The sequence below is a fragment of the Streptomyces sp. NPDC002835 genome (assembly GCF_053591995.1).
In genome coordinates this window covers 170625-264462 of the sequence record NZ_JBSFUW010000007.1, presented here as the reverse complement: position 1 = coordinate 264462, position 93838 = coordinate 170625, and the positions used below count along the sequence as shown (strand labels likewise).

General features: G+C 72.6%; 85 protein-coding genes and 5 pseudogenes (1 of these 90 running past the window's edge). 43 read left to right on the top strand and 47 right to left on the bottom strand.

What is annotated here, in order from left to right:
• Positions 1 to 188: 188 nt before the first annotated feature.
• Entirely contained in the window at positions 189 to 737 is a 549-nt protein-coding gene (locus tag ACWD01_RS10860) for a DUF1697 domain-containing protein (protein WP_451160284.1), read from the top strand.
• 248 nt (positions 738 to 985) lie between these two features.
• On the top strand, positions 986 to 2077 hold the full coding sequence (locus tag ACWD01_RS10855; protein ID WP_451160282.1) for an IS630 family transposase: 1092 nt from the start codon (positions 986 to 988) through the stop codon (positions 2075 to 2077).
• Here the strand turns inward: ACWD01_RS10855 and ACWD01_RS10850 are convergent.
• Positions 2074 to 2427: pseudogene (locus ACWD01_RS10850) on the bottom strand (IS200/IS605 family accessory protein TnpB-related protein); the annotation flags it as partial. The gene ACWD01_RS10855 and the pseudogene ACWD01_RS10850 sit on opposite strands and share 4 nt — an antisense overlap.
• Positions 2393 to 2929 (bottom strand): annotated as a pseudogene (locus ACWD01_RS10845) (ATP-binding cassette domain-containing protein); the annotation flags it as partial. The pseudogenes ACWD01_RS10850 and ACWD01_RS10845, both read right to left, overlap by 35 nt.
• 169 nt (positions 2930 to 3098) lie before the next feature.
• Between ACWD01_RS10845 and ACWD01_RS10840 the strand changes: the two are divergent.
• Together ACWD01_RS10840 and ACWD01_RS10835 are read left to right on the top strand one after the other, a co-directional pair.
• Positions 3099 to 3224 (top strand): annotated as a pseudogene (locus ACWD01_RS10840) (sensor histidine kinase); the annotation flags it as partial.
• Positions 3221 to 3883: a response regulator gene (locus tag ACWD01_RS10835; protein WP_451160280.1), complete on the top strand. Its 663-nt coding sequence runs from the start codon at positions 3221 to 3223 to the stop codon at positions 3881 to 3883. The pseudogene ACWD01_RS10840 and the gene ACWD01_RS10835, both read left to right, overlap by 4 nt.
• A 51-nt stretch (positions 3884 to 3934) precedes the next feature.
• Here ACWD01_RS10835 and ACWD01_RS10830 read toward each other — a convergent pair whose 3' ends face one another.
• The 14 genes from ACWD01_RS10830 to ACWD01_RS10765 all read right to left on the bottom strand — a co-directional run bounded on the left by ACWD01_RS10830 (position 3935) and on the right by ACWD01_RS10765 (position 17299).
• Positions 3935 to 4675, bottom strand: coding sequence for a sirohydrochlorin chelatase (locus tag ACWD01_RS10830; RefSeq protein ID WP_451160278.1), 741 nt, complete (start codon positions 4673 to 4675; stop codon positions 3935 to 3937).
• A 4-nt stretch (positions 4676 to 4679) separates the two neighbouring features.
• A complete protein-coding gene (locus ACWD01_RS10825) occupies positions 4680 to 5585 on the bottom strand; it encodes an ABC transporter permease (RefSeq protein WP_451160276.1) in 906 nt (301 codons plus the stop codon).
• The gene (locus ACWD01_RS10820; protein ID WP_451160274.1) at positions 5572 to 6366 is read right to left on the bottom strand and encodes an ABC transporter ATP-binding protein; all 795 of its coding nucleotides are present in this window, start codon (positions 6364 to 6366) and stop codon (positions 5572 to 5574) included. Before ACWD01_RS10820 ends, ACWD01_RS10825 begins: the two co-directional genes overlap by 14 nt.
• Before the next feature lie 35 nt (positions 6367 to 6401).
• On the bottom strand, positions 6402 to 7511 hold the full coding sequence (locus tag ACWD01_RS10815) for an aliphatic sulfonate ABC transporter substrate-binding protein (protein WP_451160272.1): 1110 nt from the start codon (positions 7509 to 7511) through the stop codon (positions 6402 to 6404).
• Between the two features lie 222 nt (positions 7512 to 7733).
• Positions 7734 to 9080: a sulfate adenylyltransferase subunit 1 gene (locus ACWD01_RS10810; protein WP_451160270.1), complete on the bottom strand. Its 1347-nt coding sequence runs from the start codon at positions 9078 to 9080 to the stop codon at positions 7734 to 7736.
• A gap of 2 nt (positions 9081 to 9082) precedes the next feature.
• A complete protein-coding gene (cysD, locus tag ACWD01_RS10805; RefSeq protein ID WP_451160268.1) occupies positions 9083 to 10021 on the bottom strand; it encodes a sulfate adenylyltransferase subunit CysD in 939 nt (312 codons plus the stop codon).
• On the bottom strand, positions 10018 to 10584 hold the full coding sequence (gene cysC / locus ACWD01_RS10800) for an adenylyl-sulfate kinase (RefSeq protein ID WP_451160266.1): 567 nt from the start codon (positions 10582 to 10584) through the stop codon (positions 10018 to 10020). The genes cysD and cysC overlap by 4 nt, the downstream gene beginning before the upstream one ends.
• Entirely contained in the window at positions 10584 to 11285 is a 702-nt protein-coding gene (locus tag ACWD01_RS10795) for a phosphoadenylyl-sulfate reductase (RefSeq protein ID WP_451160264.1), read from the bottom strand. Before ACWD01_RS10795 ends, cysC begins: the two co-directional genes overlap by 1 nt.
• A complete protein-coding gene (locus ACWD01_RS10790; RefSeq protein ID WP_356897475.1) occupies positions 11282 to 11461 on the bottom strand; it encodes a hypothetical protein in 180 nt (59 codons plus the stop codon). Before ACWD01_RS10790 ends, ACWD01_RS10795 begins: the two co-directional genes overlap by 4 nt.
• Entirely contained in the window at positions 11458 to 13155 is a 1698-nt protein-coding gene (locus ACWD01_RS10785; RefSeq protein ID WP_451160262.1) for a nitrite/sulfite reductase, read from the bottom strand. The genes ACWD01_RS10790 and ACWD01_RS10785 overlap by 4 nt, the downstream gene beginning before the upstream one ends.
• Positions 13156 to 13269: 114 nt before the next feature.
• Positions 13270 to 13353 carry a putative leader peptide gene (locus ACWD01_RS10780; RefSeq protein WP_310650533.1) on the bottom strand — a complete coding sequence of 28 codons (84 nt, stop codon included), beginning with the start codon at positions 13351 to 13353 and terminating at the stop codon, positions 13270 to 13272.
• A gap of 149 nt (positions 13354 to 13502) precedes the next feature.
• Positions 13503 to 14072, bottom strand: coding sequence for a GNAT family N-acetyltransferase (locus ACWD01_RS10775; protein WP_451160260.1), 570 nt, complete (start codon positions 14070 to 14072; stop codon positions 13503 to 13505).
• A 13-nt stretch (positions 14073 to 14085) separates the two neighbouring features.
• Positions 14086 to 15366, bottom strand: coding sequence for a GAF domain-containing protein (locus ACWD01_RS10770; RefSeq protein WP_451160258.1), 1281 nt, complete (start codon positions 15364 to 15366; stop codon positions 14086 to 14088).
• Between the two features lie 298 nt (positions 15367 to 15664).
• A complete protein-coding gene (locus ACWD01_RS10765; RefSeq protein WP_451160256.1) occupies positions 15665 to 17299 on the bottom strand; it encodes an acyl-CoA dehydrogenase family protein in 1635 nt (544 codons plus the stop codon).
• A gap of 17 nt (positions 17300 to 17316) precedes the next feature.
• On the opposite strand from ACWD01_RS10765, the gene ACWD01_RS10760 reads away from it, so the two are divergent.
• On the top strand, positions 17317 to 18462 hold the full coding sequence (locus ACWD01_RS10760; protein ID WP_451160254.1) for a YihY/virulence factor BrkB family protein: 1146 nt from the start codon (positions 17317 to 17319) through the stop codon (positions 18460 to 18462).
• 279 nt (positions 18463 to 18741) lie between these two features.
• Positions 18742 to 19458: a helix-turn-helix domain-containing protein gene (locus ACWD01_RS10755; RefSeq protein ID WP_451160252.1), complete on the top strand. Its 717-nt coding sequence runs from the start codon at positions 18742 to 18744 to the stop codon at positions 19456 to 19458.
• On the opposite strand, the gene ACWD01_RS10750 is transcribed toward ACWD01_RS10755, so the two are convergent.
• Positions 19398 to 19790 carry a VOC family protein gene (locus ACWD01_RS10750; RefSeq protein WP_451160250.1) on the bottom strand — a complete coding sequence of 131 codons (393 nt, stop codon included), beginning with the start codon at positions 19788 to 19790 and terminating at the stop codon, positions 19398 to 19400. The genes ACWD01_RS10755 and ACWD01_RS10750 overlap by 61 nt on opposite strands.
• A 178-nt stretch (positions 19791 to 19968) precedes the next feature.
• Here ACWD01_RS10750 and ACWD01_RS10745 point away from each other — a divergent pair, with 178 nt between their 5' ends.
• The 6 genes from ACWD01_RS10745 to ACWD01_RS10720 all read left to right on the top strand — a co-directional run bounded on the left by ACWD01_RS10745 (position 19969) and on the right by ACWD01_RS10720 (position 27124).
• A complete protein-coding gene (locus ACWD01_RS10745) occupies positions 19969 to 20670 on the top strand; it encodes a response regulator transcription factor (RefSeq protein WP_451160248.1) in 702 nt (233 codons plus the stop codon).
• Between the two features lie 5 nt (positions 20671 to 20675).
• Positions 20676 to 21791: a sensor histidine kinase gene (locus ACWD01_RS10740; RefSeq protein ID WP_451160246.1), complete on the top strand. Its 1116-nt coding sequence runs from the start codon at positions 20676 to 20678 to the stop codon at positions 21789 to 21791.
• Between the two features lie 171 nt (positions 21792 to 21962).
• Entirely contained in the window at positions 21963 to 22841 is an 879-nt protein-coding gene (locus tag ACWD01_RS10735; RefSeq protein WP_451160244.1) for an ABC transporter substrate-binding protein, read from the top strand.
• Positions 22842 to 22985: 144 nt separating this feature from the next.
• The gene (locus ACWD01_RS10730) at positions 22986 to 24902 is read left to right on the top strand and encodes an NAD-binding protein (protein WP_451160302.1); all 1917 of its coding nucleotides are present in this window, start codon (positions 22986 to 22988) and stop codon (positions 24900 to 24902) included.
• A 506-nt stretch (positions 24903 to 25408) separates the two neighbouring features.
• Positions 25409 to 25894 (top strand): cation:proton antiporter regulatory subunit, encoded by a 486-nt coding sequence (locus tag ACWD01_RS10725; RefSeq protein WP_451160242.1) that lies wholly within the window; start codon positions 25409 to 25411, stop codon positions 25892 to 25894.
• A 6-nt stretch (positions 25895 to 25900) separates the two neighbouring features.
• Positions 25901 to 27124 carry a cation:proton antiporter gene (locus tag ACWD01_RS10720; protein ID WP_451160240.1) on the top strand — a complete coding sequence of 408 codons (1224 nt, stop codon included), beginning with the start codon at positions 25901 to 25903 and terminating at the stop codon, positions 27122 to 27124.
• Between the two features lie 45 nt (positions 27125 to 27169).
• On the opposite strand, the gene ACWD01_RS10715 is transcribed toward ACWD01_RS10720, so the two are convergent.
• The gene (locus ACWD01_RS10715) at positions 27170 to 27673 is read right to left on the bottom strand and encodes a GNAT family N-acetyltransferase (protein ID WP_451160238.1); all 504 of its coding nucleotides are present in this window, start codon (positions 27671 to 27673) and stop codon (positions 27170 to 27172) included.
• A 160-nt stretch (positions 27674 to 27833) separates the two neighbouring features.
• Here ACWD01_RS10715 and ACWD01_RS10710 point away from each other — a divergent pair, with 160 nt between their 5' ends.
• Entirely contained in the window at positions 27834 to 29105 is a 1272-nt protein-coding gene (locus ACWD01_RS10710; protein WP_451160236.1) for a VWA domain-containing protein, read from the top strand.
• Positions 29105 to 29890: a hypothetical protein gene (locus ACWD01_RS10705; RefSeq protein ID WP_451160234.1), complete on the top strand. Its 786-nt coding sequence runs from the start codon at positions 29105 to 29107 to the stop codon at positions 29888 to 29890. The genes ACWD01_RS10710 and ACWD01_RS10705 overlap by 1 nt, the downstream gene beginning before the upstream one ends.
• A 71-nt stretch (positions 29891 to 29961) precedes the next feature.
• On the opposite strand, the gene ACWD01_RS10700 is transcribed toward ACWD01_RS10705, so the two are convergent.
• Positions 29962 to 30402 carry a subtilase-type protease inhibitor gene (locus tag ACWD01_RS10700; RefSeq protein ID WP_451160232.1) on the bottom strand — a complete coding sequence of 147 codons (441 nt, stop codon included), beginning with the start codon at positions 30400 to 30402 and terminating at the stop codon, positions 29962 to 29964.
• 350 nt (positions 30403 to 30752) lie between these two features.
• Here ACWD01_RS10700 and ACWD01_RS10695 point away from each other — a divergent pair, with 350 nt between their 5' ends.
• The 3 genes and pseudogenes from ACWD01_RS10695 to rsgA all read left to right on the top strand — a co-directional run bounded on the left by ACWD01_RS10695 (position 30753) and on the right by rsgA (position 33912).
• The gene (locus tag ACWD01_RS10695; RefSeq protein ID WP_451160230.1) at positions 30753 to 31787 is read left to right on the top strand and encodes a PHP domain-containing protein; all 1035 of its coding nucleotides are present in this window, start codon (positions 30753 to 30755) and stop codon (positions 31785 to 31787) included.
• Between the two features lie 127 nt (positions 31788 to 31914).
• Positions 31915 to 32515, top strand: a pseudogene (locus tag ACWD01_RS10690) (MBL fold metallo-hydrolase).
• Between the two features lie 299 nt (positions 32516 to 32814).
• Complete coding sequence (rsgA, locus tag ACWD01_RS10685) at positions 32815 to 33912, top strand: ribosome small subunit-dependent GTPase A (RefSeq protein WP_451160228.1); 1098 nt, start codon at positions 32815 to 32817, stop codon at positions 33910 to 33912.
• Between the two features lie 64 nt (positions 33913 to 33976).
• On the opposite strand, the gene ACWD01_RS10680 is transcribed toward rsgA, so the two are convergent.
• Both ACWD01_RS10680 and ACWD01_RS10675 read right to left on the bottom strand, forming a co-directional pair.
• Positions 33977 to 34462 (bottom strand): DUF456 domain-containing protein, encoded by a 486-nt coding sequence (locus ACWD01_RS10680; RefSeq protein ID WP_451160226.1) that lies wholly within the window; start codon positions 34460 to 34462, stop codon positions 33977 to 33979.
• A 17-nt stretch (positions 34463 to 34479) separates the two neighbouring features.
• Positions 34480 to 35475 carry a helix-turn-helix domain-containing protein gene (locus tag ACWD01_RS10675; RefSeq protein WP_451160224.1) on the bottom strand — a complete coding sequence of 332 codons (996 nt, stop codon included), beginning with the start codon at positions 35473 to 35475 and terminating at the stop codon, positions 34480 to 34482.
• A gap of 311 nt (positions 35476 to 35786) precedes the next feature.
• Here ACWD01_RS10675 and ACWD01_RS10670 point away from each other — a divergent pair, with 311 nt between their 5' ends.
• Together ACWD01_RS10670 and ACWD01_RS10665 are read left to right on the top strand one after the other, a co-directional pair.
• Positions 35787 to 37526: a protein phosphatase 2C domain-containing protein gene (locus tag ACWD01_RS10670; RefSeq protein ID WP_451160222.1), complete on the top strand. Its 1740-nt coding sequence runs from the start codon at positions 35787 to 35789 to the stop codon at positions 37524 to 37526.
• A 164-nt stretch (positions 37527 to 37690) separates the two neighbouring features.
• Positions 37691 to 38128 carry an ATP-binding protein gene (locus tag ACWD01_RS10665; protein ID WP_356897495.1) on the top strand — a complete coding sequence of 146 codons (438 nt, stop codon included), beginning with the start codon at positions 37691 to 37693 and terminating at the stop codon, positions 38126 to 38128.
• 53 nt (positions 38129 to 38181) lie between these two features.
• Here the strand turns inward: ACWD01_RS10665 and ACWD01_RS10660 are convergent, their stop codons facing one another.
• Positions 38182 to 39246, bottom strand: coding sequence for a DUF2637 domain-containing protein (locus ACWD01_RS10660; protein WP_451160220.1), 1065 nt, complete (start codon positions 39244 to 39246; stop codon positions 38182 to 38184).
• Between the two features lie 235 nt (positions 39247 to 39481).
• Positions 39482 to 40327, bottom strand: coding sequence for a (2Fe-2S)-binding protein (locus tag ACWD01_RS10655; protein WP_451160218.1), 846 nt, complete (start codon positions 40325 to 40327; stop codon positions 39482 to 39484).
• A gap of 150 nt (positions 40328 to 40477) precedes the next feature.
• Between ACWD01_RS10655 and ACWD01_RS10650 the strand changes: the two genes are divergently transcribed.
• The 3 genes from ACWD01_RS10650 to ACWD01_RS10640 all read left to right on the top strand — a co-directional run bounded on the left by ACWD01_RS10650 (position 40478) and on the right by ACWD01_RS10640 (position 42900).
• The gene (locus tag ACWD01_RS10650; RefSeq protein WP_451160216.1) at positions 40478 to 41236 is read left to right on the top strand and encodes a GntR family transcriptional regulator; all 759 of its coding nucleotides are present in this window, start codon (positions 40478 to 40480) and stop codon (positions 41234 to 41236) included.
• Positions 41237 to 41271: 35 nt separating this feature from the next.
• On the top strand, positions 41272 to 42456 hold the full coding sequence (locus tag ACWD01_RS10645) for a hypothetical protein (protein WP_451160214.1): 1185 nt from the start codon (positions 41272 to 41274) through the stop codon (positions 42454 to 42456).
• Between the two features lie 87 nt (positions 42457 to 42543).
• On the top strand, positions 42544 to 42900 hold the full coding sequence (locus ACWD01_RS10640; RefSeq protein WP_451160212.1) for a hypothetical protein: 357 nt from the start codon (positions 42544 to 42546) through the stop codon (positions 42898 to 42900).
• Position 42901: 1 nt separating this feature from the next.
• Here the strand turns inward: ACWD01_RS10640 and ACWD01_RS10635 are convergent, their stop codons facing one another.
• A complete protein-coding gene (locus ACWD01_RS10635) occupies positions 42902 to 43420 on the bottom strand; it encodes a protein-tyrosine phosphatase family protein (RefSeq protein ID WP_451160210.1) in 519 nt (172 codons plus the stop codon).
• On the bottom strand, positions 43417 to 44214 hold the full coding sequence (locus tag ACWD01_RS10630) for a hypothetical protein (RefSeq protein ID WP_451160208.1): 798 nt from the start codon (positions 44212 to 44214) through the stop codon (positions 43417 to 43419). The genes ACWD01_RS10635 and ACWD01_RS10630 overlap by 4 nt, the downstream gene beginning before the upstream one ends.
• A gap of 325 nt (positions 44215 to 44539) precedes the next feature.
• Between ACWD01_RS10630 and ACWD01_RS10625 the strand changes: the two genes are divergently transcribed.
• The 3 genes from ACWD01_RS10625 (at position 44540) to ACWD01_RS10615 (ending at position 45997) form a co-directional block, all read left to right on the top strand.
• Positions 44540 to 44836 (top strand): hypothetical protein, encoded by a 297-nt coding sequence (locus tag ACWD01_RS10625; RefSeq protein WP_451160206.1) that lies wholly within the window; start codon positions 44540 to 44542, stop codon positions 44834 to 44836.
• A 106-nt stretch (positions 44837 to 44942) separates the two neighbouring features.
• Entirely contained in the window at positions 44943 to 45278 is a 336-nt protein-coding gene (locus ACWD01_RS10620) for an ArsR/SmtB family transcription factor (RefSeq protein ID WP_451160204.1), read from the top strand.
• Positions 45278 to 45997 (top strand): cation transporter, encoded by a 720-nt coding sequence (locus tag ACWD01_RS10615; RefSeq protein ID WP_451160202.1) that lies wholly within the window; start codon positions 45278 to 45280, stop codon positions 45995 to 45997. Before ACWD01_RS10620 ends, ACWD01_RS10615 begins: the two co-directional genes overlap by 1 nt.
• A 288-nt stretch (positions 45998 to 46285) precedes the next feature.
• On the opposite strand, the gene ACWD01_RS10610 is transcribed toward ACWD01_RS10615, so the two are convergent.
• Positions 46286 to 47974: a PucR family transcriptional regulator gene (locus ACWD01_RS10610; protein WP_451160200.1), complete on the bottom strand. Its 1689-nt coding sequence runs from the start codon at positions 47972 to 47974 to the stop codon at positions 46286 to 46288.
• 311 nt (positions 47975 to 48285) lie between these two features.
• On the opposite strand from ACWD01_RS10610, the gene ACWD01_RS10605 reads away from it, so the two are divergent.
• From ACWD01_RS10605 to ACWD01_RS10550, 12 genes are all read left to right on the top strand, one after another.
• The gene (locus ACWD01_RS10605) at positions 48286 to 49176 is read left to right on the top strand and encodes an FAD binding domain-containing protein (protein WP_451160198.1); all 891 of its coding nucleotides are present in this window, start codon (positions 48286 to 48288) and stop codon (positions 49174 to 49176) included.
• A 2-nt stretch (positions 49177 to 49178) separates the two neighbouring features.
• Positions 49179 to 49766, top strand: a complete 588-nt coding sequence (locus ACWD01_RS10600) for a (2Fe-2S)-binding protein (RefSeq protein WP_451160196.1) — start codon at positions 49179 to 49181, stop codon at positions 49764 to 49766.
• Position 49767: 1 nt separating this feature from the next.
• Complete coding sequence (locus ACWD01_RS10595) at positions 49768 to 52143, top strand: xanthine dehydrogenase family protein molybdopterin-binding subunit (protein ID WP_451160194.1); 2376 nt, start codon at positions 49768 to 49770, stop codon at positions 52141 to 52143.
• 245 nt (positions 52144 to 52388) lie between these two features.
• Positions 52389 to 53870, top strand: coding sequence for an NCS2 family permease (locus tag ACWD01_RS10590; protein WP_451160192.1), 1482 nt, complete (start codon positions 52389 to 52391; stop codon positions 53868 to 53870).
• Positions 53871 to 53902: 32 nt separating this feature from the next.
• Positions 53903 to 55054, top strand: a complete 1152-nt coding sequence (locus ACWD01_RS10585; RefSeq protein ID WP_451160190.1) for an XdhC family protein — start codon at positions 53903 to 53905, stop codon at positions 55052 to 55054.
• An 87-nt stretch (positions 55055 to 55141) separates the two neighbouring features.
• Positions 55142 to 55537 carry a TOBE domain-containing protein gene (locus ACWD01_RS10580; protein WP_451160188.1) on the top strand — a complete coding sequence of 132 codons (396 nt, stop codon included), beginning with the start codon at positions 55142 to 55144 and terminating at the stop codon, positions 55535 to 55537.
• Positions 55538 to 55548: 11 nt separating this feature from the next.
• Entirely contained in the window at positions 55549 to 56322 is a 774-nt protein-coding gene (gene modA, locus ACWD01_RS10575) for a molybdate ABC transporter substrate-binding protein (RefSeq protein ID WP_451160186.1), read from the top strand.
• A 32-nt stretch (positions 56323 to 56354) separates the two neighbouring features.
• Positions 56355 to 58328 carry an ABC transporter permease gene (locus ACWD01_RS10570; RefSeq protein WP_451160184.1) on the top strand — a complete coding sequence of 658 codons (1974 nt, stop codon included), beginning with the start codon at positions 56355 to 56357 and terminating at the stop codon, positions 58326 to 58328.
• Between the two features lie 144 nt (positions 58329 to 58472).
• The gene (locus ACWD01_RS10565) at positions 58473 to 59099 is read left to right on the top strand and encodes an RNA polymerase sigma factor (RefSeq protein ID WP_451160182.1); all 627 of its coding nucleotides are present in this window, start codon (positions 58473 to 58475) and stop codon (positions 59097 to 59099) included.
• Positions 59096 to 59953: a hypothetical protein gene (locus ACWD01_RS10560; protein ID WP_451160180.1), complete on the top strand. Its 858-nt coding sequence runs from the start codon at positions 59096 to 59098 to the stop codon at positions 59951 to 59953. Before ACWD01_RS10565 ends, ACWD01_RS10560 begins: the two co-directional genes overlap by 4 nt.
• A 200-nt stretch (positions 59954 to 60153) precedes the next feature.
• Positions 60154 to 60570, top strand: coding sequence for a hypothetical protein (locus ACWD01_RS10555; RefSeq protein WP_451160178.1), 417 nt, complete (start codon positions 60154 to 60156; stop codon positions 60568 to 60570).
• Positions 60571 to 60683: 113 nt separating this feature from the next.
• Positions 60684 to 62222 carry a pyridoxal phosphate-dependent aminotransferase gene (locus ACWD01_RS10550; protein ID WP_451160176.1) on the top strand — a complete coding sequence of 513 codons (1539 nt, stop codon included), beginning with the start codon at positions 60684 to 60686 and terminating at the stop codon, positions 62220 to 62222.
• Positions 62223 to 62378: 156 nt separating this feature from the next.
• Here the strand turns inward: ACWD01_RS10550 and ACWD01_RS10545 are convergent, their stop codons facing one another.
• The 5 genes from ACWD01_RS10545 to ppk2 form a co-directional block, all read right to left on the bottom strand.
• Positions 62379 to 65639: an SAV_2336 N-terminal domain-related protein gene (locus ACWD01_RS10545; RefSeq protein ID WP_451160174.1), complete on the bottom strand. Its 3261-nt coding sequence runs from the start codon at positions 65637 to 65639 to the stop codon at positions 62379 to 62381.
• Positions 65640 to 65645: 6 nt separating this feature from the next.
• Positions 65646 to 66683 carry an AAA family ATPase gene (locus ACWD01_RS10540; protein ID WP_451160172.1) on the bottom strand — a complete coding sequence of 346 codons (1038 nt, stop codon included), beginning with the start codon at positions 66681 to 66683 and terminating at the stop codon, positions 65646 to 65648.
• 52 nt (positions 66684 to 66735) lie between these two features.
• Positions 66736 to 68934, bottom strand: a complete 2199-nt coding sequence (locus ACWD01_RS10535) for a VMAP-C domain-containing protein (protein ID WP_451160300.1) — start codon at positions 68932 to 68934, stop codon at positions 66736 to 66738.
• A gap of 2 nt (positions 68935 to 68936) precedes the next feature.
• Complete coding sequence (locus ACWD01_RS10530) at positions 68937 to 69329, bottom strand: CU044_2847 family protein (protein WP_451160170.1); 393 nt, start codon at positions 69327 to 69329, stop codon at positions 68937 to 68939.
• A gap of 75 nt (positions 69330 to 69404) precedes the next feature.
• The gene (gene ppk2, locus ACWD01_RS10525) at positions 69405 to 70403 is read right to left on the bottom strand and encodes a polyphosphate kinase 2 (RefSeq protein ID WP_451160168.1); all 999 of its coding nucleotides are present in this window, start codon (positions 70401 to 70403) and stop codon (positions 69405 to 69407) included.
• Between the two features lie 112 nt (positions 70404 to 70515).
• Here ppk2 and ACWD01_RS10520 point away from each other — a divergent pair, with 112 nt between their 5' ends.
• Complete coding sequence (locus tag ACWD01_RS10520) at positions 70516 to 71646, top strand: winged helix DNA-binding domain-containing protein (RefSeq protein WP_451160166.1); 1131 nt, start codon at positions 70516 to 70518, stop codon at positions 71644 to 71646.
• A gap of 54 nt (positions 71647 to 71700) precedes the next feature.
• On the opposite strand, the gene ACWD01_RS10515 is transcribed toward ACWD01_RS10520, so the two are convergent.
• The gene (locus tag ACWD01_RS10515; protein ID WP_451160298.1) at positions 71701 to 72516 is read right to left on the bottom strand and encodes a response regulator transcription factor; all 816 of its coding nucleotides are present in this window, start codon (positions 72514 to 72516) and stop codon (positions 71701 to 71703) included.
• 153 nt (positions 72517 to 72669) lie between these two features.
• Between ACWD01_RS10515 and ACWD01_RS10510 the strand changes: the two genes are divergently transcribed.
• The 3 genes and pseudogenes from ACWD01_RS10510 to ACWD01_RS10500 all read left to right on the top strand — a co-directional run bounded on the left by ACWD01_RS10510 (position 72670) and on the right by ACWD01_RS10500 (position 75468).
• Entirely contained in the window at positions 72670 to 74346 is a 1677-nt protein-coding gene (locus tag ACWD01_RS10510; protein ID WP_451160164.1) for an AMP-binding protein, read from the top strand.
• Positions 74343 to 74743: pseudogene (locus tag ACWD01_RS10505) on the top strand (AMP-binding protein); the annotation flags it as partial. The gene ACWD01_RS10510 and the pseudogene ACWD01_RS10505, both read left to right, overlap by 4 nt.
• Before the next feature lie 20 nt (positions 74744 to 74763).
• Positions 74764 to 75468: a hypothetical protein gene (locus ACWD01_RS10500; RefSeq protein ID WP_451160304.1), complete on the top strand. Its 705-nt coding sequence runs from the start codon at positions 74764 to 74766 to the stop codon at positions 75466 to 75468.
• A 350-nt stretch (positions 75469 to 75818) separates the two neighbouring features.
• On the opposite strand, the gene ACWD01_RS10495 is transcribed toward ACWD01_RS10500, so the two are convergent.
• From ACWD01_RS10495 to ACWD01_RS10485, 3 genes are all read right to left on the bottom strand, one after another.
• Positions 75819 to 76325, bottom strand: a complete 507-nt coding sequence (locus ACWD01_RS10495; protein ID WP_451160162.1) for a GNAT family N-acetyltransferase — start codon at positions 76323 to 76325, stop codon at positions 75819 to 75821.
• A gap of 34 nt (positions 76326 to 76359) precedes the next feature.
• Positions 76360 to 77136 (bottom strand): TIGR04222 domain-containing membrane protein, encoded by a 777-nt coding sequence (locus ACWD01_RS10490; protein WP_451160160.1) that lies wholly within the window; start codon positions 77134 to 77136, stop codon positions 76360 to 76362.
• A gap of 143 nt (positions 77137 to 77279) precedes the next feature.
• Positions 77280 to 78011 carry a hypothetical protein gene (locus tag ACWD01_RS10485; protein ID WP_451160158.1) on the bottom strand — a complete coding sequence of 244 codons (732 nt, stop codon included), beginning with the start codon at positions 78009 to 78011 and terminating at the stop codon, positions 77280 to 77282.
• A 242-nt stretch (positions 78012 to 78253) separates the two neighbouring features.
• Here ACWD01_RS10485 and gcl point away from each other — a divergent pair, with 242 nt between their 5' ends.
• Entirely contained in the window at positions 78254 to 80041 is a 1788-nt protein-coding gene (gene gcl, locus ACWD01_RS10480) for a glyoxylate carboligase (protein WP_451160156.1), read from the top strand.
• A gap of 98 nt (positions 80042 to 80139) precedes the next feature.
• Entirely contained in the window at positions 80140 to 80718 is a 579-nt protein-coding gene (locus ACWD01_RS10475; RefSeq protein WP_451160154.1) for a YdeI/OmpD-associated family protein, read from the top strand.
• Between the two features lie 468 nt (positions 80719 to 81186).
• Here ACWD01_RS10475 and ACWD01_RS10470 read toward each other — a convergent pair whose 3' ends face one another.
• The 12 genes from ACWD01_RS10470 to ACWD01_RS10415 form a co-directional block, all read right to left on the bottom strand.
• Positions 81187 to 82653, bottom strand: coding sequence for a catalase (locus tag ACWD01_RS10470; RefSeq protein ID WP_451160152.1), 1467 nt, complete (start codon positions 82651 to 82653; stop codon positions 81187 to 81189).
• A 195-nt stretch (positions 82654 to 82848) separates the two neighbouring features.
• Entirely contained in the window at positions 82849 to 83739 is an 891-nt protein-coding gene (locus ACWD01_RS10465) for a 2-hydroxy-3-oxopropionate reductase (RefSeq protein ID WP_451160150.1), read from the bottom strand.
• Between the two features lie 34 nt (positions 83740 to 83773).
• On the bottom strand, positions 83774 to 84613 hold the full coding sequence (locus ACWD01_RS10460) for a TIM barrel protein (protein WP_451160148.1): 840 nt from the start codon (positions 84611 to 84613) through the stop codon (positions 83774 to 83776).
• 201 nt (positions 84614 to 84814) lie between these two features.
• A complete protein-coding gene (locus ACWD01_RS10455; protein ID WP_451160146.1) occupies positions 84815 to 85585 on the bottom strand; it encodes a hypothetical protein in 771 nt (256 codons plus the stop codon).
• A gap of 52 nt (positions 85586 to 85637) precedes the next feature.
• Positions 85638 to 86285 carry a hypothetical protein gene (locus ACWD01_RS10450; RefSeq protein WP_451160144.1) on the bottom strand — a complete coding sequence of 216 codons (648 nt, stop codon included), beginning with the start codon at positions 86283 to 86285 and terminating at the stop codon, positions 85638 to 85640.
• Complete coding sequence (locus ACWD01_RS10445) at positions 86282 to 87553, bottom strand: MCE family protein (protein WP_451160142.1); 1272 nt, start codon at positions 87551 to 87553, stop codon at positions 86282 to 86284. Before ACWD01_RS10445 ends, ACWD01_RS10450 begins: the two co-directional genes overlap by 4 nt.
• On the bottom strand, positions 87550 to 88851 hold the full coding sequence (locus ACWD01_RS10440) for an MCE family protein (RefSeq protein ID WP_451160140.1): 1302 nt from the start codon (positions 88849 to 88851) through the stop codon (positions 87550 to 87552). Before ACWD01_RS10440 ends, ACWD01_RS10445 begins: the two co-directional genes overlap by 4 nt.
• Positions 88848 to 90035: an MCE family protein gene (locus ACWD01_RS10435; protein WP_451160138.1), complete on the bottom strand. Its 1188-nt coding sequence runs from the start codon at positions 90033 to 90035 to the stop codon at positions 88848 to 88850. The genes ACWD01_RS10440 and ACWD01_RS10435 overlap by 4 nt, the downstream gene beginning before the upstream one ends.
• The gene (locus tag ACWD01_RS10430) at positions 90032 to 91012 is read right to left on the bottom strand and encodes an MCE family protein (protein WP_451160296.1); all 981 of its coding nucleotides are present in this window, start codon (positions 91010 to 91012) and stop codon (positions 90032 to 90034) included. Before ACWD01_RS10430 ends, ACWD01_RS10435 begins: the two co-directional genes overlap by 4 nt.
• Before the next feature lie 29 nt (positions 91013 to 91041).
• Positions 91042 to 92079 carry an MCE family protein gene (locus tag ACWD01_RS10425; RefSeq protein ID WP_451160136.1) on the bottom strand — a complete coding sequence of 346 codons (1038 nt, stop codon included), beginning with the start codon at positions 92077 to 92079 and terminating at the stop codon, positions 91042 to 91044.
• Positions 92076 to 93344, bottom strand: coding sequence for an MCE family protein (locus ACWD01_RS10420; RefSeq protein ID WP_451160134.1), 1269 nt, complete (start codon positions 93342 to 93344; stop codon positions 92076 to 92078). Before ACWD01_RS10420 ends, ACWD01_RS10425 begins: the two co-directional genes overlap by 4 nt.
• A 7-nt stretch (positions 93345 to 93351) precedes the next feature.
• Positions 93352 to 93838: the 3' portion of an MlaE family ABC transporter permease gene (locus ACWD01_RS10415; protein WP_356897533.1), read on the bottom strand. The gene runs 332 nt beyond the window's last position; only the last 487 of its 819 coding nucleotides appear in the window; its start codon lies beyond the right edge, outside the window — the gene reads right to left on this strand; the stop codon is at positions 93352 to 93354.

Below are 93838 nucleotides of genomic sequence, written 5' to 3'. Positions count from 1 at the left end.
GAGGCCACCCCGGAGGAGGTCGCCACCGCCCTCACCGAGGGTGCGACGGCCGACAAGATCACCAACCCGAGCGCGGGAACGCCCAACAAGCTGCTGAAGATCGTCGAGTGACCGACGGCCCACGCCGCTGAAACCGGTGGTCGCCGCGCCCTCCCCCACGGGGCGCGGCGACCACCTATCGTTCCGGCATGACGACGAAGTATGCGGCCCTCCTGCGCGGGATCAACGTCGGCGGCGCCAAGAAGGTCCCCATGGCGCAACTGCGCGCCGTGCTCGACGGTTTGGGGTACGCGGACGTCGCCACCTACCTGCAGAGCGGCAACGCGGTGTTCAGCAGCGGGGAGACGGACGAGAACGTCCTCGCCGCCGCGCTGGAGCAGGCGATCGAGAAGGAGTTCGGCTTCCGGGTCGACACCCTGGTGCGCGGCGCGCGGTACCTGCGTGCGGTCGCCGAGGACTGCCCCTTCCCGGCGGCCTCCCTCGAAGGCAAGCAGCTGCACGTCACCTTCTTCTCCGGGCCCGTCACCGCCGACCGCTTCGCGTCCGTCGACGCGGCGGCCCATCTGCCGGAGGAGTTCCGGCTCGGCGACCGCGCCCTGTACCTGTACACGCCGGAAGGCCTCGGCCGCTCGAAGCTCGCGGCCACGCTCTCCCGGCCCGGCCTGCTCAAGGGCCTCGTCGCCACCAGCCGCAACTGGAACACCGTCGTCAAACTCGTGGAGATGACCCGCGACTGACGCAAGCGGCCCAGGCGCAAGCGGTCGGGCGCAAGCGGCCCGGGCGGAAATGGCCTGGCGGAGTGCCCCGGCGTCGAAGTGGCCCGGTGAAGCGGCCGGTCAATGGCCCAGGGGCGCAGGCCACTTGATGGCTAGGGTCGTCGGCATGACCTCCACGGACACCGGCAGCCGGACCGCCGTCGACTTCTACTTCGACCGTTCCTAGTCTTCTGAGTCGGGAATTCTGTTCAGATGTATAGGCTTGTCTCATGGCGCGGACGGGTCGGCCGAAGGCCGAGTTGAGACTGTCGGACGAGGAGCGGGCTGCACTCGAGGGGTGGGTGCGGCGTCGTTCCACGCCGCAGGCGTGGGCTTTGCGGTGTCGGATCGTCTTGGCGTGCGCTGAGGGCGCCTCGAACAAGGATGTGGCTGCTCAACTCGGTTCCACACCTCATGCGGTGGGCCGTTGGCGGGCTCGGTTCGTGCAGTACCGGATTGCCGGTCTTGGCGACATGCCGCGTCCGGGCGGGCCCAGGACGGTGACGGACGAGCAGGTCGCCGCGGTGGTCACCAGGACGCTGGAATCCACACCGAAGAACGCAACACACTGGTCGACTCGGTCGATGGCGAAGGAGATGGGCCTGTCGCAGTCGTCGGTGTCACGGATCTGGCGGGCCTTCGGGTTGCAGCCGCACCGGTCGGAGACCTTCAAGCTCTCGACCGATCCGTACTTCGTCGACAAGGTCCACGACGTCGTTGGGTTGTATCTGGACCCGCCGGAGCGGGCGTTGGTGTTCTGCGTGGATGAGAAGTCGCAGATCCAAGCCCTGGACCGGCCCCAGCCCGTGCTGCCGATGATGCCCGGGGTTCCCGAGCGGGCCACCCACGACTACGTTCGCGCTGGCACCACCACACTGTTCGCCGCACTGGAAGTCGCCACCGGCAAAGTCATCGGCTCCCTGCACCGCCGCCACCGCGCCGAGGAGTTCAAGAAGTTCCTCGTCAAGCTCGACAAAGAGGTACCCGGTGGCCTGGACGTCCACCTGATCTGCGACAACTACGCCACCCACAAAACACCTGCCATCAAGAAGTGGCTGCTGGCCCACCCACGCTTCCACCTGCACTTCACACCGACCGGGTCGTCCTGGCTGAACCTCGTCGAGCGATGGTTCGCCGAACTCACCAACAAGCAGATACGACGAGGCGTCCACAGATCCGTCCAAGCCCTGGAGAAGGACATCCGCGACTGGATCGCCGCCTGGAACACCGAACCGAAGCCCTATGTCTGGACGAAGACCGCCGACGAGATCCTCGAACGCCTCGCCTCATATCTGAACAGAATTCCCGACTCAGAAGACTAGTCAGTGAGCAGGAGTGAGTCTTGGACCCATTCCTGGTTACTGCGGACATCCCGAACGGTGTTGGGTGTCCTGGTCGCCCGCGTTCGCTCCGCGTCCGGTGGCACGCATCGTGTGTGTGGTCCGGGGATGCGGGGGCGGGGTTCCTCACACCCGAGGGTGCCCGAGTCGGCCTGGACGGTCCGATGGCCGCATCCATCGCTCTGGTGGGTGCGGGGCGGTGTCGTCCGTCGCCGGATCGGGTGCCCTTGGGCGCGTCTGCCGATCGCGATGCTCGCCGCATCGTGACGGGTCGTCCTACGCGTCTTGCTGGTGAGAGGTTTTTGCCAGTGCTGCGCGCCCCACTTCGATGTGTCTGATCCAGCGCACACCTTCCGGGTCGAGGCCGTTGAGCGGTTCGTCGAAGAGCAGCACAGGCGGATCGCCGAGCAGAGCGGCGGCGATGCCGAGCCGCTGTTTCATCCCCAGGGAGAACCCGTCGATCCTCCGGCCGGCCGCGTCCGTCATGCCGGCCTCCGCCAGCACCTCGGCGACCCGCCGGCGTGGCAGACCGTTCCCCACCGCCAGCGCCGTCGGATGCGCGCGGGCGGTGCGGCCGCCGTGCACGTCGTGGGCGTCGAGCAGGGCGCCGACGTGCCGTAGGCCACGGGGATGGTCGCCGAACGGCTGCCCGTCGACGGTGACGGTGCCGCCGGTGGGCCGGCTCAGACCGAGGGCCATCCGCAGCGTGGTGCTCTTCCCGGCACCGTTCGGGCCGAGGAACCCGGTGACCCGGCCCGGGCGCACGGTGAAGGAGAGGCGGTCCACGGCGGTGTTCGCGCCGTAGCGCTTGGTCAGTTCGGTTGCTTCGATCACACGCTCCACGCTGCCGGGGCGGACGGGCCTCGGGCATCGGGCCGGCGGCTGTATTCGGGGCGTACGGGGTAGCCCCCGGGCGTAAGCCCGCGGGCCGATGCCGGGCGGGGGCCGCCTGCCTATGATCGGCGCATGAAAGCCCCTAAGGGTTGGTCTGCCCGGTGCGGCCGGCTACGGGCTGACGGGCATGAGGGAGCGGGCGGCGCTGCTGCACGGCGAGTTCACGGCGGGGCCCCGCCCCGAGGGCGGCTTCTGCGTGGCGGCGCGGCTCCCGGTGCCGGTGGCGGTCGGATGATCCGGGTGCTGCTCACCGACGACCAACCGCTGGTCCGGCACGGGCTGCGGGTACTGATCGCGGACCGCCCCGGACTGGAGGTGGCGGGCGAGGCGGCCAACGGCGAAGAGGTGGTGCGGCTCGCGGACCGGCTGGCGCCCGATGTGGTGGTGATGGACATCCGGATGCCTGTCATGGACGGCATTGAGGCCGCACGGCGGATCACCGCGGGCGCCGGCACACCATCGAAGGTCCTGGTCTTCACCACATTCGACGACGACGAGTACGTGTACGGCGCGCTGCGTGCCGGGGCGAGCGGCTTCCTCGTCAAGGACATGGACATGGACCAGATCCTCACGGCGATCGAGGTCGTCGCCGCGGGAGACGCCCTCATCGCGCCGAGCGTGACACGCCGCCTGATCGCGGAGTTCGCGGCCCGCCCGGTCGCCGCCCAGTCGCCCCCGAGGCTGGTGGAAGGCATCACCGCTCGCGAACGGGAGGTACTGACCCTGGTCGGCAGCGGACTGTCCAACCCGGAGATCGCCGCACAACTGCACATCAGCATGGCCACGGCCAAGGCTCATGTGGGCAGACTCCTGACGAAGCTGGACGCCCGCGACCGGGTGCACCTGGTCATCACGGCGTACGAGCTGGGCCTGGTGACGCCACCCCGGCGGTAGGTGACGTTCAGGTCGCCCCCGGCCCCCTGGGCACGAACCCGCTCCGCAGGGCTACGCGCCCACCGCCAGCAGGTGTTCCGCCAGCGACTCCTCGTAGCGACGCACCAGCAGCCGGGCCAGTTCCGGCGCGGCGCCCAGGACGTCGGAGACGGTGTCCGCGTCGGCGGCGCCCGCCGTGATGCGGTCGGGGAGGCGGCCCGGGGCGATCACGTACGGGGCCACGGCGACGCGGGCGGCGCCGTCGGAGCGCAGGGCGCGGACCGCGTCCTCGGTGCGCGGAAGGGATGCGGAGGCGAACGCAGGCCGCACGGCGCACCAACCGGTGTGCCGCAGCTCCCGCGCTGTGTGAGCGATCACTGCGATCGCCTCCGGGTCTGTGGAGCCCGCGGCGGCCAGGACCAGGCCGGTCGAGCTCTTGTCGGCGGGGGTGAGGCCCGCCTCGTACAGCCGTCGTTCGACCGCGGCGAGCAGCAGCGGCGACGGGCCGAGGACCGCGGCCCGGCGGACGCGCAGCGTGGGCGGCGCCTGGCGCAGCACGGCCGGGATGTCCGCCTTGGCGTGGAAGGCGCGCGTCAGCAGCAGCGGCAGCGCCACCACGTCCCGTACGCCGTCGGCCGCCAGCCGGTCGAGGGCCCGCGGCACCGAGGGGGCGTTGAAGTCGAGGAACGCGGTCTCGACGCGCAGCCCCGGCCGCATGGCGCGCACCCGCCGCACCAGGGCGTCGACGGTCGCGGCGTGCCGCGGGTCGCGGCTGCCGTGCGCTATGACGAGGAGGACCGGTCCGTGGGTCATCGGCTCAGCTCCGCACGAGCAGACCGCGGCTGCGCAGGACCCACCGCTCCAGCGGACTGAAGATCAGCAGGTCGATCGCGATGCCGACGATCAGGATCAGCAGGATGGCGAGGAACACGCCTGGCATGTCGGCGTTGTTGCGGCCGTTCTCCAGCAACTGGCCGAGGCCGAGGCCGAGGTCGGGGGAGGAGGCGATGATCTCCGCGGCCATCAGCGAACGCCAGGAGAACGCCCAGCCCTGCTTCAGCCCCGCCACATAGCCGGGCAGCGCCGCCGGCATCACGATGTGCCAGGCGCCGCGCAGCCCGGTCGCGCCCAGTGTGCGGCCGGCCCGCAGGAACAGCGGCGGCACCTGGTCGACGCCGGAGACCAGGCCGTTCGCGATCGACGGGACCGCGCCCAGCAGGATCACGGCGAACATCATCTTGTCGTTCAGCCCGAGCCAGATCACGGCCGGCGGCACCCAGGCGACGGACGGCAGCGACTGCAGGCCCGACAGGATCGGCCCGATCGCGGCACGGACGAACCTGACCCGGGCCACCAGCAGTCCGAGCGGGGTGCCGATGGCGAGGGCCAGCAGGAAGCCGAGCAGACCGCGGGAGACGCTGGTCCAGATGACCTCGAACAGCGTGCCCTGCAACCACATGCCGGACACGCTGTCCCACACCGCGGACGGCGCGGGCAGCTTGTAGTCCTCGGTGACCTCCGCCCACACCAGCACCTGCCAGGCGAGGAGCACCAGCGCCACGGCGGTGAGCGGCGGCAGCACCTTCTTCAGCAGCACCTCGCGCACCGGCGTGCGGCTCACCTGCACCGCGTCCAGCGCGTCGAGCCCCGCCTCGAGACCCGCCAGGTCGTCGGTCCTGCCGGAGCCCTTCCCCGCGGCCTCGGTCGTGTCAGTGCTGGCCATGTCGGCGGATCTCCCCACGCAGTTCTTCGGTGATCTCGACGGACAGCTCCGCCACCTCGGTGTCCTCGATACGCCGCGGCTGCTCGATGCCGACGCTCCACTCCCGCGCTACCCGCCCGGGCCGTGACGACAGCAGCACCACCCGCTGCGCGAGCCGCACCGCCTCACGGACGTTGTGGGTGACGAACAGGACGGAGACGTTCGTCTCCCGCCAGATCCGGGTCAGCTCGTCGTGCAGTACGTCCCGGGTGATGGCGTCGAGCGCCGCGAACGGCTCGTCCATCAGCAGCAGCTGGCTGTCCTGCGCCAGCGCGCGGGCCATGGCGACCCGCTGCCGCATCCCGCCCGACAGCTCGTGCACCCGCTTGCGGTACGCGCCGCCCAGCCGCACCAGCTCCAGCAGCCGCTCGGCCTCGCCGCGCCGCACGTTCTTCGGCACGCCGCGCAGCCTGAGCGCCAGTTCGATGTTCTTGCCCGCGGTCAGCCACGGGAACAGGGCGTGCTCCTGGAACATCAGGGCGGGCCGGCCGCCGGGTGTCTCGATGGAACCCGCGGTCGGCCGGTCGAGTCCCGCGACCAGGTTCAGCAGCGTCGACTTGCCGCAGCCGGACGCTCCCAGCAGGGTGACGAACTCGCCCGGCGCGACATCGAGCGTGATGTCGTCCAGCACGAGCTGCGGCCCGGCGGGCCCGTTGAAGGACTTGGAGACATGCCCGATACGAGCCGCGTACGTCTGCTCGACACTCACGCGGTCCTCGGCCTTGGCGAGGGCAGTGGCCATGGTCGTCACCTCCTGGGGAACTCGGCTGGTACGGATCACTTGACGCCGAGTCCGGCGTCGGAGACCTCGGGCGCGCCCGCGGCGCCGAGGACCTTGTTCAGCGGCTTCAGGTCGTAGATCCCGGCGAGGTCGGGCTGTTCCAGCAGGCCCGCCCGCACCGCGTGGTCCGCCTGTGCGTCGAGCGTCGCGGCCAGCGGGTCGTCGGTGAACCGGAGCGACTTCCACGCCGGGTCGATCACCTCCGGCGGCAGCGGCTTGCCGGTCAGCTCCTGGAGCTTCGCGTTCGCCGCTTCCTTCGCCTCGTCGGGGTGGGCGTTGATCCAGGCGTTCGTCTTCACCGTGCCGCGCAGCACCGCCTCGACGACCGCCGGATGCGCCTTGAGGAACTTCTGCGACACGACGATGTTCGTGATCACGAACTTCCCGTCCGGCCACAGGTCCGCCTCGTCCACCAGCACCTTCGCGCCCGCGGCCACCAGCCTGGAGGCGGCGGGCTCCGGCATCCACGCCCCGTCGATCGCCCCGGACCGGTAGGCGCCCGGCGTCACCTTGGGCTGCATCCGGACCGCCGAGACGTCGCCCTTGCCGCTCTGGGGGTCGATCTTCCAGCCCTGCTCCGCGGCCCAGTTGAGGAACGCCACGTCCTGCGTGTTGCCGAGCTGCGGGGTGGCGATCCGCTTGCCCTCGACGTCGGCCGGGGAGGTGATCTTCTCCGGGTTGACGACGAGCTTCACCCCGCCGGACGCGGAACCGCCGATGATCCGCAGGCTCTCGCCACTGGACTTCACATAGGCGTTGACGGCGGGGGAGGGGCCGATGAACCCGATGTCGATCGAGCCCGCGTTCAGGGCCTCGATCTCGGAGGGGCCGGCGTTGAAGCTCGCGGTCGACACCTTGGTGCCGCCCAGCTCCCGCTGGAGGATGCCCTCCCGGTCGCCCACGAGCGCGGTGGCATGGGTGAGGTTGGGGAAGTACCCGATCCGTACGGTGTCCAGACCCCCGACCCGCGGGCCCTTCGCCGCGTGGGCGACGGGTGCCTTCACGGCCTGGGAGCCGTAGCCGCAGGCCGTGAGGACCACGGCGAGGAGCGGCAGGGCGGCTGCGGCGGCGAGGCCGCGGCCCAGGAACGTACGGGTGGCTGGCACGGGAGGTCTTCCTCTCGTAGGCCCGGTCCCTACGTCAGGTCGGGCCGGGTCGTCGGCGGGCGGTCAGGTTTTCGGCGGTGCGGGACGCCGGGGGCGCGCTCGGGCAGCGCCCTCGGTACTGCGGTCATCGCGCACATCGCGCCACCCCGCCCGTGCCCGCGCCGAGAGCCCCGCTGCCTACGCGGCCGCCCTCCTTGGCGAAGGTCGAGAAGACGTCGGTCATCAGAAGTCCCAGGCCGCGTCGTCGGCGGACTGCTCGGCGGGGGCGGTCTCTGCGGCGAAGGCGTCGCCCGCCATGCCCGCGGCGAGCGTCGTGCCGTCGGCGGGGTCGATGAGCAGGAACGACCCGGTGCGGCGCGAGTGCGCGTACGAGTCGAGCGCCAGCGGCTCGGCGGTGCGCACCTTGACGCGGCCTATGTCGTTGGCGACGAGCTGCCCGGGGGCCGGGTGCTGGGAGAGGTCGTCGAGGGTGAGCCGCGAGGGGATCTCCTTGACGATCGCCTTCACGGTGCGGGTGGTGTGCTTGAGCAGCACCCGCTGGCCGACGGTGAGCGGCTGGTCGGCGACGTGGCAGACGGTCGCCTCGACGTCCTGCGTGGTCGGCGGGGCGTCGTCGGTCGGCACGATCAGGTCGCCGCGGGAGACGTCGATGTCGTCCTCCAGCAGCAGCGTGACCGACTGCGGCGTCCAGGCCACGTCCACCGGTTCGCCCAGCAGGTCGATGGCGGAGACCTTCGAGGTGCGGCCGGAGGGCAGCACCGTGACGGACTCGCCGACGCGGAAGGCGCCGGCGGCGATCTGGCCCGCGTAGCCGCGGTAGTCGGGGTGCTCGGCCGTCTGCGGCCGGATCACGTACTGCACGGGCAGCCGGGCGTGGCAGGTGGCCAGGTCGTGGCTGACGGGCACGGTCTCGAGGTGTTCGAGCACGGTCGGCCCGCCGTACCAGTCCATGTTCGCGGACGGGTCCACCACGTTGTCACCGGCGAGCGCGGAGATCGGGATCGCGGTGATCTCGGGGACGCCCAGCGAGGCGGCGTACGCCGTGAACTCCTCGGCGATCTTCGCGAAGACGGGCTCCGCGTAGTCCACGAGGTCCATCTTGTTGACGGCCAGGACCACGTGCGGCACGCGCAGCAGGGCGGCGACCGCGGCGTGCCGGCGGGTCTGCTCGACGACGCCGTTGCGGGCGTCGACGAGGACGACCGCGAGTTCGGCGGTGGAGGCTCCGGTGACCATGTTCCGGGTGTACTGCACATGCCCGGGGGTGTCGGCGAGGATGAACCGGCGGCGGGGCGTGGCGAAGTAGCGGTAGGCCACGTCGATGGTGATGCCCTGCTCACGCTCGGCGCGCAGGCCGTCGGTGAGCAGCGCCAGGTCGGGGGTCTCCTGCCCGCGGCTGCGGGAGGCGTGCTCCACGGCCTCCAGCTGGTCGGTGAGGACCGACTTGGAGTCGTGCAGCAGCCGCCCGACGAGGGTGGACTTGCCGTCGTCCACGGACCCGGCGGTGGCGAAGCGCAGCAGGGTGGTGGCGGAGACCTGTTCCGCCAGCTGCTCGGTGGGGCTGGTCATGTCTAGAAGTACCCTTCGCGCTTGCGGTCTTCCATCGCGGCCTCTGACATCTTGTCGTCGGCGCGGGTGGCGCCCCGCTCGGTGAGACGGGAGGCGGCGATCTCGGTGATCACGGCTTCGAGCGTGGTGGCGTCGGAGTCGACGGCGCCGGTGCAGGACATGTCGCCGACGGTGCGGTAGCGGACCAGCCGCTTCTCGGACGTCTCGGTGTCCTTCGGGCCGCCCCACTCGCCGGCGGTCAGCCACATGCCGGAACGCTTGAACACCTCGCGCTCGTGGGCGAAGTAGATCTGCGGCAGCTCGATCTTCTCGCGCTGGATGTACTGCCACACGTCCAGCTCGGTCCAGTTGGAGAGCGGGAACACCCGGACGTGCTCGCCGGGGGCGTGGCGGCCGTTGTAGAGCTGCCACAGCTCGGGGCGCTGGCGGCGCGGGTCCCACTGCGAGAACTCGTCGCGGAGGCTGAACACCCGCTCCTTGGCCCGCGCCTTCTCCTCGTCGCGGCGGCCGCCGCCGAACACCGCGTCGAAGCGGTGCTCCTGGATGGCCTCGGTCAGCGGCACGGTCTGCAGCGGGTTGCGGGTGCCGTCGGGGCGCTCGCGCAGCTTGCCCGCGTCGATGTACTCCTGCACGGAGGCCACATGCAGCCGCAGCCCGTGCCGGGCGACGGTGCGGTCGCGGTATTCGAGGACCTCGGGGAAGTTGTGCCCGGTGTCCACGTGCAGCAGCGAGAACGGCACCGCCGCCGGCGCGAACGCCTTCAGCGCCAGATGCAGCATGACGATGGAGTCCTTGCCGCCGGAGAAGAGGATCACCGGCCGCTCGAACTCGCCCGCCACCTCGCGGAAGATGTGCACCGCCTCGGACTCGAGCGCGTCCAGGTGGGACAGCGCGTACGGGCTGTCCGTACCCTCGCTCACGATGTCGACGCTGGTCGTCACAGCAGACCCCTTTCGGCGAGCAGTGCGTGGACCGCGTCGGCGGATTCCCGCACGGTCTGGTTCTGGGACTCGATCCGCAGGTCGGGCGTCTCGGGCTCCTCGTACGGGTCGTCGACTCCGGTCAGTCCGCTGATCTCGCCCGCGGCCTGCTTGGCGTACAGCCCCTTCACGTCACGCACCGAGCACACCTCGACCGGAGTGGCGACGTGCACCTCCAGATAGGGCGTGCCCTGGCTCTGGTGGCGCTTGCGGACCGCCTCGCGGCTGTCGGCGTACGGGGCGATGACCGGCACCAGCACCTGCACGCCGTTGGACGCGAGGAGTTCGGCGACGAAGCCGATCCGCTGCACATTGGTGTGCCGGTCCTCGCGGCTGAAGCCGAGGCCCGCCGAGAGGAACTCGCGGATCTCGTCGCCGTCGAGCAGCTCGACACGGTGGCCCTCCGCGCGCAGCCGGTCCGCCAGCTCGTACGCGATGGTGGTCTTGCCGGCGCTCGGCAGACCCGTGAGCCAGATCGTGGCTCCGGTCACGTCGTTCTCCAAAGGAATCTGATCGGTCGTCATCAGCCGTGCAGCCCGCACTCGGTCTTGCCGCGCCCGGCCCAGCGGCCGGCCCTGGCGTCCTCGCCCTCCAGCACCCGGCGGGTGCAGGGCGCGCAGCCGACGGAGGCGTAGCCGTCCATGAGCAGCGGGTTGGTGAGCACGCCGTGCTCGGCGACGTAGGCGTCCACGTCGTCCTGCGTCCAGCGGGCGATCGGGGAGACCTTGACCTTGCGCCGCTTCTCGTCCCAGCCGACCACCGGCGTGTTCGCCCGGGTCGGGGACTCGTCGCGGCGCAGGCCCGTCGCCCACGCGTCGTATCCGGTCAGGCCCTGCTCCAGCGGCTTGACCTTGCGCAGCGCGCAGCACAGGTCGGGATCGCGGTCGTGCAGCTTCGGGCCGTACTCGGCGTCCTGCTCGGCGACCGTCTGGCGGGGGGTGAGGGTGATGACGTTGACGTCCATCACCGCGTCCACCGCGTCACGGGTGCCGATGGTCTCCTCGAAGTGGTATCCGGTGTCGAGGAAGACCACGTCCACGCCGGGCATGGCACGGGAGGCGAGGTGGGCGACCACCGCGTCCTCCATCGAGGAGGTGACGCAGAAACGGGGGCCGAAGGTCTCGGTGGCCCAGTCAAGGATCTCCAGGGCGGAGGCGTCCTCGAGGTCCCGGCCCGCCTGCTCGGCCAGTGACTTGAGGTCCCGCTCGGCCTGCACCGTCGTCATGTCGCTTCCCCTCCACCGTCGCCCTGCTGGAGTCCCCGGCTCAGCAGCCCGAGGAACTTCAGCCGGAAGGCCCGATTGCATGCCCCGCACTCCCACGCGCCGTGACCTTCTTCGCTGGGACGAAGGTCCTCGTCGCCGCAGTACGGGCAGTAGAACGGCGCGGCGCGCTCGCTCATGAGAGGGCCTCCTCTGATGCCCTGGCCGCCCAGGTCGCGAAGCGCTCGCCGTCCTCGCGCTCCTTCTCGAAGCGCTTGAGGACCCGCTCGACGTAGTCGGGCAGCTCGGCCGAGGTGACCTTCAGACCGCGGACCTTGCGGCCGAACGCCGGGTCGAGACCCAGCGCCCCGCCGAGGTGCACCTGGTAGCCCTCGACCTGGTTGCCCTCGTCGTCCAGCATGAGCTGGCCCTTGAGACCGATGTCCGCGGTCTGGATGCGGGCGCAGGCGTTGGGGCAGCCGTTGAGGTTGATGGTGAGCGGCTCCTCGAAGCCGGGCAGCCGCCGCTCGAGCTCGTCGATCAGGGCGGAGCCGCGGCCCTTGGTCTCGACGATGGCCAGCTTGCAGAACTCGATGCCGGTGCAGGCCATCGTGCCCCGCCGGAACGGCGACGGCGTGACCCGCAGGTCCAGCGCCTCCAGGCCGGCGACCAGCGAGTCGACCCGGTCCTCCGTCACGTCCAGCACGATCATCTTCTGCTCGACCGTGGTCCGCACCCGGCCCGAGCCGTGGCCCTCCGCCAGCTCGGCGATCTTGGTGAGGGTCGCCCCGTCGACGCGGCCGACGCGCGGCGCGAAGCCGACGTAGAAACGGCCGTCCTGCTGGCGGTGGACACCGATGTGGTCGCGCCACTGCTGCGCGGGCTGCTCGGGCGCCGGACCGTCGACGAGCTTGCGCTTCAGGTACTCGTCCTCGAGGACCCGGCGGAACTTCTCGGGCCCCCAGTCGGCGACGAGGAACTTCAGCCGGGCGCGGTTGCGCAGCCGGCGGTAGCCGTAGTCGCGGAAGATCGAGACCACGCCCTCCCAGGCGTCGGGGACCTCGTCCAGCGGCACCCAGGCGCCGAGCCGCACGCCGAGCTTGGGGTTGGTGGACAGGCCGCCGCCGACCCACAGGTCGAAGCCGGGGCCGTGCTCCGGGTGGTGCACGCCGACGAAGGCGATGTCGTTGATCTCGTGGGCGACGTCCAGCAGCGGCGAGCCGGAGATCGCAGTCTTGAACTTGCGGGGCAGGTTCGAGAATTCCTTGTTGCCGATGTACCGGCGGTGGATCTCGTCGACGGCGGGGCTGCCGTCGACGATCTCGTCGGCGGCGATGCCCGCGACCGGCGAGCCGAGGATCGTACGGGGAGTGTCCCCGCACGCCTCGGTCGTCGACAGGCCCACCGCTTCCAGACGCCGCCAGATCTCCGGGACGTCCTCGATGCGGATCCAGTGGTACTGGACGTTCTGCCGGTCGGTGAGGTCCGCGGTGCCGCGGGCGAACTCCTGGGAGATCTCGCCGATGACCCGCAGCTGCTCGGTGGTCAGCCGGCCGCCGTCGATGCGGACCCGCAGCATGAAGTACTCGTCGTCCAGCTCCTCCGGCTCCAGGATCGCGGTCTTGCCGCCGTCGATCCCGGGCTTGCGCTGGGTGTAGAGACCCCACCAGCGCATCCGGCCGCGCAGGTCGGCACCGTCGATCGAGTCGAAACCGCGGTGCGCGTAGATCGTCTCAATGCGTGTCCGCACATTGAGACCGTCGTCGTCCTTCTTCGTCTGCTCGTTGCCGTTGAGGGGCGTGTGGTGCCCCATGGCCCACTGACCCTCGCCGCGGTGGCGTCCGGCTTTGCGGCGAGGCGTGACGGAGTCGGGCTGTTCCGGGCTGGCGGCCATGGCGATAGTCCTTCGAGACTGCAGGAGGGCGGCTCTGAGCTGCACACTCGCGCGGAAAGCGCGACGGTGCGCAGGGCGGGGTGAAGAGAGTCGAAGTGCGGCGGTGCTGAGCTGTCAGCAGGCCGGACAGATGGCGCTGGACATGCGGCCGAGGTCGACGTGCCGCCGACTCACCAAGGCAATTCCAGTGCTGGACATGACGGAAGCGTGTCATGGGACTTTGGACCCAGTCCACCGACATCCAAAATGTGGACAACACTGTCCCGCATCGCGAGACAGTGTGGCCTGGATCACCGCAGACCGTACGAGGCGGGCCGACGGAGGCGTGTTCGGGCGCGGCTGACGGCTCAGACCGCGGCGCCGGGCCACGGGCCGGGCGGTGGGACCTCGGTCTCCTCCGCCACCAACGCGTCGAAGAGACGGAAGCCGCGCCGCAGATAATTGTCCATCGCGTGCGGACCGTCCTTGGAACAGGTGTGCAGCCACACCCGCTCCGTCCGCGGCAGCCCGGGCCACCGGTCGGCGAGATCCCAGGCGCGCGCCGCCCCCACCGACAGCAGATGACCGCCGATCCGCCGGCCGCGGAACGCCGGGATCAGCCCGAAGTAGACGATCTCCACCGTCCCGTCCCCCTGCGCCGCCAGCTCCGCGTAACCGGCCGGCGTCCCCTTCTCGTACGCGACCCAGGTCTCCACGCCCGGCCGGTCCAGCAGCTTCTGCCACTCGGCGTACGTCAGGGAGAGCCGGTCGGTCCAGCGGACGTCCCCGCCGACCGACGCGTAGAGGAAGCGGCTGAACTCGGGCGAAGGCACCTCGGCCCGCACGATCCGTACGCCGTCCCCGGGGTCGGCCGCGGGACGCAGGTCCGCGGCCGAGGTCTGCTCCAGGGACCAGGTGGTCACAGTGATGGTGCTCATGCGCGACAGGGAATCACGGCACCCGTCCGAGCCGCACCGCCGGGGCGCTCGAGTGCGGCAGCAGATCCTCCGGGCGCTCCGGTACGACCAGCTCCACCTCCAGCTCCTCCGCGAACCGGTAGGGCCGGTGCGCCAGGACCTGCGCCAGATGCCGCCGCAGCCGGGACATCTCCGCCCGCACCGTCACCGTCCGCGTCGGATCGTCGAAGACGTCCTGCGCGAGCTGCGCCGCGGTCCGCCCGTCGCGGCACTTCGCCAGCGCGTACAGCAGCTCGGCATGGCGGGGAGTCAGCTCGTGCGACCAGCTGCCCGAGCCGCCCGTGACCGTGACCACGGGCCGGCGCGCGACGCTCAGGTCCAGCACCACCCGGCCCGCCACCGGAGCGCCGGTACACGCCTCGTCCGGCCGGATCAACCAGCCGCCCGGCAGCGGCTCGAGCGTGCACATGCCGAGCGACGGCAGCCAGGCCCGGCCCGCCCCGACCTGCTTCGGCAGCGACAGCCGGCCCGGCGGCGCCATGCCCGTCACCGCGGCCGGCCAGCCGTTCGCGTCCACCGCCAGCGCCCGGCCGCCCATGCGCGCCAGCAACGGCGAGGCGACACTGCGCAGCACGTCCAGCGTCTGGTGGTGACGGTTTCGCAGCTCGGCCTCCGCGAGCCGGGTGACCGAGGTGACCAGCGCCAGGGTCGCCGGATGCACGGTCGACAGCGGACCGCTGATGTCGACGACACCGATCAGCCGGCCGTCCCGCGGATCGGTGATCGGCGCGCCGGCGCACGTCCAGGTGTGGTGCGTGGACACGAAATGCTCGGCCGAGTGGACCTGGACAGGGCGCCGGGACACAAGGGGAGTGCCGATGCCGTTCGTCCCGACCAGCTCCTCCTTCCAGTCCGCGCCGGGCACGAAGCCGTGCGCGTCGCCCTTGCGCAGGACCGCCGGACTGCCCTCACGCCACAGCAGCCGGCCCTCCGCGTCCGCCACGACCATGATGTGCTGCGCCGCGTCCGCCATGGAGACCAGGCCCTCGCGCAGCACCGGTAGCACCTCCAGCAAGGGCGAGGTGTACCTGCGGCGCTCGATCTCCTCCAGCGGCAGCAGCCCCGCCCGGCGGTCCCGGTCCGGGTCCAGCCCCCGCCGGAGCATGCGCTGCCACGACTCGTCGATGTCCGCCCGCGGCCCGACCCGCGGTCTGCGGCCCGACAGGGCGGCGTCCCGCACACCCTTCAGCAGTCGCAGGGCGTCCGCGGTGTCCATGGCCGCGAGCCTGGCCAGATCGAGCGATGAGTTCTTCACGGGTCCCTCCTCGGCGACGCCGCTGTCCGACAAGCTGGGGTGGCCGGCTCAATCGTCCCCCACCCGGCCACGGCGCGTCGGTCTATGCCGGACAACAATGCAACCCTTTGCAACCGTCGCGAACAGGTGTGCGCGTGTACGAAGGTGGCGGCACACCGGTTCGCCGGTGCGGGTGGTGCCGTGTCGGCGCAGCACCACCCACACAACGCCGTAGGGCGCGGGCCGCCACCGGGGCCCGCGCCCTACGGCGTTCCCGCGGGTGTTTGCACCCGGCCGGTCCGTAGGGCGGCCGGCCCGTTCAGACGACCGCCCGCGCGCGCTCCACGATCGCCGCCAGCGGCAGTGTGTGGTGCAGCGTGCCGAACGCCGACCCCCAGTCACCGCCGAGCCGCGACGCGCAGAACGCGTCCGACACCTCCGACGGCGCCCACCGCACCAGCAGCGCCCCCTGGAGCACCAGCGCCATCCGCTCCACGACCCGCCGCGCCCGCGCCTCGATGCCGTCCAGGTCGGCCAGCTCCGTCAGCAGGTCCTTGATCGCCGCGTCCAGCCGGTGATCGGCGCCGCGCGCCCTGCCGACCTCCTGGAGGAACGCGTTCAGCGCCGGCGGCTCCCGCTGGAGGGCCCGCAGCACGTCGAGCGCCTGCACATTGCCCGAGCCCTCCCAGATCGAGTTCAGCGGCGCCTCGCGCAGCAGCCGCGGCATGCCCGACTCCTCCACGTACCCGTTGCCGCCCAGGCACTCCAGCGCCTCCGCCACCACCGGGGTGCACCGCTTCGTCACCCAGTACTTGGCCGCGGGCACCGCGATCCGCAGGAACGCCCGCTCCTCGTCCGTGTCCGCGTCGTACGCCGCCGCCAGCCGCAGTCCCAGCGTCGTCGCCGCCTCCGACTCCAGCGCCAGATCGGCCAGCACATTGCGCATCAGCGGCTTGTCGATCAGCGGCCCGCCGAACGCGCCGCGGTACGCCGCGTGATGGATCGCCTGCGCCACCGCCTGCCGCATCAGCGCGGCGGAGCCGAGCACGCAGTCGAGACGCGTCGCCGACACCATCCCGATGATGGTCCGCACACCCCGCCCCTCCTCACCCACCCGCCGGGCCCACGTCCCCTCGAACTCGACCTCCGCCGAGGCGTTGGACCGGTTGCCGAGCTTGTCCTTCAGCCGCTGGATCGCGAAGACGTTCCGGCTCCCGTCCTCCAGCACCCGCGGCACCAGGAAGCACGTCAGGCCCTGCTCGGCCTGGGCCAGCACCAGAAAACCGTCGCTCATCGGAGCAGAACAGAACCACTTGTGGCCGGTCAGGACATACTCGCCGTCCTGCGTCAGCGGCTCGGCCCGGGTCGTGTTCGACCGTACGTCGCTGCCGCCCTGTTTCTCCGTCATGCCCATCCCGAACAGGACGCCGCCCTTCAGCCCGGCCGGGCGCAGCCCCTGCTCGTACACCGCCGACGTCAGCCGCGGCTCCCACTCGGCCGCGAGCACCGGGTCCGTACGCAGCGCGGGCACCGCCGCGTGCGTCATCGACAGCGGGCAGCCGTGACCGGCCTCCGCCTGCGTCCACACGAGGAAGCCCGCCGCCCGGCGGACATGGCCGGCCGGTCTGCCCCACGCGTTCACCAGACCCGCGGAGACGGCGTGGCCCAGCAGCCGGTGCCAGGCGGGATGGAAGTCCACCTCGTCGATCCGGTTCCCGTACCGGTCGTGCGTCCGCAGCCGCGCCGGGAAGTCGTTCGCCTGCGCGCCCCACTCCTGCGCCTGCGCGGAGCCCGCCGTCCGGCCGAGCTGCGAGAGCTCCCCGTGCGCCTCGTCGCGGACCTCCGGGGCGACATGCCGGTCCACCGCCTCGCGCAGCGCACGGTCCGCGGTGAAGACGTCGTACCCCACCAGGGGCGGGGCCTGGTTGGTCACTGTGTGGGTGCTCGGTGCCATGCCGATACGGTAAAGACGTGCAGGCAGCAAACGAAACACCCGAGCGGCCCACGGGCCGGCTCCACCGGGCCCGAGTCCTCTACCGCAACGTCTCGAAGCGGAAGATGGCGTGGCTGCTGCTGAAGGACACCGTCAACTCGGGCATCGAGTACCGCATCCTCGGCCTCGCGGCGGAAGCGGCGTTCTTCACCCTGCTGTCCGTGCCGCCGCTGATGCTCGGTCTGATCGGCCTGCTCGGCTACATCGACGACTGGACCAGCACCACCACCGTCGCCTCCATCGAGGAGAACATCCTCACCGCCGTCGGCACCGTGCTGTCCGACCGCGGCGTCGACGACATCGCCAAGCCGCTGCTGGAGGACGTCACCCAGGGCGGCCGGCCCGACATCATCTCCATCGGCTTCGCCATCGCCCTGTGGTCCGGCTCCCGCGCCGTCAACGTCTTCATCGACACCATCACCGTCATGTACGGGCTCGACGGGCACCGCGGCATCGTCGCCACCCGGCTCCTCGCCTTCCTGCTCTACCTCGTGGCGCTGCTGATCGGCGCGGTCGTGCTGCCGCTCGCCGTCGTCGGCCCCGACCGGGTCGTGGAGCTCCTGCCCTTCGGCACGGAAGTGGTCCGCGTCCTGTACTGGCCGGTCGTCATCCTGCTCTCCATCGCCTTCCTGACGACGCTGTACCACGTGTCCGTGCCCGTGCGCTCGCCCTGGGTCGAGGACGTGCCCGGCGCGCTCGTGGCGCTCGGCATGTGGGTCCTCGGCAGCTTCCTGCTGCGCATCTACCTGACCAACACGGTCGAGGGCCCCACGATCTACGGCTCCCTCGCCGCGCCCATCGCCTTCCTGCTGTGGATCGGCATCTCGGCCTTCGCCGTCCTCGTCGGCGCCGCGGTCAACGCGGCGATCGACCGCGTCTGGCCTGCGGCCGCCACGGCGGCGGCCCGCGCCGCGAACGAACGCGCCCGCGCCGCGGACGCCGCGCAGCTCCTCGCGCGGGCGCGGGCGGCGGAGATGTACGGCGACACCGACGCGGACGAGGAGGGCGGCGGCGACATGCCGTCCGAGTTCCCGGAACGCTGGTCCAAGTTCCTGCCGGTGGACGACGTACGGGCGCGGCTGCACACGACGCGCGAGAACGGGCGGGAGAACGGGCGGGAGTAGGGGTGGGGTGTGGGGGCGTGGGGGCCGCTGGGTGGGCGGGCCGGGCTTCGCCCGGGCCCCGTACCGCGCTTCGCGCGGTGGCCTCAATCTCCCCCTACGGCCTGGGGGCCGTGGGAGGTGCCCCCAGGCCGGGCTGGATTTCGCTCCGCGAAATCAGCCCCGCCGGGCACCTCCAGCCCCGCCGGCGATTGAGGCGCGGGGTTCGGGGCAGCGCCCCGACAAGACCGGCCGCACCCACCCCCGGAAACGGCACGCGCCCGCCGTCGTAGCCTCGGAGGCGTGTACGAGGAGCGCCCGTCCCGAGTCCCCGGCGCCGTCGTCTGGACCCGCACCGTCGGGACCGGAACGACGCGCCCCGTGCTGCCCGACGGCTGCATGGACCTGCTGTGGTCCCAGGGGCGGCTGATCGTCGCCGGGCCCGACACCCGCGCCCACCCGCCCGGCGGCGCGGCCGCCTGGACGGGCGTCCGGTTCGCGCCGGGGACCGCGCCCGGGTTGCTCGGCGTACCGGCGTACGAGCTGCGCGACCGGCGCGTCGAGCTGGCCGACCTGTGGGGCGCGGGACCGGCCCGCAGGCTCGAAGAGCGGCTCGGCGGCGCCGCAGACGAGGCCGCCGCGCTGGAGGCGATCGCCCTGGAGCGGAGCGGGCCGCCGGACACGGTGACGGCCGCCGTCGTACGGCACCTGGACGCCGGCGGCACCGTGGCCGGGGCCGCCGACGGTGCCGGGCTCAGCGCCCGGCAGCTGCACCGGCGGTCGCTGGACGCGTTCGGCTACGGCCCCAAGACGCTGGCCCGCATCCTGCGGCTGCAGCGCGCGCTGACGCTGGTGCGCCGCGGCGTCCCGTACGGGGACGCCGCGCTCGCCGCGGGCTGCGCCGACCAGGCGCATCTCGCCCGGGAGATGCGCGCACTGGCCGGGACGACCCTCGGCGCCTACGCCGCGTCGGCGAAGAGGGAGACGCCGAGCCCGTCGGGGTCGAGCACGACCGCGTAACGCTGGCCCCACACGGCGTCCCACGGCTTCAGATGGCTGCGGTGGCCCGCGGCGACGAGCTCGTCGTGGAGCGCGTCGACCTCAGCCGGGCTGTCGCAGAGGAACGCCGGGCCCATGCGTTCGCCGCCGGTGGGCCGGGTCCAGCCGGGGTCGTAGGAGCGGACCGTCTCCTCGGTGTCGAACAGCAGGCGCAGCCCGCCGGGGAGCACGGCCTCCGCGTGCGGTGCGGAGTCCGCCTCGGCGGGGATGTCCAGCCCGAGGCGGCGGTAGAAGGCGAGTGAGGCGGCCATGTCGCTGACGACCAGGCCGACCGCGTCGAATCGTGGAGTCATGGCTCCAACGTAGGACGGCGCCGGGCCCGCGGTCTTGAACGAATCGGACGTCGAACGGACCTCGACCGGACCCGGACCGGACGGCGGACCGGACCCCGGCCGGACAGCGGACCGGACGTCACGGATTCGTAAGGCGGCCCCCCGACCGCGCCGCGCGCCGTGCGGGGACACTGGCGGTATGCACAGCATCCTCGTCGTGGACGACGATCCGACGGTCTCCGAGGTCGTCACCGGCTATCTCGAGCGCGCCGGTTTCGCCGTGGACCGGGCAGCGGACGGCCCCCAGGCGCTCAGGCTCGCCGCCGGACGCCGCCCCGACCTGGTCGTTCTCGACCTGATGCTGCCCGGCATGGACGGCCTGGAGGTGTGCCGCAGGCTGCGGGCCGGCGAGGTGCGGCCGGTGCCGGTGATCATGCTGACGGCCCGTGGCGACGAGGACGACCGCATCCTCGGCCTCGAGGTGGGCGCGGACGACTACGTGACCAAGCCGTTCAGCCCGCGGGAGCTGGTGCTGCGGGTGGAGTCGGTCCTGCGCCGGGGCGGCGCCGCGGCGGGGGAGCGGCGCGCCGGACCCGAGCTGGCGGCCGCCGGGATCGTACTGGACCCGGCGGCCCGGCGAGCGGTGAAGGACGGACGCGAACTGACCCTGACGCTCCGGGAGTTCGATCTGCTCGCCCATCTGATGCGGCACCCGGGCCAGGCGATCGGCAGGGAGCGGCTGATGCAGGAGGTGTGGGGCTGGGAGTTCGGCGACCTGTCGACCGTGACCGTCCATGTGCGCCGGCTGCGCGGCAAGATCGAGGACGACCCGGGGCAGCCGAAACTCATCCAGACGGTGTGGGGCGTCGGTTACCGCTTCGACGTCCCGGAAGAGGGCTGATCGCCGTGCGGGACATGCTCCTCATCGCCGCGTACGCCCTCTCCGGGGCGGCGGTGGCCGGCGTCGTCGGCGCCCTCGTACTGCGGGTGCTGCGGCACCGTTCGGTCACCGTCTCCCTGACGGTGGTCGCGGCCGTGACCGTCACCGCGATGCTCGCCGGCACCCTGGCGGTCGCGCAGGCGATGTTCCTCTCGCCCCACGATCTGACCGTCGTCACCATGGTCGTGGCGATGGCGTCCGTCGTGTCGCTCGCGACGGCGCTGCTGCTCGGCCGCTGGGTGGTCGCCCGCAGCCGGGAACTGACCCTGGCGGCACGCTCGTTCGGCGACGGCGGAGCCTTCGCCGCGCCCGGCGGCGTCTCCACCGCCGAACTGGACGCCCTCAGCAGGGAACTCGCGGCGACGAGCGACCGGCTCGCCGCGTCCAGGGAGCGCGAGCGCGCCCTGGAGACGTCCCGGCGCGAGCTGGTCGCCTGGATCTCGCACGATCTGCGTACCCCGCTCGCCGGGCTGCGCGCCATGTCGGAAGCGCTGGAGGACGGTGTCGTCCAGGACCCCGAGCGCTACTTCCGGCAGATCCGCACCGAGGTCGACCGGCTCAACTCGATGGTCGGCGACCTCTTCGAGCTCTCCCGTATCCACGCGGGTGCGCTCGCGCTGTCCCCGACCCGGATGTCGGTCTACGACCTGGTGGGGGAGGCCCTCGCGGGCGCGGACCCGCTCGCCCGCGAGCACGGAGTGCGCCTCGTCGGCGAGGGCGTGGAGCCGGTGCCGGTCGAGGTGGACGGCAAGGAGATGACCCGGGTCCTCGCCAACCTGCTGGTGAACGCGATCCGCCGGACCCCGGCCGACGGGACCGTCGCCGTGGCCGCCGAGCGGCGCGAGGGGTGGGTCGTCCTGTCCGTCACCGACGGCTGCGGCGGCATCCCCGAGGACGACCTGCCCCGGGTGTTCGACACGGGCTGGCGCGGCTCCCAGGCCCGTACGCCGCCGGCCGGAGCGGGCCTGGGCCTCGCGATCGTCCGCGGCATCGTCGAGGCCCACGCCGGCCGCGCCGAGGTGAGCAACGTGACGGGCGGCTGCCGCTTCGAGGTGTCCCTGCCCGCGGCCGCCCTGCACTGACCGGCCGGGACACGGCCCCGTACCGACCGGCGGGGCCGCCGCCCCGCATCGACCGGCGGTGCAGCGAAACCGCCGCGGCCGTGAGGCGTGAGCCGCCGTGCGGCTGGGCAGTCACACGGTCGGGGACGGGCCGGACAGGGCCGACGACTGCTCGATGTGGGGGCGTGCCGCATGGCGCAACGGACACAGTGGGAATTCCTCGACGACCGCGGCCGGCTCGCCTCCGTGCCGCACACCCCGGCCCGGCTGGTCGCCTACATACAGGCGGGGGCCGCGCTGTTCGACCACGGGCTGCTGCCGGCCGGGCTGTTCGGCTCCGCCCACGACGGCGCCGGCCCCGACCCGGCCAAGGCCGGCGACCTGCCCCTGGACGGCGTCCCGTACCTGGGGTCCGGCCCCGGAGTCGACGCCGACGCCGTGCTGGCGGCCGGACCCGAGCTGGTGGTGGCCGTGGCGTACGGCTCCGACCAGATCTACGGCCTGGACCCGGACACGGCCAAGCGCATCGAGGAACGCGTCCCCGTCGTGGTGATCGACGTGGGCCAGGGCCGCTCGTTCGACGCGATACGGGACCGGGTCGAGGAGCTCGCGCGCTCCCTCGGGGCGGCCCCGGAGCCGTCGGCCGCCGCCGGCCTGGCCGCCGCACGCGCCCGGCTGCGCGAGGCGGCCCGGGCGGCCGCTGGTGTGCGGGTCCTGGCACTGTCGCCGGCGGGCCCCGGCAGCGTCCATCTCGCCAGGCCCGGCGCCTGGCCGGACCTCAGGGCGCTGTCGGAGCACGGAGTCGGCCTGGTGGAACCCGAGCCGGGCCCCGGAGCGAACTGGTCCACCACCGACTGGGCCGCCGCCCGGCGGCTGGAACCGCACATCGTCCTCGCGGACATACGGTCCAACGCACACCCCGTCGCCCGACTGGACGGTGTGCCGGACTGGGAGGCCGTCGCGGCCGGGTCGCGGCTCCTGCCGTGGAACCCGGAGACCCCGCCCAGCGCCCGCGCCCACGCGCGTGTCCTCGACGCCGTCGCCGGGGAGCTCGAGGCCGCCTCCGCGTAACTACCGGGCCGGGCGCGCACGGACGACGGCGCGACCGGCATTGCCGCAGGCCCCGGGGGGTATCCGGCGGACCGGGCAGGGCACCCTGGGGGCGTGTCCTCCTCACTGCCTCACCAGGCCCAACCCCCCACCGCCGGCGGTCATATGATCGTGTGCGGCGACGACGCCCTGGCCCACCGGCTGGCCACCGAACTACGCGAGGTCTACGGCGAGCGGATCACGCTCGTCGTCCCCGCCGCGCCGGCGGCCCGCGGCTCGGAGACGCAGCCGGCGGGCCGGGTCCGGGCCTCCGCGCTCTTCGGCCGGATGTCCGCCGTCATGACACGTGCCGCCGCCGCGCCCGTCAACCCCGGCGACACCCCGCCGCCGGATCTCCCCCGGGTCGTCGAAGTCCTCGAACTGTGCGAGGACACACTGATCGAGGCCGGTGTGGGCCACGCCGCCGCACTGGCGCTGGTGTACGACGACGACGAGACCAACATCCGGACCGCGCTGGCCGCCCGCAGGCTCAACCCGCGCCTGCGGCTGGTGATCCGCCTCTACAACCGCAAGCTCGGCCAGCATCTCGAGGAACTCCTCGACCAGGCCGCCGCGTTGGCCGACCCCGGCCTGGACGCCGCCACCCTCGACGCCTCCACCACCGTGCTGTCGGACGCCGACACCGCCGCGCCCGCACTCGCCGCCACCGCCGTGGCCGGCACCAGCAAGGTCGTGCAGGCCGACGGCCTGCTGCTGCGAGCCGTCGAACGCACCCCGCCCGCCCGCGGAGAGATCGCCGGCCCCGGGCTGTGCACCCTCGCCCTGCTGTCGTCCACAACCAACGACCCCGCCGGCGCCGAGGGTTCCGACAGAAGCGGGCAGGAAGGGCCACGGCTGCTCCCCGACGACCGCAGCGTCGCGGAGGCCACCGGCCGCGGCACCATCGTCCTCGAGGCGATCTCCCACAGCCCGGCCGACGGCGGTCAGGCCCGGCTCGCGGGCCGGGGCGCCCCGCTGAAGCAGCTGTTCTCCCGGCGGCTGCGCTGGTCGCTCGCCGCGCTCGCCGCCACCGTCGTCGCGCTGGCCCTCGTCTCCGCCGTGGCCACCGAGACCACGCCCCTGCACGCCATGTACCTGATCCTGCTCGACCTGTTCGGCATCGGCGACCCCGCCGTCGACGCGGACGCCGACCGGCAGATCCTGCAACTGCTCACCGGAGTGGTCGGACTGCTCCTGCTGCCGCTGACCGTCGCCGCCGTACTGGAGGCCCTCGGCACCTTCCGCAGCGCCTCAGCCCTCCGCCGGCCCCCGCGCGGACTGTCCGGCCACGTCGTGCTGCTGGGCCTCGGCAAGGTCGGCACCCGCGTACTGATGAGGCTGCGCGAACTGGGCATCCCCGTGGTGTGCGTGGAGGAGGACCCGGACGCCCGGGGCATCCCGCTCGCCCGCCGGCTGCGGGTGCCGACGGTACTGGGAGACGTCACGGAGGAAGGCGTACTCGAGGCCGCCAAGATCCACCGGGCCCACGCGCTGCTCGCCCTCACCAGCATCGACACCACCAACCTCGAAGCGGCCCTCTACGCGCGCTCCGCCAAACCCGACCTCCGGGTCGCCCTGCGCGTCTACGACGACGACTTCGCCACCGCCGTCTACCGCAGTCTGCGCGCCGCGCACCCCGAGGCGCTGACCCGCAGCCGCAGCGTCTCCACGCTCGCCGCGCCCGCCTTCGCCGTGGCCATGATGGGGCGCCAGATCCTCGGCGCCGTGCCGGTCGAACGCAAGGTGCTGGTCTTCGCCGCCGTCGAGGTGGGCGGGCACCCGCGGCTGGAGGGACGTACGGTCGCCGAGGCGTTCCGGCCCGGCGCGTGGCGGATCGTGGCCCTCGACTCCGCCGCGCCCGACGAGCGCCCGCCGGACCTCGCGTACTCGCGCCGCGACCCGGAGAACGACGGGACCGGCCTGGTGTGGGACCTCCACCCCGGGTACGTGCTGCGGGCGCAGGACCGGGTGGTCGTCGCCGCGACCCGCCGGGGAGCGGCCGAACTCCTCGGGCGGCGCCCGCATCTGCGGACCGGCGGATGACGCCTCAACCGTAAGATTCCGGCCATTTGGCCTGCGGTACGATTCTTTACCGAGTCATTGCATCGCTCCTGGAGCGGCGCGATGTGCCTCAGTGGCAGGAGGGTTACCGGCGCCGTGCTGCGCGCCGGCCGGACGGAGGGGGCTGGATGGCACACGGATGCCACGGCCCCCGTCCGCCGTCCGCCGCCCTGCCGCGGACCGGTCTGTCGCGTTCCGCTCCGAGGTCCGCGCGTATCGACGCCCGTGCGCGCGACGGGGTGCCGGATCCGGTCCGCTGCGGCCGCCCGGCGGACCGGCGCCGGACCGCCCCCGGCGTCTGACGACCGAACAGCCCGAACGGGCCGAACGGGCAGCCGGCCGACCCGGCCAGGCCCGGTGGGTGCCGGTGCGCGGCACGTGGTGAAAAAATCTTCCCGCGGCCGTCGCCGGCACGTCGACGGCCGCCGGAGCCGGACCCCCGGGCCCGCGCCGCACCCGCACCCATCGACCGCCGTACGGAGCCCCCCATGGAACCCACCGCCCACGTCAGCAGAACGACCCTGCCGGGAGTCGGGGCGAGGTACGACCTCAAGACCGGCGCCGGCGCCCATCTGTCCGTCGTCGTGCACCAGGACGGCCGTCGCATCCTCGCCTTCCACGACCCCGAGGACGACGACAACTGCAAGGACGCCGCCGCCCTCGCCCCCCACGAGGCGACCGCGCTGTCCAAGCTCCTCGTCCCCGACCCGGTCGCCGACCTCTCCCAGCACCTCGAGATCGACCTCGTCACGGAACAGATCCCCGTCACGAAACGGTCCCCCTACGCCGGACGGCTCCTCGCCGACACCCGGGCGCGCACCCGCACAGGCGCGTCCATCGTCGCCGTACTGCGTCGCACCGCGGCGTTCCCCTCGCCCGCCCCGGACTTCCGCTTCGCCATCGGCGACACGCTCGTCGTCGTCGGCACGCGTGAAGGCGTCGACGCGGTTGCCGAACTGATCACCGGAGGATAAAGACCCGTGCACGACACCACCGCGCTGCTCATCGAACTCGGGGCCGTCATCCTCGCCCTGGGCCTGCTCGGCCGGCTCGCCGGACGCATCGGGTTCTCGCCCATCCCGCTGTACCTGCTCGCGGGGCTCGCCTTCGGCCACGGCGGACTGCTGCCGATGAACGCCAGCGAGGAGTTCATCGCGACCGGCGCCGAGATCGGCGTGATCCTCCTGCTGCTCCTCCTCGGGCTCGAGTACAGCGCCTCGGAGCTCGTCACCAACCTCAAGACGCAGTACCCGTCGGGCCTCGTCGACTTCGTCCTCAACGCCCTGCCCGGCGCGGTGGCGGCACTCCTCCTCGGCTGGGGGGCGGTGGCCGCGGTCGCCCTCGCCGGCGTCACCTGGATCTCCTCGTCCGGTGTCATCGCGAAGGTCCTCGGCGATCTCGGCCGGCTCGGCAACCGTGAGACACCGGTCATCCTCGGCGTCCTCGTCATCGAGGACCTCGCCATGGCCGTCTACCTGCCGCTGCTGACCGCGCTGCTCGCCGGACTCAGCCTGGCCGGCGGCAGCCTCACCCTGCTGATCTCGCTCGGCACCGTCGGCATCGTCCTGTACGCCGCCCTGCGGCACGGCCGCCTCATCAGCCGGGCCGTCTCCTCCGACAACCCCGAGATGCTGCTCCTGGTCGTCCTGGGCCTCACCCTCTTCGTCGCCGGCATCGCGCAGGAACTCCAGGTGTCCGCCGCCGTCGGCGCGTTCCTCGTCGGCATCGCGCTCTCCGGCGAGGTCGCCGAGGGCGCGCACAATCTGCTCGCGCCGCTGCGTGACCTGTTCGCCGCGGTCTTCTTCGTCTTCTTCGGTCTGTCGACCGACCCCGCGGCCATTCCGCCGGTCATCGTGCCCGCGCTGATCCTCGCGTTCGTCACCGCCCTGACGAAGATCGCCACGGGGTGGTACGCGGCCCGCCGCGCGGGCATCGGCCCCCGCGGACGCCTGCGGGCGGGCGGGGCGCTCGTCGCGCGCGGCGAGTTCTCGATCGTCATCGCGGGCCTGGCGGTGGGCGTCGAACCGCGGATCGGTCCGCTGGCGACGGCGTACGTCCTGATCCTGGTCATCGTCGGCCCGCTGACGGCCCGCTTCACGGAACCCCTGGCCCGCCGCCTCCTCCGCCGCAACCCGCCGTCTCCCGCCACCCCGCCGTCCCCTCCCTCCCCGGACACGACCCACGCGTCGGCGACGAAGGGCTGACCGGGCCGGGGGCGGCTTGCGGACACCCCGTCCCACGACCCCGCGTCAGGGCAACGAGCGGGTGAGCCACACGACTTCCCCGTTGTCCTCCATGGTCACGTGATCCCGCTCGAACCCGAGCTTCTCCAGGACCCGGAGCGACGGTGCGTTCCACGTGGCGACGGTCGACCAGAGCCGTTTCCGCCCGGTCGCCACAGCGGCATCGAGCACCGCACGGGCCGCCTCGGTGGCGTAGCCACGCCCATGCGCGCGCTGGAACAACTCGTACGCGATCTCGGGCTCCTCCAGGGTGGAGCGGCCGATGATCAACCCGCAGTACCCGATGAAGTCCCCTTCGTCCCGGCGCTGTATGGGCAGCAGGGCGATCCCCGTCGTCGCCGTCGCGGTGAGCAGCTTCGCGATGGCCGTCCGGATGTGCTCAACCGTGGGCGTCCCGTCGCCGCGTTCGGAGAGCAGGGCGGAGAACTCGGCGGCGTCCGACTCGACCCACGGCCGCAGTATCAGCCGCTCGGTCTCCAGGCGGAAGGGCATCGTCTCGTAGGCAGGCATGCCCCCACTCTGCCTCACGGATCATCACGAACCACAGGCTGGAGCGGCCCGGACGCCGGCGCACGGACCCGGCCCTGCCCCGAGGCGTAACCCCGGCCCGGGCGGTGGGGGTTGGGGGGCTCGGTTTGGATACGTGGGGGATCGCCAATACGATCCGCCGATGATCACAAGAAGATGGCCGGCGGCCGGCGCCCTCGCCGTGCTCGCCGTGCTGATCGCCGGGCTCGCCCCGGCCCCCGCCGTCGCCGACGAACCGGCGACCGAGGAAGCCCCCAAGGTCGAGCTCGTGCTGGACGTCAGCGGCTCGATGCGGACCCGCGACATCGACGGCAAGAGCCGGATGGCCGCCGCGAAGCAGGCGTTCAACGAGGTACTGGATGCCGTGCCGGAGGAGGTACAGCTCGGCATCCGGACGCTCGGCGCCGACTACCCCGGCGAGGACCGCAAGCGCGGCTGCAAGGACACCCGGCAGCTCTACCCGGTGGGGCCGTTGGACCGTACGGAGGCGAAGACGGCCGTCGCCACGCTGGCGCCCACCGGCTGGACGCCGATCGGCCCGGCGCTGCTGGGCGCCGCGGAGGACCTGGAGGGCGGTGACGCGACCCGCCGGATCGTGCTGATCACCGACGGCGAGGACACCTGCGCGCCCCTCGACCCGTGCGAGATCGCGCGGGAGATCGCGGCCAAGGGCATCCACCTCGTCATCGACACGCTCGGCCTGGTGCCCGACGCCAAGACCCGCGCGCAGCTGAGGTGCATCGCCGAGGCGACCGGCGGTACGTACACCTCGGTACAGCACACGGACGAACTGTCCGACCGCGTCAGCCAGTTGGTGGACCGCGCCGCCGACCCGGTGGTCACGCCCGTGGCCACGCAGGGCGCCGGTCAGTGCGCCGACGCGCCGCAGCTGGAGCCCGGTCTCTACACGGACCGGGAGAAGTTCGGCGAGCACCGCTGGTACCGGGTCGACGTGCTGCCCGGTCAGGAGCTGCGCGCCTCGGTGAGCATCGGTGCCGACCGCGCGGTGAACAAGGACTACGGCGTACTGCTGCGCGCCGTCACCGTCCACGGCCGGGAGATCGTACGGGGCTCGGAGGCCGGCGACGGCCGTACCGACCTCGTCTCGACCGGTCTGCGCTACCCGAAGCCGGAGCTCGAGGACGCCGACAGCGTCAGGCCGGCCGCGGAGACGGTGTGCCTGCAGGTGAGCAACTCGTTCTCCGCGCCGCCGGCCGTCAAGACCGAGCCCGGCATGCCCGTCGAGCTCACCGTCGACCTGGTCGGCGCACCCGAGGAGGCCTCGGACGTGGCCGCGTTCGGCCTCGGCCGCGGCTGGTGGCTGCTGGGCTTCCTGGTGCTCACCGGCTTTGTCGCCGGGCTGCTCTGGGGCTGGGTTTCGCGCTGGCGTGTCGCCGTATGGAGGACCAACTGATGCGTGTCGTACGCGTACTGACGGCAGCGGCGCTGACCGCCGCCGCCCTGCTCGGCCCGGTGGGCGCCGCCCTCGCGGACGACCCGTCGCCGAGCCCGAGCGGGGACGAGGGCGCCCCCACGGAGGCCGGCACCACCTTCCGTACGGCCACCCCCATCGAGCAGGACCAGAAGGCCACGGCGAACGCGTCCAGCGGTGACTACCTGTACTGGGTGTTCCCCGCCGACGCCGAGCAACGGCCCACCGTGCGGGCCCGGGTCACGCTGCCCGAGTCGGCGCAGCGGCACGGCGCCTCGACGTGGCGGATCGACGTCTACGACGGGCTCCGCCGCCGCCAGGCATGCATGTACGGCATGCAGGCCCGGACGGCCGCCGCAGACGCCGGCTCCGTGGAGCTGTCGTGCACCCTGCGGCCGGTGCGTTCGCTCGCCGAGCCGTGGTCGAACGACCCGCTGCCCGGCAGTTACTACGTGCGCCTGACGGTGACCGCTCTCCCCGAGGAGGATCTCGGCCTGCCGGTGGCGGCCGAGGTCGAGGCGGTGTCGAAGGACGTCGGCGGCGCGTACGCGGTCGACGGCGCGCTCGCCGAGCCGCTGGTGCCGGGTGTGTCCGCCGAAGAGCGGCGCAACGAGGAGGTGGTGGCCCTGGACCGGTCCTCCGGCTGGTGGTCCGACCGCTGGGTGTGGACCGGCGTCGGAGGGCTGCTCGCCGCCCTCGCCGGTGTGGGCGGTTACCTCCTGACCAGGGGCGCCGGCCGCCCCTCGCGGATGCCGCCGGGCGCCTGAGCGCAGCGGGCGGGCCACGCCCGACAGGCGGGCGGTCGCGGGAAGAACCCGCGACCGCCCGCCTGCGCGTCTCAGAAGGCGAAGACCGTGCCGCTGCTGCTGCCCTGGACGCACGCGTTGCCGAACGTGTGGCTGTAGCTGACGCGCTTGCCGTTCCACACGCCGTCCGCGGTCACCGTCACCGGCTCCCACTCCTTGGTGCACATGACTCCGGAGTCCCGCGTGGTGACGGCGTCGAAGCGGCCGTCGGCGGCACGCAGTTCCGCACAGGCCGCCTCCGGGTCGGGGTGGGTTCCCGTGGCCGTGGGCGTGCAGCCCAGGGTCACCGCGCGCAGGACCGTACCGGTTGCCGCGTCGTCCCCCGCCGTGACGGTCAGCGCGAGGGCCGACGGTGCGTAGAGGCTTTCCGCGCCGCTCGTCGCGGCGCCCGCGCTGCCGACGGCGGCGGGTGCCGCGACGAGGGCCAGCGTGGTGGTGGCCGCGAGTGCGAGTCCTCTGGCGATGTACCGCATTTCGAACACTCCCCTGGATCGGTGTTTCGGAAATCGGACGGGAGTCTTGCTCACCATGGTGAAGAACGCGCGCTCCTGCGCACGGTTTCGGTCACGTGTCGTGACGCCCGGTGGGCAGGCGGTGACCGGGGAGTGGTGGCTGACCAGCAGTTCAGTAGCCCAGGGAATCGGCCGAAGAAAGACGTTCAACGTCGTTGATCAACGAAATGTGAGGTCGCTGAATACTTGAACCGTTGATTGAAAGGTCTGGCTGGGTTCAGGCGGGGTTCTCCCAGCGTTGGACGGCCCGTCGGCGCCGGTGTTCACTGGGCTGAGCCGAGGTGACCTGAGGTAGGGCCAGGGAGGTGACGATGGAACCGGTGGAGGCGCTGGACCGGGTCGCGTTCCTCCTGGAGCGGTCGCTGGCCGAGACCTATCGCGTACGGGCCTTCAGAACCGCCGCCGCGGCGCTCGCGGGTCTCGAGACGCAGGAGATCGCCGACCGGGCCGCCGCCGGGACGCTCGTCAAAATGAAGGGCATCGGCCCCAAGACCGCCCGGGTGATCGAGGAGGCCCTCGCCGGCGGCACCCCCGCGTATCTGCGGCGGCTCGAGGAAGAGGCCGGCAAGCCGCTCGCCGGTGGCGGCAGCGCCCTGCGCGCGGCCCTCCGCGGCGACTGCCACCTGCACTCCGACTGGTCCGACGGCGGCAGCCCCATCGACGAGATGGGCCGCACCGCCGCCGCGATCGGCCACGAGTGGGCCGTCCTCACCGACCACTCGCCGACCCTCACCGTCGCCCGCGGGCTGACCGCGGAGCGGCTGCGCGCGCAACTCGACGTCGTGGCCGAGCTCAACGAGCAGTGGGCGCCCTTCCGGCTGCTGACCGGCATCGAGTGCGACATCCTCCCCGACGGCTCCCTCGACCAGGAACCCGAGCTGCTGGACCGGCTCGATCTCGTCGTCGCCTCCGTCCACTCCAAGCTCCGCATGGACTCCGCCGCGATGACCCGGCGGATGCTCCGCGCGGTCGAGAACCCGCTCACCGACGTGCTCGGCCACTGCACCGGGCGGCTGATCACCGGCGGCCGGGGAAAGCGGCCCGAGTCGCAGTTCGACGCCGACCAGGTCTTCGCCGCCTGCGCCGAGCACGGCACCGCCGTGGAGATCAACAGCCGCCCCGAACGCCGCGACCCGCCCCGCCGGCTGCTGAGGCGCGCCCTCGACGCGGGCGCCCTCTTCGCCGTCGACACCGATGCGCACGCCCCCGGCCAGCTGGACTGGCAGATCATCGGCTGCGAACGCGCCGAGGAGTGCGGCGTACCGGCCGGACGGGTCGTCAACACCTGGACGGCGGACCACCTTCTCGCATGGACGCGGACCCGGCGGGCCCCGGAGACGGCCTGAGCGCGGGCGGCCGCGGACGGGGCGGTGGTGCTGCCCGTCGGCATCGGCCCGGCGAGCGTGCCGGCCTCCCTTCGCCGTGTCCGTAGAGGCGTTGCCGCACACGTTGTCCGAACGTAACGTCACGCGCATGCGCCTCACCAAGTACACCCATTCCTGCGTGCGGCTGGAGCGAGAGGACCTCGGGGTCCTGGTGATCGATCCCGGCATCTGGAGTGAGCCTCGCGCCCTGCGGGGCGCGGACGCGGTGCTGGTGACCCACGAACACGTCGACCACATCGACGTGTCGAGACAGGCCGGCCTGGGCGTTCCGGTGCACGTCCCCAAGGGGGCGGTCCTGCCCGAGCTCGACACCGTCGAGGTGAGCGCGGGGGGAGCAGTTCACCGCGGCCGGCTTCCGGATCACGGCGCACGGCGGCAGGCACGCGCGCATCTACGGAACCCTGCCGGACTGCGCGAACCTCGGCTACCTGGTCGAGGGCAGCCTCTACCACCCCGGGGACTCCCTCCACGTGCCCGACGCCCCGGTGGAGACCTTGATGGTGCCGTTGCAGGCGTCCTGGATGAAGACGGGCGAGGCCATCGACTTCGTACGTGCGGTCCGGCCGGAGCGGGCCATCGGCATCCACGACGCGCAGATCAACGAACGCGGCCTGGCGAGCGTGAACGGCTGGCTGGAGGAGGAGGCCCGGACCGACTACCGCCGGCTGTCCCCGGGCTCCCGGCTGTAACCGTCGTTTAATCGGTGGTGTCGTGTCCAGGGGTGGGGCTATGGTGCTGTTCAGCCGTTCCGGAAGGGGCGGACGTCGGTGCGTTGAGAAGAAGCAGGAGGTGAGGACATTGATGACTGTCACGGCGCCGGGCGCTGCCCGCACTCAGGAGTTCATCGTTTCCACCCCTGTGGTCTCCGGCTGACACCACTCGATTTCTCCGCGCGCAGGCGCGCGCCGCCGGGGCCACCCCTTCGAAGGGTTCCCCCTTGTCCCACGCTTCGTCCAACATGTCCTCGTCGTTCACCACTTCGTCCGGCATGTCCTCTTCCGAATCCGCCGCCCACGACGCGCTCGCCTCCTACGGCTGGGACGCGGACCGGGAGGCCGAGTTCGCCCCGTACGCCGCGCAGGGGCTGCTGCCCGGCCGGGTCCTGCGGGTCGACCGCGGCCAGTGCGACCTGATCACCCCGGCGGGTGCGGTGCGCGCGGACACCGAGTTCGTCACGCCCCGCGACCCGATGCGGGTCGTGTGCACCGGCGACTGGGTGGCCGTCGACCCCGGCGGCGATCCGCGCTTCGTACGGACCCTGCTGCCGCGGCGCACCGCCATCGTGCGGTCGACGTCGTCCAAGCGGTCGGAGGGCCAGGTACTGGCCACCAACATCGACCACATCGTCATCTGCGTCTCGCTCGCGGTCGAACTCGACCTCGGGCGGATCGAACGCTTCCTCGCGCTGGCCTGGGAGTCCGGTGCGCAGCCGCTCGTCGTCCTCACCAAGGCCGACCTCGTACCGGACGTCACCGGCCTGTCGTACCTCGTGCAGGACGTCGAGACCACCGCGCCCGGCGTCCAGGTGCTGCCCATCAGCTCCACCTCGGGAGAGGGCGTCGAGGTGCTCAGGGCGATCGTCGCCGACGGCACCAGCGTCCTCGTCGGCACGTCCGGCGCGGGCAAGTCCACCCTGGCCAACGCCCTGCTCGGCGAGGACGTCATGGACGTCCGGGCGACCCGGGACATGGACGGCAAGGGCCGCCACACCACCACCACCCGCAACCTGCTCGTCCTGCCCGGCGGGGGAGTCCTCATCGACACCCCCGGACTGCGGGGCGTGGGGCTGTGGGACGCGGAGACCGGTGTGAACCAGGTGTTCTCCGAGATCGAGGAACTCGCCGAGCAGTGCCGCTTCCACGACTGCGCGCACGAGGCGGAGCCCGGGTGCGCCGTCCTCGGCGCGATCGAGGACGGCGCGCTGCCGGAGCGGCGGCTGGACAGCTACCGCAAGCTCATCCGCGAGAACCAGCGGATCGTGGCCAAGACGGACGCGCGGCTGCGGGCCGAGATCCGGCGCGACTGGAAGATGAAGGGCGCGGCGGGGCGGGCGGCCATGGAGGCCAAGCGCGGCCGCCTGCGCTGACCGGCGCCCCGGGGGTGGTGGTGACGGCCCTACGACCCTGCCGGCCCCGGAGGTGGTGGCGGGTCTACGATCCCGCCACCACCACTCCCACCCACGCCCCGACGACCAGCAGGCACCCGATGAGCTCCACCAGCACGCTCGTGCCCGCCGCCCGCATCACCGTGCGGGTCGACGCCTTCGCCGGACCGTGGCCGCCGAGGCGCACCCGCTCCGTGCCGTAGATGCCGGCGACGAAACCGGGGACCGCGCCGACGACGGGGATGAGGCAGAAACCCACGACGGCCCCCAGACCCGCGTACGTGGCCATACGGCGCGTGATGCCCACGCCGCGCAGACGGCGGGCCGGCAGCAGCCAGACGACGACCTGGTCGAGCAGCAGGAGCGCCGTCGCACCGACGAGCAGGAACCACGCGAGGCCGGTCTGCACCTGCAACGACCACCACAGGATCGCCGCCCACACCAGCCACGTCCCCGGAACACCCGGGACGATCACCCCGCAGACGCCCAGCAGCATCACCCCGACGACCATCAGCAGCTGCCACACGCCCACATGCCCAGAGTGCAGGATCAGAGGTGTTCGTGCAGGTCGCGCGCCACCCAGCCCTTCTCGTACGCGTGCCAGCCCAGCTGCAGCCGGGTCGTCACACCGGCCAGCTCCATCAGCCCCTTCACCCGGCGCTGCACGGTGCGCAGCCCCAGATCGAGCTGCTTGGCGACGCTCGCGTCGGTCATCCCGGCCAGCAGCAGAGACAGGACCTCCAGATCGGTGGCGTCCGGACCGTACGCGTCCTCCTCGACGCCCTGGCCGCCCGCCCCCAGCCGCAGAGGCAGGGCGTCCCGCCACACCGCCTCGAAGAGCGCCGTCAGGGACTCCAGCAGTCCGCCGGCGTGCACGACGAGCGCGGCGGGCTCGGCGCCGCGGCCCGTCAGAGGCACCATCGCGAGACCGCCGTCGGCGACGACGAGCTTCGTCGGCACCCGGTCGACCACCCGGACCTGCGCGCCACGGCCCAACGCGGCTGACAGCTCGGCGATCCCGCCGGGCATCGTCAGCACCTCGCGCTCGACGACGACCCGGTACGCCACGCCCCGCGCCGCGGCGTTCTCCTGCGCGTCGCCGTCCAGGCCGGTGGCAGCGGGTCTGCCGGTGACCAGTGCGCAGACCTCCTTCGTCGCACCGAGCCGCAGCTGGGCGGACCGGTGCACGACTGCGCCCGCCCCCGTCACCACCTCGACCAGATCGTGGACGTCCGGCTCCTCGGACTCGGCCCGGTACTCCTTCGCGAGCACCGCCGCCGCCAGCTCGGCCTGCTCCAGCCCGTGACGCTGCCGCGTCAGCAGCGCGCCGAGCGCGACACCGGGCGGCGCGGCGACCCAACGGCCGGTCCGCGCCGACGACTGGGCGGCGAGCCCCTGCTGCTCCAGCCGCCGCAGGGCCCGCTCCGTGTCCGGCTCCGGCAGCGCGAGCCGGTGTGCGAGATCGGCGATCTCCGCGGCCCCGAGCGCGACCAGCGCGCGGTACGCCGACTCCTGTTTCTCGTCGAGCCCTATCGCTCCAAGCAACGAAACCCTCCCCGGACCTGCGATTGTCTGCCGCGTGGCGGAAACCGGCCACGGCATGGACGCGCCGCGGACATCATCCCCGCACCGGCGGCCTCTCTGCCAACGGGGTGCTACCGCAGCACCAACAGGCCCCGGCCGGTGGGACCTTGTGTCCGCATATGGCGTGCGCCGGACGCCGGCGCGCCGACACGCCGGTCAGGACGGTCCGCCGGGCGTCATTCCCGGGGGAGTTGGGCCGCCCGGGGACCTTTGGCGGGTGTCTTTTCTTCAATGCCCGTTTTCTGGCGGGTGGTGAGGTCGACAATAAGGGCATGAGTGAGCAGGGGGAGAAGCCCAACAGGCCTACTACCGAGGACGACTGGTGGGGCAGGCTGTACGACGACTCCGCCCCGGACACCGGACCGCCGGCCACGTCGCACGGTGACACGCTCGACGACCGCTTCGACTCGGCGTCCGACACGGTGGCCACCCGCCCCGCGGCCTGGTGGGACCACCCCGCCCCGCCGCCCCGTCCGGCCGCGCGCAGCGGTGACGGGCACGCCCCTACGCCGTCGTCGGCGTCCGATCCTGTGCAGGCCGGGCCGCCCGGCGGGAACGCCCCCGTGCCGCCGCGCCCGGCGAGCGCGCCGGACCCGAGGGGCGCCGACCCGGGGCCGCCGGCAGGCGGGCAACCGCGCGGGCCCGCACTTGCGCAGCCGGGCAGTGAGTCCGCGCCGGGTTCGGACGCAACGCGGCCCTCCGCACCGCCGCGCCCGGCGAGCGCGCCGGACCCGCGGGGCGCCGACGCCGCCCCGCCGCCGGCGTCCGCCGGCCCGGTGCAGGAGACGCAACCCGGCGCGGGCGCCCCGGACGGGGGCGCCCCCACCCTCCCGGACGGCCCGGTGGCCGACCCGCGCGGGACCGGTCCGGTACGCGACGGAGCAGGCCCGAGCGACGAGGCCCCCTCCCCGCCGCCACCGGCCCGGCTCCCGGCCACCCCACCGCCGGCCACCCCGCCCCCACCGCCTTCGGCGGCCCCCGTACCACCGCCCCCGGCCCGCCCCGGCCGGGTCTCCGTGCCGGGGCAGGGGCCCCGCGGCGGGGCGGTCGGGGGCGGGCCGCCGACGTACGACGCGGAGCCGACCGCGCTGCCCGCCGCGGACGCGCACGCGCTCGACCGGCTCGTGCCCGACACCGTGCTCGACGGCGCCCGGTACGGCACGTACACGCTGCGGGCCGCCTCCGTGCGGGGCGACTCCGCGCGGTTCCGGGGTGAGCCGCGCCGTGACGCGCTGCTCACCGCGCGTTTCGGCACCGGCCCCGCCGCGCTGGTGTTCGTCGCCGTGGCCGGCGGCAACCGCGCGGCCGGCGCCGCGCATCTTGCCGCCGCCGACGCCTGCCGCTGGATCGGCGGGGCCGTCGGCCGCAGTCACGCACGGCTCGCGGAGGACATAAGGGCCGGCCGCCGTGGCGACCTCAAGTCCGGTCTGCACCGGCTCACCGACCGGAGCCTCGGCAAGCTCCGCGCCCGCGCCACCGAGCTGGGCCTGGAGCCGGAGGCGTACACCGCGGGGCTGCGGTGCCTGCTGCTCTCCGCCGACCCCGCCTGCCGTACCCGGGTCTTCTTCGGTGTCGGCGGCGGCGGACTGTTCCGGCTGCGTGACGGCGTCTGGCAGGATCTCGAGCCGCCGGTCCCCGACCGGTCGGAGGTCACCGGCGCGCCCGTCGTCGGATTCGGGTCCGCCGTGCCCGAGGAGACGCCGGACGGCGACCGGCTCACCATGGACTTCGACATCCCCATGCCGGCGGCGCCGTACATCGAGACCCCGCCGCCCCCGCCGGCCGAACCGTTCCGGTTCCGCGCCTCCGTCGCCCGTCCCGGCGACACGCTGCTGCTGTGCAGCAACGGTCTCGCCGAGCCGGTGCGCGGCGAGGCGGCGCTCGCGCAGGAGCTCGCCGGGCGCTGGGGCGGGCCGCAGCCGCCGGGCATGGCGCAGTTCCTCGCCGACACACAGCTCCGGGTCAAGGGCTACGCCGACGACCGGACGGCGGTGGCGGTCTGGGAGGCGTAGCCGCGCGGGCGCGTCGGGCCCGGCCCGCGGGGTGGGCCGGGCCGTCCGGACGGGCCCGCGCGGTGACGGGTGACGAAATCGACATGAGTGGTGCTCCCCGGGCGGGGCATGCATCCGGTGACCGTTATGAAGCCGAAGCTCGTCCGACGTGTGGGTGGGGGATGATGACTGGACGTCACGGGGGCGCGGGAGTTCGTGGCCGGCTGCATCGCAGACTGGGTCGCGGGGATCTCACGGCAGTACCCGAAGTGCGGCACGCTTTACGCGATTTGCTGGGCAAGTGGCCCGACCCCGACGAGGGCGCCGCGGGGGCGGACGCGGCCGACGTGGCCGAACTGCTCGCGAGCGAACTGGTGACCAACGCGCTGATCCACACCGAGCACGGAGCGGTGGTCACGGCCACCGTCGAGGATTCCACGCTCCATGTCGAGGTCCAGGACTTCATGGCGGGACTGCCCGTGTCGGACGTACCGAACGCCGACCTCGGTACGAGCGGCAGAGGGCTGATCCTGGTGGAGCGGCTGGCCGACGCCTGGGGTGTGCGCACCGCGCAAGGGGTGGGCAAGGTGATCTGGTTCGAACTGCACGCGGGGGCGGCCTGACCTCCTGAATCGGAGGCCGGGCCGCCCCGGTGAGCCCGCGGCCGGGCTACTGCTCAGCCGAACTGCTGCTCGAGGTCCTTGAGTTTCCGTTCCAGGGAGTCCAGGCGGGGCAGCGCCTGTGTGTCGTCCTCGGCCGTGAGGTCGACCGTGAGCGGGTCTGCTCCGGTCGGCTTCACGGGCTGCAGCGAGGGCCGGGCACGCACGGGCAGTTGTCCGGGCTCGCCTATGACGGGCTCCACGACGGAGGACGAACCCCCGGCCTGCTGCCCGTTGCCGGCCGCCGGGCCGAGGGCGGGCAGCTGCGTCCGGCGGTCCGTCCGTCCCAGGCCCCAGGTGCGGTGCTGGCGGTTGAGCGCCCGGATCTGGGCGCGCTCCAGCTTCTCCCGGTCGCGCCTGCGCAGCCGGTTCTCCTGCTTCTGCCGCCGGTCCTCGCGGACCTCGTCGACCGCCTCGTCGAGGGTGCGTACGCCCTCCAGCAGCATCAGCGACCAGGCCGCGAAGGTCTCCCTGGGCGCCCGCAGCCACCGGACGATCCGGATCTGCGGCAGCGGGCGGGGCACCAGGCCCTGTTCGCGCAGTGCCGCACGGCGGGTCTGCTTCAGCGCCCGGTCGAACAGCACGGCCGCGGACAGCGACATGCCGGCGAAGAAGTGCGGTGCGCCCGCGTGCCCCAACCCCCTCGGCGCGTGTACCCAGTTGAACCAGGCGGCCGCTCCGGCGAACGTCCACACCAGCAGCCGGGAGCCGAGGGCGGCGTCGCCGTGGCTGGCCTCGCGCACGGCGAGGACGGAGCAGAACATGGCCGCCCCGTCGAGCCCGAAGGGGACCAGATACTCCCAGCCGCCGCTCAGGCTCAGGTTCTCCCGGCCGAAGCCGACCAGGCCGTGGAAGGAGAGGGCAGCCGCGACTGCTGCGCAGCAGAAGAGGAGCACGTACGAGGCGGTGCCGTAGACGGCCTCCTTGCGCCTGCGCCGCTCCTCGCTGCGCTCCCACGAGTCCTCCGGGGCCTTGTCACCGGCGCGCTTGCCGCGCGCGAGCACCGCCACCGCCGCCAGGACTCCCAGGATCAGCACGGCGCCCGGAAGCAGCCAGTCCAGCGATATGTCGGTCAGTCTCATGTGCGGTGTCCCTTGCATCGCGGTAGGGCGTTTCGGCCGCAATAGTGGCCGAACACGGGGGACACGCAGGGGCTTTCCACGCAAGAGAACGCCAACGGGGTGGCCCGGCACGCCAATAGGGCCGATCTGGTCGAACTGATAGCTGAGAGCTTCGAGTTACGTTCGAATGCATGCCACTCGAAAGGGTGGCGTGGAATGACGGCGGCTACCTACTGCGGCTATCCACCGCGACTGCCTACGCGGTCTGCAGCAGCCGCGCCACCCGGTCGGCGTCACAGGTGCGCGGACAGGTGGCGCAGGTGTCCTCGGGGCGCAGCGTGTAGAACAGGCAGCAGCTCGCCCGGTCGCGGGTCGGCAGCCGCTCGCCGTTCGGACCGGTCAGCTCGCGGAACGCGGCCGTGCCCACGTACGGCTTGGTCGCGCCCGGCAGCAGCCGCTCCAGCTCCGCGACGGCGCGCGGCTCCTCGCCGAGCAGGTGTGCGATGTACCACAGGCCCTCGACGATTTCGTCCGTCGTCATCCCCCACAGCGCCCGCTTGCCGCGGCGCATCGGCCCGGCGAATCCGTCGAGGACGGGGCCGAGGTGCTCGGCCACGGCGGCGCGGACCTCACCGCGCAGCGCCTCCTCGTCCGGCACGACACGGGCGCCGGGCAGCCGCGCCGCGGGGTCGTCCGGCAGGCACGCGAAGTCCCGCACCCGTACGGTCATGTGCCCCAGCGTGCGCTGGAAGGCGACGTCCGCGACAGGGACCCTCGGCACCCGGCGGTGCAGGAACCAGGGGACGGTGACCAGCAGGCAGGCGGGCCATGCGTACCGGTGCAGACCGAAGCTGGCGACGACGTCCGGGCGGGCCCGCTGCCCGTAGTCCCGCTGCACCTGGTCGTCGTCCCAGGCGAGGAAGGAGTCGAGCGCCGCGCCGCCGGCCGCGAGCTCGGACGCGGCGACCCAGCCGGCCCCGGAGGGTGTCTCGGCCCCCTCGGGCAGCTCCGTGACGCGCAGCCCGGGGAAGACCTCCGCGAGGCGCGCGTAGGCGTCGGACACCGGTGAGGTGAGGCCGGACAGCAGAGCAGGAACGGTCATGCCGGGGACCACCGAATCGCGATCGTTAGCAGGTTAGCCTTACCTTACCCGATGCATTCGATGTTTGAACTGGGGCCCAGGCCGCCTATCGTGCACTCAGGGCCCCGCATCCGCGAACGGGGCCAGGCCGACTGCCGGAGGAGGGCTCGAGTGGAGCAGGCCAGAACGCGCGACCTCCCTCTCCCGCAGCCGTACGGGTCCGCCCGCGTCCCCGCCCAGGGGCGTCCCGCGCTCCAGGAACAGGCCCGCGGCGAACACACCCACAGCGAGCCGCCCGCCCCCCGCCTCGTGCAGCGCCACTCGGTACGCGGCCAGATCCTGGACGCCCTGCGCACCGCCCTCGTGGACGGCGACCTGGTGCCCGGCGAGGTCTACTCGGCGCCCGTCCTCGGCGAGCGCTACGGCGTCTCCGCGACGCCCGTGCGCGAGGCGATGCAGCAACTCGTCATGGAGGGCGCCGTCGAGGTCGTGCCGAACCGCGGCTTCCGCGTCACCCGGCGCAGCGCCCGCGAACTGGCCGAACTGGCCGAGGTCCGCGCCCTGATCGAGGTGCCCGTCATGCTCCGGCTGGCCCGCACGGTCCCCGCGGACCGCTGGCGTTCGCTGCGTCCGCTGGCCGAGGCGACGGCCGCCGCGGCCGCGACCGGCGACCGGTCGAGCTACGCCGAGACCGACCGCGCCTTCCACCGCGCGGTCCTCGCCCTCGCGGGCAACGAACAGCTGCTGGCCGTCGCGGACGACCTCCACCGGCGCTCCCAGTGGCCCCTCACCAGCGCCCCCGCCACCCGCCGGGCCGACCTGATCGCCGACGCGGCGGAGCACACGGCCCTGCTGGAGGCCCTGATAGCCCAGGACCTGGCAGTGGTCCGGTCGCTGGTCCGGGAGCACTTCGCGGGCTCGGACGCCTGAACCATCGAACCCTCGGACACTGACGGGACGACGACGTGCGCGGCACGGTATGGACGGTGGCGAACCAGCTCGGCGTCGTGGCCAGCACTCCGGCCGGGCTGCTGTCCGCCCTGCTGTCCGGCGCGCCGCGCACCGTACGGCTCGCGCCGGCCGGCCAGGACCCGGGCGAGACGGCCGAACTGGTCTCCCTGCTGCGGGGCTTCGGCCACCTGCGGGTGATCGTCGAGACTCCCGCCGACGAGCCGGAGGACCACCGGCCGCCCGACCTCACCGACCCGGAGGCCGTCTGCGCGGCCGACCCCGCCCGGGTCACCTCGGCGTACGAGACCGCGACGGACGAGCACGGCGGTCTGCGCGCCGCCTGGCTGCGGGCCGGCCAGTCACTGATCCGCGACCAGGGCCCGGTCCGGCGCGCCCTCGTCCTGCTGGCCGCCCTGCCGCCGGACGCCGAACCACGGGTACGCGCGGCGCTGGCCCGGCTGTCCGAGCGGGGACCGTGGGCCCTGGAGTGGTCCCGGCCGTGCCCGGTCGCCGCGCTGACCGTCACGTCGGACGCCCTGGTGGTCGCCGACCCGGCCGGCGGCGTACGCACCCTGGACGAGGACGTCCCGCAGTTGTCGACGGCCGCCCGTACCAGGGCGGTTGCCGCGCTGGACGACGCCACCTGGCTGCTGCTCGACGAGCGGGGCCGCCTCCACCGGCACGGGGGCACCGAGACGCCGCTGACGAAGGCCGTGGCCGCCACCCTCGAAAGCCATCCGGGCACGGCGCTCGCCGCCGCGGCGGACACCGTGCTGGTCGGCGACCGGATGGGCTCCGTACACGCTTTCGGCTTCGACGGCCTGCACCAGGCGGCGCTGCACTCCGGCCGGGTGACCGCACTGTCGGCCACCGCCGAGGCGGCCGCCCTCACCGCCCTCACCGTCCACAGCGGCGGCGGCGACGGCGCCGTCCACCGCTGGTCGCCCGGCGCCGCCGGACACCGCCCGCCCGTGGCGGAACGCCCGTACCCGGTCGTCGCCCTGCACACCGGGCCGACACCGGCCGGCCCCGCCCTCGCGGTCGCCTGGGCGGACGGTCTGGTCCGGCTGTACCTCCCCGGGGCCCGCCGTGCGCTGCCGTTCCGCCCGGGTCCGGCGGTCCGCGCCGTCGCGGTCCTACCGGCCGGCACGCTCTGCGTCGGCACGGACGACACACTGATCGCGCTGCGGCCCCGCTAGGGCCGGCCTCGATGGGTCGTCCCGGGTGCGGGCAGCGGAGCGGGCTGCACTAATCTGTGGCGCCGGTTGTCCTGTTGAGGGGGAAGTATGACCGCGGAGTCGCCGGAGTCGTCCATACCCGACGAGGAGTGGGCGAAGTTCCAGCTCGAGAGCGAGGGGCCCGCGCGGCTCGCCGCGCCCAAGGAGCCGTCCGCGCGGGCGCGGATGGTCACGGAGCGGCTGCGGCGCGCCGACGAGGAGGCCACCAGGCGGCAGGGCAGGGTGCGGCGGCTGACCCGTCGGGGGAAGCCGGTGCAGGCGCGGCCCGACGGCTGGCGGGCCTGGCCCGACCGGCAGGCGCCGAAGCCGCGCAGCAGGGTCCGCGGCTTCGTCTGGGTCGGCGTGGCGGTAGTCCTGGTGCTGGTCGCCATGAACCCGGAGCGGGTCTTCGGCTGGGCGGTCTGAATCAGCCCGCGGGCGGCGGCTCCAGGCCCGACAGCAGCGAGGCGATGTCCAGACCCGTCAGCAGATACTGCTCGAACGCCGCGTTGTGCAGCGCCCACGGGGAGCGCCGCAGTCTGACCCGGTCGATCGCGCCTTCCGCGTCGTGGCCCAGTTCGATCAGCGTCTGGGCGGCGACCAGGCCGGAGCGGTTGTAGCCCGAGTAGCAGCGCACCAGGACCCGGCGCCGCGCCCGTACGGCGTCGGCGGCCGTCAGCGCCACCCGGCGCACCCGGTCGATCTCCTCGGCGGTGAGCCAGTCGTCCGGGATGGGTACGACATGGTGCTCGACCCCGGCCGAGGGGCCGTGGCCCTCGCGCGTGTAGAGGCTGATCACGACGTCGAACTCGTCGGCCACGACCACGTCCCGGTGCCGGCGGCCGCCGCCGGTCCAGACATGGCCGCCGACCCACAGGCCCGTGGTGATCTCGTCCCACCGCGTCCGCGGCTCGGGGACGTCGCCCTGCCTGCGGCGGGTCCTCACTGGCCCGCGGGCTCGGGCTCGGCCGGGGAGGCCTGTGGCGGTACGGCCGGGGACAGTTGCGCGCCCAGCCACACCGGTACGCCGCCCAGCAGACGGAACAGCCGGTACGCCTCCGCGCGCAGCCGGCTCGCCGCCGGTTCCGCCTCGCAGTCCGCGAGCCCGGCCAGCGCCGGCGCCGTACCGATCAGATAGCCCAACTCCTCCCGGATGCGCAGGCATTCCGTGAAGCCCTGCCGCGCCGTCGCCGTATCGCCGTCGCGCAGCGCGAGTCCGGCGAGTTGCTGCCAGGTGAACGACAGCAGCAGCGGGTCGTCCTGCGCCTGCGCGCCGGCGTGCGCCCGCTGATAGGCGGCGAGGGCCGCCTGCGGGGCGTCCGCGATGTGCTCGGAGACCAGGCCCCGCCGGAAGTCCAGCAGCGGGCGCCGCGGAGAGGACGGCGAGAGCAGCGCCGTCGCCCTGCCGAGCGCGGAACGGGCCTCGTCGGCCCGGTCCCGCACCCCGAGGCGGGTCGCCGCGTACGCCAGCCGGCCGCGCTCGCTGGCCGCGCCGCCGCGTTCCTCGTCGTCGCGGGCGACGGCCTCCGCGTTGCGCAGCGCGTCCTCCGCCTCCGCCCAGCCGTCGCAGGTGAACAGAGACCGCTCGACCAGCAGCCCCGCCCGTTCCAGCGCCGCCGCGGGCTCGGCGGCCCGGGGCGCGAGAAGGGCCGCCGCATCGGTCCAACAGCCGCGCGAACGCAGCCGCCATACCGCGGTCTGGAGTGGATCGTCACCTGCTGTGGTTCCGGAACCAGACATGGCGGTATGCGCCACTTGCCCTCCCCGAGCACGCCATTGAGCTGTTGAGTCAGGACCGCATCTCAGCACGGATCGGCACGCCGGGCCAAGAGGTCAGGTGAATCAATTCACAATCTTTCGGCGGTCGGCCGGGTCGCCGTGGACGCCATCGCCGGGGCACGCCGGGCCGAGCCGACCCCCGCCGTTGGGCGGCATCGGCACCTTCAGGCCCGTGACCGGCGGGTATGCGCGGGCCGCCGTGTTGGCGTCAACCGGATGAATCTCTCCGTGCCCCTTACGGGTGACGGGTGACGGGTGACGGGTGACGGGTGCGAGGGGTGACGGTGTGACGCGGCGGATCGCGGGCCGCGGTGCACGGGCCGTCGCCCGAGTCGGTGCGCAGCGGGACCAGTTCGTCGCCGTCGGGGTGGACCCGCGCTGCTGCGACGGCGACGAACTGGTCCCGGCGGCCCCGCGGGACGGCTCACCGTCCTGTACGCCGCTGTTGATGGCCCACCGCCCGCCGGTGATCCGTCGCGCGGACCGGATCGCGGTGCCGGAAGCGGGGCGGGTGGTGCAGACGGGTGGGTGGGACGAACTGGCGGGGGAAGGGGGCGTGTTCGCGCGCGTTCTGGCGCGGTGACGCGGAGGCTCCGGTGGAGCCCCTTGAGTTGTGGGCCGGTGTTCACGAAAAGCAGCGGCCATGGTTCACGGTTTCCTGAATTCAGGATCTCATGTATTGTCACGGCGTGCTGACTGTTGCCTCCGACATCGAGGTGCTGGCCCGGTTCGGCCGTGCGCTCGCCGACCCGATCCGCTGCCGGCTCCTGCTCCACCTGAGCGAAGCCCCGGCCTACCCCTCCGATCTCGCCGATGCGCTCGGAATCTCCCGTACCCGGCTCTCGAACCACCTGGCGTGTCTGCGGGACTGCGGTCTGGTGGTCACCGTTCCCGATGGGCGCCGCATCCGGTACGAGCTGGCCGATGAGCGTTTCGGTCACGCACTCGACGACCTGCGGAGCGCCGTGGTGGCCGTTGAGGCCGACCGGACCTGTGCCGACGCGGACGAGAACGGGTGCTGCTGATGACCGTGGCATCCACCGGGCCGTCCCCGGCCCGGCGTGACGCGCTCACCCGCCGGATACGCCTGCTGGTCGCCGCGACCATCACCTACAACGTGATCGAGGCGATCGTCGCCCTCACCGCCGGGACGCTCGCGTCGTCCACCGCGCTGATCGGCTTCGGACTGGACTCGGTCATCGAGGTCTCCTCCGCCGCCGCTGTCGCCTGGCAGTTCTCCGCGCGCGACCACGACGTGCGGCAGGCCCGTGAGAAGACCACCTTGCGGATCATCGCCGCGTCGTTCTTCACGCTCGCCGCCTACGTCGGCGTCGACGCGGTCCGGGCGCTGGCCGGCAGCGGGGAGGCGGAGCGATCCATCCCCGGCATCGTCATCGCCGCCCTGTCGCTGGCGGTCATGCCGTTCCTGTCCGCCGCCCAGCGCCGCGCGGGACGCGAACTCGGCTCCGCGTCCGCGATCGCCGACTCCAAGCAGACCCTGCTGTGCACCTACCTGTCCGCCGTGCTCCTGGTGGGCCTGGTCCTCAACGCCACCCTCGGGTGGACCTGGGCCGACCCGGTCGCCGCCCTGGTCATCGCCGCCGTCGCCCTCAAGGAAGGCCGTGACGCCTGGCAGGGCAAGGGCTGCTGCGCACCCGCTCCCGCACCATCGGCCGCCGGCCCGGCCGCAGCCGCGGAAGACCCGTGCGGCTGCCGGCCGGGATGCGCCTGCTGCACCACCTGAACGGAGGGTGGCCGGTGAACGGCTGGGCCTGGGCGGCACTCGCCCTCTACGCAGGTTGCGCCGCAACGGCGTTCGGCGTTCGCGCCGCCCTCCGACGCCGCCGTACCGGCGAAGCGGGTTTCCGCGGCGTCTCCGGCCGCCCCGGAACCGTCCCCTGGTGGGCCGGGATTCTGTTCGTCACCGCCCCTTCGGGGGAGCAGCCGCCCAGCGGCCGCGCTCGCGGGACTTGTTGCCCTCCCCGGCAGGGGCAGCACGCCCGTGCAAGCTCCCGACGCGGGACCGCCCTCGTCAGCTCATGCGCAGCGCCAGGAAGAAGTCCAGCTTGTCCTCCAGGCGCGACAGATCACGGCCCGTCAGCTGTTCGATGCGGCCCACGCGGTACCGGAGCGTGTTCACGTGCAGGTGCAGGCGGCCCGCGCAGCGGGTCCAGGAGCCGTCGGAGTCGAGGAACGCCTCGAGCGTGGGGATGAGTTCCGCCCGGTGGCGGCGGTCGTAGTCGCGCAGCGGGTCCAGCAGCCGGGCGGTGAAGGCGCGGCGCACGTCGTCCGGGACGAACGGCAGCAGCAGGACGTGCGAGGCCAGTTCGTGGTGGCCGGCCGCGCAGACCCGGCCCGGGCGGGCGGCGGCGACGCGGCGGGCGTGGCGGGCCTCCTCCAGGGCGCCGCGCAGGCCCTCCGCGGAGTGCACGGCCGCGCTGACGCCCAGCGTGAGGCGGCCGTCGTCGGCGAGGCCCGCCGTCAGCGGGGCGCGTACGGACTCCAGCAGCACGTCGGCGTGCAGGCCGGTCTCCGACGGGGGCGGGGCATCGTCCAGGCCGCCGAGGCTCACCGCCGGCAGCGGCACCAGCGCGATCGCCTCCTCGCCGCTGTGGGCGACCGCGATCCGGTCCGCGGAGTCCTGCCCGGCCGCGGCGGGGTCGACGAGGATCTCCTCGAGGAGGGACTGGGTGACCTGTCCGGTCTCGACGGACGGGTCGTCGCCCCAGTCGACCCGGGCGACGACGACCTGCCAGTGCGGCGCGCTCCCCAGCCCCGGCAGCAGCACCGGCGCGGCGACCCGCAGCCGCGCCGCGATCTCCGCGGGGGCCGCGCCGGTCTGGACGAGTTCCAGGACCTCCTGGGCGAGCCGGCGCCGTACCGTACGGGCCGCCTCGCGCCGGTCCCGTTCGACGGCGATCAGCTGGGTGACGCCCTGCAGCAGGTCGAGGCGCGCGGCCGGCCAGTCCGCGGCGTCCGCCTCCACGGCGAGCAGCCAGTCGGACAGCACGCCCTCCCGCACGTCCCGTACGGCGGGCGCGCCGGCTCCCCGCCCGACGTTCCGGATCGGGAAGAGGGAGTACGTCATGCCCCGTGCGACGGCCCGGTGCGGGGCCCGCCGGCCGTGGCGTACGGCGGCCAGGTGTTCACCGGCGAGCGCTGCGCCGACCTCGGGCGGCAGCCCCTCGCCGACGCCCGCGATCTGCCGTCCGGTGGGGGACAGGACCCAGGCGCGCAGGTCCAGATCGGAGCCGAGCAGGTCCAGTACGGCGTCCGGTCCGCCGCCCGCGGGGCCCGACGTCATCAGCCGCCTGTGTCTGTCGACGACAGCCGCGAGGTCACCCGCGCGCTCCCCGGAGACCTGCCGTACGACGTACTCGGTGATCGTCGCGAACGCAACGGACTCGTTCACAGCAAATAGTGGGAGCCGGTGGCGCAAACAGGCCTGGACCAGATCGTCGGGCACGTCCCCGAGCTCCGCCTCGCCGGCCGCGAGCCCGGCGACCTGGGCGCCCGCGAGGAGACGGACGAACGGCTCGGAGTCCTCCGGGGTGCGCCGCCAGGCGAGCCCGGTGAGCACCAGCTCCCCGCCGGAGAGGTACCGGCTGGGGTCGCGGAGGTCTGTGGTCATCACGCCCCGGACCCCGCGGTCGAGCTCGTCCTCGCCGCCGAGCAGCCGCAGCCCCAGCGCGTCGTTGTCCAGCAGTGCGCGCAGCCGCATGGTGTCGCCGCCGATCTGTCTCGTTGTTGCCGGTCCCGGCCGGAGATCCTTTGGCCATGGTTTCCAGGGGGAAACAGTGAGGTTGCCGATCTCCGCCTTTCGTTCGAATCTACAAGACGAGGGAGGCGACCAGCCAACTCCTTCGGTGTTTCGGTGACTGCACCGGCCGGATCGTGGCTTGTGTACTGGACCACATCGCGTGAACAGCAGATGAACGACGCCGGTGAACGACGGCAGCTGAAGAGGTCGAGGGCCGGCCGTCCCGGGCCCGTCGCGACGAACGACCCCGCCTGAGAAGAAGAGAGCCACTCATGGACTTCCTTCGCCCCGCCAGCTGGGAGGAGGCGCTCGCCGCCAAGGCCGAGCACCCCACCGCCGTCCCCATCGCGGGCGGCACCGACGTCATGGTCGAGATCAACTTCGACCACCGCCGGCCGGAGTACCTCCTGGACCTGAACCGCATCGGTGAGCTCACCGAGTGGGAGACCGCCGGCGAGAGCGTCCGGCTGGGCGCCTCCGTCCCGTACACCGCGATCATGGAGAACCTGCGCGGGGAGCTGCCCGGTCTGGCGCTCGCCTCGCACACCGTCGCGTCCCCGCAGATCCGCAACCGCGGCGGCGTCGGCGGCAACCTCGGCACCGCGTCCCCGGCCGGTGACGCCCATCCGGCGCTGCTCGCCGCGGGCGCCGAGGTCGAGGTGGAGTCGGTGCGCGGCTCCCGACTGATCCCCATCGACGACTTCTACACGGGTGTCAAGCGCAACGCGCTCGCCGCCGACGAGCTGATCCGCGCCGTGCACATCAAGAAGGCGGACGGGCCGCAGCAGTACTCGAAGGTGGGTACCCGCAACGCCATGGTCATCGCCGTCTGCGCCTTCGGTCTCGCCCTGCACCCCGAGACCCGGACGGTGCGCACCGGCATCGGGTCCGCCGCCCCCACCCCGGTGCGGGCGAAGGCCGCCGAGGAGTTTCTGAACGCCGCGCTGGGAGAAGGCGGATTCTGGGAGAGCGGGAACATCATCACCCCGTCGATCGCCAAGCAGTTCGCGGAGCTCGCCTCCGGCGCCTGCAACCCGATCGACGACGTGCGCGGTACGGCGAAGTACCGCCGCCACGCGGTCGGCATCATGGCCCGCCGCACGCTCGGCTGGACCTGGGAGCAGTACCGCGGCACCGCCCGCCCGCTCGAAGGAGCTGCATAACGATGCGCGTCAATTTCACCGTCAACGGACGCCGGCAGGAAGCGGACGACGTCTGGGAGGGCGAGAGCCTGCTGTACGTCCTGCGGGAGCGCCTCGGCCTGCCCGGTTCGAAGAACGCCTGCGAGCAGGGCGAATGCGGTTCCTGCACGGTCAGACTCGACGGCGTTCCGGTCTGCTCCTGCCTGGTCGCCGCCGGGCAGGTCGAGGGCCGGGAGGTCGTGACCGTCGAGGGCCTGGCGGACTTCGCCAAGCAGCGCGAGCAGTCCTGCCCGGGCGGGGCCTGCGGCACCTCGCTCCAGAACGCGCAGCAGTGGCGTGCGCAGGGCAGCGACTCGCAGACCGGCGGGGGCACCGAGCTCTCCCCGATCCAGCAGGCGTTCATCGACGCGGGCGCCGTGCAGTGCGGCTTCTGCACCCCCGGCCTGCTGGTCGCCGCCGACGAGATGCTGGAGCGCACCCCGTCCCCGTCGGACGAGGACATCCGCGAGGCGCTCTCCGGCAACCTCTGCCGCTGCACCGGTTACGAGAAGATCCTGGACGCCGTCCGCCTCGCGGCCGCCCGTCAGGGAAACCAGGAGGCGACGGTCTGACATGGCGACCACCGGCACACCCACCAACCTCACCCAGAGGACCAGGGGCGGCATCGGCGAGTCCACGCTCCGGCCCGACGGCATCCTCAAGGTCACCGGCGAGTTCGCGTACTCCTCCGACATGTGGCACGAGGACATGCTCTGGGGCCAGATCCTGCGCTCCACCGTCGCGCACGCCGAGATCGTGTCCATCGACACCTCGGAGGCCCTCGCCCAGGCCGGCGTGTACGCCGTCCTCACCTACGACGACCTGCCGACCGAGGTCAAGAACTACGGCCTGGAGATCCAGGACACCCCCGTCCTCGCCAACGGCGTCGTACGCCACCACGGCGAGCCCGTGGCCATCGTCGCCGCCGACCACCCGGAGACCGCGCGCCGCGCCGCCGCCAAGATCAAGGTCGAGTACAAGGAACTGCCCGTCGTCACCGACGAGGCCTCCGCGACCGCGCCGGACGCGCCGCTGCTGCACCCCGGCCGGGACGACCACCACGCCGGCCATGTGCCGCACCCGAACATCGTGCACCGCCAGCCCATCGTGCGCGGCGACGCCGACCAGGCCGCCAGGCGCGCCGACGTCATCGTCTCCGGCGAGTACACCTTCGGCATGCAGGACCAGGCGTTCCTGGGCCCCGAGTCCGGTCTCGCCGTGCCCGCGGAGGACGGCGGCGTCGACCTGTACGTCGCCACCCAGTGGCTCCACTCGGACCTGCGCCAGATCGCACCCGTCCTCGGCCTGCCCGAGGACAAGGTGCGGATGACGCTCTCCGGTGTCGGCGGCGCGTTCGGCGGCCGCGAGGACCTGTCGATGCAGATCCACGCCTGTCTGCTGGCGCTGCGCACCGGCAAGCCGGTCAAGATCGTCTACAACCGGTTCGAGTCCTTCTTCGGCCATGTCCACCGCCACCCGGCGAAGCTCTGGTACGAGCACGGCGCCACCCGCGACGGCAGGATCACGCACATGAAGTGCCGGATCGTGCTGGACGGCGGCGCGTACGCCTCCGCCTCCCCGGCCGTCGTCGGCAACGCCTCCTCGCTCTCCGTCGGTCCGTACGTCATCGACGACGTCGACATCGAGGCCATCGCGCTCTACACCAACAACCCGCCCTGCGGCGCCATGCGCGGCTTCGGCGCGGTCCAGGCGTGCTTCGCCTACGAGGCGCAGATGGACAAGCTGGCCAAGGCCCTCGACATGGACCCCGTCGAGCTCCGGCAACTCAACGCCATGGAGCAGGGCACGCTGCTGCCGACCGGCCAGCCGGTCGACTCGCCCGCTCCGGTCGCCGAGCTGCTGCGCCGGGTCAAGGCCCGCCCGCTGCCGCCCGAGCGCCAGTGGGAGTCCACCGAGGGCGCGGACGTCCGCGCGCTGCCCGGCGGCCTGTCCAACACCACGCACGGCGAAGGCGTCGTACGGGGTGTGGGCTACGCGGTCGGCATCAAGAACGTCGGCTTCTCCGAGGGCTTCGACGACTACTCCACCGCCAAGGTCCGCATGGAGGTCGTGGGCGGAGAGCCCGTCGCCACCGTGCACACCGCGATGGCGGAGGTCGGCCAGGGCGGCGTCACCGTCCACGCCCAGATCGCCCGCACCGAGCTCGGCGTCAGCCAGGTCACCATCAGCCCGGCCGACACCCAGGTCGGCTCGGCCGGCTCCACGTCCGCGTCCCGCCAGACGTACGTCACCGGCGGCGCCGTGAAGAACTCCTGCGAGCTGGTCCGCGAGAAGGTCCTGCAGATCGGCCGCCGCAGGTTCGGCACGTACCACCCGGCCTGGGCCACCGCCGAGCTGCTGCTCGAAGGCGGCAAGGTCGTCACCGACGGCGGCGAGGTCCTGGCCGACCTGGTGGACGTGCTGGAGGGCGAGGCCGTCGAGATCGAGGCCGAGTGGCGCCACCGCCCGACGGAGGCGTTCGACCTCCGTACCGGTCAGGGCAACGGCCACGTCCAGTACTCGTTCGCCGCGCACCGCGCGGTCGTCGAGGTGGACACCGAGCTGGGGCTCGTGAAGGTGATCGAGCTGGCCTGCGCCCAGGACGTCGGCAAGGCCCTCAACCCGCTGTCCGTCATCGGCCAGATCCAGGGTGGCACCACCCAGGGCCTGGGCGTGGCGGTCATGGAGGAGATCATCGTCGACCCGAAGACCGCGAAGGTCAGGAACCCGTCGTTCACGGACTACCTGATCCCCACCATCCTCGACACGCCGACCATCCCGGTCGACGTGCTCGAACTCGCCGACGACCACGCGCCCTACGGGCTGCGCGGCGTCGGCGAGGCCCCGACCCTGTCGTCCACCCCGGCCGTCCTCGCGGCGATCCGGAACGCGACGGGTCTGGAGCTCAACAGGACGCCGGTGCGCCCCGAGCACCTCACCGGCACCTGATTCCGTCCCCCACTGCTCCGGGCGGTGCGCGCCATGCCTCCAGGAACCTCCCTGTTCCCCGGCTGGTACGCGGCACCCGGAGGAAGCACCACCGCACCACCGAGCACCACCCCCCACCGCACCACCGCAGTACTCCAGCGCAAGTCTCGGGCCGTCCCCCGGGTCGTGCAGCCCAGCAGATCCCAAATCCCGCCATCCCCAATCCTTTCGGCGGGTGCCCCTGTGAACCTTGGGAAGTAGGCACCATGACCCAGCAGTCCACTGAGCCGAGGACGACGGCGGAGGACGCAGGCGCCGGCCGGCGTCAGCCCGCCGGCCGCTCCTGGCTCGACCGGTATTTCCACATATCCAAGAGAGGCTCGACCGTCGGGCGGGAGGTGCGTGGCGGCATCACCACCTTCATGGCGATGGCGTACATCATCCTTCTCAACCCGGTGATCCTTTCGGTCCCCGACGCGGCCGGGAACAGGCTCGACGGTGATCAGCTGACCACCGCGACCGCGTTCGCCGCCGCCGCGACCACCATCGTGATGGGCCTCCTCGGCAATGTGCCGCTCGCCCTGGCCGCGGGACTCAGCGTCTCCGCCGTCCTGGCCTTCCAGGTCGCGCCCGAGATGACCTGGGAAAACGCGATGGGTATGTGCGTCATCTACGGCGCCGTGATCATCCTGCTCGTCGTCACCGGTCTCCGTGAACTGATCATGAACGCGATCCCACTGGCGCTGAAGCACGCCATCACCATGGGGATCGGCCTGTTCGTCTGTCTCATCGGCCTGGTCCAGGCCGGATTCGTGACCTCCATGCCCGGTGAGGGCGGCATCGCGGGCGCCAAGCCGATCCAGCTCGGCACCAGCGACATGCTGACCGGCTGGCCGGTGCTCTGCTTCGCCGTCACCGTGCTGCTGATCTTCATGCTCCAGGTCCGCAAGGTCCCCGGCGCGATCCTGATCGGCATCGTCGGCGGCACGCTCTTCGCCGCGGCCGTCCACCAGTTCGCCGGCCTCGACAAGGCGGCCTGGGGCGGACTGAACGCGCCCGAGATCACCGGCTCCATCGTCTCCAGCCCCGACTTCGGACTCTTCGGCGACGTCTCCTTCGACGGCATCGGCAGCGTCGGCGGCATCACCGTCGGAGTCATCGTCTTCACCCTGGTGCTGGCCGGCTTCTTCGACGCCATGGGCACCATCATCGGCATCGGCCAGCAGGCCGACCTGGCCGACGACAAGGGCAAGATGCCCGGCCTGAACAGGGCCCTCGCCATCGACGGCGCGGGCGGCGTGATGGGCGGTGTGGCCGGCGCCTCCGGCCAGACCGTCTTCGTCGAGTCGACCGCCGGCGTCGGCGACGGCGCCCGTACCGGCCTCGCCTCCGTCGTCACCGGCCTCGCGTTCACGCTGTGCCTGTTCTTCACCCCGCTCGCCCAGGTCATCCCGACCCAGGTCGCGGCCGCCGCGCTCGTCGTCATCGGCGCGATGATGATGAGCAACGCCAAGCACATCGACTGGAACGACTCGGCGACCTCCATCCCGGTCTTCCTGACCACCGTGCTGATGCCCTTCACCTACTCCATCACCGCCGGTATCGCGGCCGGAGTCATCACCCACGTGCTGATCAAGGCCGTCCAGGGCAAGGCACGCGAGGTGGGCTGGCTGATGTGGGTCCTGTCCGTCGTCTTCCTCGCCTACTTCGCGCTGCACCCGATCGAGGGCTGGCTCGGAGTCAAGTAACCCGCCCCGCACGACACCCGAAGGAGACCGACATGCTGGACATCGCCGAAGAGCTGAACCGGTGGGTCGAGCAGGGCCGCAGCTTCGCCGTCGCCACCGTGGTGGCCGTCGGCGGCAGCGCCCCGCGGCAGCCGGGCGCCGCGCTCGCCGTCGACGGCGACGGCACGGCGATCGGCTCGGTCTCCGGAGGGTGCGTGGAGGGAGCGGTCTACGAGCTGTGCCAACAGGCCCTCGAAGACCGCACCAGCGTCCTGGAGAGCTTCGGCTACAGCGACGAGGACGCCTTCGCCGTGGGCCTGACCTGCGGCGGCGTCATCGACGTCCTCGTCACCCCCGTCCACGCGGACGCCCCCGCCAGGGAGGTGTTCGCGGCCGCGCTGGCCACCGCCGCCCGCGGCGAGGCGGCGGCCGTCGCACGGATCACCGACGGGCCCGCCGACCTCGCGGGCCGCGCCCTGCTCGTACGGCCGGACGGCACGTACGAGGGCGGCCTCGGCGGCCACCCGGAGCTGGACCGCACCGCGGCGTCCGAGGCCGCGGCCATGCTGGACGCCGGACGCACCGGCACCGTCGTCATCGGCGCGGACGGCTCGCGCTGCGGCCGGCCGCTGACACTGCTGGTCGAGTCGAGCGTCCCCGCCCCGCGCATGATCGTCTTCGGCGCCGTCGACTTCGCCGCCGCGCTGGTCCGCGTCGGCAAGTTCCTCGGCTACCACGTCACCGTCTGCGACGCGCGACCCGTCTTCGCGACCGCGCACCGTTTCCCGGACGCCGACGAGGTCGTTGTCGAGTGGCCGCACCGCTATCTGGAGTCGACCGAGGTCGACGGCCGCACCGTGCTCTGCGTACTGACCCACGACGCCAAGTTCGACGTGCCGCTGCTGGAGCTCGCCCTGAAGCTGCCGGTCGCCTACGTCGGCGCGATGGGATCGCGCCGCACCCACGAGGACCGCAACCGGCGGCTGCGCGACACCGGCGTCACCGAACTCGAACTGGCCCGGCTGCGCTCGCCCATCGGCCTCGACCTCGGCGCCCGTACGCCGGAGGAGACGGCCCTGTCCATCGGCGCCGAGATCGTCGCGAACCGCCGCGGCGGCAGCGGGGTCTCCCTGACCGGCGCGCACACTCCGATCCACCACGACGGGCCGGACGCCCCGGCCGGCCGCATCGGGTCGGTCGCGTAGCGCATACGTGGGACCGCGCCGCATCTGCCATGGGTACGTGGCGGAAGTGGCTGTACCTGCGAGCTCAAGCGCCCTAGAGTGGCGCACATGCAGTCCTACACCATCGGCCAGGCGGCACGGCTGCTCGGCGTCAGCGCCGACACCGCGCGGCGCTGGGCCGACGCCGGGCGGGTCGCCACCCATCGCGACGACAGCGGACGGCGTCTCATCGACGGCCGCGACCTGGCCGCGTTCTCCGTCGAGGTCGCCCAGGGCGGCGTCGGCGAGGAAGACGACTCGTACACCTCCGCGCGCAACGCGTTCCCGGGCATCGTCACCGCCGTCAAGCTCGGCGACGTCGCGGCACAGGTGGAGATCCAGGCCGGCCCGCACCGGCTCGTCTCGCTGCTCACCCGCGAGGCCGTCGAGGAACTGGGGCTCGAGGTCGGTATGCGGGCCACCGCCCGCGTGAAGTCGACCAACGTGCACATCGACCGCGTCTGAGAGGCCGCCCCGTGCTCCCCACCCGTACCGGACGCCCGCGTGCCGCGGTCGCGGTCCTGGCCGCCTTGCTGCTCGCACCGCTCGCCGCCTGCGGCGGCGGTGACAGGGGAGGCGCGGACACCGCCCGGCTGACCGTGCTCGCCGCCTCCTCGCTCACCGACGTCTTCCAGACCGCCGGCGCCGCCTACGAGAAGTCGCACCCCGGCGCCGAGGTCACCTTCTCCTTCGCCGGCTCCCAGGAGCTGGCCGCCCAGGTCCGCCAGGGCGCCCCGGCCGACGCGCTCGTCACCGCCGACACGAAGACGATGCAGAGCCTCGCGGCAGAGACCGGCGAGGCGGCCGTCATCGCCAGGAACCGGCTGGTGATCGCCGTGGAGAAGGGCAACCCGCACCGGATCGGCTCGCTGGCCGACCTCGCGGACGGCAGGCTCAAGGTCGTCCTCGCCGCACCCCAGGTGCCCGTCGGCCGCTACAGCAGGCAGATCCTCGACGCCCGCGGCATCGACGTGCGGCCGGTCTCCCAGGAGCCCAACGTGCGGGCCGTGCTCAGCAAGGTGGAGTTGGGCGAGGCGGACGCCGGACTCGTCTACCGCACCGACGCCACCGCCGCCGCGGGCACCACCGACGCCGTCGACATCCCCGACGAACACAACGCTGTCGCCTCGTACCCGGCCGCACCCCTGAACGCAGCACAGGACCCCGACGCCGCCCAGGCGTTCGTCACGTGGCTCAGCGGCCCCGAGGCGCAGAAGATCCTGCGGGACGCCGGCTTCCAGCAGCCGTAGCCCCCGCGGCCGAAACAGCACAGGAACGCACCATGAAGCGTCCGCGCGACACGACCCGCCCCGCCCTCCGCTCCCCACGGGCTGCCGCGGCGGTCCACGGCACCCGTACGCCCGCCCTCCTCGCGGTCCCCGCGCTCCTCGCCGTCGCCTTCCTGCTGCTGCCCCTGGCCGGCATCCTCGGCCGGACCGCCTGGACGGACATCGGCGCCCATCTGACCAGCCCCGGCGTCACCGAGGCGCTGCGTCTCTCGCTGGTTGTCTCCTTCTGGGCGCTCGGCCTCTCCCTGCTGCTCGGCGTGCCCCTCGCCTGGGTGCTGGCCCGCGCCGACTTCCCCGGCAAGGCCCTCGTACGCTCCCTCGTCCTGCTGCCGATGGTGCTGCCGCCCACCGTCGGCGGCGTGGCACTGCTGCTCGGCTTCGGGCGACGCGGGCTCCTCGGGCCCTGGCTGGAGGACACCTTCGGCGTCACGCTGCCGTTCCACACCTCCGGCGCCGTCGTCGCCGCCACCTTCGTCGCCATGCCGTTCCTGGTCATCAGCCTCGAAGGCGCGCTCGCCGGCCTGCGCCCCGGCTACGAGGAGACGGCGGCCTCCCTCGGGGCCTCGCCCGTACGGGTCTTCTTCACCGTCACGATGCCGATGGTGCTGCCCGGCCTGATCGCCGGAGCGGCGCTCACCTGGGCCCGCGCACTCGGCGAGTTCGGCGCGACCATCACCTTCGCCGGCAATCTGCCGGGCACCACCCAGACACTGCCCCTCCAGGTGTATCTGCTGCTCCAGGAGGAACCGGAGGCGGCGACCTCCCTGTCGCTGCTGCTGCTCGCCGTCGCCATGGCGGTGCTGGTCGCCCTGCGCGGACGCTGGACGGGCGGCGCACCGGCCGCACGCCGGACGGCCCCCGTGGCGGAGGAGCCTCCGCGCCCCGTCCCGGCCCGTACGCGCCCGGAGGCCGCGCCGGTCGCCGCGGGCGGACGCTGGGCGCTGCACGCCGAGGTCACCGGCTTCGACGAACTCACCCTCGACGCCCCGCCGGGCACCACCATCGCGGTCGTCGGCCCCAACGGCGCCGGCAAGACGACCCTCCTGCGCGCCCTTCTCGGCCTCACCCCGCGCGCCCGCGCCGCCCTCACCCTCGGCGGCGTCGACGTGTCCGCCCTGCCGCCGCACCGCCGCGGGGTCGCCTGGGTCCCCCAGGACGGTGCGCTCTTCCCGCACCTGAGCGCGCTCGGGAACACCGCGTACGGGCTGCGGGCCCGGGGCGCGGGGCGCGCCGAGGCGCGGCGCGGCGCCCAGCGGTGGCTGGACCGGCTGGGCGTCGGCCATCTCGCCGCCCGCAGGCCGGCCCAGCTCTCCGGCGGCCAGGCCCAGCGCGTCGCACTCGCCCGGGCCCTGGCCGCCGGGCCGCGGCTGCTGCTCCTGGACGAACCGCTCGCGGCACTCGACCAGACCACCCGGGCGCAGGTGCGCCACACGCTACGCGGGCATCTCGACGGCTTCGGCGGCGTGTGCCTGATCGTCACCCACGACCCGGTCGAGGCCGTGTCGCTGGCCGACCGGGTGCTCGTCCTCGACGACGGCCGCGCCGTCCAGGACGCACCGCCCGCGGAGGTCACCCGCCATCCGCGCTCGCCGTGGGTCGCGCGGATGCTGGGCCGCAACGCCTGGCCCGGCACGGCGGCCGCCGGCGGCGTCGAACTGGCGGGCGGCGGACGGCTTGTCGTCGCCGACCCGCTGACACCCGGCGCCGAGGTCCTCGCGATCATCGCCCCGGAGGCCGTCTCCGTGCACCGGGAACGCCCCGGCGGCAGCCCCCGCAACGTCTGGCCCGGCACCGTACGCGAGATCACCGCCGTCGGCAGCCGGCTGCGCGTCCTGGTGACCTCCGCCGACGCGCCGGATCTCGTCGCGGAGATCACCCCGCAGGCGGCCGCCGAACTGGGCCTGGCGGAAGGCGTACCGGTGTGGACCGGGGTCAAGGCGACCGAGGTCACGGTCGTCGGTCTGTAGGGACATGATTCGTCAACACGGCTGCCTGGTAAGCCAGTTGGTGTCTGTATGTCAGCTGTGACATTTCCGAGAGTGATGACGCTGAATGGAGAGAGGGCATGAGCATGGCACGGACGCCCGTGCCGCCGGCGTGAAGAGGACCGGGTGGGCAAGGAGCGGGGCAGCCGGCGTACGGAGGCGTACGACCAAGAGCTCGGCGATGCGGTGGCGAGCGCGCAACAGGGCGACGAGGCCGCCTTCTCCACGGCCTACCGGATCGTCCACCCGCCGCTCCTCGGATATCTGCGCGGACTCGTGGGCGACGATGCGGAGGACGTCGCCTCCGACGCGTGGCTGGAAATAGCCCGCGACCTCGGGCGCTTCCGCGGTGACGGCGCCGGCTTCCGAGCCTGGACCGCGAGCATCGCGCGCAACCGGGCCGTCGACCATCTGCGCCGGGTCAGGAGCCGCCCGCGCGGCACGCTCCTCGAGAGCGATCTCGCCGGGCTGCCCGCCCGTCAGGACACGGCGGCCGAGGCCTTCGAGACCGTCTCCACCCGGCAGGCGCTGGCCCTCATCGCGCAACTGCCCCGCCAGCAGGCCGAGGCGGTGCTGCTGCAGACCGTCATCGGCCTCGACGGACCGGCCGCCGCACGGGTGTTGGGAAAGCGGCCGGGAGCGGTGCGCTCCGCCACGCACCGCGGGCTGAGGCGGCTGGAGAAGTGCCTGGCATCGCTCGCGTCCGAAGGTGTGACAGATTCGGACTCTCCTTCGCTGGGAGATGCGAGATGACCGAAAACCGATCCGGAGGCGCCGTGGGGCCCGGTGCCGAGCGGCGACCGCCGTCCGAGCCGCAGTCGCAGTCGCAGCCCGAGCCGCAGCCACGGCCCGGGCAGCGGCCGCCCACGCTCGACGAGGTGCTCGCCGCGGCCGCCCGCCCCGAGCCCCTCGCCCCGCGCGGCGCGGAGGACGCCGTGGCCGCCTTCCGTGCGGCCCGGGACGAGGGGGCCCTCGGCCTGCCCACCCGGCCGGACGACGACTGGCGTCCCGCGGAGCGGCGGACGCGCGCCCCGTGGATCAGGACCGGGCTCGGCACCTTCGCCGCGGGCGTCCTGCTCGGCGGCGTCGCGATGGCGTCGGGCGCGATACCCGCCCCGTTCGGCACCTCGCCCGCCGAGCGGCCCGGCCCGGCCGCCGGCACCTCCACCCCGTCCGGTGACCCGGATGCGACCGCCACCCCGACGCCGCAGGCCACCACCGGGTCCGCCGGCCTGCCCGCCACCACCCCGGACGCGGTTGGCCCGACCACCGCGGAGCACCGGGCGGCCCACTGCCGCGCGTACGAAGCGGCGCAGGCGACGGAGGCGGCTTCGGCGGCCAAGGGGGCGGGGAAGGGCCGGGCCCTGGACGGTGCCGTGCGTGAGCGCCTCGAAGCCGCGGCGGGCGGCCCGGACGCCGTCGAGGCGTACTGCGCACGGCTGTTGGAGGACGGACCGCCCGACCCCGGCCCCGACCCCGCGGAACAGCGCCCCACGTCGACGCCGGACAGGAGTAACACCGCGGCCGCCGTGCCGCCGGGCGCCGGCGCCGCCAGGGGCGGCCAGGGCGACAGGCGCGCCCCGGGGTACAAGCCGGCGCGGCAGTAAGCCTCCCCGGCAGGCGGCGAGGGCGAGTGCCGCGCGGCTGCCACGGTTGTACGGCAACCGTGGATTCCGCTTGTGACAACGGTCACCCGTTCGGTCCGTGACGCCACGGCCTCCGCTTCCGCTGGGAAGTGCGAGTCCAACGTCGTGGAGAGGCGGGTGCCGTGGAAGAGAGTGCCGCAGAACTGCCTGACGCAAGAGGCATGCAGAGCTACACCGCCGGGTTCGTCACCGAGATGAGCGAGCGCAGCAGACTGCCGCTCGACTACACCGTGACAAGCCTGAGACTGGTCGACCTCGTCATCGACGGACTCAGACGCAACAGACCGGGCCGCGGGGGCGTCGACCACTTCCTCCGGGGACTCGGCGCCTACACCGGCGAGGTGATGGTCAGACGCGCCGGGGCGAGGTGGGTGGACCTCGACGACGGGCAGCGGGAGCTGTTCGGCCAGCCCGTCGGGGTACGGATGCCGGACGGGCGGGTGTGGAATCCGCTCGGCAAGGTCGTCAAGCGGTTCGAGGAGGGTCCCGGCGAGTCGGTCGAGCGCTTCTACCTGCTGCTCCACGGCCGGCGGCCGCCGCGGAGGCACGGCGGGGCGATCCAGTGCGCGGCCTGCTGACGGGCCGCCCGGCCGGGGGGCCGCCGCCCTTGAACAACGGGCGGACGACGTCCGTACCTGTGGGCGGCCCGTGCGGATCCGCACGGGCCGCCAGCTCGCAGGGGAGGCACGTCTTGGCCGGCAGCGATGTCAGCAACGGCAGCAACGGGAGCAACGTCACCGCGCTCTTCCGCGCGTCCACCGCGCACAGCCCGTCGTACTTCACGCTGAACCGGGCGGGCGGCGGCGCCGCCGGCGAGATCGTCGACTTCTGCATCCCGTGCAATCCGTACTTCCCCACCCCCGCCATGTTCGACCGGCTCGGCAGCAGGCTCCGGGAGATCCTGACGTACTACCCGAGCGGCGCGGACACCATCAGCGCCGAGCTCTGCCGGCTGCTCGGCCTCAACCCGCAGACCGTGGCCATGGGCAACGGCTCCACCGAACTCATCACCTGGATCGACCACTTGCTGGTCCGCGAGTCGCTGGCCGTCCCCGTCCCCACCTTCGGCCGCTGGACCGACCAGCCGATGGAGACCGGCAAGCGGGTCGACATGCTGCTGCTCCCGGAAGCGCGCGGATTCGCCCTCGACCCGGCCTCCTATGTCCAGTTCGTACGGACCAGAGGCTCGCGCGTCGCGGTCGTCTGCAACCCCAACAACCCCGACGGCGGCCTGCTGCCCAAGCAGCAGGTCCTCTCGCTGCTCGACCAGTTCCAGGACCTGGACCTGGTCGTCGTCGACGAGTCCTTCCTCGACTTCGCCGACGAGGGGCAGGAGACCAGCGTCGCGGCCGAGGCGGTGCTGCGCACCAATGTGATCGTGCTGCGCAGCCTCGGCAAGAACTTCGGTCTGCACGGGGTGCGCTTCGGCTACCTCGTCGCCAACCCGGCCCTCGCCGGGAAGGTCCGGGCCGCGCTGCCGAAGTGGAACCTCAACTCCTTCGCCGAGACCGTGGTGTTCATGCTGCACGAGCACCGCCAGGAGTACGCGGACAGCCTGCGGCAAGTGGGCCGCGACCGCCAGGAGATGATCTGGCACCTCTCCCGGCTGCCCGGTCTCACGGTCTACCCGTCGCAGGGCAACTTCGTGTACGTACGCCTCCCGGAGGGGGCCGACGGCGCCGTCCTGCGCGACCGGCTGCTCGCCGAACACGGCGTCCTGGTACGCGAGTGCGGCAACAAGATCGGCAGCTCGAGCCGGTTCGTACGGTTCGTGGTCCGTCCCGAGCACGACGTGGCCCGCCTGGTCACCGCGATGGAACAGGTGCTGTACGGCGGCCCGGTCCGGTCGGCGCCGACGCCCGCGCCCGCGCCGGAACCGCCGAAGCCGATGCTGGCGCAGGTCCCGTCCCCGTCCCCGTCGCCGGCACCGTCCGCGTCCCGGTCCCAGCCGCAGCCCGCCGCGCAGCCCCACGCCCAGGCACCGCGGCCCGCCCCCATGCTCGCCCAGGTGCCGGCACAGAGCACCGCCCGCAGCACGGCCCAGCCGCAGCCGCTGCCCCGCGAGAACGCGCCGCTCGCCCTGGCCCACGAGCCCTCCGCCCAGCAGCCCCCGGCCGCCGGGGCCCTCGCACCGGCCCCGTCCGCCGGCCCCGGCCCCACCGCGGCGGCGATGTCCGCCGGCTACACCTCGGGGACGGCGGCGGTGGACCGTCTGATCGCCCAGGCGTAGCGCACCCGCGGGCCACCGCGGCACCGCCCGCGCAGTCCCGCGAGGACCCCCGCGTGAGCCGGCCGGCCGCGCGGAGTGGGAGGGCGATGCCGACCCAGCGCGAACCAGAAGTCTTCCGCGGCCCGGTCGACGTCTGGTGCGCGCTGGGTCGGCAAGTCAGCGCCGCCCGGCAGGCGGTGGCTGTTCGCTCGCTGGTCCGTGACCCGTACCGAAGCGGATCGGCGCGGGCGCGGTCGGGTGGACGAGCACGGCGCCGTCAGGCAGGACGTCGGCGTACCGGCCGGTCGACGCGGGTCTGGTGAGCAGATCCACCCGGGTGCGCACGTGCCGCATCAATTTCTGGTCGAGCCGGTTCGGGCCCGGGGCGTCGGCGAACAGCACCAGATGTATCCCCAGCCGTCCGCCCGACTCCGCCGCCCGTGTCAGCGTGGTCCGCAGCTCCGGCGACAGCCGCAGGATCCGGTCGACCTCGTCCATGGCCACGATCAGACGCGGCAGGTGCGGCACATTCGGATTCCGCCGGGCCGCCGCCTCGAGCGACCCGATGTCGCGATGGGCGGTGGCACTCTCGAGCCGTCTGCGGCGGTGCATAACCTCGCTATTGATCTTCTCGGCGAGGGCCAGAGGCCGCATCGGGTTCTCCGCCAGCCCGAGAAAGGCATTGCCGCCCAGCCGTACGCCGAACTGCGCCAGTCCGCCGACACCGCCGGCGTCGGCGAGGACGAGCTCCACATCGTCCTGGCCGGCCCGCGTGAGCTGCTCCACCACCCGGTGCAGAAGGTCCCTGCGTACGCTTGCCGGGCGGCCCTGGCACAGCAGATGCGGCCCCTGGCCGCCGCGCTCGGCGCTCTCCAGATCGAGCTGGACCGGAGCCCAGTCGTCATCGAGCCCGAGGGTCACCGTCAACCGGCGCTTCCACGGCTCCCGCTCGTGGGACAACGCGTTGAACGTGGCCAGCAGCTGCTGCGCGGTCGGCCGGTGGGCCGGGTCGGGCGCCAGGCAGGCGCGCAGCGCGTCGGCGATCCCGGCACTCACCGGCAGTACCAGCTCCTCGGGGGAGCCCGGCTCCGCGTCGACGCCCGCCGTGGCGTCGACGAGGATACGGCCCAGGGCGTACACGTCTCCGGCCGGCGTCGGCTCCGCCTCGGTGGCAGACAGTTCCGGGGCCCGGTAGCGGGGATCCTTCCGGTGCCGGCCGCCGTACCGGCTGGCATCACCGTCCACCGTCGCGGTCGTCCAGCCGGAGATCTGCACCTCACGGCCGGCGATCAGCACGGTGTGAGCTGTCAGCGCACCGTGCACCAGCCCCTTGCGGTGCGCCCTGGCCAGGCCGTTCGCGCACTGGCGGGCGACCGTCAGAAGCCCGTCCTCGTACAGCTCCCCGTGCCGCTCGACGAAGGACGACAGGTCCGGCGCTGTCTCCGTCCGGCCGTCGAGTGCACACTCGGCCACGAGCCACGGGCGGTCGCAGCCGGTGTCCCAGGCCAGCGGACGCGGGGCGTACACGCCGTCCATCCGCTTCAGCGCGGTGACCTCCGTGGCCACCAGCTCGCGTCCGTACGGTACTTCCGGGCGGCGCAGTATGAGGATGCGGCCCTCGCCGTCGTGCGCCAGGAACAGTCCCGTCCGCGACCAGCCGGGCAGGTGCTCGGCGAACACCTCGTAAGGCGGGGCACCGGGGCCGTCGAACCGGGGGTCCGTCGCTGGCATGCGCTGCCATCCCGTGGCGTCCGAGCGCAACTCGAACCCGGCTGGCAGCGCCCGCCACTCCTCGGTGCCGGATGCCGGCGGGTCCGGTTCCGCGCTGTCCGGCGGGGCGACCCCAAGCCTGCGCATGACCGTCTCGTCCACCCAGCCGAACGGCCGGCGGTCGTTGCCCGGCACTCGCTCCGGGCCCTGGGCATGGGGCAGCCAGGCCGGAAAACCGGCCGGCGACCCTGCCAGTTCGGTGAGCTGTGTCGTCACCGCCCGTGTGGTGCGCATCAGCTCCGCCGGCGCAACGGTGCCCAGCAGCACCGACCGGGTCTCCTCCGTGAAGTCGAACGTCCGCTGGTGCGGCAGGCTGTCGGAGCTGTCGACGCCGTGCATCAGCCCGCCGAGAAAGACCTCGGCCAGGTGCGAGGTGTCGGCAGGCGGACTCACGGCATGCTGTACCAGCCGCATCACCGGCACCGGCAGCGGCGCCACCGCGGCCAGATGAGCCGCCAGCCGGTACGCGTCCGGGGAAGCCGCTTCGCGGAACCGCAGCACGGCCTCCTCCGCGCCGGTGCCGTCGCGGAAGGCCGCGGACCGCTCGGCGCCGAGGGCCTCCGTCCCCGCCGCGGTGAGCAGCGGCAGCACCGCGCTGCCGCCCGCGGAGCCGACGAGCCGGGCCCAGGCACCCAGTTGACCGGGGTCGGTGCCCAGTACCGGCACGGGTACGCCGTCGAACGGCGCCAGTTCCGGCGGCAGCACCGGATCCTCGATGTGCCAGGACAGGTTGGCCGCGCCCCGGCGCCGGGTGGTGACCCGCCAGGGCTCCGCGCCGATGCCGGAGCCGGCCCGCAGCTCTCGCGGCAGGACGTGAACCAAAGCCGTCGGGCCGGTGGCGGCGGCGCGGAGCAGGGCGGCGTGCATTCTGCCGGTGCGCCACGCCCGGCCCACGCCGTCGCTGACGACGAGCACCAGGGTAGTGCCCGACGGGTCGAGCACCGTCGACATCGGCAAGGTGGCATCGCGGGTGCAGAACGGGCGGTGGCTCAGCAGCGGACCGTCCTCGCCGCGGCTGTCCAGGCCGTGCACCCGCACATGGCGGAAGGCGCCGCTGCGTTCCATCAGCGCCCTGATCTCGCCTGCGAGCCGTTGCCACAGCAGCATCGAGACACCGTCGTCGACGAGGACCGCCAGGTCGAGCCACCGGGTCCGGGCGGGGCGCACCACAGCCTCCGGCAGGCCCGTCTCGGCCATCGCCGTGACCGTCGCCTCGATGTCGAGTTCCGTCCGCAGCGCGTCCGAACGCCATTGTTTGAGGGGCCGCAGGGCCCGGCCGAGGCGCAGTTCGGCGCCGCCCAGCGCCTTCATCCCCGGTGCGCGCACCGGAATGGCGGGCCGGTCGGAGCTGGTGGCCCGCGGCTTCGACGTAGCCGGGGCCGCGTGCAGGGACTCCCGTGGTGCGGGCGGACGCGCGGACCCGGCCGGTTCCTCGGCCGGGCCGGACTCGTTGCACGGGTCGCGCGGATGTGCCACATCCCCGGCGGGGATGCCGATGTCCGGTCCACCGGACGGCGACGCCGAAGGCACGGCGCCGGCCGCCGGTCTCGACAGTGCGGTGGCCGCCGCCGGCGGCAGCCGGGCGGCCAGCCACAGGACGTCGAGCAGCTCCTCGGCGGAGAGTTCCTCGTCGTCTCCGGACAGCGCGTTGCGGACCTGCTCCAGCACCGTCGGCTACACCGTCCTGCCGAGACGGTGCAGCACCGCGTCGAGCAGGCCCTCCGCGTCGAGATCGACCCCGCCGCGGCGCAGGAACACGGCGTTGAGCAGCTGATCGGTGGCGAGTTCGCCCCTGGCCCGGCGGGCCAGGAACGCGCGCATCAGCTCAGCCGAGCCCTCCATGTCCTCGATGCCGCCGTCGGCGCCGGTCCCTTCGGGATCCAGATGCGCCGAGACGATGGCGCGCAGCCGGTCCTCGTCCGGTTCCGGCAGGTCCAGTCTCACGCACCGGCGCAAGAAGGCCGGTGGGAAGTCGCGTTCGCCGTTGCTGGTGATCACGACGACCGGGAACTCGGAGCAGCGCACGCGGCCCCGTTCCACGTCCGTCCAGGTGTCGGGGTCGGCGGTCATCACACGTACAGAGGCCTGGTCCTCGGGAAGCCGGGCCAGTTCAGGGATCTCGAACTCGCCCTCCTCGAAGACGTTGAGCAGGTCGTTCGGCAGGTCGACGTCGCCTTTGTCGAGCTCGTCGACGAGCAGCACCCGGGGGACGGTGGACGGCACGAGCGCCGTGCCGAGCGGGCCGAGGCGCACGTACGAGCCGATGCCCGGCTCCTCCTCCGCGGCGCGGTGCCCGGCCTGCGGGTCGCGACGCATGTTCGTCTCACGCAGCCGGCCGATGGCGTCGTAGCGGTAGAGGGCTTCCTGCAGGTTGGTGCGGCTGTTGACCGGCCAGTGCAGGACACGGCCCAGGGACAGCTCGTGGGCGAGGGCGTGTGCGAGGGACGACTTGCCGGTTCCGGGGTGTCCCGTCACCAACAGGGGCCGCCGCAGGAGCAGCGCGGCGTTGACGACGTCAGCCTCCGCCGGACCGATCAGATACGGCCGCGCGCGCCGGGGGCCGTCCGCACCGGCGCCGTCGAAGCGGCGCCAGGGCGGCGCCGTCGGGAAGGTGATGCTGCGGGCCCGGCCGTCGCCACGGAACAGCCGCCAGTCGTCGCCCTCCCCGCCGTCGCCCGCGTCGGGCTGCGCCTGGTGTCCATGGGCCGTCATCGGTGGTCCGCTCCTTGCTCGTGGGGTCGTCCTCGGTGGTGCGGCACCCTCGTCAGGGGTCCGCGAGTTCCAGCGGGCCCGGCAGCGCCAGCTCGCCGTCGTCCCACACCAGTGCGGGCCTGGCAGGCGATGCCTGTGCGGAACCGAAGACGGCCGCGCGGAAATCCTGGAGCCGCTGCGGCAGTCTGTGCAGCGGTCCGGTGGGGTCGATGGCGCCCAGTCGGCCCGCGTCCTCGAAGGACTCGGCGGCGCGGTCCCACAGCACGACCGGGACGCCCATGGCCAGGCAGACGGCGAGCAGTGGATCACGCTGCCGCGGCGGACCGTGCAGCACGACCCGCGCGATGTTCCGGTACGGCGTCTTCAGCTGCTCGAACAGCTGCCTGGCGGTGATCGATGGCTGGTCGACGACGAGGGCGCCGGGGTCTTCGGCGGCCCAGCGCCGGCGCATCTCGCCCTCCCCGTCGCGGGTGCGCCGGCGCATGTCCGGACAGCGCAGCGCCACCTGGTAGCGGGTGCCCAACGGCAGCCGCAGCTCACCGAGTTCCGGCAGCTCGGGGAAGGCATCGCCGAACTCGTCGCCGGTGTCCCAGGCATCGACGGGGATCTGCAGGCCGTCGCGTCCGACGACGACGTCGACCCGAGTCGCCGGGTCGTCTCCCGCGTCCGGGCAGTCGCCCGCCGTGTCGCGTATGAGCCGGCCGATGTCCTCCGGTGACAGCGGCCCGTTCGGCGTGGCCACCGGTGTGGTCGAACCGTCCCCGCGGATCAGCCGGATCGCGCAGCGGTAGTGTCCCGGGGCGTCCGGTCCGGCCTCCGACAGCCGGGTGACGATCCGGGCGACCGGTGACGGCCGGTGCGATGCCCAGGCCGCCGCATCGGCTCGCCGCTCCGCGAGGGCGGCGCGGGGGATGCCCAGCCGGCCGGCCACCCGGTCGCACCAGTTGTGCAGCGCTGTTGAGCAGTCGGCTCCGGCTGCCGCCGCCACGAACGCCGCCAGCCTCAGCAGGGCAGGCACGGGGGAGGAACCGGCGTCCGGGGCGGGGCCGTCGGGACAGTCCTCCAGGCTCAGCACAACCCCGTCGATCTCCGCCTCCGGGAGCCGGGCGGCGCACGCCAGTGGACCGGGCAACGTCAAGAACCGCAGTGCCTCCCGGGCGGCGCGGGGAATCAGCGCGGGGTCGGCCGCGGTGACCTTACGGAGGGCGGCCAGCAGTTGCTGGTGCTCGTCGACGGACAGTAACCGGACGTTCTCCTGCACGCGGCCGAGGGCCAGCAGGCCGTTCAGCGCTTGCCGGCCCCCGGGGTGTTCGCGGACCGTGGGGGCGAGCGACTCGGAGAGCGTGGCCATCGCCCGGTCCTCGGTCAGCAGCAGTGTCGCCAGTTCGTCCAGCGCGGGAGCCGACGGGGCGTCGTCAGGCGGGGGCGCGCAGCCGATGCCGGCGGCGAGGACACGGCAGTGGTCGGCGCGCCTGACCGGGTCGTCCAGCAGCGCTCGCAGTGCGGGGACGAGCAACCGCGATGTGCCGGACGCCTTCTGAGGGCTGTCCCGGCCCGGTGAGACGACCGCACATTCGCCGAGTATGTCGCCCGCCCCGGCGCGCGCCAGCTCGTCCCGTACGGACTGCCACGGCAGCACCCAACCGCGGCGGACCGTCGACTGGGACCCCAGCGGCGACCGGTCCGGCATCACCTGGGCGACGACGAGTCCGGCGACCGTCGAGTCGGACGCGACCCACAGCGGCCCACCGCTGTATCCCGGCCCGATGGCGGCGCCTTCCAGACGCCCGTCCACGTAGCAGTGGCCGTCGTCCGCGAGGCCGACCACGACGTCGGCGTAGGTGATGGACTCACCGCCGCCGTGCCAGGCACGCAGTTCCAGCCCCTCAGCCATCTCTCGCCACACCACGGGTCTGGTCCAGTCGGGGGCGGGCTCGTCCAGCTCCAGGACGGCCAGGTCGCCGTCCCACACGATCGCCGAGCTTCGCCGCTGAGGGGGCAGCCACAGCGCCAGCCGGGCCGTACCGCGTCCGGTCGTGCCCGAGCCGTGGAAGGCGATGTCGAGCGCACGATCCGGCTTCGGCCGATCGGTGCTGAACAGGTCGCGCCCGAGCGCGTCGTTGACGACATGGGCGCATGTCAGCACGCGATGCGGGGACAGCAGCGCGGCGGCGCCGGCGGCCCCGACGCCGTCGTCGCGGAGCAGCGCGGTGCGTGAGCCCGGCGACGTTCGTCGGCGGAACCAGCCCATCGTCACCGCGCGGCGGGTCCGGTGGTGCCCTGCTGCCAGGTCGCACTCACGGTCATGGTCGCCTTGCCGTTCGTTCCGACAATGCCCAACTTGAGATCCTGGCCGATTTGGATGCCGAATTCGACCTTGAGCTCCTGGGGCGGGTTGCCGGTGCCCGTCACGGCACCGTGCACTTCCTCGAGGAGTACTCCGAGCGGCCGGAGCGTGGTCCGCAGGGCGTCCGTCGCGAGCGCGGCGGCCCGTCCTCCGCGCGCCACCGGTGTGGTGCTGCCGAATCCCTCGGGAAGATCCGGCGCCTCCGGCGTTCCGCCGGGGGCCGGGGCGGGCTCACCGGCGTCGGCCAGTTCCACGCGTAATGCGGCGCCGGCCAAGTCGAGTTCAAGGTACTCAGGCATATCCGCATTCTGCCCGACCAGGGGCCCGCGCCGGGCCGGAAGCCGCAACTCGCACACCGCTGCCGGGCGGGACGTTTAGCCTTCCCCTCCGCTCCTGCTGCCGCGCTCGCCGTGCGGATGGGCACCGGGCCCCTCCGCACGGCCGGCGAGCGGGGTCGGGGACAGGGAGGCGTTCTCCTCGCCCGGCTCCAGGAGCGTGTCGGCCGCCCCGACGATCAGCGGGTCGGGCCGTCCGACGGCCCCCGGGTCCTTGCTGCCGTAGTCCACACGCCACAGCAGACTGCGCATGGCCTCCAGGCGGCCACGGCGCTTGTCGTTGCTCTTGACCACCGTCCACGGGGCGTGCGCGGTGTCCGTGGCACGGAACATGTCCACCTTGGCGGCGGTGTAGTCGTCCCACAGGTCCAGCGACGCCACGTCCGTGGGCGACAGTTTCCACTGGCGCACCGGATCGACCTGCCGGATGGCGAAGCGGGTGCGTTGCTCCGTCCGCGAGACGGAGAACCAGAACTTGACCAGGATGACCCCGTCCTCGATCAGCATCCGCTCGAACTGCGGGCACTGGTGCAGGAACAGGTCGTACTGTGCCTTGGTGCAGAACCCCATGACCCGCTCCACACCGGCCCGGTTGTACCAGGAACGGTCGAAGAACACGATCTCGCCCGCCGACGGCAGATGGGCCACGTAACGCTGGAAGTACCACTGCGTCGCCTCGCGTTCCGTCGGCTTCTCCAGGGCCACCACACGCGCGCCACGAGGATTCAGCCGCTCCGTGAAACGCTGGATCGTGCCGCCCTTCCCCGCCGCGTCGCGTCCCTCGCAGATCACGATGAGCCGCTGACCGGTGTCCTTGACCCAGCGCTGGAGCTTCAGCATCTCGATCTGCAGCACGCGCTTCTGCCGCTCGTACTCGGCCCTGGGGACCTTGCGTTCGTACGGGTAGTTCTGCCGCCAGGTCTTGATCGGGCGGCCGTCCTCGTCCAGGAGCACCGGGTGCTCCGGCCGGCGCGCGTCCACGGTCATTCCGTCGAGCAGCTTCTGTCCGTCCGCGGCCCGCTCCGTTGCGTCGTCCATCCCTGTCACCTGCCCGCCGTCCGCTGCCGGTCACCTGTCCATCATGATCCCACCCGGCCTCCGGTGCCTGTTGCGGACAGAAACTGTCCGCAAGGCTGGGTAGCGTTCCGGCATGGCCTCGAAGACCACGACACATCCCGTTCTCGGCACCCGTGCACTGAACCGGGCGACCCTCGCGCGGCAGCTTTTGCTGCGGCGCGTGCCCCGGGCGGAAATGACCGTCGAGGACGCGGTCGAGCACCTGCTCGGGCTGCAGGCGCAGAACGTGAAGCCGCCCTACTACGCGCTCGCCGCGCGCCTGGCGGACTTCCGGCCCGAGGAACTCGCCGCGCTGATGGAGTCCCGGGCGGTCGGGCGCCTCGTGACCATGCGGTCCACCATCCACACCCACACCGCCGACGACTGCATGCGGCTGCGGCCTCTGGTCCAGGCCGCGCGGGACCGGGAGCTGACGCAGTTCCGGCACGGGCTGTCCGGGGTGGACCTCCGGCGGCTGGCCGAGGTCGCGCGGGAGCTCGTCGAGGACGAGCCGCGGACCATGAAGGAACTGCGGGAGGCGCTTGCCGGGCACTGGCCGGACGCCGACCCCTTCTCGCTGTCCGTGGCCGCCCGGTGCTCGCTGCCGCTGGTGCAGGTCACGCCACGCGGCGTGTGGGGGAGGAGCGGCCAGGTCCGGCTCACCACGGCGGAGGCCTGGTTCGGGCGCCCCGCCGAGCCCGCCCCGGCGCCCGACGGCACCGTACGGCGCTACCTCGCGGCCTTCGGCCCCGCCTCGGTCAAGGACTTCCAGACCTGGTCCGGGCTGACCCGTATGCGCGAGGTGTTCGAACGGCTGCGGCCGGAGCTGGCCGTGTTCCGGGACGAGCGGGGCGTCGAACTCTTCGACCTCCCGGACGCGCCACGCCCCGACGCGGACGTTCCGGCACCGGCGCGGCTGCTGCCCGAGTTCGACAACCTGCTGCTCTCGCACGCGGACCGCAGCCGGGTGGTGGCCGTGGAGCACAGGACGCTCACCTGGAAGGGCAACCAGGCGTACCGCACGTTCCTCGTGGACGGGTTCCTCGCCGGGATCTGGCGCGTCGAGGAGCATGCGCAGACGGCGACGCTGACATTGGAGCCGTTCGGCCCGCTCACGCGGGGGCGGCGGGCGGAACTGGCTCAGGAGGCGGAGCGGACGCTCGCGCGCATGCTGCCGGAACTGACACCGGAGGTCCGCTTCGGCGCGGTCCGCGACGCGGCGTAGCCGCGGGCGGCTGCGCGGGGCCGCTCCAGCGCGGTACGGCCCCGCGCAGCGGCCTCAGGGCAGCAGCCCCGCCCGGCGCGCGGACACCACCGCCTCCAGCCGCGTCCGCGCCCCCAGCTTCCGCATCGCCGAGCGCAGATACGCCTTCACCGTCTCCGGCCGCACACCCAACCGCGCCGCGGCCACCGCGTTCGTCGCACCCGACGCGACGCACCCGAGCACGTCCAGCTCCCGCGGCGTCAGCGACACGTCACCCCCACCGGCCGGCCCGTCGGCGTTCGCGCCCGCCAGTCGCCCGCACACCGCAAGCAGCTCCTCCCGCAGCGCCCGGTCCGTGATCCGGGGCGCCAGGGCGCGGAGTTCGCCGTGGGCCTCCCGTACGGTCTCCCACGCCCCCGGGGCCGGACCCGGCGCGGCGGTGGTCCGTCCCGCGCAGGCCAGCAGCCGTTCCGCCTCGTCCCGCACGGCCAGCGCCTGCTCGACGTCCCGCGCCGCCGCGACCGCCGCGTCGAGGACCCGGTCGCCCAGCACCAGCGGCCGGCGCAGCGCCCCGTACAGCAGTCCGCGCACCGTGCGCCGTACGACGACGGGCACCGCGACCACCGACCGGAGCCCTTCCGCCGCGACCGCCGCGTCGTACTCGTGGCTGATGTGCCGGGCCGACGGATAGTCCGTCACCGCACACGGCCGAGACAGCGCCATCGTCTTCCCGCCCAGCCCGTTGCCGGGCCGGATGACGAGCCCGCGCAGCGCCCCCGTCGCCGCCCCCGTCAACTCCGCGATGCGCAACTGCGCCCCGTCGCCCGACAGCCCGCCGAACGCGACGGGCAGCCCGGTCACCCGCCGCAGCCTCAGCAACGCCGCCCGCATCTCGGCCGTTTCATCGGCTCCACTCACGCGCGGTTCCTCCTGCCGGTGCCGGGTCGGGGACGACACCCCCGTACGGGGGTGGTGAGATCCAGGTCACTGATTACACGATGGGGACGGCCGGTCCCGCAACGAGTCCCGCAACGAGGAGGACATATGACGTCTGGCAGCGCCATGGAGAGGTTCCGGGCGGCCCGGGACTTTCTGTTGCAGCATCGGGAGGACTACGCGCGCGCGTACGACGGCTTCGAGTGGCCCCGGTTCGAGTGCTTCAACTGGGCGCTCGACTGGTTCGACGTCATCGCCGAGGGCAACGACAGGACCGCGCTGCGGATCGTCGAGGAGGACGGCGGCGACACGCGGGTCTCGTTCGCCGAGATGTCCGAACGGTCCGACCGGGCGGCGAACTGGCTGCGGGCGCAAGGCGTGCGGGCCGGGGACCGGATTCTGGTCATGCTGGGGAACCAGGTCGAGCTGTGGGAGACCGCGCTCGCCGCGATGAAGCTGCGCGCCGTGCTGATCCCGGCGACCCCGCTGCTGGGTCCGGCCGATCTGCGGGACCGGATCGAGCGCGGCCGGGTGCGGCATGTCGTCGTACGCGCGGAGGACACCGGGAAGTTCGACGAGGTTCCCGGCGACTGGACCCGGATCGCGGTCGGCGGCGAGCGCGCCGGATGGCTTCCGTACGGGGAGGTGGTCACCGGCCCCGGCGCCTTCGAGGCCGACGGGCCGACCCGCGCCGACGAGACGCTGATGCTGTACTTCACCTCCGGCACGACCGCGCGGCCGAAGCTCGTCGAGCACACCCATGTCTCCTACCCGGTCGGCCACCTGGCGACCATGTACTGGATCGGGCTGAAACCCGGTGACGTGCATCTGAACATCTCGTCGCCCGGCTGGGCGAAGCACGCCTGGTCCAACCTCTTCGCGCCGTGGAACGCGGAGGCGACCGTCTTCATCCACAACTACACCCGCTTCGACGCGAGCCGGCTGATGGCCGAGATGGACCGTGAGGGGATCACCAGCTTCTGTGCTCCGCCGACGGTGTGGCGGATGCTGATCCAGGCCGATCTGAGCCGGCTCCAGCGGCCGCCGCGGGAGGTCGTCGCCGCCGGTGAGCCGCTCAACCCCGAGGTCATCGAGACCGTGCGCCGCGCGTGGGGCGTGACCATCAGGGACGGCTTCGGCCAGACGGAGACGGCGGTGCAGGTCTCCAACAGCCCCGGCCAGCTCCTCAAGGCCGGTTCGATGGGGCGCCCCGTCCCCGGCTACCGTGTCGAGCTGCTCGACCCGGTCACCGGCGAACCGGGCGCCGCCGAGGGGGAGATCGCGCTGGATCTCGCGGTCCGTCCGGTGGGTCTGATGACGGGCTACCACGAGGACGAGGAGCGCACCGCGGAGGCGATGGCCGGCGGTTTCTACCGCACCGGCGACATCGGCGCCCGTGACGACGACGGGTACATCACGTACGTGGGCCGGAGCGACGACGTCTTCAAGGCCAGTGACTACAAGATCAGCCCGTTCGAGCTGGAGAGCGCGCTGCTGGAGCACGAGGCGGTCGCGGAGGCCGCGGTCGTCCCGGCGCCGGACCCGCTGCGGCTCGCCGTGCCCAAGGCGTACGTGGTGCTGGCCGACGGCTGGGAGCCGGGCCCGGACACGGCGAAACTGCTCTTCGGTCACTCGCGCGCCGTCCTCGCCCCGTACAAGCGCATCCGCCGGCTGGAGTTCGCCGAGCTGCCGAAAACCGTGTCGGGGAAGATCCGCCGGATCGAGCTGCGCGAGCGTACGGCCGCGGGCTCCGCCGCCGAGTACACGGAGGACGACCTGCGATGACCCTCTCGTACGCGCACGGCACGAGCGCCACCGAGCTGCTCGGCGACACCATCGGCGCCAACCTCCGGCGCACCGCGGCCGCCCACCCGGACCGCGAGGCCCTGGTCGACGTGGCGGCCGGCACCCACTGGACCTAAGCCGAACTGGACGCGGCGGTCGACGAGTTGGCGCGCGGCCTGCTCGGCTCGGGGGTGGACAGGGGCGACCGCGTCGGGATCTGGGCCGTCAACTGCGCGATGGGGGCACCTCCCACGCCGAAGGCTGTGGGGGGAGGGTGCTGGTCCAGTACGCCACCGCCCGCATCGGCGCGATCATGGTCAACATCAACCCGGCCTACCGCGCCCACGAGCTCGAGTACGTGCTCGACCAGGCCGGGATCTCGCTGCTCGTCGCCTCACCCAGGTCAGGCGCTACGACATGGCCTATCACGCCCTCTCACGAGGCATTCAGGATGCCCGAGAGGCCGACGAGATTCAGCTCGCCACGAACGGTGTCGTCGGGATGGGGTGGCTGCTCCTGCGGCAAGACCGCTTCGACGAGGCCGAGCATCTGGCCGCCGTGACGGCGGACGAGGCCGAGCCGCGGATGTCCAGCGCCACGCCGGGCCAATTGGCCGTGTGGGGCGAGCTGCTTCAGCGAGTGGCGTCGGCTACGGTGCGCAACAACCGCCCGGACGTCGCCAAGGAGGCCCGTCGCATGGCGAAGACGGCTGCGAGCGCGCTCGGCCGGGAGCACATGAACTTCACGGAGCACTGGGGCACGTTCGGGCCAGTGACGGCCGAGGCGAAGGCGATCGAGGATCTATCCCTGATGGGGGATGCTCGCGGAGTGCTCAGTCGAGCGGACGATGGGCCGGTGGGCGGCAAGGCGCTGAAAAAGCTCGGCCGCCCGAGCCCGAACAACTGGGACCGGCACCGGCTGGACGTCGCGCGAGCGCACGTGCTCATGGGCTCGCCCCAGGACGCGATGGACGAGCTGACGGGGATCAAGGAGACGTCGCCGGAGTGGTTGAAGCATCAGGCGATGGCCCGCTACATCATGGGAGACATCCTCAGCCATCGGAAGCGGACCCTGACGCAGGACATGCGTGAAATGGCTTCTCACCTGGACATTGCCGGGTAACTACCACGCTCCGTAACGCTTCCTGACGCTTCGCCGGGGAACTATCACGAGCGTGGCTGGCCGGCGATTGTCGCGCCTCGTAGTTTCGTGGTCATGGGGAGTCACGAGGAGCACAGACCGGCAATCGGCGACCTCGCCAAGTACAAGACCAACGGCAAGGTCGGCATCGTCATGGGCGAGTTGGGCGGGCGTGTGCAGATACGGCCCGTCAAGGGCGGCCTTGAGTGGGACGCTCTGCCCGACAACGTCGTGCCTCCCTCGTCTCGCGAGGTGGGCGGGGTGCTTCTCGTCGTTGAGGATGCCGACGTGCAGGTGGTCGGCGTACCGGACGAGCGGTACGCCCCCCTCCGTCAGAGCTCGCACCGCATGCACACCCGTGGCCAGCGGTCGAGGCCGTGGTGGGTCTCCGCGCGCCGGATCTCGCGGAGCCCGTCGGTCAGTTCGGGCTCCGTGAGGATGCGGAAGCCGAGCCGCGCGTAGTACGGGGCGTTCCACCGCACCTCGGTGAACGTGGTCAGCGTCAGCGCCGTCAGGCCCTCCGCCGGGGCGTGCTCCGCGAGACGGCCGATCAGTGCGCGGCCCACGCCCCGCCGGGCGGCGTCCGGGTGGACCGAGACCTGTTCGACATGGGCCGCGCCGTCGACGGCGTCGCTGAGCAGGTAGCCGGCGATCCGGCCCGTACCGTCGACCGCGACCCAGGCGTGGCCGTCGCGCCGGTGGCGGTCCAGCTCGCCCAGGGACGGTGGCTCGTCGTCGGCGATCGCCGCCATGCCCAGGGCGCGGAACGGTTCGCCGGCCGCCCGCTCGATGTCCTGGAGCACAGGGAGTTCGGCTTCCTCGGCCGGTCTGATCCGCATGGACCGAGTATGGCCCTCGGGTCCAGCGTCCCGTCTAGGTGTCCGCGCCGCCGAGGGTGCCCGGGCCACCGCCGGAGGCGCGTTCGTCGGGCGGGAAGCCGTGGTGCCCGCGGCTCCGGCGGAGCAGGCCGGCGCCGCGGGCGAAGTGGGGGAGGTGCAGGGCCAGGGCCCGGTCGCCGTGCAGGGCGACGGACATCACGACGCGCGGGCCGACGGCACGGTGGGTCTCCAGCGGGTGGTTCTCGTACAGCGTGGCGAGCAGGCGCCGGCCCGCCCGTGTCCGGCGCGGTACGGACCACAGGGCCGCCGCGGCGACGACCGGGACCACGGAGGCCGCGACCTGGACCGCGGTGACGGAGGTTGTCGCGTAACCCGCGGCGATCGTCACGGGCACCGCGTACAGCAGGGCGCGCGCGGTGTGCCAGCGGGCGTGTGAGCGCAGCAGGCCCGACCGCGCGCAGCGGTCGTGCAGCGCGGCCAGCGCGCGGCGGACCCGGGGCACGGCGGTCAGGGTCCGCGGCGCGGCGGGGCGGCGCAGCGAGGTGTGGACGGCGAGCTGGAGCGGTTCGCGAATCGCGGTGGCCCAGCCGTCCGTCCGTACGGTCCCCTGCCGTCCGTCGGTGACGACGCCGCGCTGCTGGAGGGCGACGAGGGCGACCGTCACGGCGGCCTGGGGGCCGCCGCGCAGCAGGGCGACGGTCTGCGCGTCGGGGGTGTCGTCGGGCGCCGGCTCCCGGGTCCGCAGCAGCAGGGCGGCGGCGACGAGCCAGACCCCGCAGGCCCCGATGAACCACCACATGCCGAGGGGCATCACGCCCACCTCCCCGAGCCGTTCGTACGGCTGTGCCGGGATTGTTCCCGTCCGCACCGTGGTCCGAAGCCCGACAAGTCGGGTTCTGAGCATCTTTTGAGGTACGCGGCCGAGGTGCGGAGGTTTCTGCGGAGTCGTGACGGCTACGCGCCGGTCGCGATCAGCTCGTCCGCGGCGGCGTTGACCGGCTGGGGGCAGCCCGTGAGGTCCATGACGAACAGCGGGACCCCGAGCTGGTCCGCGCGGGCGCGGGCGTCGTCCGCGTAGCCCGCGAGGGAGAAGAAGACGCCGGCGGTCGAGGAGGAGAGGCTGTTCAGCCACAGGCATTCGACGGCGCGGAGCGTCGCGGGGCGGGTGGTGGGGTCGACCTGGGCGATCACGCCGGGACCCCGCAGGTCGATGCCGGACACCGGCCGCACCTCCGGCTGGAGCACCTCGCGGAAGCCGAGCCACCTCAGATAGAGCGCGGCCGCGGTGACCGCGTCGCGGGCGGTGCGGATCGTCACCGGCCGGAAGGTGGGGCGGGAGGCGACGGCGGTGCGCGGCAGCGGCCGGTGCGAGGGGGACCGTGCGGCGCCCGGGCTCTCGCCGGACGCCGGGAAGGGCGGCGAGCTGACCGGCCGGACCGGGATGCGCAGCACTGTGCCGCAGGGACAGCCGAGCTCGGGCTGCGGCCACTGGTCCTGCCGGTCGCAGGCGAGACAGCGGACGGTGACCCAGTCGTCCGTCCAGGTGCGGTGGATGACCGGCTCGGGCCGGGCGGCGCGCAGCAGGGGTGGCGCGATCGGGGCGCCGCACGCGCACGGATAGACGGGCGGCGCGTACAGATGGTCGCGGCGGCAGAGCGGGCAGCGCACCGGCATGCTCTCGGTCATCGCGGCCCCCCACTGCATAGTCTCGGCTGCCTCCATCGTCCACCACGTACGCCGAGTTGGCGAGGTACTTCGGCCACTCCGTCGTCGTGGACGTCCCTTGACGTGTCTCCGGCCGCGTCCTACATTGCTTCCGTATAGCAAAACTGAACTTCCACAATGCGGAATCAAAGCTCTCAGGTGGCGCGACAGAGCCCGTTCCGACCGTTCCGACCAGATCCGACAGGCCGAAGCAGGAGCACCCCATGCCTCGAATGACCGCCGCCCGCGCGGCAGTTGAGATCCTCAAGCGTGAAGGCGTCACCCACGCGTTCGGTGTGCCGGGCGCAGCGATCAACCCGTTCTACAAGGCCCTCCAGGCGGGCGGCGGCATCGACCACACGCTCGCCCGCCATGTCGAGGGCGCCTCCCACATGGCCGAGGGCTACACCCGCACCCACCCGGGCAACATCGGTGTCTGCATCGGCACGTCCGGCCCGGCGGGCACGGACATGATCACCGGCCTGTACTCGGCGATCGGCGACTCGATCCCGATCCTGTGCATCACCGGCCAGGCGCCGACCTCCGTGATCCACAAGGAGGACTTCCAGGCGGTCGACATCGCCTCCATCGCGAAGCCCGTCACCAAGGCCGCGACCACGGTCCTCGAGGCCGCGCAGGTCCCCGGCGTCTTCCAGCAGGCGTTCCACCTGATGCGCTCCGGCCGTCCCGGACCGGTCCTGATCGACCTGCCGATCGACGTCCAGCTGACCGAGATCGAGTTCGACCCGGAGACGTACGAGCCGCTGCCCGTCTACAAGCCGGCCGCGACCCGCGCGCAGATCGAGAAGGCGATCGGCTTCCTGCTGGAGTCCGAGCGCCCGCTGATCGTCGCCGGCGGCGGCATCATCAACGCCGACGCCTCCGACCTGCTCGTCGAGTTCGCCGAACTGACCGGCACCCCCGTCATCCCGACGCTCATGGGCTGGGGCACCATCCCCGACGACCACGAGCTCAACGCGGGCATGGTCGGCCTCCAGACCTCGCACCGCTACGGCAACGCGAACTTCCTCGAGTCCGACTTCGTCCTCGGCATCGGCAACCGCTGGGCCAACCGCCACACCGGCTACAAGCTCGACGTCTACACCAAGGGCCGGAAGTTCGTCCACGTCGACATCGAGCCCACCCAGATCGGCAAGATCTTCGCCCCCGACTACGGCATCGCCTCCGACGCCAGGGCCGCGCTGGAGCTCTTCATCGAGGTGGCGAAGGAGCTCAAGGCCGCGGGCAGGCTGCCCGACCGCGCCGAGTGGGTCGGCTCCACGCAGGAGCGCAAGGCCACCCTGCTGCGCCGTACGCACTTCGACAACGTGCCGATGAAGCCGCAGCGCGTGTACGAGGAGATGAACCGCGCCTTCGGCCCGGAGACGCGCTACGTCACCACCATCGGCCTCTCCCAGATCGCCGGCGCGCAGATGCTGCACGTCTACAAGCCGCGCCACTGGATCAACTGCGGCCAGGCCGGCCCGCTCGGCTGGACCATCCCGGCCGCGCTGGGCGTCGCCACCGCCGACCCGGAGGCCCAGGTCGTCGCGCTGTCCGGCGACTACGACTTCCAGTTCATGATCGAGGAGCTGGCGGTCGGCGCGCAGCACCGGATCCCGTACGTCCACGTCCTGGTGAACAACGCCTACCTGGGCCTGATCCGCCAGGCGCAGATCGGCCTGGACATCAACTTCCAGGTCAACCTGGAGTTCGAGAACCAGAACTCCCCGGAGCTGGGCGTCTACGGCGTCGACCACGTCAAGGTCGCCGAGGGTCTGGGCTGCAAGGCGATCCGCGTCACCGAGCCGGACCAGCTGCTGCCGGCCTTCGAGGAGGCGAAGAAGCTCGCCGCGGAGTACCGCGTCCCGGTCGTCGTCGAGGCGATCCTCGAGCGGATCACCAATATCTCGATGAGCAAGACGGCCGACATCAGCGACGTCACCGAGTTCGAGGAGATCGCCACGGAACCGGGCCACGCCCCGACCGCGATCAAGCCGCTCAAGGTCTGACCTCCGCCACACCCCGGCCTCCGGCCGCTCCCCGAAGGGTCCGTTCCGCATCCGTGCGGACCGGACCCTTCCGCGTTCCCCGGGCTAGCGTTGGGCGGATGGAGACGCTGGACGGACTGCCGCTGCTCGCCTTCCCCGGACTGCCGGAGCTGGAGGCGTGGCTCGAGGAGAACCACGACACGGCGCCCGGCCTGTGGGTCGAGCTCGCGAAGAAGGGGTCGGGAGTGCCCTCGCCGAGCGCGGGCGACGTCAACGACGCGGCGCTCTGCTTCGGCTGGATCACCGGTCTGCGGCGCTCGCGCGACGACGTCCGGTATCTGCAGAAGATCACCCCGCGCCGGCCGCGCAGCACCTGGTCGCAGGTGAACGTCAGGCGGGTGGCGGAGCTTTCGGCCGCCGGCCGGATGCGCGAGCCGGGACTCGCGGAGGTCGCCGCGGCGAAGGCGGACGGCCGCTGGGAGGCCGCGTACGCCTCGCAGCGCGACGCCGAGGTGCCGCCGGACCTGGCCGCCGCGCTCCAGGTGAACCCGCGGGCCCGGGAGGCCTTCGAGGGCCTCGGCAGAACGGAGCGGTACCAGATCGTCCTCGGCCTGCTCAAGGCCCGGTCCGACCGCACCCGAACGGCGCGTCTGGAGCAGGCGGTCGCGTCTCTGGCCTCCGGCGGCAAGGAGCGCTGAACGGGAACGCGAAACAGGGCCCGGCCTCTGTGCGAAGGCCGGACCCTGATCGTCGAACGCGTGGTCCGGGACCGTACCGGATCACGCGCTCGGGCTGTGCGGTTGATGCCGCCCGACGGTGCGAGGCTGGCGCGACAGGACGTTCGCGCCGCCGGGCGGGGCTATGGGGGAGTGGCCGGACGGAGTCCGGCGCAGCCGCTGAGGGGCGTGCAGGATCGGTCATTCTCGCCGCCTGGCGGGGAGGGGGAGGAAGTGAGGGTGGAGCTGGGACCGCGGTGGGGCGATTGACCCGGCGGTGCGTGTTCTTCAGGTCAGAACACGTCCCGCGGGCCTTCACCACCGCACTGGCATCGCACGACCACCGCGGTCCTCGCTTCAGCCCGTCCGCGGACCACCCCTCATCCGGGTCCGCTTCGCGGGCTCACGCCCGGGGGTGACCTCCCGTCACTCCCGGGCGCAGTCTCGCTGTCAGTCCTCGCGCAGCGCGCGGACCGCCTCCTCCACGCGCTTGCCGTAGTCGGCGTCGGCGGCGTGGAAGTGGGACAGGTTCTTCTCGATCACGTCGTCGCGGGTGACTTGGGACAGGCCGCCGGCGATGTTGGCGACCAGACGCGCCTTCTCCTCCTCCGACATCAGCCGGTAGAGCTCGCCGGCCTGGAAGAAGTCGTCGTCCTTGACGTGCGCCGGGGCGGCGTGGGTGCCGGTCCAGCCCTGGACCGCCAGCGGGGCCGACAGCGCGGCGTCCGTCTGGGCGGGGCCCGCGTACGAGTTGGGCTCGTAGTTCTTGTCGTGGCGCGAGCCGTAGCGGGTGGCCATCACGCCGTCACGGCCGTAGTTGTCGGCAGTCCCCCCACGAACAGCCTTCGGCGCGTTCACCGGCAGCTGCGTGTGGTTGACGCCGAGGCGGTAGCGGTGGGCGTCGGCGTACGCGAACAGCCGGCCCTGGAGCATCTTGTCCGGCGAGGGGCCGATGCCGGGAACGAAGTTGTTCGGCGAGAACGCGGCCTGCTCGACCTCGGCGAAGACGTTGTCCGGGTTCCGGTCGAGGACCAGGCGTCCCACCCGCTGGAGCGGGTAGTCGGCGTGCGGCCACACCTTGGTCAGGTCGAACGGGTTGAAGCGGTAGTCGGCCGCCTCCGCCGCCGGCATGACCTGCACGTACAGCGTCCAGGACGGGTTCACACCGCGCTCGATGGCCTGCAGCAGGTCCGTCTGGTGCGAGTTGGCGTCCTGCCCGACGAGCTCCGCGGCCTGCTCGGAGGAGAGCGAGCGCACGCCCTGGTTGGTCTTGAAGTGGTACTTCACGAAGAAGGCCTCGCCCGCCTCGTTGGTCCACTGGTAGGTGTGCGAGCCGTAGCCGTTCATGTGGCGGTACGAGGCGGGTATGCCGCGGTCGCCCATCAGCCAGGTGATCTGGTGCGTCGCCTCGGGGGAGTGCGCCCAGAAGTCCCAGACGTTGTCCGGTTCCTGCTTGCCCGTGAACGGGTCGCGCTTCTGGGAGTGGATGAAGTCGGGGAACTTGATGGGGTCCTTGATGAAGAACACCGGGGTGTTGTTGCCGACGAGGTCGTAGTTGCCCTCCTCGGTGTAGAACTTGAGCGCGAAGCCGCGCGGGTCGCGCACCGCGTCCGCACCGCCGAGCGAGTCGGCGACGGTGGAGAAGCGGATGAAGGTCTCGGTGCGCTTGCCGACCTCGGAGAGGAAGGCGGCCTTCGTGAAGCCGGTGACGTCGTCGGTCACCTCGAAGTACCCGTACGCGCCGGAGCCGCGGGCGTGCACCACGCGCTCCGGGATGCGCTCACGGTTGAAGCGCGCGAGCTTTTCCAGCAGGTGCTGGTCCTGGAGGAGGATGGGGCCACCGACGCCGGCGGTGGCGGAGTTCTGGTTGTCGGCGACGGGGGCGCCGGACTCGGTCGTAAGCACGCGCTTCGACATCGTGACCTTCCGTACGGGAGCTGCACTGGGTGACGGTTCGAGGAGCGTAAATACGAGCCGAACGAAACGTCAACAGTTTGTTGAAAATGGGGGAGAGTGTTCCGGCCGGCGTCGGCGCCTGGGCGCGACAGGACAGGTGTCAGCGCCGACGCCGACCGGAAGCTTGTGGGAGCGGGCCGGAGTGGGCCCGCCGGGTCAGGACCGGTCGCCCGAGAGGCGTTCCACCGAGCGCAGCAGGGCCGAGTGGTCCAGGCCGCCGTCGCCCTGGGCGCGCAGGGAGGCGACCAGCTGGGCGACGACCGCGCCGACGGGCAGCGCGGCGCCGACGTTGCGGGCGGCGTCGGTGACGATGCCCATGTCCTTGTGGTGCAGGTCGATCCGGAAGCCCGGCTTGAAGTCCCGGTTCAGGAAGTTGTCCTTCTTGCGGGTCAGCACGGTCGAGCCGGCCAGGCCGCCGTTCAGGACGTCCAGCGCGGCCTCCAGGTTCACCCCGGACTTCTCCAGGAAGACCACGGCCTCCGCGCACGCCTGGATGTTGACGGCGACGATCAGCTGGTTGGCGGCCTTCACCGTCTGGCCGGAGCCGTGCGGGCCGCAGAGCACGATGGTCTTGCCGAGGGCTTCGAGGATCGGCCTGGCGGTGTCGAAGTCGGCCTGCTCGCCGCCGACCATGATGGACAGCACGGCCTCGATCGCGCCCGCCTCGCCGCCGGAGACCGGGGCGTCGAGGACGCGGATGCCCTTGTCCGCCGCGTTCTTCGCCAGGTCGACGGAGGTCTGCGGGGTGATCGAGGACATGTCGATCAGCAGCGCGCCCTGCCGGGCGTTGGCCAGGATGCCGTCGGGGCCGTAGGCGATCGCCTCGACGTGCGGGGAGGCCGGGACCATGGTGATGACCACGTCGGCGTCCTTGACGGCCTCGGCGATCGAACCGGCCGCGGTGCCGCCGGCCGCGGCGAGGCGGTCCAGCTTGTCCTGCTCGAGGGTGTAGCCGGTGACGGCGTAACCGGCCTTCAGCAGGTTCTCGGACATGGGGGAGCCCATGATGCCGAGTCCGATCCATGCGACCTTGGGAAGAGTGCTCATCGCGGGTACCTCTCTGAAAAGCGTGTAAGGAACGTCAGCGGGCGGCGCGCGCCGCGGCCGGCAGCCAGTCGAAGGACTCGGCGCTCGGGCGGTCGCCGGCCTTGTACTCCAGGCCGACCCGGCCCTCGTAACCGGCCTTCTTCAGCTCGTCGAGGAGCTGCTCCAGCGGGAGCGAGCCGGTGCCCGGCGCGCCGCGGCCCGGGTTGTCGGCGATCTGGACGTGACCGGTCCTGTCGGCGTACGCCGCGATGACCTGGGAGACGTCCTCGCCGTTCATCGACAGGTGGTAGACGTCCAGCAGGAACTTCGCGTTGCCGAGGCCGGTCGCGGCGTTCACCTTGTCGATCACCTCGATCGCGGCCGGGGCGCTGACCAGCGGGTACAGCGGCGACTCCGGCTTGTTCAGGGTCTCGACCAGCAGGATCGCGCCGACGCGGTCGGCGGCGCGGGCCGCGAGCACCAGGTTCTCCAGGGCGAGGGCGTCCTGGACCTGCGGGTCGGCGCCCTCGACGCGGTTGCCGTACAGGGCGTTGAGCGCCGTGCAGCCGACCGAGGCGGCGAAGTCGGCCGCGACGTCGATGTTGGCGCGGAAACGGTCCGACTCGTCGCCCGGCACGGAGAGCGCGCCGCGGTCGGGTCCGGGCAGTCGCCCGGCGTAGAAGTTCAGGCCCACCAGCTGCGTGCCGGCGTCGTCGAGCGCCTTCTTCAGCGCGTCGAGCTCGGCCTGCGGCGGGGTGGGGGTCTCGATCCACGGCCACCACAGCTCGACCGCGGTGAAGCCGGCCGCGGCGGCGGCCGCGGGGCGCTCCAGCAGCGGGAGTTCCGCGAAGAGGATCGAGAGGTTCACGTCGTAGCGGTGGTCGCTGTATCCCATGGGGTTGTGGGCCCCTTCCGTATAGCGGAAGTCTCTTTCTGTCTGACGGAATAATCTCCGGGCGAGGTGACGACTGTCAAGAGCGGCCACAAAAAAAGCGCCTCCCGAGCGGGTCGTCCGAAGGCCGGTCAAGCCTTCTTCCGTCCCTGCTCGGGAGGCGTGCGGGGGGTCGGGGGCGGCCCCCCGCGTCCAGAGGGGTCCTCAGAGCGCGTCGACGGCGCTCACCTTCCATCCGTCCGGCGTGCGGGTCATGGTCATCCGGACCCGGTTCAGGTCGACCCGTTCACCGGTGACCTGCGTACTGGTGGTGACCTGGTTGACGAACAGCAGCACCACGGCCCGGTCCGGCGACGCGGACACCACGGACGCCGCCGGCGCACCGCCGTCCGGCGGCTTCACCACGCTCGCCCTGACGACGCCGTGGTACTTCTTCGCCGTCGGCGCGACGACCTTGCCGGTGGTCCGGCCGTACTCGTCCTTGAAGGCGCCGGTCAGATGCCCGCGCGCCGCGGCGAAGTCCGCGTCGAGCCTGCGGTAGTCGTACGACAGGACCACCGGCGCCGCCTTCCGCGCGGCCGCCACCGCCTGCGCGCGGGCCGCGTCCGTACGCCGTCCCTCGGCGTACTCCCACGCCAGCACACCCGCCGCGGCCACGGCCAGGACCACCAGCACGGCGAGCAGCGCGCAGAGCCGCCCCCGCCGCCGTCGCCCGCGCCGCGACGAGGCACTCTCCGTCTCCTCGGCCACCACGACCGGCCCGACCTGCTGGTTCTCGTCCCTGCGGGCCTGCGACGCGTCGTCGGGGGCCGTCACGCGCCCGCGCACGGGCGGGCGCGGCACGTCCCGTACGGCAGGGCCGCCGGGGCCGGTCCGGTCCCGCTCGGACCGCTTGGCCGCCGCGCGCGCGGCGGCCGTCATGGAACGGCTGCCCGGAGGGGTGGAGCCACGGCCCCGGATGGTCGCCTTCGCCATGGTCTTGCTCCTCACTGCTTCTCGTACGGGTGTGCTCGGGAGGGCGGCCGGGTCAGCCGACGAACTCGACATCGGACGTCAGCCAGCGGCCCCGTTCGAGCACCAGGTCGAGCTGGAGCCGGTAGGTCCGGGCCTGCCCCTCGGGCGCGGCGGTGTTGGTGACCTTGCTGTCGGCGACGACCAGCACCCGCGCCGACTGCTCGTCGGCGCTGACGATGCCCGCTTCGAGCACCTGCCCCTGCGACACCGACTTGTTGGCGGCGACGAGCTTGGTCAACTCGTCGGTCTGCGCGGCGAACTGCTTCTTGAAGTCGCCGGTCGCGCCCTTGAGCACGTTCGCGCTGTCCCGGTCGTAGTGCCGGTAGTCCAGGGAGGTGAAGTTCAGCGCCGACTGGCGGGCGGCGGCCAGCACGTCCTGCTGCCGGTCCGCCGCCGCGCGCTGCTCGTACACCTCGACGCACAGCCAGCCGCTGAGCGCCGTCGCCGCGACGGTCGCCACGGCGAGCGTCACGGGCAGCGCCGCGCCGCGGCGCGCCGCGGCGGCCAGCCGGTCGCCGAGCCGCCGTGCGCGGGCGGCGCGCGTGTCGTCGGCGGATGCGTCGTCCGCGGGCGCGTCGTCCGCGGGCACCGGATCCTCGACCGCGTCGTCCGCCTGTGCCGGGTCCTGGGGCGCGTCCGCGCGTATCTCGTCCGTGCTCATGCCATCGGTCCCACGAGCAGCCATTGCCACGAGTCCTTTCCGAACGTGCTCTGTTCGCCGCCCGTCGAGCCGATCTCGATGAGCGTGCCGCCGGGACCGGCCAGGGTGCCGGTCTCCGGGTCGTACGGGGTGACGTGCGCCGCCCGCCGTGCGCCGCCGGACCCCGAGGGGCCGGGCGCGTTCTGGGCGCCGCGCACCGAGGTTCCGCTGCCGCGCGGCTCGGTGCAGCGCGCCCCGGTGTCGGCGGGCCGGTCGGAGGTGTCCGCCGGATCGCGCCGCTGGGTGCCGTAGCCCTGGCGGCACGGCGGCGGGTCGTCGGCGTTCACGACCATGCCGAAGTGGGTGGTGCCGTCGCCCGGGATCACGGTGTAGCTGCCGGCGACGATCACCGGGAAGGTCACCAGCGCCTGCTCCACACCCGGCAGCCGGGCCACGGTGACCTGGCCGCCGCTGATCAGGTTGGAGAGCAGCACCGGCAGATGCGTCTCGTTGGACTTCAGCAGCGAGTCGACCTCCTGCGCCGCCGGGGCGGTGTTGCCGATCAGCCGCCTCAAGTCGCCGTCGCGTGCCTTCAGTTCGGCGGTCAGGGCGGCCAGGTCGCCGGAGAACGACTTGATCGCCGATCCCTTGTCGCTCTGGGTCTTCAGTACCACCCGCGAGTCCTCGATGAGCGAGATCGTCTCGGGAAGGTTTTCCGAGGCAGACTCGACCAGCAGGTTTCCGGAGTCCACCAGCTTGCTCAGATGCGGCCCGGTGCCCGCGAAGGCCTTGCCGAGCTCGTCGACCGTGACCCGCAGATCGTCCTTGCCGACCGACTTCACCAGCCGGTCCAGGCTGAGGACTGGCGCCGTCGTGGGCAGCGGGACCCGGGTGTCGGCGCGCGGGATCTCACTGCCCTCGCGCAGATACGGGCCGTCGGAGCGGCGCGGCTGGAGGTCGACGTACTGCTCGCCGACCGCGGAACGGTTCGCCACCACGGCCAGCGTGTCCGCCGGTATCCGGGTGCCGTCCTCGATGTCCAGCGCCACCGACACGCCGTCCGCGTCGGCGAGCCGCAACTCACCGACCCGGCCCACCGGAACACCCCGGTAGGTGACCTCCGCGCCCTCGAAGATGCCGCCCGACGCCGCGAAGTCGGCCCGCACGGTGTATCCGCGGTCGAGCAGGGCGTCGACGAGGCCCGTGTAGCGGGCTCCGACGTACGAGCACCCCACGGCGGTGACCGCGGCGAACGCGATCAACTGGGCCCTGACCGTACGTGTGATCACGGCTGCATCCCCTTCAGCATCAGCTCGGCCAGTGCGAGATCGATCCCCGCGGGCAGCCGGCGTCCGTCGTCGTCCCCGTATCCGTGGGCGACCTGGCTGCCGGTGCACACCGGCGGACACAGCGGTCCGTCGCCGCCGGGAGGCGGGGGAGCCTCCGGCGTCGGCGCGCCGGGAACACCGGGCGGCTCGGTCGGCAGAGGCGTGTTCGGCAGGCCGGGCACCCCGGGCACGCCGGGCAGGTCCGGCGCGCGGGGGACCTCCGGCAGCCCGGGCCCGTCCGGGGCCTCCGGCTTCTCGGCGAGGTTGCCGTAGATGCTCGCCAGGTCCAGATCCGCGGTGATCTTGAGGTTGACGTAGTCGCCCTTGATGGCGCCGGTCACGTTCCGGGGGAACGGATAGGTCGTCAGGAGCTCCAGCGAGTTGGGGAGATCGCTGCCCGCCTTGTTGAGCTGCTGGAGGATCGGCCGCAGGCTCTTGAGGTTGGCCACCGTGTCCGCGTGGGACGCGTTGATCACCTTGGTGCCCGCCTTCCCGAGGTCCGAGAGCGAGGTCAGCATCGCCGTCAGATTGCGGCGCTGGTCGGCCAGGACCTTCAGCGCGCCGGGCATGGTGTCCACGGCCTGCGCGATCGTCTTCTTCTCCGCGGCCAGCCGCTTCGCCAGCCGGTCGATGCCCGCCAGCGCCCGGACGATCTCCTTGCGCTGCTTGTCGAGCCCGCCGATGAACGTGTCGAGCTCGCCGAGCAGGTCCTTGACCCGGTTCTCCCGGCCCTCCAGCGCCTTGTTCAGCTCCACGGTGATCGTCTTGAGCTGCGCCACACCGCCGCCGTTCAGCAGCGCGGACAGGGCGGAGAGCACCTCCTCGATCTCGGGGTTGCGCCCGGTGCGCGACAGCGGGATGCGCGCGCCGTCGGTGAGCCGGCCCTCGGGCTCGACGCCCACCGGCGGGGACAGCGCCACGTACTTCTCGCCGAGCATGCTGGTCTGCCGCAGACCGGCGACGGCGTTGGCGGGCAGCTTCACATGGTCCGCGATCCGCAGGCGCACCCGGGCGTGCCAGCCGACCAGCTCCACCTTCTCGACCGCGCCCACCGTGACGTTGTTGACCTTCACCGCCGACTGCGGGACCAGGTCGAGCACGTCCCCGAACTCGGCCGTCACGTGGTAGGCGTTGCCGTCGGCGGCCGCCCCGCCGGGCAGGTCGATGTCGTACAGGCCGTTGAACTCGCAGCCTGTGAGCAGTATGGAGCCCATGGCGGTGACCAGGGCGACGGCCCGGTGCCTGCGGGGTGCACTCATGCGCGTGCCTCCAGTATTCCGCCGAGCGTCCGGTCGACCTGCCCGGTGCCCGGCGCCGGGCCGGTGTGCCCCACCTCGGGCAGCGAGTCGAACAGCTTCTCCAGCTCCGCGCAGTCCGGGTTGTCGCCTCCCGTGTCGCCGGTGGTCTTCAGCAGCGAGCACAGCAGGGCCGCCGGGTCCTGCGGATGGTCGGGGTTGTTGCGCGTGTCGAGGGTGCCGGAGGAGGGGTTGTAGGCGTTCTGGAGGTTGGAGAGGCCGGTGGGCGCGACCTCCAGCAGCTCCGCCAGCGCGGCCCGTTGGGTGACCAGCACCTTGGTGACCTTGCTGAGCCCCTTCACGTCGTCGGTCAGCGCCTTCTTGTTGTTCTTCACGAACCTCGACACGTCGCCGAGCGCCGCCCCCAGATGCTTGAGGGCCGCCGCGAGGTCCTTGCGCTCCCCGGCGAGCTGGTCGGCGACCGCGGCGAGGCTGTCGTTGAACGACCGCACGCTCTTGTCGTCGGCGGCGAGCGCCGCGGTGAACACCTGCAGATTGCGTACGGTGCCGAACAGGTCCTCCCGGCCGTCCGACAGCGTGGTGACCGCTTGCGACAGGTCCTCCACAGTGCGGTGCAGATTCTCGCCCTGGCCGTCCAGGTTGTCGGCGCTCACCCCCAGCAGCCGCGAGAGCGAACCGTCCTTGTTGGCGCCGCGCGGCCCGAGGGCGTCCGCCGTGGTGTGCAGGCTGTCGAAGACCCGGTCCAGCTCCACCGGCACGGCCGTGCGGGTCTCGGGGATCACCGCGCCGTCGCGCATCACGGGCCCGCCCCGGTACACCGGCAGCATCTGCACGTAACGGTCGCTGACCACCGAGGAGTTGATGATCGCGGCCCGGGCGTCGGCGGGGACCTTGCGCCCGGGCTCGTACTCGAGCTCCACGCGCACCCGGCCGCCCTCGGGGATGATCCTGGTGACCTCACCGACGCGTACGCCGAGCACCCGCACGTCGGAGCCGGGATAGATGCCCACCGTGCGCGGGAAGTACGCGGTGACACGCACCGGTTCCTCGCGCGGCCACAGCACGACCACGGTGCAGACCAGCAGCGCCACGGCGACGGCGGCCGCCGTCAGCCGGGCCGCACGGCCCTTGGGGTCGAAGCGGACCCCCTTGAAGCGGGTCGGGTTGAAACGGATGCGGCCCTTCATCGCGAGTCTCCTGTCCGGGGGACCACCGGGGCGGCGACCATGTTCTGGATGTAGCTGTCGAACCAGCGGCCGTTGCCGAGGGTGTTGGTGAAGACCCGCACGTACGGGGCGAGCAGTGCGACGCTGCGGTCCAGGCTCGCCTGGTTGCGCTCCAGCATCCGCACCACCTGGTTCAGCCCCTTCAGCGCCGGGCCGATCTCCTTCTCGTTGTCCCTGACCAGGCCGGAGAGCTGGATGCCGAGCGCGGCCGAGCTCTTGAGCAGCGCGTGGATCGCCGCCCGGCGCCGCGAGATCTCCTTGAACAGTGCGTCGCCGTCCTTGACCAGGGTGGAGAACTCGCCGGAACGTTCGGAGAGCACCTTGGTGACCGAGTTGGCGTGCTTCAGCAGTTCGCGGAGGTCGTCGTCGCGCGAGGCCACCGTCTTCGAGATCTTCGACAGCCCCTTGATCGAGGCGCGCACCTCCTCCGGCGAGTCCTCGAAGGTCGTCGAGATGGTGTCCAGGGCCTTCGCCAACTGCTCCGTCTCGACCTGCTCGCTGGTCGTCGTCAGATCGCTGAACGCCTGGACGACGTCGTACGCCGGGGTGGTGCGCTCCAGCGGGATCTCGCTCCCGGGCCGCAGCTGCCCCGACCCCTTCGGCTGCAGGGCCAGGTACTTCGCGCCCAGGATCGTCTTGATCCGGATGGCCGCGCCGGTCCGCGTGCCGAACTCCGGCTCGCCCTTGATCTTGAAGGTGACCTTCACATGGTCGCCGGCGAGATCGACCTCGTCGACCTTGCCGACCTTGACCCCCGCGATGCGCACCTCGTCGCCCGGCTTGAGTCCGCCGGCCTCCGAGAACGCCGCGCTGTAGGTCTCGCCGTTGCCGATCACCGGCAGGCTGTCGGCGTTGAACGCGGCGGTCGTCAGCAGCGCGAGCGCCGTGATGCCGACCGCGCCGATCACCACCGGGTTCCGCTCACGGAACGGCGTCATCGGCCGCTTGCGGGAGAACAGACGCCGCCTCATCCGCCGCACCTCGCCCGTGCCACGTGCAGCTCCGGAGTGATCACCTCTCGGGTCTTCGGCAGCACGATTCGGCCGTCGAAGTCACAGAGGTAGAAGTTGAACCAGGAACCGTACGAGGCGGTCCCCGTCAGCTTGTTGAGCTTGTTCGGCAGCCGCTTCAGCACGCCCTCCACGGTCTTCTCGTTGTCGTTCAGCGTCTTGGTGAGGTCGGTCAGCTCGGCGATGTCGTCCTTCAGCGGCGGCCGGGCGTCCTCCAGCAGACCGGACGTCGCCTCGGTCAGCGCGCCGATGTTCTCCAGCGAGGAGCCGATCGGCTCGCGGTCGGCGGACAGTCCGGAGATCAGCCGCTGCAACTGCTTGAGCAGTGCGGAGAACCGGGCGCCGCGCTTGTCGAGGGTCTGCAGCGTGGTGTTGAGGTTGTCGATCACCGACCCGATCAGCTCGTCTCGGTCCGCGAGGGTCGTCGTCAGGGACGCGGTGTGCGCCAGCAGGCTGTTGACCGTGCCGCCCTCGCCCTGAAGCGTCTTGATGATGTTGGTGGCGAGCTGGTTGACGTCCTTCGGGCTGAGCGCCGCGAACAGCGGCTTGAAACCGCCCAGCAGCGCGTTCAGGTCGAGCGCCGGCTGCGTCCGGGACAGCGGGATCGTCGCGCCCGGCTTCAGCCGGGTCCCGTCGCCCGCGCCCTCGGTGAGGGCGACATACCGCTGTCCCACCAGGCTCCGGTAGCGGATGATCGCCCCGGTGCTGGTCAGCAGCGGCCGGTCACGGGTGACGGAGAACGTCACCTCGGCCAGCGTCCGGTCCTTGATCCGGATGTCTTCGACCTCGCCGACGCGTACGCCGGCGACGCGGATGTCGTCGCCCTCCTCCAGGCTGGTGACGTCGGTGAACACCGCGCGGTACGTGTGCTCCGGGGTGAAGGAGACATTGACGATCGTCGCCGCGAGCAGCGTGGTCGCGAGGACCGTCACCGCCGCGAACAGCAGGAACTTGACCAGCGGGCCGGTGACCCGGGTGGCTCGTGAAGCCCTCATGCCACGCTCACCGCCGTCCCTCGCGCCATGGGCCCGAACAGCAGCGTCGCCACCGCGGGCACCCGGTCGGCGGGCACCCCGAGGACCGGCGCGACCAGTGAGCCGACGGCCCGCTGCTCGGCCGCCGTTGCGGAGACCGAGCCGCCCGGCGGCGCGCCGCCGGCCGCGACGTCCTTCGTGCCGTCGTCGAGCTTCGTGTGTCCCGCCGGCACCGAAGGACCGGGAATGCCACGGCAGTCGGGGCCGGAGCGCTCGGCATAACGGGGTTCCTCACCGGGTCGGTACGCGGGTCGCGGATGGACGAATTCGAGGGTGATGCGCATCTCGCCGCCCCGGAACGCCTTCTCCGACTCCCGGCTCTGACGCTCGAGGCCCTTCAGGAGACACGGGTACTCGGGCGAGTAACGGGCGAAGAGGTCGAGGGTCGGGCGGGAGACCCGGCCCAGGGTGATCAGCCGCTCCCCGTTGTCGTCGAAGAACTTCTCCGCCGTCCCCGCGACCTTCGCCGTCCCGGTGAGAGCGGCGGCAATCTGCTCCCGCTTCTCCACCACGGTGCGGCTGGTGGTGATCGAGTTGCGCAGGATCCGCATCAGGTCCGGCGCCGCGTCCCCGTACACCTCAGCCACGTCCGCGAACCGCGAGATGTCCTCCTGGAGCGACGGCATGTGCGGATTCAGCCTGCTCAGATACCGCTCCAGCCGTACGAGGTTGTCACCGATCCGGTCGCCGCGGCCCTCCAGCGCGGTCGCGAACGCGGTCAGCGTCGCGTTGAGGTCCGCGGGCCGTACGGTCCGCAGCAGCGGCAGCAGATCGTTCATCAGATGCTGCACCTCGATACCGGCCCGGGTGCGGTCCTGCGAGATGACGTCCCCGGCCCGGACATGCCGCCCCGAGGAGCCCTCGGGCACCACCAGGTCGACGAACTTCTCGCCGAACAGCGTCTTCGGCAGCAGCCGGGCGTGTACATCGGCCGGGATGCGCGACACGTGCTCCGGCTTCAGCGCGAGGTCGAGCGTCGCCTTCTCCCCGTCGGCCCGCACCTCGCGCACCTCGCCGACCAGCAGCCCGCGCAGCTTGACGTCGGCCCGCGGATCGAGCTGGTTGCCCAGCGAGTCCGCCTCCAGCGTGATGCGCACCACCGAGGTGAACACCTGCTGGTACACGGCCACCGACAGCGACAGCAGCAGGCCGATGACGACGAGGAACACCAGCCCGTACAGCCGCAGCCGGCCGGCCCGCGCCGCGGCGCTTCCTTCTCTGCTCATCGGCCCCTTACCCCGCTATCCGTACGGTCGTGTTGGCGCCCCAGATCGCCAGGCTGAGGAAGAAGTCGAGGATGTTGATCGCCACGATCGAGGTGCGCACGGCGCGGCCCACGGCGACACCGACACCGGCCGGGCCGCCGCTCGCGTAGTAGCCGTAGTAGCAGTGCACCAGGATGATCACGACGGCGAAGACGATCACCTTGCCGAAGGACCAGAAGACGTCCACGGGTGGCAGATACTGCTGGAAGTAGTGGTCGTAGGTGCCGGCCGACTGTCCGTAGTAGCCCGTGGTGATCGTGCGCGCCGCGAAGTACGAGGACAGCAGCCCCACCACGTACAGCGGGATCACGGCGACGAACCCGGCGATCATCCGCGTCGTCACCAGGAACGGCAGCGACGGGACGCCCATCACCTCCAGCGCGTCGGTCTCCTCGCTGATCCGCATCGCCCCGAGCTGCGCGGTGAACCCGGCGCCGACCGTCGCGGACAGCGCG

Bases quoted from the DNA above. Each gene is read 5' to 3' on its own strand.
- ACWD01_RS10580 (WP_451160188.1), top strand. From the start codon at position 55,142: ATGCAGTCCTACACCATCGGCCAGGCGGCACGGCTGCTCGGCGTCAGC.
- ACWD01_RS10670 (WP_451160222.1), top strand. From the start codon at position 35,787: ATGAGTGAGCAGGGGGAGAAGCCCAACAGGCCTACTACCGAGGACGAC.
- ACWD01_RS10490 (WP_451160160.1), bottom strand. From the start codon at position 77,136: ATGCCCCTCGGCATGTGGTGGTTCATCGGGGCCTGCGGGGTCTGGCTC.
- ACWD01_RS10630 (WP_451160208.1), bottom strand. From the start codon at position 44,214: ATGTCTGGTTCCGGAACCACAGCAGGTGACGATCCACTCCAGACCGCG.
- ACWD01_RS10860 (WP_451160284.1), top strand. From the start codon at position 189: ATGACGACGAAGTATGCGGCCCTCCTGCGCGGGATCAACGTCGGCGGC.
- ACWD01_RS10435 (WP_451160138.1), bottom strand. From the start codon at position 90,035: ATGAAGGGCCGCATCCGTTTCAACCCGACCCGCTTCAAGGGGGTCCGC.
- ACWD01_RS10455 (WP_451160146.1), bottom strand. From the start codon at position 85,585: ATGGCGAAGGCGACCATCCGGGGCCGTGGCTCCACCCCTCCGGGCAGC.
- ACWD01_RS10715 (WP_451160238.1), bottom strand. From the start codon at position 27,673: ATGCCTGCCTACGAGACGATGCCCTTCCGCCTGGAGACCGAGCGGCTG.
- ACWD01_RS10765 (WP_451160256.1), bottom strand. From the start codon at position 17,299: ATGGCACCGAGCACCCACACAGTGACCAACCAGGCCCCGCCCCTGGTG.
- ACWD01_RS10710 (WP_451160236.1), top strand. From the start codon at position 27,834: ATGATCACAAGAAGATGGCCGGCGGCCGGCGCCCTCGCCGTGCTCGCC.
- ACWD01_RS10825 (WP_451160276.1), bottom strand. From the start codon at position 5,585: ATGGCCAGCACTGACACGACCGAGGCCGCGGGGAAGGGCTCCGGCAGG.
- ACWD01_RS10465 (WP_451160150.1), bottom strand. From the start codon at position 83,739: ATGAGCACTCTTCCCAAGGTCGCATGGATCGGACTCGGCATCATGGGC.
- ACWD01_RS10700 (WP_451160232.1), bottom strand. From the start codon at position 30,402: ATGCGGTACATCGCCAGAGGACTCGCACTCGCGGCCACCACCACGCTG.
- ACWD01_RS10660 (WP_451160220.1), bottom strand. From the start codon at position 39,246: ATGAGACTGACCGACATATCGCTGGACTGGCTGCTTCCGGGCGCCGTG.
- ACWD01_RS10735 (WP_451160244.1), top strand. From the start codon at position 21,963: ATGGCGCAACGGACACAGTGGGAATTCCTCGACGACCGCGGCCGGCTC.
- ACWD01_RS10655 (WP_451160218.1), bottom strand. From the start codon at position 40,327: ATGACCGTTCCTGCTCTGCTGTCCGGCCTCACCTCACCGGTGTCCGAC.
- ACWD01_RS10600 (WP_451160196.1), top strand. From the start codon at position 49,179: ATGCGCGTCAATTTCACCGTCAACGGACGCCGGCAGGAAGCGGACGAC.
- ACWD01_RS10795 (WP_451160264.1), bottom strand. From the start codon at position 11,285: ATGACGACGGTGCAGGCCGAGCGGGACCTCAAGTCACTGGCCGAGCAG.
- ACWD01_RS10855 (WP_451160282.1), top strand. From the start codon at position 986: ATGGCGCGGACGGGTCGGCCGAAGGCCGAGTTGAGACTGTCGGACGAG.
- ACWD01_RS10570 (WP_451160184.1), top strand. From the start codon at position 56,355: ATGAAGCGTCCGCGCGACACGACCCGCCCCGCCCTCCGCTCCCCACGG.
- ACWD01_RS10425 (WP_451160136.1), bottom strand. From the start codon at position 92,079: ATGAGGGCTTCACGAGCCACCCGGGTCACCGGCCCGCTGGTCAAGTTC.
- ACWD01_RS10585 (WP_451160190.1), top strand. From the start codon at position 53,903: ATGCTGGACATCGCCGAAGAGCTGAACCGGTGGGTCGAGCAGGGCCGC.
- ACWD01_RS10520 (WP_451160166.1), top strand. From the start codon at position 70,516: ATGGCCTCGAAGACCACGACACATCCCGTTCTCGGCACCCGTGCACTG.
- ppk2 (WP_451160168.1), bottom strand. From the start codon at position 70,403: ATGGACGACGCAACGGAGCGGGCCGCGGACGGACAGAAGCTGCTCGAC.
- ACWD01_RS10475 (WP_451160154.1), top strand. From the start codon at position 80,140: ATGGAGACGCTGGACGGACTGCCGCTGCTCGCCTTCCCCGGACTGCCG.
- ACWD01_RS10835 (WP_451160280.1), top strand. From the start codon at position 3,221: ATGATCCGGGTGCTGCTCACCGACGACCAACCGCTGGTCCGGCACGGG.
- ACWD01_RS10515 (WP_451160298.1), bottom strand. From the start codon at position 72,516: ATGCGGGCGGCGTTGCTGAGGCTGCGGCGGGTGACCGGGCTGCCCGTC.
- ACWD01_RS10420 (WP_451160134.1), bottom strand. From the start codon at position 93,344: ATGAGCAGAGAAGGAAGCGCCGCGGCGCGGGCCGGCCGGCTGCGGCTG.
- ACWD01_RS10820 (WP_451160274.1), bottom strand. From the start codon at position 6,366: ATGGCCACTGCCCTCGCCAAGGCCGAGGACCGCGTGAGTGTCGAGCAG.
- ACWD01_RS10470 (WP_451160152.1), bottom strand. From the start codon at position 82,653: ATGTCGAAGCGCGTGCTTACGACCGAGTCCGGCGCCCCCGTCGCCGAC.
- ACWD01_RS10640 (WP_451160212.1), top strand. From the start codon at position 42,544: ATGACCGCGGAGTCGCCGGAGTCGTCCATACCCGACGAGGAGTGGGCG.
- ACWD01_RS10540 (WP_451160172.1), bottom strand. From the start codon at position 66,683: ATGACGGCCCATGGACACCAGGCGCAGCCCGACGCGGGCGACGGCGGG.
- ACWD01_RS10450 (WP_451160144.1), bottom strand. From the start codon at position 86,285: ATGAGCACGGACGAGATACGCGCGGACGCGCCCCAGGACCCGGCACAG.
- cysC (WP_451160266.1), bottom strand. From the start codon at position 10,584: ATGACGACCGATCAGATTCCTTTGGAGAACGACGTGACCGGAGCCACG.
- ACWD01_RS10500 (WP_451160304.1), top strand. From the start codon at position 74,764: ATGGCCTATCACGCCCTCTCACGAGGCATTCAGGATGCCCGAGAGGCC.
- ACWD01_RS10555 (WP_451160178.1), top strand. From the start codon at position 60,154: ATGCAGAGCTACACCGCCGGGTTCGTCACCGAGATGAGCGAGCGCAGC.
- ACWD01_RS10705 (WP_451160234.1), top strand. From the start codon at position 29,105: ATGCGTGTCGTACGCGTACTGACGGCAGCGGCGCTGACCGCCGCCGCC.
- ACWD01_RS10665 (WP_356897495.1), top strand. From the start codon at position 37,691: ATGACTGGACGTCACGGGGGCGCGGGAGTTCGTGGCCGGCTGCATCGC.
- ACWD01_RS10790 (WP_356897475.1), bottom strand. From the start codon at position 11,461: ATGAGCGAGCGCGCCGCGCCGTTCTACTGCCCGTACTGCGGCGACGAG.
- ACWD01_RS10595 (WP_451160194.1), top strand. From the start codon at position 49,768: ATGGCGACCACCGGCACACCCACCAACCTCACCCAGAGGACCAGGGGC.
- ACWD01_RS10430 (WP_451160296.1), bottom strand. From the start codon at position 91,012: ATGACGCCGTTCCGTGAGCGGAACCCGGTGGTGATCGGCGCGGTCGGC.
- ACWD01_RS10535 (WP_451160300.1), bottom strand. From the start codon at position 68,934: ATGGGCTGGTTCCGCCGACGAACGTCGCCGGGCTCACGCACCGCGCTG.
- ACWD01_RS10810 (WP_451160270.1), bottom strand. From the start codon at position 9,080: ATGACCAGCCCCACCGAGCAGCTGGCGGAACAGGTCTCCGCCACCACC.
- gcl (WP_451160156.1), top strand. From the start codon at position 78,254: ATGCCTCGAATGACCGCCGCCCGCGCGGCAGTTGAGATCCTCAAGCGT.
- ACWD01_RS10615 (WP_451160202.1), top strand. From the start codon at position 45,278: ATGACCGTGGCATCCACCGGGCCGTCCCCGGCCCGGCGTGACGCGCTC.
- ACWD01_RS10750 (WP_451160250.1), bottom strand. From the start codon at position 19,790: ATGACTCCACGATTCGACGCGGTCGGCCTGGTCGTCAGCGACATGGCC.
- ACWD01_RS10610 (WP_451160200.1), bottom strand. From the start codon at position 47,974: ATGCGGCTGCGCGCACTGCTGGACAACGACGCGCTGGGGCTGCGGCTG.
- ACWD01_RS10485 (WP_451160158.1), bottom strand. From the start codon at position 78,011: ATGACCGAGAGCATGCCGGTGCGCTGCCCGCTCTGCCGCCGCGACCAT.
- ACWD01_RS10780 (WP_310650533.1), bottom strand. From the start codon at position 13,353: ATGTCCAGCACTGGAATTGCCTTGGTGAGTCGGCGGCACGTCGACCTC.
- ACWD01_RS10695 (WP_451160230.1), top strand. From the start codon at position 30,753: ATGGAACCGGTGGAGGCGCTGGACCGGGTCGCGTTCCTCCTGGAGCGG.
- ACWD01_RS10830 (WP_451160278.1), bottom strand. From the start codon at position 4,675: ATGACCCACGGACCGGTCCTCCTCGTCATAGCGCACGGCAGCCGCGAC.
- ACWD01_RS10510 (WP_451160164.1), top strand. From the start codon at position 72,670: ATGACGTCTGGCAGCGCCATGGAGAGGTTCCGGGCGGCCCGGGACTTT.
- ACWD01_RS10560 (WP_451160180.1), top strand. From the start codon at position 59,096: ATGACCGAAAACCGATCCGGAGGCGCCGTGGGGCCCGGTGCCGAGCGG.
- ACWD01_RS10745 (WP_451160248.1), top strand. From the start codon at position 19,969: ATGCACAGCATCCTCGTCGTGGACGACGATCCGACGGTCTCCGAGGTC.
- ACWD01_RS10440 (WP_451160140.1), bottom strand. From the start codon at position 88,851: ATGAGTGCACCCCGCAGGCACCGGGCCGTCGCCCTGGTCACCGCCATG.
- ACWD01_RS10775 (WP_451160260.1), bottom strand. From the start codon at position 14,072: ATGAGCACCATCACTGTGACCACCTGGTCCCTGGAGCAGACCTCGGCC.
- ACWD01_RS10460 (WP_451160148.1), bottom strand. From the start codon at position 84,613: ATGGGATACAGCGACCACCGCTACGACGTGAACCTCTCGATCCTCTTC.
- rsgA (WP_451160228.1), top strand. From the start codon at position 32,815: ATGTCCTCTTCCGAATCCGCCGCCCACGACGCGCTCGCCTCCTACGGC.
- ACWD01_RS10725 (WP_451160242.1), top strand. From the start codon at position 25,409: ATGGAACCCACCGCCCACGTCAGCAGAACGACCCTGCCGGGAGTCGGG.
- ACWD01_RS10605 (WP_451160198.1), top strand. From the start codon at position 48,286: ATGGACTTCCTTCGCCCCGCCAGCTGGGAGGAGGCGCTCGCCGCCAAG.
- ACWD01_RS10530 (WP_451160170.1), bottom strand. From the start codon at position 69,329: ATGCCTGAGTACCTTGAACTCGACTTGGCCGGCGCCGCATTACGCGTG.
- ACWD01_RS10785 (WP_451160262.1), bottom strand. From the start codon at position 13,155: ATGGCCGCCAGCCCGGAACAGCCCGACTCCGTCACGCCTCGCCGCAAA.
- ACWD01_RS10495 (WP_451160162.1), bottom strand. From the start codon at position 76,325: ATGCGGATCAGACCGGCCGAGGAAGCCGAACTCCCTGTGCTCCAGGAC.
- ACWD01_RS10590 (WP_451160192.1), top strand. From the start codon at position 52,389: ATGACCCAGCAGTCCACTGAGCCGAGGACGACGGCGGAGGACGCAGGC.
- ACWD01_RS10730 (WP_451160302.1), top strand. From the start codon at position 22,986: ATGATCGTGTGCGGCGACGACGCCCTGGCCCACCGGCTGGCCACCGAA.